This is a genomic window from Bacillus sp. AFS055030 (genome assembly GCF_002574545.1).
Classification (GTDB): Bacteria; Bacillota; Bacilli; order Bacillales; family Bacillaceae_G; genus Gottfriedia.
Genome location: NZ_NUGT01000083.1, coordinates 1 through 102,616 on the forward strand (window position 1 = coordinate 1; position 102,616 = coordinate 102,616).

The window sequence follows — 102,616 nt, forward strand, 5'->3', positions numbered from 1 at the left end:
TGATTGGAACGAAAGGTTGCCAGGCTCCTATGGGAGATGCGGGAAGGCTGAGACCCCACAGGCGCACGCCGAGGAGGCTAAAGAATCTCGCCCCATGGAAAGCGAGCAACCTGTAGTGGAAATCACTGAGGCACAACTTACTTATCAAAGTTTAATTGACAAATTCTTTTTTCAATAGCGTGACCAAAAGAGCCCGATAAAGGGCTTTTTTGGTTTTTAATGTCTATAAATGATTGCTAAACTTTACTTGTTTTAATGTCATAAAATAATTCCACTTGTATACATAATCACTTTTGTATTGACCTCAAAGGGAACTTTTGAATAGTCCTTTTCCCAATTGATCTTCTTCCATGTATCCGGATGATAAGCCATTAAATATCTGCCAATCCCTATTGCATCACAATTTGTTTCTTGAAGAATGCTAAATACTTCTTTAAGCTCCTTTTCCATATTTTTAGCAATTTCATTTTCTATTTCCATTTTCTTGATGTTACTTGCTAAATCTGTTCCAGTATATTCAGTTAAATCAATCTTTAATTTTAAATCAATCTTTACTTTAGGGCGATTTCCATTGATGATTTCGAAGTTTCTTTTTATACTTTTAACTTTAAATGAAACAAACTCATTATTTTTTCCCAATGGTTCCGTTAAGCTCATCGAATTACTTTTTTTGTCTTTCAGTAATAACAATAATTTTGACTGTTTATTATTTAGTACTTTACCAGTAAATCGATTATTTTCAAAAAGTGCCACACCTTTAATTTTAATTGTTTCGTCTTCTGTTTTTTCTAAATAAGGTAGGACTAAATCAGCACCTGGATCATCCATTTTTTTATAAACAGTTTCTTGTGTCTCTTTTGGGATAACAGAAATATGTTCAGCAGCTTCAAGCATTTCTGAAAGTGATTCACTAATAAAAATATCTTTATATGTTTTCATTTCAATGATGCTAGATGCCTTTCCTTTTACAATTGCAACTCTTGAAGTTAAAGTACTTCTAATAAATCGGAAATAATTATCAAAATAAGGATATAAATTATTTTTTGCAAGATCTTCTCCTAGAAGCATAACTAGTAGTTTATTAGATGAAAAATTACCAGGTATTTGATAATCAATATTGTTACGTATATCTCTTACAGATACCCCCTTTTCACTGACCATATAATTGATATTTTCAGTTTGGTCACCTTTCGAAATGCTAGTTCTGATGCTTACTGTTCCCTTAACCTTCCCTTTTGGAAGTTGGTCAAATCCGACGCCCAGTACTAGTGCTGAGTCTTTTAGTGAGTGCTGGTCCCAGCATCCTGTTAATAAAAAGATTAATAAAAAAGGAATATAATGGATTTTTTTCATGACAATTTAACTTCCTTACTTTTTATCTTAAAGAGAAGTGAGATACATAAGATCAACGTTGGAATGAAAAGGATAAAAATAAAACTAGAAATAGATAACGTTTTTATTAGCAGATCAATAAAACCAGTTGATGAAGGTACAAAATTTCCAATTAGAAATACAATGATGCAAATAGTAATAGTAGAAAATGTACTAAGTCTGTTCCCTCTTTTTATTAGATTTGAAATACCGATATTGGCCAAATTTAAATATGACACATAAGAAGAGGCAATGATGACAAACCAAACTGATAGAAATAGTAAATCAAGTCGCTCTAGTTCTTTGAAAAAAGTTAAAGTTTTAAAGATATAAATTGTCGGTTCGGGAATTAACTGTAATTCTTTTTTGCTAAAAAATATGAAACATAACACAACAGTAAATAGATTAATTAGTGTAATAACTAGTATAGAAAAAATAGAGCTTTTTATTTTTTTTCTATGTGAACCTTTAACAAATGGGTAGACAACTAAGAGGCACTCAAAACCATGTAGGAAATAATAAGACATATAACTTCCTTTCAATATATGGGAAAAATTAACTTGAGCAACTGGTAGTAAAAGCTTCCAGTCCACCTGTTGAAATGCTTCGATACTAAAAATAAAAATGACTAAAAATGTCCAAAAAGATAATTGGAAAAATCGTGTCATTGTTCGAATATTTTCTTTCCCTAAATAGATTCCAATAATTAATAAAAGGAGTAAAATGCCCCAAGTTGGTGAGTTTGGAAAAACCCATTTGCTAAAAACAAATAGATAAGATTGATTAATTAAATAAGCTACAAAAATAAAATATAAAATATAACAGATTTTTAGTATTCCACCGAACCATTTTCCGAAAAAAAACGTACAAATTTCAAAAATGGTTAAATTAGGGAACCGCTTAAGTAAAAAAGAATATAGGACGATAGTACATACAGAAAATAGGCAAGAAAATAATAAAGAAATCCATCCATCATGACCACTTTCTTTATATAAATACATTGGTAACGTTAATGTAGCGACATTTAATTGGACGATCACCATATAAAAAAATAATTGAAAGGATGAAATGGTCTCATTTTGCTTAATTATCATTTTTCCACCCTTTCATGTTTTTTGACTGAATCGTATCTACAGGCAATGCGTTTGTAGGCCGTGTCTTCGTTTTCCAATTAGGTACTCTAATTAAAGTATCTTTTAAATCTTTAATTCGAATGGGTGCAAGTGGTGAAAAATAGGGAGTACCGAATGATTCGAGCTTAACAATATGAATAAAAATAAGCATTAAACCGAATATGATTCCTACAAAACCATAAATTGATGCCAAAATAATCATTGGAAAACTGAGTATTCTAAGTGAAAAGCTCATTTCGTTTGTAGGAACAACAAATGAAGCAACTGCTGTAATCGCAAGTACGACAGTCATTGTATTCGATACTAAATTTGCTTCTACAATAGCTGTACCAATCACAAGCCCTCCGACAATACCAATAGTTTGTGCAACTGGACTAGGTAATCGAATTGACGCTTCTCTTAACAGCTCTAAAACCACTTGCATAATTAGAGCCTCAACAAATGGAGAAAAGGGCACAAATTCAATACTATTTTGAATGGTAGACACTAATTCATATGGGAGAACTTCATAACTAAATGAAACGATCGCTATATATACTGCAGGTAAAGTTATGCAAAGAAAAAAACAAAATAGTCTAATGAGTTTTAAGAAGGTCCCAATTAAAACTCTACCATTATAGTCATCGGGAGTTTGGAAAAACGTAAAAAAAGAGGCAGGCATAATTGATACCGTTGGACTTCCTTCAACTATTACGCCAATTTTCCCATCAAATAAATTAGAAATAACCCGGTCAGGTCGCTCCGTTTCTAGAATTTGTGGAAATGGTGAAAGCGAACTATCCTCAATAAATTCTTCTAACTTGCCAGTTGTTAAGTTATTTTTAAGTTGAATAGATTTGACACGGACTTTAACCATTTCTAGAATATCCTTATTTACGATATTATCTAAATATAAAATGCCAACATTTGTACTAGGATCTCCAATTGGTAAAACCTCTATTTTAAAGTCAGAGCTTCTAATTCTACTTCTTAGAAAATTGATATTTTTATTAAGGCTCTCAACAAAACCGTCATGAGAACCTGAAACAACTTTTTCATTTGTAGGCTCACTTGTCGATCGCACTTCGAATAAAACAGTATCTACAATAAAGGCTTCATTAGAACCATCAACTAACAATACCGTATTACCATTCGTAATTGCTTCTTGTATTTCATTTAAAGAATTAGTTGCTGAAATAGTTGAAACTGGAAGATCCGTCATGATATTTCCATGTTTTAAATTTAAAAGTACCTCAATGATTTTTTCATTAATAATATCTTTATTTGAGATCGTATCAATAAAAGCAATACAAAGTGGTCTATCATTGAAAGTAATCTTTCTTGTTTTGAAATCAAATACATTTACAAACTCTTCTTTTAATTTTTCTAAATTACTATTAATGTCTTTAGAAATTGTCATTATTTGTTCGGTTTTCAATAATATTCCACCTCCTGACGTATATTGTTTGTAAAATAGAAAAACATATTCATTGGTCAGATTAGGAAATTGAATGATTATAATATGGAAAAGGGCTAACTCTTAGGTCCAGATTAACTGACTTGTGAGTTAGCCCTATTCTTAATTAAACCGGTAGAGAAAACTAATCTTTACTGAAAAAGCAAAACGAGGCTAGAAATTAGATGATGTTTCATATTGTGTTCGTGGAACAAATGGTCAACTGTACTTTGATTTGGACAAAGATCAGATTCATTCACCTATTGATATTGAACCTTCTTCCTAAAAGGGGCTTTGTCAATTGCAATGGCACTAACTTTGCCAGCCGAATTTCCATATAGAGAAAACATCTTGTTAATTGTTTATGCAAATGTAGTGTTTTCATTACTGGTTCAAGGTTTGAGTATCCCACGATTAATAGTGTATATAAAAAATAAAGAAAAAGTCAGAAAGTAATGAACAAAAAGATATTTTGATAAATAATAAACTAAAATAGATCATTATAAAAAGACTTAAAAGTTGTTAACTGTTTTATTCAGGAATACAACGGTTAAGTCTTTTTTTGTATACGCTTAATGCTGAAAGGGTCCAAATTATGACTTCAATTATTCCAATTATGGCTTTCACTTTTAATTTTGTTCTTACTATATTCTTACATAAAAGAAAGGATAATACGTAAAAGTGGATTCTTCATTCCATACCGAATTATAATTAAAAATTATGAAAACGCTGGAATATAAAAGATTTTGTGATTTTTAATCTTAGAAAAGTAATAAAATATACAATTTATAGGATTATTAATAAATTAGTAGTATTTGTTAACCTTTGTCGATAAATATAACATAAATAACAGATTTTTTAGAAATATATATACAATCAACTTTCCATATAATCAATTTAGGATGGGAATTTAATACTGGGAGTGAGAAATTTATAATACTTCTTTGACTTAAAAGAGTTGAAAATGGCGAGTTCTTATAATATAGTTCGATCGGAGGATATGAAAGTGTATTTGTTCTTTTATCCTGTATTACTATTGTTGTTATTTATTTCATCAATTTTCATCATTCTAATGCTATTAAAATGATGAGATAAAAATGGTTTATTTATATTTTTTTAATAAACAAATAGAAAAAGTCTTAATATATATGTTTTATTAACCCTCTTAAAGGTATATTAGTACATTTTTAAATGTTTTTCGTGAGAAACGGCAATCAACTGTTGGACAGCGATTGGCGTTTTTATTTCTGTTAAAAATGAAAGTTTTTCAGTAGTTTTATATAGTTTCCTCGTAACTATTTGTTGAATTTTATCGATTAATATATGGTAGGTTGAATGATATTGTCAGAATACCAAATGAATCAATTCTCATTATAATGTGATTATAATTTAGTGGAAAATCATATAAGTAAATTTTTTTCATTAGGGTTTTTAAGGCTATCCTTCTAAGTTAGAGTTTCTTGGAATCTAATTCTAACTTGGAGTTAACATATATTAATATAATAATTTAGAAGATTTAGAGGGGAGATTTTAAAGTTTATGAGAAATAGCAAGAAAGTTCCATTTCGAGTCATTACACTAACAACATTAGCTGCAATGTTTTTAACTACGCCCGGTTATGCGCAAATTACGAAAGATAATCAACCTACTAATTCAAACGCTGATGCAAATGTACAAGGTGCGTTAAAAAATTATATAGCTGATCTAAACAAAGAATCGGCCAAGGATTCTGAAAAATCAGTCTATGGTAATGTGGGCGAAAATAGTACAAAAGTATATGCACCTAATGAAAAAGTACGTGTCATTGTTGAAATTCAGGAACCAGAACAAGCTATACAATCAAAGGCAAAGGTAAGTAAAAAAGCTTTAATGAAACAAAGGCAAGATGATGTTGTTTCCAAAATGACAAAAAAGAAGTTGAATCCGAAAGTTAGACATCGTTTTTATGAAGGATTTAATGGATTTAGCTTAGACACAGATTTTAAAAATATAAAAGATTTACAGTCAACTCCAGGGGTTACAAATGTACATATTGCACGAACTTATGAACAATCAATGAAAACGAGTAAAGAGTTAGTACAAGCACAAAGTGTATGGGAAAAATACGGATATGAAGGTGAAGGATTAGTTGTTGGTGTAGTCGATTCAGGTATAGACTTTACACATAAAGATATGACGATTACCGACAAAGGAATACAGAAAGAGAAGTTGACGGAAAGTAATATCCAAAGTAAATTTTCGGAAACTTCTGTTAATGAACAGTGGTATAGTGATAAGGTTCCAACTGGATATGATTGGGCTGATAATGACACAGATGTTATACCGCGTGGTAAATACGCAAATCCTCATGGTACACATGTATCAGGAACAATCGGTGCGAATGGGGATGAAGAGAATGATGGTGTATTAGGAATTGCACCAGGTGTACAGCTGTTAGCAGAAAAAGTATTCTCCGACAACGGCAGTGGAGGAGCATACGAAGATGATATTATTGCAGGGATTAACCATGCTGTTGAAATGGGAGCAGATGTCATTAATATGAGTCTTGGAACTGATTCGGGATTCGTTGGCGAAGATAAAGATCCAATCCAAAAAGCAATACGTGAAGCGACAGAACATGGAACATTAGTAGTAGTTGCAGGTGGTAACGCAGCGTATAGTACGAAGAATAGTATCATGACAGCTTCTGCCCAACCGTATGCAGAGAATCCTGATATTGGGACTGTAGGAGAGCCAGGTGTCAGTCCTTTTGCTTTGTCTGTAGCTTCCTATGAAAATACTAAGTATGAATTAAATACATTGGGGGAAGAAAATGGTTTACAACTTCCTTATCAAGATCAATCTCAATATAATTTCAAACTTTCTAGAGTACTTTCTCCTAATGAAAGCTATGATTTAGTTTATGTTGGTGAAGGATTTAAAGATGAGCATTATGCTGGCAAAGATGTTAATGGAAAAATTGTAGTTTTTAGACCGAATACATCCTATTCAACTTATGCTTCAATGCAATCTCAAGCTAAAAAGCGAGGGGCAAAGGCTGTCATTTTAGTTCCTGCTACTAATATGGCTGATTATCCATACGTAAATTTCGGTAGTAATCTTACCCCAGCAGCTACAACAAGTAAAGCAGTGGGAAATGCTTTAATTGATAAGCTAAACAGCGGACAAGTTGTCAAAATGAAAGTAACAAAAGGAACGTGGATAGATAATCCTACGCGAGATACGATGTCTTATTTCTCTTCTTATGGTGCTCCAACTACTTTGGACTTTAAACCTGAAATTTCTGCACCAGGAGGGAAAATCTATTCTACTACTCCTGAAAACGCATATGAAGTAATGAGCGGTACTTCAATGGCGACACCACACGTTGCAGGTGGTGCTGCATTAATACTACAATCGTTGTATGAAAAAGGACTAACTCATTCAGAAGATACAGCCTTAAAAGCAAAAATTGCTTTAATGAATACGGCTAAAGTAGTAATGGATCCTAAAACAAATAACGAGATTCCATATTCTCCTCGCATTCAAGGATCTGGATTAATGCAAATTCAAAATGCAATTAATACCCCTGTTATCGTAACAAGAAAAAATACGCCACTTGAGCAAGCGGGGGCTGTTGCATTAAAAGAAATTAAAAATGATAGAGTCATCTTCAATTTAAATGTAGAGTCACTTGAAGTAAAGGACGCAAAAAAAGAGTATGAATACACTGTTAATGTGGACCTACTAACAGATGGAATTGATACAAAGCAATTTGACTTTGATGGCGATGGAAATTTAGAATCAAAAGATTATTTATCATTAAAAAGTAGTCGTGTTGAAGGTGCATCGATCTATGTAAACGGAGAAAAACATACTGGTTCAGAAGGTGCTACATTAAAAATTAAAGCAGGACAAAAGAAAAATCTAAATATAGAGATTCGATTACCAAGAACATTAAGAAAAAATGAATTTGTTGAAGGATTTGTACAACTTGTACCAACAGGAAAAAATAGTGATTCAGCTGTTCCGTTAACTGTTCCTTATATGGGCTTTAATGGAGAGTGGGATTCGCTTAATAATATTGATCCTGCAGCTTGGGATCGAAAAGATGCATTTTTAGGCTATACTGCACTTTGGAATGACGAGGGCGCAGCGGTTCCTATGGGATATAATACGAAAACAGGTAAATTTAATATGGACGCTATCGCTACCTCTCCAAATTCAATCCTTAAAGGGGTATTCCCAACATTTACTGCATTTAGAAACTTAGCAAAAGCGGAAATGTATATTGAGAATAAACAAGGCAAGATGATTAAATATCTTGGTGACTTTAGTGAATATAATAATGGGATTCCTATGCCAATTCGAAAGAATATTCTTTCTGCAAGTCGTATGTACATGGGATATAACTGGGATTCGAAAGATGAAAACGGTAAGATAGTAAGTGATGATACGTATAACTTTGTCATCAAAACAACACTAGACTATCCAAATGCGAAACCACAAAAAGTAAAGCTTCCGATTAAAGTTGATTCAGTTGGGCCAAAAGTATCGAATGTTCAAATTAAACCAAAAGATGGTCAATATGAAATTTCATTCGATGCGGTTGATAATGGCTCAGGGTATCAGGGAGCTATTCTTTGGTATAATGGCATACAAAAATCTACAACACCAGGAGAAACTTCCGTATTAGTAAATGAAGAACCAAAAAGTGTTGTTGTGATGGGAATAGATAATGCAATGAATATAAGTTATAAAGTTTGGGGCGATCCTTCGTATGTTAAATACAGTATGCTTGTACCTGTATTTAGTGTAAGTCCAAACACAAATATCAGTGTAAGCAAACCAGCTCCAATAAATGGTTTTGCTCAAACACGTGTAAATTGGACGGTTTACGTAAAAGACGCTAGTGGTAACGTAGTAGACAGTATGCAAGTGAATAATGAACATGAACTTCATACTAAATGGACACCAGAATCAAACTTAGCTAGCGGAACCTATTATATTTCTGCTGATGCAGTTGATAAAGAAGGTTTTAAAGTAACAACTAAGGCAGTTACGGTTAGTGTAGTTAAATAATTGAAAGAAGGGGAGCCATTAATATAGGGCATCCCCTTTTTAATTGTTATTGATTATATTAATTTGAATTATTTTAGAAGCCATAATTTTTCACTAGTAATGAAAATATTACTAATCTATTTGTATTTTATTGTTAGATTTTATCGAATTATATTCCATAGATTGAATGAATTTGTCAAAATAACAATCGTATCAATTATCATTATAATGTAGTTATATTTTCAAGAAAATTCAAAAAATAATTAAGAAGGGATTGAATAGATTGAAAACAAATAAAAAGGCACAGTCAATTGTTAAAGCGAAACGAACTGCAGCTGTTGTGTTGAGTACTGGTCTTTTGCTTGGACCAGTAGCTAACTTAAATTACACTTCTGTTGTGCATGCGCAAACAAATACAAAGGCAGAAAGTATTTTAGAAAAGTTGACTAAGGAGCAGCGTGAAGCATTACAGAACTTAGATCAGCATCAATTAAAAACCGGATTACAACTATCACGAGATATTGATTTGTCGAGTGATAGAGATGTAAATGTAATCGTGGAGTTAAATGAACTTCCAGCGAAAACAGCACAAATTGCTAAAGCGATTAAAGGAGAAGAAATTTCTCTTACACAAGCAAATGAGAATGTAGAAAAATCTCAAGTTCAGTTTAAAAAAGATTTGCAATCAAAACTAAAAAAGACCAAATCAGATAAGGATGCGTATCGTGTAAAACATACTTATAAAAATACCTTGAATGGTGTCGCATTAACATTGCCAGCAAATCAAGTGAAATCATTGTTAAATTCTAAGGTAGTAAAAGCAGTTTATAGTGATTACACAGTGCACGTAGAACCACCGGCTCAAACACAGACAGAGGAAGCAAAAGAACAAACAAAGGTTGATAGTATCCCATTTTTAAATATTGATAAACTTCATGATCAAGGGTACACAGGTAAAGGGATAAAGGTTGGGGTTATTGATACAGGTGTCGACTATAATCACCCAGATTTAAAGCATGCGTATAAAGGCGGTTATGACTTTGTAGATAATGATAATAATCCGATGGAAACTACTTATGATGACTGGAAAAAGTCGAAAAAATCAGAGTATCTAAATGGAAGTGCTTATTATACAGATCATGGTACACATGTATCTGGGACGATTGCAGGTCAAGCAGAAAATAACTCGGATTATAAAGTAATAGGAGTGGCTCCGGAATCTGATTTATACGTTTATCGTGTTTTAGGACCATACGGAAGCGGAACAACGGCGGCGATCCTTGCAGGGATTGATAAAGCTGTTCAAGATGGTATGGATGTTATTAATTTATCATTAGGTGCTTCAATCAACGATCCGCTATATGCTACTAGTATCGCAATTGATAATGCTGTGTTAAGCGGAGTAACGGCAGTTGTTGCAGCTGGTAATTCGGGAGATGCACTGAATACGTTAGGTTCTCCAGGTGCTGCAGCGCTAGCGTTAACAGTAGGAGCGAGTTCTGTTCCTAGTAAGGTTACGAGTTTTGAGAGTCAGTTTACTTCCGGTAGTAATCGTAATGGTGTGACAATGCAGTTAATGTCAAAGAAATGGACGGATGACTTCAGCAGTATGACTGGTAAATCATTTGACATTGTAAATGTAGGTTTAGGTGGTCCGAATGATTACACGGGTAAAGATGTGAATGGTAAAATCGCTTTTATCCAACGAGGCACGTATGCATTAATTGAGAAAATGGAACATGCGAGAGATCATGGGGCAGTGGGTGTAATCATTTATAACTCGAATCCAGACGAAGGTCAGATTCCGATATTCTTAGGAGAAAGCAACGACAATATCCCAACTTTTTCAATGACAAATAAAGATGGACAAGCTGTAAATAATCTGTTTTCAAGTGGTGTACCAAGTGTGACATTCGGTACAAAAAGTGAAAAAGAACTTTCAGGTGATGATTTGGCAAGTTTTAGCTCAAGAGGGCCATCTGGAACATTATATGATATTAAACCAGAGGTAACGGCACCAGGAGTAGATATATTATCAACTGTTCCTTCGTATATTGCGAATAAAGAGGATACATCCGACTATTCTTCTGCCTATTTACGCATGTCGGGTACATCGATGGCCTCTCCGCATGTAGCAGGAGTTGCAGCGTTATTATTGCAAGCTCACCCAGACTATACGCCTGGAGATATAAAGACTGTACTGATGAATACAGCAGATCCACTAAAAAATCCATACAGTGTATTTGAAGTCGGAGCGGGCAGAATTGATCCAATGCAAGCGATTCATTCCAATACGATCATTAGTGTGCTAGATAAAACGCCTTACATTGAAAATGGGGAAGAAAAAATCATTCCAGAACAAACAGGCGGTCTAAGTTACGGCTTCGTCCCAGTTTCGTCAGATAAGGATTACTCGAAGACTACGAAACTATCATTTGAAAATAGTAGTGATAAAGAAAAAAAATATGAGTTATCCGTTGAATACAATGTAGGTGCAAAAGGATCTTTGGATACGAATAAAAATAGCGTAACGGTAAAAGTACCAAATACGATTACTGTTAAGAAAAACAGTACAAAACAAATTTCTGCAACTTTAGCTATTCCAAAAACGGCAGAAAAAGGCATTTACGAAGGTTATATAACGATTAAAGAGAAGAACAATCTGGAAGAAAGATACCGTATTCCATTTGGAGTAAAGGCTACTGATGAAGGCTTAGCATATTTTGATGTGTATACAAAGAGCATTTCAACAGACCGAGTCATAAATTTATTCAGCCGTAAAGATACTGATTTAGATTTTAGATTAAACACGTCCATGCAAACGTTAGACTGGGTATTAGTCGATCCGAAAACGCATAAAGATCTCGGACTGATTACTTCAGTTAACGGTTCAGGTGCAGCAGTTGACACAGATTACACAATGGACAGTGCTTTTTATGGTAGATATTTCCCATTCACTGGAGATAAAAAAAATCCAATTGGTTATGTTTCTGAAAAAGCGCCAGATGGTATCTACGATATTAAAATGATTGGAACAAATAAAGACGGCAAACAATTCGTGAAAACTTCGAAAATTAGTATTGATAATAATGAACCTACAATTAAGTTCGATGATACAAATGCAATGCCAAAAGGCAATACTCAAATAGTAGAATTAGCGGAAGGTCAAGATAAAGTTACGCTTTCCGGAACGTTACTAGATCCTGAGATTAGTAAAACGCAAGAAGATGGCATGCCACTTACTCAAGCGAATAATAAATTATTTTACGGCCCGGGTTCATCAAATGCATATTCCTTGAGTGTAGACGAAAATGGAAAATTTAGTACAGAAATTAGTGTACCTGGAATGATTAATCCAATTCAATATGTCGGTGCCGATTATGCAGGAAATACGACATTACCTAAAATGATCTATTATATGAAGAAAGGCGCAACTTATATTTATGCAAAACCAAATAAAGATACAATGGAATATGGTGACAAAATTACCTATACGTTCTACGCACATAATTTGCGAAAAGCTAATAAGCTTAACTTCAGATTGGACTATGTAGCAAAATATTTTGATAGTGTTGAATTTAAAAAAGCACAGAATTTACCAGAAGGATCAGAACTGACAACTACTGTTACGGGTACAACTAGTAAAGGAACGATAGTGAATATCAATATACCAGGAGAAGGAATTGCTGGAGATGTAGCATTATTTGATTTAGACGTTGATACAAATGCAAATGAATTCCTTAATCCATTTGCACAAATTCTTAATTTTTCAACTGTTCAAGTAAATAGTGAAAGTACAAATAGACTATCGATCATTATGGGGACAGTACCGATGTATCCTATTTACTCTACAGCAACAGCTAAACTAAATGGTGTTGGCTTATATAATGCTGCAGGTAAGTTCAACAGTACGATTGATTATACGACAATAGGGGCCACTATGAAGGTAAAAGGCACAAATGGTGTCATCTACGACGGGACGATTGAAAAAAATGGAAATGTAACATTTAAAGGACTTCCGGCATCTGTACAAAAATATACAGTAATTATGGATATTCCTGGACATTTTACGACGTATACTCCATTGGAAATCGGACGTACTGATTGGGGAATTAATATTGGAGAAGCAAATCCATCCTATCCAACAATTGGAGCGAAGCCAGGCGATATTAATAAGGATAATGTCATAGATGTGATGGATGCGATCTACATACAAACATATTGGGGAACAAATAAGCGAAGTGCTGATATTAATTTTGACGGAATTGTAGATGGAAAAGACTTAGCGTTTGTTGAAAACAACTACTTAATACAAAATCCGTTTGTTACAGTATCATCAAAGCCAGTTAAGAAGTTTAAAGGAAGTACATTGGAATCTATTAAGAGTGATTTAGGTTTTTAATAGATTTTCATATCCTATCATCTAAGCAGAATATAGGAAGATTCTAGTTCTCCCCATAATAGACAGTTGGAACTTATTGAACTGTTTATTATGGAGGAGATTTGCTTGTCTAATAGAGTAGGAGAATAGAAAGTAACATAAAAAAGGGAAAGAAATTTATACTGTAATTAGTATATTAAAAAAATAAAAAACCTGCATATAGTGAAGGTCGATAAGGTTTTGTTTTTGTTTACATTATAGTATAGGGATGTTGTAAGTAAAAAATCATTAGTAAAGTGGTTGTTGACTATGACATGGGGGAAATCCATTAATATCTTGAATCATATAGAAATCATACTGTTTTAAAGCGAATTGTGATTGATACATATACTCGTATACGAGAAGCTTCGAACCTGATACACCGCACAATACTCCTGATGTACCTTGCCCATTAGTAAACGAAACGCCAATTGGCTGGCCAATTAAATATCTAATTTTTTGATGCCAAGGCATTATAATCACTCCCTTCAAATCATTATATTAATTTGAAAAGGTTGCGGTGCATGTGTAAATTGGATTAAAGGGATTAAGAATTAAAAAATTCAAAATTGATATTTTTTATTGAAATAGAAATTGCATCAACTCTTAATATAATAAAGTTATGAAACACAAATGTGTAAAGTTGAAATATAGGTTTAAGAAAAATAGTTTAGGAGGAACGATATGAATATTGAACAATTAAATCATTTTAGTGAAGTAATAAAAATTGGTTCCTTTAAGCTTGCAGCGCAAAAATTTTCTGTTAGTGAATCTGTCATGAAAGAATCGGTGCATAGTCTAGAAAAAGAAATAACTATAAAGCTGATTGAGTGTGATGAAAATTTTAATGTGGTTCCTACATTTGAAGGATTAAAAATTAGTTCATTTGTTAAAGAAGTTTTGTTGAAGTTTCATGAATTGGAAGAAGTAGCTAATTTGATTAGAAAAAGTTCTATTGAAAATTGTAATGTAATGTACGACTTAAGTTTACTGTAAAGGTACTTAGCTAATATAAAACTAATCGTGTTTAAAAGCTCTTCATTTTGAAGAGCTTTTTTTATGTTACTAATAAGTAGTCGTTGTTATCTATTTAATTTTCTTATTCAAAAATATATTTTTAGTATAACTCTAGCAAGCTCTGATTTACTTTATTTTAGAAATCAGAGCTAATTCTTCGTGGAGAACACGTTTCCCATAGAAAGTAGTTAATTATAAAAAAATCAAAATTTATAGTTTTTTTCAAAATTCAAATTAAATCAACCTTCAATATAATGTAAATATCGACAGAAAGGGGGACAGTTTAGATTTTGTTAAGAAGGATGGGTCTTCTCTTATTATCCTTGTGTATAGATAGAGTATTAACAAACTAAGCTGAACGATTACAACTCATAGTTAAACTTACTTTTTATTAATGGGGATTAGTTGTTGAGGTACAAGTGAAGTGCTATTTAATAAGTAGTTCAAATATTTCTAAAAATCATTTTAGTTGCATTTGCAAAAAGACCAAATCACTCAACTATTTGGTCTTTTAGATTATTTTTTTAGTTCAGATAAAAATTGCTAATTCTCTATACTAGCCTGAATATATTTTATAAAAATTTTTGAAATTTTTGTAAAAGGTTTATTTTTAAGGCAAACGCTCCAAAGTTCGTCACTAATATAAGCAGGAGATTTTAAAGGAATAGTCTTTATTTTTCCAGTTAAAGTATCAGGATGATTTTTTAATGTTATATTACGGCAAAAAGTAACTCCTAAACCATTCTTTACAGCATCTCTAATACTATCTGTGTTATTCGAAATAAATTGTACATTCATATTTTTAACAATTTTACGTGTGTGCTCAACAAATTCATTACTATTATAGATGATAAATTTTTCATTAATTAGATCTTCTGGGGAAATCTCATCAAAATGAAATAATGGAGATTGTTCACCTACGAGAACACAATATTTGGTCGTTGTTAGATGTTTGTAAAGCAAATCTTTTTCTTCACTTAGTGAACTTTCTTCAGAAAATAAGATCGCAATATCAGGTTGAAGAATTGAGAGGTTATTTAAAATCTGACCAGGATCACATTCATAAACATGAACATCAATATTTGGAAAATCATTTTTGAAATGAATGATTGATTCATTAACTAAATAAACTAACCCTGGAACAGTTGCAATTTTTAGTTGAGTCTGAGTTTCATTCTTTTGAATTGCAATTTTTTCCTCCATAATCTCATATTCATATAATACTTTTTGTGCCTGATTAATAACTTCAATTCCGGCTTCGGTAGGTACTGTCTTCATCTTTAAACGGATGAATAGCTTCAAATTTAATTTCTTTTCTAATTCCTTTAGAGCTTGACTTACAGCAGAAGGTGATATATGTAAGTTTTTAGCTGCTTTTGTAATCGATTCTTCTTTTGAAATTTCAACTATATATTTTAAATGTTCAATATTCATTTCGTACCTCCTATAAGCGTTATCGAAGTATATATTGATTATACTGTATGTTTTTAAATAGCTTAAATTATAAGAAATTATTTTTATACTGGTAATATTGACCATTATTTGTATGTAGAATAACACTATTTATTATTTAAAAATAATTAATGTTATTAAGCAATCCTTAATGGGTTGTAAACTAAAATGCGTTTTACAGATACTAGTTTAGTAACTAAAATATAGTGTATACAACAAGAAGGATTACTAACTTTTAATTTCTGAAATTTTAGAATAAAGGAGAAAAAGTTGAAATTGTTGATCTTTTACACTGATTAAATTGAGTATTTTTTTTTTGATAGTATCGGAAAAATAATTAGTCTCAATTAATTAGTTAAATTAGAGTTCGTCAAGTACGAAACAAGGAGAGCCAGTCATTATAGATGAGTTAAATGAAATAATCTTAACCTTAAATGGCTAGACAGCATCTTAGAACTACAATTTATTTCATTCAAATAAACAATAATTTAGATGCTGTAAGCCATAAATAAAATGGTTTATGGCATTTTTACTTTTTTAATTAGAGAGATAAAAAACATTATTATGGTGGGGTGTAACATGAATGATTTTCTACTTTATGAGTTTAAAAAGCTGATGAAGAAAAATAAATGGAATCTTAAAGAACTAGCAATAAAATCTGATATCCATTATAGCGATATGAGTAGAATATTTAATAATAAAAAGGCACTATCTTTACATTATTTGGACGCTATAACTGAGGCGTTTAATCTACCTACAGGAACATTTTATAAAGGATATGTCAATCTATGCTTCAATGAAAGAAATCTATTAGATAAAAGAAGAAGTGACGCTTTTATTTATGAATGTGCAAAAAAAGGTTTTAAATCTGAATTAACCTTCATCTTATCAGTCATGATTGAAGAAAAGTCAAAAGCTAACCGTTCAAAATACTTCCAAAATCTATTCCGTATTGCTGAAAAGCTATTTTTAGAAGGGAAAGAACAAGAATCTTTACCTTTATACGAACTAATTATTGAGCATATGCCTAATTCAGCAACCGAAGAAGTAGCTATTAGTTATTTTCGAAAATTTTATATGACGCGTTTAACGAATGAAGGGAGTTTAGTTTTAGTTCGAATTATCGAGTATATTTCATATATGCCACCAAAATTTCAGGAACTAACAATCCTATGGATTACTGCTACTTACTATATGTTAAAAGATTGGGATGAGGTCTTACATTATGCAAAAAGGTTAGAAAAAATGGCGAAAATTAAGGAGCATGTAGGGCGTGCATTAATGTATCAAGCATTTGCGTTGACAAGACTAGATGGCAAATTAGAAGAGGTATTAAATTTAATTGGAAAATATGAAAAAATAAATGCTTATTATGCAGATATTGCAGTAGGGAATCGATATGTCGCTCACATCGATTTTGGAAATCTATATGTTGTTGATTCATACTATAAATGGTTACGTGATCGTGATGATTTCTATGTAGGAATTCCAAGAATTTTGGAAAGCTACGTTAAATTAGGTAGATTAGAAGAGGCTGAGAAATTTATTGCAAAGTATAATGATCAAATCATTGAACTACGGAACTCTTCTGATTTATTTAAGCAGCATCTTTATTTGGATTATTGTTATGCGTTCGGTTTGTTAAAATGCGAAACAAATAATATAAACAAAGGATTAGATGAAATATTAAACGTGGCATTAAAGGTAAAAAACTCTGAAATTCACGAAAGGTTTCAAAAATGTCTTATTGCAATTTGGCATTATCGAGAGTTTTTAAGCAAAGAATTGGAAGAAAAATATATTCGTATTTTAAGTTGAAAAAATATGTGAATAGGCAGGCTCTGGTATTTAAACCAGGGTCTTTTTGATTAATTGAAAAGAGGATCATATAGAACTTGCTAAAAATCATAAGAAATCCAATAGTAAAATTAAAAAGAGATTGTCAAAAAATTGACTTTTAGCAACACTATTTTTTTGAGCATAAAAAATAAGAAAAACGTTCTCTTGGGAATAGTTAAGTCACCACAACAAAATGACCGAGAAAGGAACGATTTTTTCTTTTGTATAAACTGTGTAAAATGAACCAACTAACTCTTCCGATTGACATAGAAGTTATCATTCCAAAAAAACATCTAGCCCGTTTAATTGACACTGAGGTCGATAAAATGGATCGTAATTTCTTCCTTTTTTCATTTTTTTCATTCAGGTAGAAGCAGTCCGCCGTATTACAAAAGAATGATGTGAAATAGATGATTAAAATTTCATTATAACTGGAAAAAATAGGGATAAAAGATATGTTTTCCTTCACTAAACGACAAGTATGATTCTGAGAAGCGACAAATAGTTAGTTGCTAGTTGGTAAATTAAACGATGAAAGTGATCCAATTTCACGTAATGTAAGGTATTCGTAGGATAATAGTTTAATTTAAAATTTAAGTTTAAAAAAATATTTCAGTCTAATTTTGTATAAAAATGTCGAAGGAAAAACAAAAATTGATAGTTTTTGTCAAAATGTCGAAACTGTAAACTTTCCGTATAATCAAAATAGATAGAAAATATAAAAATGGGGGAGACAACAGGATGAAGCGTTTAATCAAAAGTACTGCAGTTTTAACATTGAGTACTGGGGTGTTACTGAATGCATTTCCAATAACACATCATCAGTCGATTGCAAAGGCTGCAACACAATCATCAATCGAAGAAGTACTATCAAAGCTTACTACAGAACAACGTGAAGCTTTACAAAAAATAGAGGTGACTAGTCAAGAAGGATTACAGTTACCTACTTCAGTTGATTTAAATAGTACTAAAAATTTATCAGTTATTGTTGAATTAAAAGACAAGCCAGCAAAAGTAGCTGTGATTGAAGAGGCTGCAAAAGGCAATAGTTTAGCACTTGAAGATGCAAAACAAAAAGCGAATAAAGCGCAAGATACATTTAAAAATGATTTACAAACAATTTATAAAGATGATTTAAAGGATAATAAGAACCTTTATAAAATCAAACGAACATACAAAAACACGCTAAATGGTGTTGCGATCGACTTGCCGGCTAATAAAGTTAAGTCATTATTAAACTCAAAAACTGTTAAAGCAGTATGGCCAAACAATGTTATTCAAGTAGAACCAGAAAAAATAAAAAGTGTTGTTAATTCAACACAGAAAATGGAAACAGAAGTGTTCCCAGGCGTGAGCAAATTACATGCTGAAGGATACACAGGTAAGGGCATTAAAGTAGGGGTTATTGATACAGGGATTGATTATAATCATCCAGATTTAACGGATGCATATAAAGGGTATCGTGCTCAAACAGGCGTTGATCCTAAAACAATTGATCCTAGTTCAGTAAAAGGTTGGGACTTCGTTGATAATGATGCAGATCCAATGGAAACGACTTATGCTGATTGGAAAAAATCAGGGTTAGCAGAAAAGGACCCTCTTACTGGTTCAACCTTCTATACAGAACATGGAACACATGTATCTGGAATTATTGCTGGTCGTGGTAAAAATAATACTGATTATGCAGTAACAGGTGTAGCACCAGATGCTGATTTGTATGTCTATCGTGTATTAGGAAAATTTGGATCTGGTTCAACTGAAGCTGTTTTAGGCGGTGTTGACAAGGCTATATCTGATGGTATGGACGTCATCAATTTATCACTTGGATCGAATATTAATGATCCAGAAAATGTTGAGAGTCTTGCGTTAAATAATGCAGTCCTATCGGGTGTAACGGCTGTTGTATCAGCAGGTAACTCAGGAAGTGGTATGGATACGTTAGGATCACCTGGAGCATCAGCGTTGGCTATTACAGTTGGTGCCAATGATACGAAGACTGTGATTGAAACATCAAAAGGTACGCTACATGGAGCAGAAGATGCAACTGCTGATTTAAAATTATTTGGTAAAGGATTTGCAGATAATGTAGCAAGCTTAAAAGGTAAAAATCTACCAATCGTTTTAGTACCGAGTGTAGGTGCAGATTCTGATTATAAAAATATCGATGTGAATGGAAAGATTGCATTAGTCAATCGTGGGGATATTTCACTTGACGAGAAAATAAAAAATGCGCAAAAACATGGCGCAACAGCAGTTATCTTGATGAATAATGTACCTGTTGAAGGTTTTGTTCCATCGTACTTAGGAATGGGTTATGGATTTATTCCTGCATTCTCGATGTCATATGAGCAAGGGAAAGCATTAGTGGCAAAACTTGGTACAGGCAATTCAACCTTCACATTTGATGAAATCGGACAAGTAACGGATGAAGGTAGTAAATTAGCAGCATTCAGTTCACGTGGCCCTTCTCGTATCAATTATGATATTAAACCTGAAGTAACTGCACCGGGCGTTGCCGTATTCTCAACTGTACCTTCTTATATGCATGGTGCGGATCAAATTGGAAAATATGACTATGCTTATGAGAATTTATCAGGTACATCAATGGCATCACCGAACGTAGCGGGTGTTGCAGCATTATTAAAACAAGCAAATCCAAACTTAACACCAGCACAAATTAAAGAAACATTAATGAATACTGCAGATCCACTAAATGGAGACTATAGCGTATTTGAATCTGGTGCAGGACAAGTTGATCCTTATGAAGCAATCCATTCAAAAACAAGAATTGAAGTAGTGGATGAAACAAAGGGAACATACGATAAAAAAGGCAATTTAACAACAGTAAAAGATTTAACAGGTGCACTTTCATTTGGTTCACATGCTCCAGAAGGAAAAAATATTAGTGATCAACGCACCCTAATCATTTATAACAATAGCAATCAAGCAAAAACATATGATGTGACTGTTTCGTTCCAAAAAGACCGTCGAGGTTCATTAGATGCGGACGATAATGGTGTAATGGTTGTGACGGATAAGTCCATCAAAGTTGGGGCGAATTCGAAAAAGAAATCAACTGTCGCAATTACCGTTCCAAAATCAGCAAAATTAGGCTTTTACGAAGGATTTGTAACATATATAAATCATAATAATCCAGAAGAAACATTCCAAGTCCCATTTGGAATTAAAACGGTGGAAGATGGAATAAATCCAGTAACGATGAGTCCACAAGCATTTACGCAAGTATTTGATGCAGCTTATGCCGGTCAGTTAGTTTATACAAATGCACAATTTAGCCTGAAATCAAACTTAAGTACAATTGATGTGATCCTAGAAGATGGGAAAACAGGAAAAGAATTAGGCTATGTAGGTACTTTAGATGGCTTAAGAATGAAGGAAAATACTGATTTATCAGCAAGAGTATTTAATGGATTTTATTATAAACCGACTGGTAATGATGAGCACCCATTTGCGTATGAAGCTGATTTGGCAAAACCAGGGTATTATAAGATCAAGTTAATTGGCAAAAATGACGCTGGGAAAACATTTACGCAAGAAGCTCCATTCTACTTTGATAATACAGCACCAAAAATGACAATTAACAGTCCGGATGTTGTTGAGTATAAAAATGGTCAAACAAGCGTTACAATCACTGGTTCAGTTTACGATAAAGAAACAGAAGAAATGCAAAAACTTGGAATGAACTTTAACCAAGGTAGTACAAAAGTTTATTATCAAGATTATATAAACGGTGGAAGAGCCGTGTCAGTACCTGTAAATTCAGACGGAACATTTACAGCGACAATTCCAACAAATGCAACAAAACCGATGGAACTAGTATTCTATGCAATGGATGCAGCATCAAATAAAACATTTAAAGAAGGTAGAGAGATTTTTGTTACGCGTGATGACGTAATGTATGGATTTATGCAACCTGAAACACGAACAGGAAAAATGGGTGAAACAGCACATGCGACTTTATTATTAAATAAAGCAAATAATGTTAAACAAGTAGAATATAAATTCTCGTATTATTCAAATATTGGAACACTGAATGTTACTCCTGATCCAAGTGTAGCTGATAAAGTAGATATTTCTGTCGTAAATACTGCGGTAGCTACTACTCAAAATACAGCGACGATCACAATTAAAACAAAAGATGGCGTATCTCCTTTATCAGGTGATTTAAAACTTGCAGATTTAGCGTTTAAAATGACGACTAACTATTCTGCTTCTGCTGTTATGTGGGCCGGGTCATTGAATACAACAGTAACGGATATTAATAATACGACAAATACTGTTGTAGGCGGAAATCCTAGTATTTTATATTTAGAACCAACTACTTCTTTACTTGATGGATCTCTGTTGGCAGAGTCATTCTTAGCCCCAGATGGAGGTTTACTTGGTTCGTTTGATTATTCTAAACTGGGTGCAAAAGTTAAAGCAACGGCTGGTAATGGTAAAGTGTACGAAGGAGTTATTAAAACCAGTGGTATTTATCAAGTACCAAATTTACCATTAAATGATGATAAGTATGAACTTGAAGTAAATATTCCTGGATATTTTACACAACATAAAGACTTTACAATTGGATTCCATGATGAAGATGGAAAAGTGATGTATCAACATTATAATTTGAGATTAAATCCAGCAATCGCAGGTGATGTAAATAAAGATGATGTTATCGATGTGATGGATGCACTTTACTTAGAAACTTACTGGGATACAAATAAACGGGATGCAGATATTAACTTTGACGGTGTGGTAAATGAAAAGGATCTAGCATTTGTTGAACAAAACTATCTTATGCAAAACCCAACAATTAACTATGCACCAACACCTAAAAAGAAATATAAAGGACAAACTTTAGAAAGTATAAAGAATGCACTTGGAATTAAATAATGATTGCAAAAGAGAAAAAATAAAATGATTTTTAGATTTTAATTAGCTCCAGTATTAAACTGGAGTCTTTTTTTTTTTGAATTCTAGGAATGGCCTATTATTTAAAAAATCATATTAAGACATTAAAAAGATAACCTAGCTTTTTATAATTTTAATGTTACTAAACTCATAATGGAATTAGAGAAACAATTTCTAATGAAGAAGTGCGATCCCCGCTTTTGAAACTATGTAACTTATATATTAGAAGCATGCTATATTCAAATACTAACTTAATAAAAAATAAAATCTTACTATTTGTTGTATTGTGTCGATAAATTTAAGGAAAATGATAATATTTTGCGAAATAAAGATCTAATCAACTTTCCATATAATCAATTTAGAATGGGAGGGAATTAATGGAAGGAGAGGAGATTATAAATCTGTTATTAACTTTAGAGGGATGAAAATGGTAATGATTGTTTCAATAATGTGTTAAAAAGAATAGGTTAATTAGTATTTAATGTTGATTTGGACAAAATCCAAGAATACATAGTAATCCAAAAAGAAGGAATATGTACTACGAAAATTGAACACATGCGCAGCACGTAATCAAGATTCTACAATGAATAAAGTAGGATTTTCATCTAAAATTAATCAAAGTTAAGTTTCCCATTCATTTTTGATAGTTTAATACATTTTATTATTCAGGGGGAAAGTTATGAAAGCAGGAAGGCTTAAGCACATTTTTACAGGTACTGTAATTACTAGTTTACTATTTTCCACAAGTGGTCATTATAAGGTAATTGCTGAAATCAAAAATCAGAATAATCAAAATAATACAGAAAAAATGTTAGCAAACTTAACAGATGAACAAAGAAAGGCACTGAATGAACTTGATGTTTCACCAGGATTCGTTATTTCGCCAGATATAAATCAGAAAAGTTCTCAATTGGTCAATGTCATCGTTGAATTTAATCAAGCACCTGCAAAGGTAGAAGTTTTAAAGCAAGCATTGAAGGGGAAAAAGATGTCTCTTTCTAACGCAAAGGATAAACAAGATAGCGATCATGATAGATTTAAAGATAAGTGGAATAATATAAAAAGTCAGAATGAGCGAAGAGCAACGAAAATGGGAGAGGCCAAAATCACGAGAGAATACCATGATGCATTTAATGGTGTAGCAATGACATTGCCTGGAGTTGCCGTACAAGAGTTACTTAGCACAGGAGTTGTTAAACGAATCTGGCAGGATAGCGAGGTAAAGCTCGATCTTCCAAAAGAATCTGCTGAAATGCAGACTTCTGGTCCAACAAAAGTAGATGATAGTCTTCCGCAAATCGGTGCTGACAAACTTCATCAAGAGAACATTACTGGAAAAGGCATTAAAGTAGGTGTTATTGATACTGGTATTGATTATAACCACCCAGATTTAAAAGGTATTTTTAAAGGTGGGTATGATTTTGTTGATAATGATGCGGATCCGATGGAAACAACATATAAGGATTGGAAGGCTTCTGGACAGCCTGAATTTAATATGTCTGGTTCTAGTTATTACACTGAACATGGAACACACGTTTCTGGGTCAGTTGGAGCGCAAAAGAAAAATAACTCTCCATCAGCCGTTATGGGTGTAGCACCTGACGTTGATCTTTATGTATACAGAGTACTTGGAGCATATGGCTCTGGATCAAACGACGCAGTAATGGCGGGTATTGATAAAGCTGTAAAAGATGGAATGGATGTCATCAACTTATCTTTAGGATCAAGTGTTAACGATCCACTTAGCCCGACATCTATTGCGATTAACAATGCAATGTTATCTGGTGTTGTTGCATGTGTTGCGGCAGGAAATGCTGGACCTAATGAAAAAACACTTGGAGCTCCTGGAGCAGCAGCTTTAGCAGTGACAGTTGGAGCGAGCGATATGTCGCTAGCTATTCCAACATTTTCAGCAAGTGCAGGGGATACAAAGCTTACAAATATGCAACTATTAGCACAAAACTATACCGACAATTTAGATAGTCTTAAAAATACAACCTTATCGATTGTGGATGTAGGGTTAGGAGCTAAGAACGATTATACGAATAAAGATGTAGCGGGTAAAGTAGCGTTTATACAGCGCGGCACCTATACATTCGATGAGAAAGTAAAAAATGCAAAAGCTGCAGGTGCAAAGGCGGTAATTGTATACAATAATGTAGATGGTGATATCGATGCATTTATTGGTGAAGGCACAAATTATATACCATCCTTCCGTACTTCCAAGGCTGATGGTGAACGTCTAAAAGGGAAAAACGAAATTACGTTTGAATCTTTAGGCAGCGTTAAGACAGAGGGAGATCACTTAGCTGATTTTAGTTCAAGAGGTCCTGCAGAAGGAACAGGTGACATTAAACCGGATATAGTTGCACCGGGTGTATCCATCTTTTCTACACTACCAGAGTATATTAATGATAAGCAAGACGAAGAGAAATACGATATAGCATATGGTCGCCTTTCAGGAACTTCGATGGCTACACCTCACGTTGCCGGGGCTGCAGCTCTAATCTTGCAAGCACATCCAGACTATACACCTTTTGAAGTAAAAGAAGCTTTAATGAATACGGCTGATAAAATGAATGGTGATTACTCTGTTAATGCAGTTGGTGCAGGTAGAATTGATGTTTATGAGGCAGTCCATTCTGATACTTTACTAAAGGTTATAGACAAAACAATGAATGAAAAAGATGGCAATTTAGTCGAAATTGATGAAGAAACAGGTTCTATGGCTTTTGGTACTCACTATATTGGGAACGCTAAGAGTATTGAAGACAGTAGAAGAGTTGTTATCGAAAATCTGAATCAAAATGATTTAAAGAAATTTGACGTAAGTGTAGATTTCTTACCTGCCAATGGGGAAATTCAAGATGGTGCAAAAAATGGGGTAAAAGTAAATGTACCAAGTACTGTATCAGTCGAGGCAGGAAAAACTACAGAAGTTAATCCAACCATTGTTGTACCTAAACAAGCAAAATTCGGTAGATATGAAGGATATATTCATTTTGTCAATTCAAAGAATACAGATGAAAACTATCAAATCCCATTTTCGATCAATGTAAGAGATAAAGGTTTCGATTATATGAGAATGAGTAGACCAATGATTACGAATGATACGACAAATCCCCATCCGTATACAACTCCATACAATAGTGTTTATTTTAGATTATCGAGCCCAGTAAATACGATTGATGTATTGGTGAAAGATGGGAAAACAGGAGAACCGATTGGACTTGTCGGAACATTTGGTGCAAGTAACTTATTAACGGGTATCGATTATTACGTGCAAGGACTATTTAGAGGTGAAGTCTACCCATTTACAAATAAGAAAAAACAACCAATTTCTGATGAAAAGGTAAAACTCCCAGAAGGAGATTATCTATTTGAGATGATTGCACATGATGCAGATGGGAAGTCATATAGTAAAGATGCTATTGTTATGATTGACAATACGCCGCCAAAAGTAGAGATATCACTAAAACCAGGTATTTATGAAGTGAATGATTCGATGTATTCGACAGAAACAGGATTAGATGGACCGGCTGTATGGATACACGGTAACGTCTATGATTCAACTGTTGATGCGTTAAAGCAAAAAGGAGTAAATATCAGTCAGTCTACGAACGGAGCACTTTGGTGGGAGTATAATTATTATAATCAATATTTCCTCGCAATCGATCAAGAGGGTAACTTTAGATTCCCAGCATCAAAGTCTGAGCTTGACCAAGTAGGCTACATTGATTCGAACTTATTTGTTTTTGATAATGCAACAGCTTCAGACGGGTATCCTCAAGGTATTAAGAAGTACTTGTTTATAAAAGAAGGTACAGAATACGGCATGCCAAGTTATGACAAAGAAAAGGTTAGACTTGGTGATGAAATTACTATGACGATGAATTTAAAAAATATTAAGCAACTTGCTTCTGGAGAATATAACGTATCTTTTTATAAAGATTTCCTAAATTTTCAAAATGTCAAAATCAATGATGAATTTAAAAAATATGCCGAAGAAAATGGTGTGAAAGTTAATTTAACTACACCAACTGTAAGTGCAGGGTCACTCAAAGTAGGGGCTACTATTGATCAAACTGAGTTGAAAATCAATAAAGATTTACCGTTTTTAGATGTCACATTTAAAGTCACAAATGATAGAATCTATGATTCAGAGGCAACACCAATTGATGTCACTTCTTTTAAATATAAGAAAACCGTTAGTTCGACTAATTCAATAATTCGCGCATTTAAAGATAAAACTTTTACTGTTTTACCTAAACAATCAAAAGTGAATGGTACTATTTTACCAGAGGCTTTCATGTTGAATAATGGACAAGTGAATGCTTCAACCGATTACTCTAAGCTTGGAGCAAAAATTTACGCACAAGATGCAAATGGTAAAACCTATGAAGCTACAAGTATTACAAAAACTGGTTACTTTACAATCGATAATATTCCATTATCAGAAAAAGCGTATGACATTTATGTGAAGGTACCAGGCCACTTTGCAAGTAAAGTATCAACTAAATTAGTAAGAGACGTAAATGGGGATCTTGCTGGGGTAAATCCGTTAGTAGATACGGACAAAAACCGTGCAGGTGATGTAAACGGCGATAATGTGATTGATGTAATGGATGCAATCTATTTACAAGTTTATTGGGGAACGAATAAACGCAGTGCTGATGTTAACTTTGATGGTATTGTTGATGAGAAAGATCTGGCTTTTGTAGAGAAAAACTACTTAAGACAAAATACTTCGATTACCAATGAGACAAAACCTAAAAAGAAATACAAATCACAAACTTTAGAAAGTATTAAGAAAGATTTAGGAATTAAATAATAGGTAAACTTAAAACCTTATTCGGCTCCGGTATTACACCGGGGTCTTTTCTTCATGGATGGATATTTGTTTTACCTTTCTTCCTTATCCTTACGTTTACTATCTATAAATAAAATTGTAATAATATAGGGTTTTATCGAACAAAAAAGTAGATGTTGATAAAATTTGTCAAAATAAAAATATTGTAAATTTTCTGTATAATAATTGTGTAAGTGAAAAGATGTTGAAAATTAATGGGGGGAAGTACCATGAAACGTATTGTCAAAAGTACTGCAGTTTTGGCATTAAGTACTGGGGTATTATTTAATGCATTTCCGGTTACGCATCATCAGCCTAAAGTAAAGGCTGCGGCACAATCATCAATTGAAGAAGTGCTTTCAAAGCTTACGCCTGAACAACGTCAAGCTTTAAAGAAATTAGAGGTTACTAGTCAGGAAGGGCTTCAGTTACCATCTTCAGTTGATTTACAGAGTTCGAAAAGCTTATCTGTCATCGTTGAATTAAAAGAGAAACCTGCTAAAGTAGCTGTTTTAGAAGAAGCTGTAAATGGTAAAAGCTTATCTCTTGATGCTGCCAAACAAAAAGCAAATATAGCACAAGAAACTTTTAAAAAAGATTTGCAAACCATTTATAAAGAGGATTTAAAACAAAATAAGAATCTTTATAAAGTTAAACGCACATACAAAAATACGTTAAATGGTTTTGCGATAGACTTACCAGCGAACAAAGTGAAGTTATTATTAGATTCGAAGGCTGTTAAAGCAGTTTGGCCGAATAATGTTATAAAAGTTGAACCACCAAAAGCTACCGAAGCTCCTGAGGGTTCTCAAGATACAACGAAGAAAATGGAAACAGAAGTGTTCCCTGGAATTAGCAAATTACACGCAGAAGGGTACACAGGAAAAGGTGTTAAAGTTGGAGTCATCGACACAGGGATTGACTATAATCACCCAGATCTAACGGATGCTTATAAAGGTTATCGTGCACAAGAAGGTGTTAATCCAAAAACAATTAGTCCAAGTTCAGTTAAAGGGTGGGACTTTGTCGACAATGATGCAGATCCAATGGAAACAACTTATGCTGATTGGAAAATGTCAGGTTTAGGAGAAAAAGATCCTCTTACTGGTTCTACTTACTATACGGAACACGGAACTCACGTTTCAGGAATTATTGCTGGTCGTGGTAAAAACAATACAGATTATGCAGTAACAGGTGTAGCACCGGATGCAGATTTATACGTCTATCGTGTATTGGGGAAATTTGGTTCAGGTAGCACAGAAAATGTATTAGGCGGTATTGATAAGGCGATCTCTGACGGCATGGATGTTATCAATCTATCCCTTGGGGCTAGTACAAATAATCCGGAAAATATTGAAAGTCTAGCGGTAAATAATGCAGTTCTTTCAGGTGTAACGGCGGTTGTTTCAGCGGGGAATTCAGGTGATGGAATGTATACATTAGGTGCGCCTGGTGCTGCAGCGTTAGCTATTACAGTTGGTGCGAATGATACGAAGACGGTGATTCCGACGTCAAAAGGTACATTACATGGAACCTCAGATGTAGCTGCTGATTTAAAATTATTAGGTAAAGGTTTTAATGATAACGTAGATAATTTAAAAGATAAAAATTTACCAATCGTTATAGTTCCGAATTACGGTACAGATACGGATTATAAAAATATTGATGTTGACGGGAAAATCGCCATTGTAAATCGAGGAGTAACGGCACTTATAGATAAAATTACAATTGCTAAAAAACATGGAGCAGCGGCAGTCATTATGATAGATAATGTACCAGGTGAAGGGTTTATACCATCATACCTAGGCTCAAGCTATGGGTTAATTCCAACGTTCTCAATGTCGTATGAACAGGGAGCTGAGCTAGTAGCAAAACTTGGAACAACGCCAACCTTCTCATTTGATGAGATAGGAAAAATAACGGATGCAGGAAATAAATTAGCGTCATTTAGTTCACGTGGACCTGCGCGTATTACATATGACATTAAACCGGAAGTAACCGCACCAGGAGTAGCGGTGTTTTCAACTGTTCCATCTTACATGCACGGTGCGGATCAAATTGGCAAATATGAATTTGCTTATGATAATTTATCAGGTACATCCATGGCTTCACCGAACGTAGCCGGTGTAGCGGTTTTACTAAAACAAGCAAATCCAAACTTGACCCCTGCCCAAATCAAGGAAACACTAATGAACACAGCGGATCCATTAAATGGAGAGTATAGTGTGTTCGAATCAGGAGCTGGACAAGTTGATCCTTATGAAGCAATTCATTCAAAAACACGTATTGAAGTAGTTGATGAGACAAAAGGGAAGTTAGACAAAAAAGGAAATCTAACAGCAGTTAAAAACTTAACAGGTGCACTTGCTTTTGGGGTACATGCTCCAGCAGGAAAAAATATTAGTAATCAACGTACACTAAATATCTATAACAATAGTAATCAAGCAAAAACGTACGATGTAACAGTATCCTTTCAAAAAGATCGTCGCGGTTCATTAGATGCTGATGACAACGGTGTGCAAATTGTAACAGATAAATCCATTAAAGTTGGGGCAAATGCGAAAAAGAAATCAACTGTTGCAATTACTGTTCCAAAATCAGCGGAATTAGGAATCTATGAGGGATTTGTAACTTACACAAATCATTCGAATCCAGAGGAGACATTCCAATTACCTTTCGCGATTAAAACAGTAGAAGAAGGCATGAATCCAATTACGACGACACCACAAGCATTTACACAAGTATTTGATTATGCTTTTGCTGGCCAAGTGGTATATACAAATGCAACTATGAGTTTAAAATCTCATATGCGCACATTTGACATAATTCTTGAAGATGGAAAAACGGGTAAAGATTTAGGATATATAGGTACATTTGATGGGTTGGCGATGGATGAATACAAACCGTATACTGTGAAAAATGTATTCAATGGCCGATATTACAAATCTACTGGTGATGACGATCAACCATTCGCATATAACCCAGATTTAGCGAAACCAGGATACTATAAAATAAAAATTATTGGTACAAATGATGCTGGAAAAACCTTCTCACAAGTAGCACCGATTTATTTCGATAATTTAGATCCTAAAATAACAGTAAACAGCCCAGACATTGTTGAATATAAAAATGGTCAAACTAGCGTTACGATAACAGGTTCGGTGTATGATAAAGAAACAGATGAAATGCAGAAGATTGGTATGGACTATAACCAAGGAAGTACAAAAGTTTTTTACCAAGATATGTTGGGAGGAAAAGCAACAGCCGTGCCTGTAAATCCTGATGGTTCATTTACAGCGACAATTCCAACGAATGCAACTAGAGCAATGGAATTAAATTTCTACGCGATTGATGCTGCAACAAATAGAACATTTAAAGGTGGAAGAGAGATTTTTGTTACACGTGATGATGTCACTTATGGTTATATGCAAACTGAAAAACGTACTGCAAAAATGGGTGAAACCGCGCAAGCCACTCTAATGTTAAAGAAAGCAAATAATGTAACACAAGTAGTTTATAAGTTTAATCACTATGCGGATGTTGCATCAATGAACATTACAGCAGATCCAAGTGTAGCGGATAAAGTAGATATTACTGTGACAGATAAACCAGCTATTCCAGGTGTAACAAATTATGTGACGTCTGTTACGATTAGTACAAAAGATGGAGTTACGCCACTTTCAGGAGATTTAAAACTAGCAGATTTAACTTTTAAAATGAGCAATGTTTATACTGGATATCCTGTTATTAACGCGGCTTCAATGAACAGTGTGACAGTAACAGATAGTAATAATACAACACAAAATGTTGTAAGTGGAAATCCAACCATATTTTTTATGCAGCCAACTTATTCATTACTTCGTGGTTCTAAATACGCAGAAGCATTTTTAGACCCAGCAGGTGAAGCACTTGGATCGATTGATTATTCAAAAATGGGCATAAAAATAAAAGCAACCAGCTCAAACGGTAAAGTATACGAAGGATTAAACAATTCTTCAAGTACATTCCAAGTACCAAATTTACCTTTAACAGATGATACGTATGAGCTTGAATTAGATATTCCTGGCCATTTTACAGTGCACAAAGACTTTACGATTGGTTTCCATGAAGATGGTAAAGTTACGAATCAAAACCTGTATCTATCTGGTTTAAAACCAGCTTATGCAGGTGATGTAAATAAAGATGATGTCATTGACGTAATGGATGCAATTTACTTGCAAACATACTGGGGAACAAATAAACGTGATGCAGATATTAACTTTGATGGTGTAGTTGATGCAAAAGACATGGCATTTGTTGAGAATAACTACTTAATGAAAAATCCAACAATTAACTACGCTCCATCGCCTAAAAAGAAATATAAATCACAAACGTTGGAAAGTGTAAAGAGCAAGTTAGGAATAAAGTAATAGAAGTAAGACATTAATCGGCTCCGATATATTATCGGAGTCTTACAGAATAGAATTAATAAAAAAACAACCAGTATGGCCATATTTTGGTTTACTCTGGTTGTTTTTAGTAATAAAGCTTATTTTTTGTTCGACTTTTTTGCTAAATTCTGTAGTTCACTTTGTGGCTCAGTTGAAAATTCAACGTCTTTTCCGTATCCTTGTGGATTAACACTTGGAGCTTTTTGTCCTCTTCCAGATGATTTTTTACTCATGTGCTTCACCTCCATGGATAGTGTTTCTCAAAGAGGGTAGATTTATGAGTAAAAGTCGTCTAGTACATTCTATATAGAAAGATTTTTCTCATTTTCAAAGTTAGAAGGGGTACGAGTGTTAGATGATACCCTGTCTAAAAATTTTTTTGTAAGTGGCATAAAGTAATTAAGTACTAACCCACCAAAACAAACGGTTAGGATTGTACCAATGCCGATTGGTCCATTTGAAATGAATGCAGCAATTAGGAAAATAAGATAAATGACTGTTTTTGAAAAAAAGATCGTTGTTCTAGTTAATTCTTGTAGGATTAATGTTAATCGGTCCACTGGAATTGGTGCAAAGTTTGTGTGTAAATAGGTGGCCGTTCCGAGTCCAGAAATAACTAAACCGAAACTATAACAAGCTGTTTTGCTATACCAAATTTCAGGTGTTAGTATATTGTGTAATAAATAAAGCCATATATCAATACCGAACCCCGTAATAAAGGCAGTTACTAATCCTAACAATTCAGGTCTTTGTCTTTTTAATAAAGAATTTATACAGATTAGTAGTAAAGCAATGATTATTTCCCAACTTCCTACAGTTAGCCCGACATTTTTGGATAGGCCAACTAAAAGCGCATCAAAAGGTGAAGTACCAAGGTTAGATTGTATATTGATTGAAATACCTAAGGTTAGTATTAAGATTCCTAATACGTAAAAAACATATTTCGTTTTAATTAATGACTTTATCATTTCATTATTTCTTTTAACATTAGAATATGAGGGATTCCATCTTCTATAAAGACATCAGAGGAAGTACGATAGCCGAGTTTTTTGTAAAAACCTTCTGCATGTGTTTGACCATGTAATTTTACTTGTGAAGCTCCATGTTCTTCTGCGATTTCTTCTAGAGCTTTAATAATGCTTTTGCCGAGACCATATTTTCGGAAAGACTCAAGGACGCAGATTCTTTCTAATTTACCGACACCATCCACAAACCTAATTCTTCCTGTTCCGGCCGGTTGTTCATTGTAATGAACTAATATGTGTTCGCAATCACTACTTAATTTATCGTATTGATCAAATTCATCTTCTAAAGGTACACCTTGTTCTTTCACAAATATATCTTTCCTTATTGCAAATGCTATTTTTAGTTGTTCTTCATTCGTTATCTTTTTTGTATTCACCATTTTTATCAGTCCCTTTTTTAATTGATTTTATCGTTTTGTTGCAAATGCAACAAAAATAAGTTAAATTCAATATATATCAGTTTTATTGCATTTACAACAAAAATAATGCTAAGGAGTTAATGATGAAGGAAATTCTTCGGGAAATTGGAATGATCGCAAGGGCACTAGATTCGATCAGTAATATAGAATTTAAAGAGCATGACCTGACAAAAGGGCAGTATTTATATCTAGTGCGAATAGCTGAAAATCCAGGAATCATTCAGGAAAAATTGGCTGAAATGATAAAGGTAGATCGAACTACAGCTGCACGTGCTATAAAAAAACTTGAAACGAATGGATTTATTGAAAAGAAAGAGGATAAAGAGAACAAAAAAATTAAAAAACTCTATGTAACAGAAAAAGGGGAAAAAGTTTATCCATTTATAAAAAGAGAAAACGATTATTCTAATATCGTTGCACTAGAGGGATTGTCCGAAATAGAAGTTGAAACCATTTTTACTCTTCTTCAAAAGGTAAGGAAAAATGTAGAAAAAGACTGGGATTTTGTAAAAAAGGGAAATAAGAGAAATTATTGATTAGATATGAGAAGAGACATATTAAAATGACGAAAAGAGCTCTCGATTAGGATAGTTAAACTAAATTTGTAAAGAATAAAATTATCATATTCTATCATAAAATGGAGCAAGGAAATCACTTGAAAACTTTCATATTTTGTTCAATTATTTTTTTTCCTATTATTATGAATGGATTAGCTAGGTTTAATCGACTATTTAACACAATCTTTAATTTGATCGCCATCATTTCTTACGTAGTTTTAGGGGGGATTTCAGCAATATCAATTTATGAAATTATAAAACATGATGTTGTTTTTATGACAAATATTCATGCGGTATTTCTTAATATTTATTTTATAATTTCTGGATCTTATTTAGGGATATTCGGACTTTATCAATTAATTAATCTGATGATAAGACAGCTTAATCAAACTAATAAGTAATTTTTAATGGTTGTTCCAATGAAAAACACCACAGCGCATCATTTCTGTATAGAATGCATTGTGGTGTTTTTATTATGTTTATTTTTCTATTTGCGGTTCTAGTTTCGAATCATAGTCTTTTTTCGAAAGTTCACCTGGCCAATATGCAAATCTGCCTAATACGGTCGTAATTGCTGGTACTAAAAGTGGACGAACAATGAATGTATCAATTAATACCCCGATACATGTAACAATACCAAACTGAACTAATACTTGAATTGGTAGTGTTGCTAACACTAGGAATGTACCAGCCAAAATTATTCCAGCAGATGAAATAACAGACCCAGTTTTTGCGACGCCATTTGCAACTGCTTCGCGGTGGGTTTGTTTCTTTTTATTTTTCCATATTTCGGAAACCATGAATATATTGTAATCTTCACCCAATGCTACTAAAAATACAAAGGAATATAAAGGAATCGAACCTTGTATTGCGCTAGCTCCAAATCCATAGTGAAGTATTAACCAACCAGCACCTAATGCTGAAAGATAAGATAAGATAACGGTTAGAATTAAGTAAATCATCGCTGTTAAGGAACGTAAATAAGTTAACAGTAATAATGCAATTAATCCAACCATTACTGGAATGATAACGGCTTGATCACGCTCAGTAATATTTTTTGTATCCAAATTCGTTACTGTTTCTCCACCAATCCAATAATGCTTATCGACTTTTTGTATATCATATTCGTTTAATAGTTTCTTAATTTTCTTTTCGATTTGAGGGATTCGCTCTAATCCTTTAATAGAATAAGGGTTATCAACTAGAGAAACTTCATATAATTGTAATTTTTTATTTTCTTTACCTGTAATAGGTTCAGACACATCTTTTACGAACGAAAGTGATTCTAATTCTTTTTTTACAGGAATCGGTTTATTTTCTGTATCGATGATTACTTTAACAGGTGCTAATAAACCTGATGAATAGTGGTCAGATATTAAATCAAACCCTTCTCTTGAAGGCATATCTTTAGGAAATGATTGAAGTAAATCGTTTGTGTATTGCACTCGAGGTACGTATAGAGCTAGCCCTCCTAAGAAAATAATAGAGACTAGTATAATTGTCCAAGGTTTATGAGTAACTAGTTTGCCAATTTTTTGACTAAACGTTACTTTCGTTTTTGATTTCTTAATAGATTTTCCTTTTTTCTTAGCTCTTAATGATTCCATTGCCTCTGTTCTTGGAATGAAAGGAAAAAATGATACTCTACCAAATATAGAAAGTAGAGCAGGTAGGATTGTGATTGCAGCAATCCCTATAATTAAGACTGCCAAACTAAATGGTACTGCAAAACGATGGAATGCACCATATTGAGCTAATAAGAGAGTACCTAATCCGATAACGACTGTTAAAGCACTCATTGAAATGGCCCCACTAGATTCTTTAATCGCGAGCTGAAGTGCTTTATATTTGTTTTCTTCTATAAGTAAATATTCACGATATCTAGATATTAAAAATAAACAATAATCAGTACCTGCACCAAATAATAAAACTGTCATAATCGAAACGGCTTGAGAATCCACCGTTATAATACCTTTATCACCTAAGAAACCTAATATTGGGTTTACCATTCCATACGCGAAACCAACGACTATTAGCGGTACAATCGCCATAATAGGTGAACGATATAAAAGGATTAAGAAAACTAATACAAGTGCTACGGTTGATAATAATAGTTTAACATCGGCTTGTTTAAATAAACTTACAGCGTCTGTTTGAATACCAACCGGGCCAGAAAAGCGAACTTTTAGACCTGATTCTGTTAATTTTCGTTTTACTGGGTCATCACCAGTATTATTTTTAATTTGTTTTTCTAGTATGTTGATATTTTTTTGTAGTACTTTATCATCCGCTTTTTTGTCAAAAAGGACGGGTGTAATAATTGTTGTACCATCTTCCGAAGAACTTTGTTTAATTGCCTGGATCGGCATCAAATCATATGATGGTGATGTTAATTGATTTTTTAATGGATTATTTCGAAGTTCTTTGTAAACAGTTTGAATAACTTTGTAATCGTCCTCATTTAGTCCGTCTTTACGGTTCCAAACAATTAATAAAGGGTTTCCGGAATCAGTTGGAAATTCTTTTTTTATGAGCTGATCTGCTTTTTGTGACATGGATTGTTTCGGTAAGTTATCTGCAGCATTATTTTCTACCTCGTTTACAGATGGAAATGAAAATGATAATACAACCGTTAATAATACCCACACCAACAATGTTAGCCATCTTGTATGTTTACTACTTACAAATTTGCCCCAAGAATGAAAGGGGTGTTGTTTCATATAGAATTCACCTCAAGTATAATGTATTAATTTAATTATATATACTAGTTAGTTAATTATTCAAGAAATTTTATTATGCTATAATGAAGTGGAATTAAAAGGTTAGGAGAGAAGCAAATTGGAAAAAATGAAACGGTCTCTTGGAAGACCACCGCAAGATTCAAAAAAAAAGCCTACAAAAACAACAATCGTTGAAAATGCAATCCAATTGTTTCTTCAAAACGGATATCAATTAGTTTCAATGGATGACGTAGCTAAGAAGTGTGGTGTGACCAAAGCAACGGTTTATTATTATTATCCAACAAAAGCAGATCTCTTTACGGATGCAATGGTTCAAATGATGCTTCGAATAAGTGATCGAATGGCCCAGATTTTATCAAAAGATACATCTTTAAAAGCAAATCTCAACGAAATGGTTAAAGTCCATTTAAAAGCAACTTTTGAAATTGATTTAAAAACTTTTACGAAAGAAGCGAAAGTCTCATTATCAGATGAGCAATTACAACAGATGAATAAAGCGGAAGAAATGATGTATAACGTAATCGAGAAAGCAATGGCAACGGCTATCGAGAATGGAGAAATACCTAAAGGGAATCCAAAATTCTATACCCAATTGTTCATTGCCATTCTATCAATTGGAAATTATAAGGATACAGATCAAAAGTCAATTTTTTCTACAATAGATGAAATGGCAGAACAAATCATGGAATTCTTTTGGAATGGAATAATGGGCAAAAGATAAAAGAAGATTTACTTTTTATAGTAGGTCTTCTTTTTTGTGTGTTAAATAATAGGTTGTGTTTATTTTTACATTAATTAAGATCAGCAGGAAATTAACTGAACAAATTGAATTAAGTATTACAATTGGTAAATAATACGAAAAAATATATTTTGTAACGCATCAATTTTCTACTAGGCTTTCATTTTGATACCTTAAGGTAAAGTTTAAAAGCAAGGCTTAGAATGAAATAAATTATATATCTAGAATTGCTGTCCAAAAATTAGAATATTGAGGTGTCAATATTGAAAGATATTATACTTATTTTATTGCTGCAATTGATTTATGTTCCGGTCTTAACATTACGAACTATTTTCCTAGTAAAAGGTTTGAGTGTGTCTGCTGCGCTTTTTGGATTTTTAGAAGCGATTATTTATGTATTTGGATTATCGCTTGTTTTTTCCGGAGACCAAAGTTCTGTATCAATGGTTGTTTATGCTGTCGGATTTGGGATCGGTATTCTAATTGGCAGTTATGTAGAAAACCGCTTAGCAATTGGTTACACGACGCTAGTAGTTAATTTGACAAACAAAAATAAAATGCTAATTAACCGACTTCGCGAGGAAGGATTCGGAGTGACTGTGTTCCAAGGTGAAGGAAGGGACAGCGAGCGATATCAATTGGATATATTGACAAAACGTAATAGAGAACCTGAACTAATGGATCTGATTGAACAATATGAACCTAGCGCCTTTATTATTTCGTATGAAGCAAGAAGGTTTAAAGGTGGATTTTTATTAAAAGCGATGAAGAAAGCTAAACATAAAAAATCAAACGTTTTATAGACAATACAAAGTAATTAAAAAATCAGAGAAACTGAATAATGTTTCTCTGATTTTTTTAATTAATGAATCTGATACTTTTTAGTTTCGAGTTACAGACTAAAAAATGTTACGAATGATAAGAGAATAGATGTAATGACAATTGCTATAAGTGGGCGAATTGATTTAGTGCGTAATTCTTTTAGGTTAATATTTAGTCCTAATCCAGTCATAGACATTGTTAAAATAAATGATGTAAAAACAGCAACGTCTGACATCGTTTTATTTGATACTGGAATTTTTGAACCAAGGATGTAGCTTCCAATAAAACTCATCACAACAAAGCCAATTAAGAACCATGGGAACTCTAGTTTTGCTTCTCCGTTTAATTTTCCTTTTCGCTTCATCCAATATAAAAAGAGAAAACAAACCGGAATCAATAAAAATACACGGGCAAGTTTGGCTAGCAATGCGTGAGCAAGTGCATCTTGTCCTGCAGGTGCAGCTGCTAAAGCTACATGAGCAATCTCGTGAAGACTTATTCCGACCCATGCTCCATATTCAGTAGGACTAATTGGTAATAAAGGATAGATTAAAGTATAGATGATTGAAAATATTGTACCGACTAATGCGATGATCCCAACTGACATAGCGGTGTCATCATCTTTTGCTTTAATGATTGGAGATATAGCAGCGATTGCAGCAGCACCACAAATGCCAGTGCCGATACTTAATAATAGAGATAGATTCAGATCAGCTTTTAGCCATTTCGCAATAACCATTAAAACGACAATCGAAAATATGATCGTTCCCATCCCTCTCAGTAATAAAGGCAAACCATCACTAAAAATGACAACCATGTTTAGTTTTAATCCGTACAGTATAATAGCAAATCTTAAAAGTCTTTTTGAAGAAAATTGAATTCCTGCACGCCATTTTTCAGGATAACCAAAAAATTGTCTATACACTAAAGCCAGTAAAATGGCACATGCAAGTGGTCCAACATGATCAAACCATGGTAACTTTGCGATCAGAAAACCTAAAACTGCTATGACGAATGTAAAAGCCACGCCATAGATTATTGCTGCATTTAACTGTTTAGTAGATTTTTTTTGATGTTCTTGTTTTGTATTCATTATTGCTTGTTGTTCCATCATGTTCATCTCCTTGGGGCGTTCTATATTATTTATCGTATCGAATGATTTACTATAAGGAAAATAAATTATTATTATAGTTATGATAAGTAAATACGATAATTAGAAAAAGAGCTATAAACTAACTACTAAAAGCAGAGCCTTTTTAAATTTAGGCTTTTTTTTTTATTTTAGAGTTAGTTGAGTCTTATTAAGTGAATTTTTTTGGTGTCTATTAGATTGAACAATGATCTTAATATTAGTTAGACTTACATACAAATTAAAATCTTTAATTTTATTTCGTTTTTATTTATGAGTATACTAAGTGTAGTAATATTTTAAAAATTCAAAATAATTAATTTATAAAACGTTTCCAAATGGTTGGAAGGAGGAAAATTCACTTAATGAGTAGTAACTTATACGAAATTTTAAATAAAAGCGCGATTAACTTCCCGGAACGTACCGCTTATATGTACGGTGATCAGTGTGTTTCATATAGGGAATTAAACCAGCTTGTAAACCAATTTGCACAAGGCATTTTTGCACAAGGAATTAGCAAAGGAGATGGAGTTGCTCTTTTACTTGGAAATAGCCCAGAATTTCTCATTGCATACTATGGGGTTTTGCGATTAGGAGCATTTGTTGTGCCAATCAATCCTTCATTTACCCAAGATGAAATAAACTACATATTGGAAAATAGTCAAGTCAAAGCGGTTATTGCTCATGAATCTGTTGAGTCTATGTTATCAGAGCTAAAGAAACAGTTGGTTAATCTAAAGTTTGTCATTTATACAGAAGCAAAAAAACAGGAATGGACATGGGAGCATCTTATGAAATCCCAAACAAGTGTAATTGGAAGTCCATTCATTGATGAAGAAGATCTAGCCGTTATTCTGTACACATCAGGTACTACAGGAAAACCAAAGGGTGCAATGTTAACACATCGAAATTTGGCATCAAATGCAGATTCTATTTCCAAATTGCTTGAACTAGATGAAAACGATCGAGTAGTTGCTGTATTGCCAATGTTTCATGTTTTCTGTATGACAGTTTGTTTGAACGCACCAATTGCTTGTGGCTCAACAGTTATCATTCTGCCTAAATTCAGTCCTATTGATGTAGTAAGAACCATTCAAAAGAGAGATGCTACTGTATTTGCAGGAGTCCCTACGATGTACAATTTTATAAATCAATTACCTGAAGCATCGAAAGAGCATTTTAAATCCATTCGTATTTGTATTTCAGGAGGTGCTTCGATTCCTGTAGAGCTTCTGCATAAATTTGAAAGTAAGTTCAACGTGCCTATATTAGAAGGATATGGACTTTCTGAAACGGCACCACTTGTAGCAATTAATCCGTTAAAAGGAATTAGGAAACCAGGATCAATCGGTAAAAATATTCCAGCTGTTCAAAGCAAAGTAGTAGATAAATTTGGAGATGAATTACCAAGAGGTGAGGTTGGAGAATTAGTTGTTCAAGGACCAAACGTAATGAAAGGATATTTAGGGATGCAGGAAGCTACATTGGCCGCTTTTAAAAACGGGTGGTTTTACACTGGTGATCTCGCAACAATGGACGAAGATGGATACATCTACATTGTAGACCGAAAGAAGGACATGATTATTGTTGGAGGATACAATGTTTATCCTCGTGAAGTGGAAGAAGTACTATATCAACATCCCGCAGTTTTAGAGGCAGCAGTAGTTGGCGTACCTAATAAAGAATACGGAGAAAGTGTAAAAGCATACGTCGTAGTGAATGATGAAGAGTTTTCTGACAATGACATCATTCAATTTTGTAAAGATAAGCTAGTTAAATACAAGCTTCCTAAATATATAGAATTTTTTAAAGAGCTACCAAAGAATTCAACTGGGAAAATTTTGCGTAGAGAGTTAAGAGAATTGACTGAAGTAAAGTAAACAAATAAATCATTCATAAAGGGAGGATGCATTATGTCAACAATTTTAAAGGAAAAGGTTAAAGGGCCAGTAGCTTGGAAAGGAACAGACTTAGCAAAAGATGAATCTTGGATTTATTACTTATCTGAGGAAACAATTGCTGAGCTTGAAAATGCACTAGAGATTGTTAAACAAAAGGGGTTAAAAGCACCAAACTTTAACAAAGAAGACTTCCAAGTACCAAATCTTTTAAATGAAATTGATTACTTTGTTGATGAACTTGAGAATGGAAGAGGATTTCTATTAATTCGAGGATTACCAATTGAAAGATATACAGATGAAGAAGCAAGCATTATTTATTGGGGTCTTGGCCTTCATATGGGAACTCCAGTATCGCAAAATGCTAATGGTGAACTTTTAGGGCACGTTAGAGATCAAGGACTTAGTTTAGAAAATTCAAACGTTCGCGGTTACCAAACGAAACTACATCTTCCTTTTCATGCTGATGGCTCTGATGTAGTGGGCTTATTAAGTTTACGAAAAGGAAAATCAGGGGGAGAGAGCAGCATTATAAGCTCGATGACAGTTTACAATGAGATTCTAGAGAAGAACCCTGAGTATTTGGGAATACTTTGTCGTCCGTTTAACTTTGATCGCCGTGGAGAAGAGGGGCCAGGTGAATCGCCAATCTTTACATCACCAATTTTTAGTTATTATGATGGAAAACTAAGTTGTAGATATGTTCGTTTATTTATTGAATCAGCACAAGCAAAAACTGGTATCCAATTATCAAAAGTTGAAATCGAAGCATTGGATTTACTAGACTCTCTTCTTCATGATGAAAATTTACATTTCAATATGATGTTAGAGCCAGGCGATATGCAATTTGTAAATAATTATACGGTTCTTCATTCAAGAACTCAATACGAAGATTATGAGGAACTAGACCAAAAACGCCATTTGCTAAGATTATGGCTCACGATGCCAAATGGCCGTGAAATTTCTCCGGATTTCGCAATGTTTTTTGACGAAAATACTGGGAAACCTGGTCGTGGCGGTGTACCTGCTCGTATTAAAACAGCAGGCGGTATTGTTGAAACTTTAAAGTAATTTTACTTCAGTAAGAATTTTAGTGTGGAGCACCTTTTCTTTTTGGAAAAGGTGCTCCTTAAGAAAAGAGAGGATATACTTGTATGTCAAAAACTCCAAAGTACGCTTGGGTAATCTTATTATTTCTAGTTCTTACCGGTATGATCAACCAAGTCGATAAAATTATTATTGGTTTGGTTTCTGTTCCTTTAATGAAAGAGTTACATTTAAGTCCAACGCAATGGGGAGTTGTAGGAAGTTCATTTTTTTGGTTTTTTACATTTTCCTCAATGATACTTGGAGGAATGGCTGATTCGAAAAATACGAAAAAAATGTTGTCATGGCTGTCATTAGTTTGGCTAATTGTTCAGTTTGCAACTCCATTTGCTTCTAGCCTTACTTTGCTTTTGATAACAAGAATGATTTTAGGGTTAGGTGAAGGTCCAGCACCGGCTCTTTCTACGGCAATCATGGGAAAATGGTTCCCAAAACATAGGCATGGTATAGGTTTTGGTGCGGTTCTTTTAGGAACAACTGGTGGTTCGGCAATTGCTTCTCCATTATTAATATCAGTAATTGATAAATATGGATGGAAATCGGCATTTTTAGTGATGGGTGTTCTTGGACTGATCGTGTACGTTTTATGGTTAATTTTCGGTAAAGAAAGCCCAACAGAAATTGGATTACCAGCTATTCATCAAACGGAGCACAGATCTAACTTACCTAAAGTAACAATGCGACAGTTTTTTCCTCATCTATTTTCTAAAAACTTTATTTTAACTGTTTTGTGTGGTGGTTGTGCATATTGGTTATTATCCATTCAGGCAGTATGGTTACCGTCATACTTTACAAAAATTCAACAGTATGACTCTCAGACTTTAAAACTAGCGGTATCATTGCCATTTCTTTTTGCGGCTTTTTGCCAAATTGGATTTGCAATGCTATCTGATCGTCTTTACCGTAAAACAGGCAATATTCGTAAAGCCCGTATTAATCTTGCAGGTCTTATGATGATGTTATCTGCTATTTGTCTATATGTAGCGATTACCGTGAATTCGGTAACTATGTCTATTGTTTTCTTTACACTTGCACCTGGTTTTGCGTATGTAATTCTTTCACTTGCTCCCGCAATATTGATGGAGTTCTTTTCTCCGGAGAACATTGGAAAAGCACAGGGAGCATTCATTGCTTTTTCAAGTATTTCTAGTATCATTGCTCCGCTAGTTTTCGGATACTTTATTCAGCATTCACTAACTGAAGCTATCGGATATCAATATGCGTTTGGCTTTTCTTCATTAGGAATGTTCATTATAGGAAGTGTATTTTTGCTTGGGGTACATCCCGTAAATCAAAGAAATGCAATAAATGATTCAGGGAAGCAAATGAGCAGTTAAAGAATGATCTGTATGTACTTAGAAATATAAGTTGAGATTAATCGTTTTAACTATTTGGCAATTAAATTAGTAATCTTCAATTACGAAGGAGGAGTTTTAATGTCAATGATTTTAAATGAAAAAATTCAAGGACGATCTGCTTGGAAAGGTATTGATCTTGCTAAAGATGAATCATGGATTTATTTTTTAACCGACAAAACAATTGCTGCACTTGAGAAGGCTGTATTATGTGTTCAACAAAAAGGTTTAAAAGCACCTGATTTTAAAAAGGAAGATTTCCCAATTCCTGATCTAGCTGATGAAATTAAATACTTTGTTGATGAATTAGAGAATGGAAGAGGTTTTCTTTTAATCCGTGGATTGCCAATGGATCGTTATTCCGATGAAGAAGCAAGTATCATTTACTGGGGACTTGGACTGCATTTAGGACTGCCAATTATCCAAAGTAAAAATGGAGAACTCCTAGGTCATATTAAAAACGTAGGTAAGGACTTTAATGATAATACAAAAGTACGTGGTTACCAAACGAATGTGCATCTTGATTATCATACGGATCTAGCTGATGTGGTTGGTTTACTTTGTCTTCGTAAAGCAAAATCTGGTGGTTTAAGTAGTATCGCAAGTGCGATGTCGATCTATAATGAAATTCTGGAAAAACGTCCAGAATATCTGGAAATTCTCTATCGATCATTTGCCCATGATCTGCGCGGAGAGGAAGCGTCTGGGCAATCACCAGTCGTACAATCACCAATTTTTAGCTATTTTGATGGGAAATTAAGCTGCAGATATATTCGCCAGTATGTCCAATCAGCACAAACGAAAACAGGTATCCCTTTGTCAGACGAGGAAATTGAAGCATTTGATTTTATTGATTCCCTTACTCATGATAAAAACTTTCATATCGATATGATGATGGAACCAGGGGACATTCAATTCGTTAATAATTATACCGTATTCCATTCACGTACTCATTTTGAAGATTTCGAGGAAGAGGATAAAAAACGTCATTTATTAAGATTATGGCTAATGATGCCAAATGGTCGCAAAATTGCTCCGGACTTTGAGTTTTATATTGGTGGGGCACCTATAAATAGCTAAGAACTAGTAGAAATTAGCTTATTTAATAATTGGTGATTTTATTCAAGGCAACATGAATAAGATCACCAATTTATCATTTAGATTGGCTAATCTTATAGATAAATCTTAAATAACGTAAATTAAAACGAGAGAGGTTGATATTGTTTGGCAAAGTTAGATCTAAATGCGGAGAAATTTTTAAGTGCACTAAAACAGATGCCACCTATTCATGAACTAGAGCCCAAAATTGTAAGAGAAATGCTGTCAAAGTCACCACGCCCTCTTGTGAATTTAGCAAGATTATCAAAAGTAGAAGATTTTAAGATTCCAGTTAGTAATAATGAAGTAATTAATTGTCGAGTTTACACGCCTGAAGGTCAAGGACCCTTTCAACTATTCATATACTACCACGGTGGGGGATGGGTTCTCGGAGATATTGAATCAACGGATGCAAGTTGTCGCTTAATTGCTAATAGAACAAACAGCATTGTTGTATCCGTAAACTATCGCCTTGCACCAGAATATAAGTTTCCGACAGCGGTAGAAGATGCATTTTCTGCTTTAAAGTGGGTTTATGAAAATGGTATTTCCTATAATGGGGATGTCTCTAGATTGATTGTTGGTGGAGATAGTGTAGGTGGAAATCTTGCTACAGTCGTTACAATGATTGCAAGAGACAGAAAAGGTCCTAGCATTGCGGGACAAGTTTTAATCTATCCCCCAACAAATCTTGAGTTTAATACTGAATCACATCAAAAGTTCGCAAAAGGATTTGGGTTAGATCGAGAACAGTTAATTTGGTTCCGAAATCATTATTTAAGAAATAAAGAAGATAAAACGGATGAGTATGCTTCTCCGTTACTAGCAAATGACTTAAGTAGTCTTCCGAAAGCATTAATCATTACGGCAGAAAATGATGTACTACGTGATGAAGGTGAAGCTTATGCCAATCGATTGAAAAAGTTTGGAGTACAAGTTGAATATGCATGCGAGCCCGGAATGATCCACGGCTATTTTGCACATATGGCAATTTTTTCGAATAACATTGAATCGACAGTTTCTAAGATCGATAAATTTTTAAAATCAGACTGTGACGAACGCTTGCAATCAGTGTGATGATAAAGTAGATGAAATTTGGACTAAAAAGAGCCTCAAAGTTGTGAGGCTCTTTTTTTGAACTATTAATCTCAAAAAGTATATTAGAAATAAACGGTATTTCCGATCCCACCAGTTACCGGTATGACTTCTCCAGTAATTGATGCTGATAAAGGTGATGCTAGGAAAGAAACTACGTAAGCAATCTCTTCAGGGGTAATCAAGCGACCAAGAGAATTTAGTGATTTAAATTGTTGAATTGCCGTCTCATTCGTCACTTTGTCTCTAAACATTTCGGTATCAACAATTCCAGGATAGATTGCATTGACATTAATCCCATGTTTTCCTAATTCCATAGATGCAGATTTCGTTAAATGGACGACAGACGCGTTACGAGGACCCGAGCTAAAATAATTGCCGCCAATCCTAGCAGCTAGTCCACTAATATTAATGATTCTTCCCCAATTGTTTTTGATCATATACGGGGCAACGGCTCTAATACTACGAAAATAGCCCATATATTTTTCTTCAAAATCCTTTATAATAAGTTCTTCTTTAATACTATTAAAGTCCTCAGGCTCATGTCCGCCAACTCGAGCTCCACTATTAATTAATATATCTATGCTTCCCATGATTGTTGCTGATTTTTCTACTAGATTTAAAATGGAGTCTGGATCGGTAGTGTCAGCTACGATTGGATAAATATTTCGGTTAGTTTCTTGTGCCAGTTCCTCTGCTGCAATCTTTAGAGTGGATTCAGTTCTTGAACAAATCGTACAATCTACACCTTCAAGAGCTAGCTGGCGGGCAATAGCTTTACCGATACCTCGACTACCGCCAACAATAAGTGCTTTTTTCCCTTGTAATTTTAAGTCCATTGTTCAGCCTCCAGTTCGATTCAATGAAAAATTGAGTGATTTAATCTTTACTCATTCCTATCTTAATTCTACCTATAAATAATATTTATATAAAATTAAAGATTTTAATTTGTAATTTAGTTGTGCTAATATATCATGGTGTTAAAATTTCTTATTGATGATGGTACATATTTCATATATTAGTAGTATTTACATGTAAGTTAAAATGTTTAATTTTATTTAACTGAAAATTATGAATATAATAAATTTAAAGAAAATTGAAATACAATAAAAGTTATGAAATGAATCTATGTAAATAAAAGGGGGGAAAGGGCATCTTTGTCATTTCGTAAAGAAGTGAAAAGTCATTTTTGAAAGCGCTTTACCTAATTGGAAGAATTGTTAATTTGTTATAAACGTTTTAGGTGGGAAACAGGTTGCTATTAAGAGATGTTCAATAATTAGAGGGAAAGAAAGGGAGATCTTTTTGAACACACCAAAATATTCTTGGATTATTTTATTAATTCTAGTTGCTTCTGGCATGGTTAATCAAGTTGATAAAATCATCATAGGTTTAGTTTCAGTTCCATTAATGAAAGAATTACATTTAAGTCCATCTCAATGGGGAGTAGTTGGAAGCTCTTTTTTTTGGTTCTTTACGATCTCTTCTTTCATTCTTGGTGGATTGGCTGATTCTAAAAACACGAAAAAGATGTTTACTTGGATTATGTTAATCTGGTTAATCGTTCAATTTACAACACCTTTTGTATCTAGTTTATCTCTATTAATGTTTTCAAGAATGCTGTTGGGAGCAGGGGAAGGACCAGCTATTTCGATTTCGACTTCAATCATTGGAAAATGGTTTCCTAAACATAGACATGGTATTGGTTTTGGGGCAGTGCTATTTGGAGCTACAATCGGACCTGCAATTGCTTCTCCACTATTAATCTCATTAATTAATCAATATAGTTGGAGAGCCGCTTTTATAGCAATGGGAGTAGTCGGAAGTATTGTTCTACTTTTATGGATGATCTTTGGGAAAGAAAGTCCAAAAGATATTGGGGTCTCTACATTTGAGCAAGTGGATAAAAACTCAGTGATTCCAAATAAAGTTTCATGGAAACAGTTTTTACCGCATATTTTTTCTAAAAATTTTATTTTCACTGCTGTTTGCGCAGGTTGTGCATATTGGTTATTGTCTGTCCAAGCAGTTTGGTTTCCAGCATACTTTTCGAAAGTTCAACATTTTGATGGTAAAACATTAAAAATGGCAGTGTCGCTACCTTTTCTCTTTGCAGCTATTTGCCAAATTGTCTTTGCTCTAATATCAGACCGTATTTACCGCAAAACGAAGGATATTCGAAAAGCAAGAATAAATCTTGCAGGAATTACAATGATGTCTTCCGCTATTTGTTTATACATTGGAAGTGTCGCAAATTCAAGTGCAATTTCGATCTTGTTCTTCGTCCTTGCACCAGGTTTTGCAATTGTTATTCTTTCACTAGCACCAGCTATGTTAATGGAGTTTTTTTCACCTAAAAACATTGGGAAAGCTCAAGGGACATATGTTGCTATATCAAGTTCAACGAGTATTATTGCGCCTGTTATATTTGGTAATTTTATTGAAAATGCACCAAGTGAATCAATGGGATATGGTTACGGATTTTTGGTGACATCTTTAGTCATGTTTGTTTTCGGGTTAGTATTTTGGATCGCCGTGCGTCCTACTAAGCAAACAAGCACTACGATCAAAGCAGAGGAACAGGTCATTATATAAAAGTATGAATTAAACTTAGGAGGAAAGATTATGTGTAAAAATAGAATAGTTTCTGATGGAATCGATTGTTGTGTAGAATGTCATGAAGAATTATCCATTATGGAGAGAAACCGTAGTAATTGCTGGAGTTGTCAGGATAAAATAACTGAAACATATGCTGATGACCATATCGAAAACGAAACAAAAGGCAAAAACGAGCAAAATATTCGTTAAAATAGATTCGAATAAAAAGAGAAGCTCCCCGCGCCACTTTGAACGCAGTTGCTTCTCTTTTTTAGTTATTCATAATTTCCGATTTTAGATAATGAATATATTTGTTAGCGTATGTAGATAAATGTTTATCTTCTGATCGAACTAATCCTAAAGAAATGTTAACGGTATTATGGTTGTTTAAATCGATTGGAATAATATCCCCATTAATGACTGATGGATAATTTTGCATGACAAAATCAGGAGCAAATGTAATGGCCAAGTTTTCATTGACCGCTTGGAGAAGTCCGGCCATATTGTTTGTTGTAAATAGAATTTTTAAAGGTTTATATTTGTTAAAAAAATCTTGGATAAAATATTGCATTAATTCGCCTTTATATATGACGAGCGTTTGATCGAAAATGTCTTCTGGAGTTACAGAACCAAGTATGGCTAAAGGAGAATGCTTCGAAACGTATACCTTTTGCTTCCCATCAAGGAGTGCTTCATAAGCGATCCCTTCCATATTTATCCCTAAATCACTTGAATAGGTAATTAGACCAAAATCAGTCTTATGCTGCTTAACATCATCAATCACTGATGTACCACTTTTTTCAGTAACCTCAAGATTTACATGAGGGTAATCATGGCTAAATGTAGAGATTGCTTTAACGAGAAATGTCATTAATCCAGGTAAAGAAGATATAGTAAGCTCACCCACCTCCGTGGAGTTAAATAAGTTAGCTGTCTCCTTTATTTCTTCAAGTTTTTTTTGAACTTCGTAGGCGAGTTTTAAAATGACTCTTCCTTCATCAGTTGGAACTGCGCCATGTCCCCGTGAACGTTTAAATACTTTTATTTCTAGCTCTTTTTCTAAGTTAGTTATGGACTGGCTAATTGTTGATTGAGTAACATGTAAATTTTGTGCTGCTACTGATAAGGAACTGTATTTTGCGACTTCAACAATATAGATTAATTGCTCAATATTCATGTGTGTCCCCTTTTTTTATTATTAGTGATACTAACTTACACATTAAAATCTTTAATTTTTTTTCATTATAATTTATATGTATAATCAATATCAATAAGAATTTATAAAAATTAGAATATTCTTAATTTTAGGAGGAAGAGTAGAATGTCAATTGTACAATTATTTGATTTAACAAATAAGACAGCGGTCGTTACAGGAGGCGGAAGTGGACTAGGTCGTGTAATGGCAATAGCTTTAGCAGAAGCTGGAGCAAATGTAGTAGTTTGTTCTAGACGTTTAGAAGTGTGCGAAGAAGTCGTCAAAGAAATAGAAGCATTAGGCAGACGAGCGTTAGCTATATCATTAGATGTAACTAGTCACGAATCAATTGAAAAGGGATTGGAACAAGCCATTTCTCAATTTGGAAGCATCGAAATTTTAGTAAATAGTAGTGGTACTGTTTTTGAATCGCCAGCTACAGAAATGCCGTTAGAACAATGGCAATCCATGTTAGACACGAATGTGACAGGAACTTTTTTAATGTGTCAGGCAGTTGGAAAACATATGATTAAAAACGAATATGGAAAAATCATCAATATTTCTTCTAGTATAGGTTTTAAAGGTGTTGACCCTGAAGCTGTAGATTCTGTTGGATATACAACAAGTAAAGGTGCTGTTATGACTTTAACGAAGGACTTAGCAGTTAAGTGGGGGCGTCACGGTGTTAATGTAAACTCAATTGCTCCTGGCGTATTCACTACGGGAATGAATAATCCGGAAATACCAGGAACTCTTGTTCACAAAGCCGGTCCGTTCATTGCTACGCAAGTTCCTCTTAGAAGATTAGGTAGTGATAATGATTTGGTAGGTGCGACCCTTTACTTTGCTTCAGCAGCATCTGACTATTGTACAGGACAAATACTAGTTCTTGATGGTGGCCTTGGTGCTAAGTAAAAATCATCAAAATAAATACTTGTAAATTAGTCAAACTTACATACAAGTAAAAAATACTAATTTTACTTTACAGAAAATTATAAATATACTGATAATAACGGATTCGAAGTAGTTTTAAGTTGTCATCCTAATATAAGAAACTACTATAAACGAATTTAATAAAAGTTGGAAGTGGGGATATAAGTGAGTAATGTAAAGGATGTAAAAGAAGTAATAGTTCACCATGCTGGCAATATTAATGTAGATGAGTTGCCTTGGATTCCTTATTTTGGAGATTCAAAGTTTAAATTACTTAAAGCAAACCCTGTAACAGGGCAAACTCTAACATTATTATATGTACCTGCGAAAATGCAGCTTCCAGCACATTTCCATCCTGGAACAGTTATTGTATACACTATTCAAGGAACGTGGAGATATCTAGAAGAGTCTTGGATATCAAAACCAGGTGACGTTGTTTATGAGCCTGCTGGATCAAAACATACACCTACAGCTGTAGGTGAGGAAGATGTTATTACCTTTAATATTGTAGAAGGAACATTGGATTATATCGGTGAGAATGGTGAAATTCTTGCTAGAGATAATTGGGAAACATTTTTAAACAGATATTATGAATATTGTGCAGCTGAAGGAATCGAGCCTGTTGATGTGACAAAATTTTAAATGATAATAAAGGAAAAGAGAATCTAAAAACGTCGACGTGGCGAAAAGGATTCTCTTTTCTTATGAATAATTTTAAGTTATTTGTATATTAGTGATACTTACTTATAGATTAAATTCTTTAATTTTATTTAACTATTACTTATGAGTATAATTAGTTTATATTAATATTTTTAAAATTTAGAATATTTAAAATCGAGGAGGTTTATCTAAATATGCCAGCTGAAACAGTATTAATTACAGGTGCTACAAAAGGTATTGGATTGGAATTTGCAAAGGTTTTCGCAGGTCATCGCTATCATTTAGTTTTAGTTGCTAGAGATGAATTGTTGTTGGAAAAACAAGCTGACTTTTTAAAAAAGGAATACGGAATTGAGGTTCATACTTTTGTCGGTGATCTAAGTAATCATGAAACTGTAGAGAGCTTGTATACATACCTAAAAAAAGAAGGAATACCTATCGATATATTGATTAATAACGCTGGAGCTGGCGGATTAGGGTTAATGACAGAATTAGATATTAAGAAAGAAATAGAATGTTTGCAGTTGAATATGATCTCCTTAACTTATTTAACTAGACTAATAGCGGATGAAATGATTAAACGAAATCACGGTAAAATTTTAAATGTTGCTTCAACAGCAGCTTTTCAACCAACCCCAAGGATGTCGATGTATGGTGCGAGTAAATCATATGTTTTATCTTTTACGGAAGCGATAGCTGAAGAACTAAAAGGTACTGGGGTTCAAGTTAGTGTATTATGTCCTCCGTCAACAAAGACACCACTTACTGAGGGACTTGGTTCAACCGGAACAAAAATTTTCATTAAAAACTTAATGGATCCTAATGCAGTTGCCAAGTGTGGTTACGAAGGCTTAATGAAAAATAAAACGGTGATCATTCCAGGCTTTAAAAATAAACTAATGGCAAAATCTGTTGGAATACTGCCAAGAAAGTGGGTAACTACTTATACCCGAAAGATGATCGAAGAAAAAGTGTAAGTACAAAGACTTTATGAAAAGAGGGATTGTGAATGCAAAACGTCTATTTAGTTGAAGCGCTCAGAACTCCAATTGGAAGTTTCGGAGGCTCGTTAAAAGATGTAGGTGCGGTACAGCTAGCATCAACCGTTATTAAGGAGGTATGGGACCGTTCTGGTTTATCTGCTGATTGTGTTGATGAAGTAATATTAGGTAATGTTCTAAAGTCAGGGCTTAAAGGAAATCCAGCAAGACAAGCCGCAATTAATGCTGGCTTACCTGTTTCTATACCAGCCATTACAATCGATAAACAATGTGCATCTGGACTCCGAGCAATTACATTAGCCTATCATCAAATACTAGCTGGAGATTCAAATGTCGTGATAGCTGGAGGGGCGGAAAGTATGAGTAATGTCCCGCATTTAGTAATGAATGCAAGATGGGGACAAAAAATGGGAGATTTAAGGACTGTAGATGCAATTTTTCATGACGGGCTTCACTGTGCGATAGAAGGTTACCATATGGGAGTTACAGCTGAAAACTTAGTTGAAGACTACCGTATATCCCGCGAGGAGCAAGACATTTTTGCTTTAGAAAGTCAGCAAAAAGCGATTAGAGCTAGGGAACTGGGGAAATTTGAAAAAGAAATTGTTCCAGTAACGATTAAAACTAAAAAAGGGTCCATTTTATTTACAGAAGATGAGAATATAAAAAATACTAGTATAGAGAAACTACAAACTCTTAAACCAGCTTTTAAAGGGAATGGAACTGTGACAGCTGGAAATGCTTCATCATTAAATGACGGTGCAGCTGCTGTTATTGTAGCATCTGAACAAGCAGTACGTGAATACGGTTTGAAACCTCTTGCCAAAATTCGTTCGGTAGCAAGCGCTGCTGTAGCTCCTTCGATTATGGGGATTGGACCAGTTCCAGCAACACAAAAAGCACTTCAACGTGCAAATCTAACGATACAGGATATCGAATTGGCGGAGATCAATGAAGCATTCGGTGCACAAGTATTAGCAGTAAATAAAGAATTAAATATACCAGAAGAGATTATTAATGTTAATGGAGGAGCTATTGCATTAGGACATCCAATCGGCTGTTCTGGTACTAGAATTGTCGTTACTTTATTACATGAATTATTACGTCAAAAGAAACAAATAGGTTTAGCAACTTTATGTGTAGGTGGCGGGCAAGGGGTTTCAATAATCATAGAAGCTGTATAATCTAGTGAAAAAGAAATGGTAAGCAAATTCTACAAAAATTTGCTTACCATTTTTTATATCGATCTAATCTCATTTGATCGTTAAGATTTTTTATTTTAATAATAGATAATCAAATGTATTTTTTGCTAACAAGATAAAGGTTACTGTAATAAAAAGGATTCGAACGTAGCCACTGCCTTTTTTTATAGCGAATTTTGAACCACAAATTGCTCCTGCGATTTGTGCAAGTCCCATCGCGATCCCATATGCGTAATGAATTTGGCCCAAGTACATAAACATTAATAATGCAGCTATATTACTACCAAAGTTTAAAAACTTTGCGTTTCCGGCAGCTTTTAAGAAATCAAACCCCATCATTAAAAAAGCAAATATAAGGAATGAACCAGTTCCAGGACCGATGAATCCATCATAGAATCCAATTCCAAAAATTAAAAACATAAACAGAACAATACGAGAAACTGACAGCTTTTTATTGGTAGTCGTATCGCCCCAATCTTTCTTAAAAATAGTATAAATTGCAACTGCTGCAAGCATTATGAGCATAAGAGGTTTAAGAACGGTAGGGTCAATTAAATGAACTGTCCAAGCTCCCAAAACAGAACCAATAAAGGTAAGTGGGAATAACTTATAGACAGACTTCAAATCAAGCTTTCCAGAACGATAGAACATGATTGTGCTCGTTAAAGAGCCGATTGATCCAGCTAATTTGTTCGTTGCGACAGCAGCAGCGGGAGATAGACCAGCAAATAATAATACTGGCAAAGTAATTAGCCCACCGCCTCCAACTACAGAATCAATAAATGCAGCTAAAAATCCAAAAACAATTAAAATTAATAATAACGATGGATCAATGTGGAATATCATCAAATCTACCTTTCTTTTCTATACTAATTTGATAGTAGATAAAATATAAAACAAAGTAAACATTAATTTAGTAAGATAAGAATATTTTTTTAATAAACCTTTTAAATTTACTGACACTGAAAATATACATACAACTTGTACCACTTTCTAAAAATTTGCATATATTGATATGTGATAATTTAATGATAAGGTGTGTATAGATTGAATTTCGAACAAACAAATACTTCAACAGAAATAGAACGAGCTAAAGAAAAATACTTTGAAAATAACGTCAATCGGTTAATGAAAGAGATTGTTACAAAAATCGAAATGAAGATGGCCTTGGAAGAACTAAAAGTTAATCGTATGATCCGATTTGGCTTTCTCGAAAATGATGAAGTTATTAAACAAGTACAAAATGAATTAACAAAAATCTTAGAGGATTCAATTAAAGATATACAACTAAAAATGAAAGAAATTGAACTTTATTTTCGTTCATTAGATGAAATAAAAGGTACTTCAGTAACGAAGGAAGATTATTTTAATAAGCATAAATAGAGTGAGAAACAATAAGTTTCTTCACTCTATTTTTTATGTTTGAGGGAAATTCATTTCGATCTTTATTGCTGCTAAAAAAGAAGATCGTGAGGGAAAATTGTTAAACACGTAAATCAATTAAACATTTTGATTTTAACTCTTGATCAAAAATTCGTAAGTAAACTAATACGAGTTCTTGATTTTTTTAGTAATTGTCCAACTTATCAATGAAAAATGAAAACCATGAACGGTCCCGTAAAACTGTTCATGGTTTTTAATACTAGAATCTACTTTTAGTAATATCAGAAATAGCACGATATAGAATGTCTAACATATCGTCAAGCTCCGATTCCTTTGAAGCTAATGGAGGCATAAATACAATGACATTTCCAAGCGGGCGGGTGAGTAGTCCGAGCTCTTTTGCTCTTTTGGTTACTTTCACACCGATGCGTTCGTTCCAATGGAAAGCTTCTTTAGTATCCTTTGATTTTACTAGTTCAATTCCAATCATCAGGCCACTTTGACGTATGTCTCCTACATGTTTTAACTCATTAAATTGCACCAGTTTCTCTTGGACATATGATGAGATTGTTTCGACATGTTGTAATAACTTTGTTTTATTAAATAGATCTAGATTCGCCAATGCTACAGCGCACCCAAGAGGGTTACCTGTATAACTGTGACCATGGAAGAACGTTTTTTGTTCTTCGTATGTACCTAAAAATGCTTCATAAATTCTGTTTGTTGTTAAAGTTGCTGCTACTGGTAAATACCCACCTGTTAGCCCTTTCCCGCAAGTTAAAATGTCTGGTGTAACTCCTTCTAGCTCACAAGCAAACATTTTACCGGTACGTCCAAATCCTGTTGCAACTTCATCAGCGATTAATAATACATCATATTTTATGCATAATTCCTGTATTGCTTTTAAATACCCCTTTGGCATGACAATAATTCCGCTTGCTCCTTGAACAATTGGTTCAATAATTAATGCCGCAATTGAATTAGCTTTTTCGATGAATAAATTTTCAACTTCGGCTAAATAGGAATGTATGATTTCTTCTTTGGTTCCCTCATATTTTGAACGATAAAGATGTGGGTAGGAAACCTTTATACTTGGAAACATTAATTCGTTATACGCTTGATGAAACAAGTCAATTGCCCCTACGGACACTGCTCCGATTGTATCTCCGTGATAAGCTTCCTTCATTGTAACAAACGTATTTTTATCGGATCTCCCTATGTTTTTCCAATATTGATAGGCCATTTTAATCGCAATTTCTACAGAAGTAGCTCCAGAGTCTGAATAAAATACTTTCTCTAAGCCACTAGGAGAAATTTCTACTAGTCTCTCTGCTAAAAGAATCGCAGGTATATTGGCCATTCCCAGAAGGGTAGAGTGGGCAACCTTTTCTAGTTGTTCATGAATTGCTTCATTTAATTCTTGAATATTATGACCATGAACATTTAACCAAATAGAGGATACACCATCGTAATATTCATTGCCTAAAACATCATATAGTTTTCGATCTTTACCATGTGAAATAATTAGTGGATCTTCGTTTAGATAATCCTTCATTTGGGTGAATGGGTGCCAAAGATACTGTTTATTTTTTTTAGATAAGTCTTGATAGAGTTCATGATTCATATATATCTTCCCCTTTGCGTTTATATGTTAACCTAATTTTATAGTTTAGTTGACATATATTTCAATTGCATGTTAATTTAATTTTGTGAGTTTGTCAAATTTTGCAAATTTATAAAACTCATAAACTAATAGGGGGGATACTATGCAAAATAGGACACTATCATTAACAGTAATCTCATTATTTGCCTCACTAACTTCGATTGGTGCCTTTATAAAAATTCCGTTACCAGTGATTCCTTTTACGCTTCAAATACTTTTCGTATTTTTAGCAGGATGCCTTTTAGGAAGTAAAAGAGGAATGATGAGTCAACTACTGTATGTTGGAATTGGATTAATCGGAATACCTGTATTTGCTTCAGGGGGCGGACCTGAATATGTTTTAAAACCAACATTTGGCTATTTAATCGGTTTTATCGTTGCCGCGTTTGTCATCGGATTGATCCTTGAAAAATCGAAAAATCCGAAGCTTAAGAATTTTATTTTTGCTAATGTAATCGGTTTAATTATTGTCTATATTCTAGGCATTACATATGTGTACATTTCATTAAATACTTGGTTAGATAGTCCTATTTCATTAAAAGCAGTTCTAATGATGGGACTTGTATATAGTATTGGGCAAGATTTGTTACTAGCTGTCTTTGGAGGAGTGTTGGCAGTGCGACTACATTCTCATTTTGCAAAAGCTAGAGAAAACGAAAAAAAGGTGGCTGCTTAAGATGGGAAAAGGATATTTTGTAACCGGTATCGATACGAATATTGGAAAAACTTATGTAACTGCTCAAATGGTGAATTGTTTGCAGAACAAAGGAATCGATGCAATACCTTATAAACCAATTCAAAGTGGAGTAGTTAATGTTAATAATACGGTCATAGGGGAAGACGTAGCCTTTTATAAAGAAAAGCTAGCACTAACAGAAGATCATGATTACTACAGTACATATACAATGAAAACACCTGTTTCACCACATTTAGCTAGTAAACTAGAAGATGTTTTGATTGATGAACAAGTTATATTAGAAAAATATAAGCAATTAGAAAATAAGCATGATGTTGTTTTTGTTGAAGGAGCGGGTGGAGTTGCAGTTCCGTTAAAAGAAAATTTTGGAACGATTGATTTAATTAAGCTATTAAACTTACCAGTCATCCTTGTTACATCATTAAAGCTAGGAACAATTAATCATACTGTATTAACAACTGAATATTTAAAATCACACCAAATTAATCTAATGGGATTACTAATTAATAAAGTACCATCAGTTATGGGTGAAATGGAAAAAGATAATTTAATAATGCTAGAAAAACTAACAGGTCATGATGTTCTAGGTGTTATACCGGAACAGTCAGACTTTTTTACAGAAGATCATATTTTTGAAATTCAACAATTACTGACGAAATAATGAATGAAATGGAGCGATACAAAGTGAATTGGACAAATTTGGCACATGAAGTTATTTTAGGTAAGGAAATTTCAGACGAAGAAGCATTAAGTATATTATCATGTGAAGATGATGAATTACTTTCACTTTTACAAGGTGCGTTTATCATTAGGAAACACTATTATGGAAAAAAAGTTAAACTGAATATGATCATTAATGCGAAAAGTGGTTATTGTCCCGAGGATTGCGGCTATTGTTCTCAGTCTTCAATTTCAAGTGCACCAATTGAGAAATATCCTTTTTTATCTAAAGAAGAAATTCTTGAAGGTGCAAAGCGTGCCTTTGAATTAAAAGCAGGGACATATTGCATTGTTGCAAGTGGGCGCGGACCGACGAATCGAGATGTAAATGTTGTTACTGAGGCGGTTAAGGAAATTAAAGAATTATATGGTATGAAAGTATGTGCTTGCTTAGGACTTATTAAAGATCATCAAGCAAGTGAGCTTAAAGAAGCAGGTGTTGACCGATATAATCACAATTTAAATACATCAGCTGAGCACCATAATTATATTACCACAACTCATACATATCAGGATCGAATCGATACAGTTGAGAAAGTTAAAAAATCAGGTATATCACCTTGCTCTGGAGCCATTATTGGGATGAAAGAAACAAAACAAGATGTTATTTCAATCGCAAGGTCATTACGACAATTAGATGCAGACTCCATTCCAGTAAACTTTTTACATGCTATTAATGGAACGAAACTAGAAGGTGTGAACGAATTAAATCCGCGCTACTGCTTAAAAGTATTGGCACTATTCCGATTTATAAATCCGAAGAAAGAAATTCGAATTTCTGGTGGACGTGAAGTAAATCTACGTAGTTTACAACCATTAGGACTTTATGCCGCAAATAGTATTTTTATAGGAGATTATTTGACTACTGAGGGGCAGGAGACAAATAGTGATCATGCAATGCTAGAAGATTTAGGATTTGAGATTGAGTTGGTGGAAAAACAGGAGAAGATGTTGTCATAATAAAAAAAAACGAAAATCTTAAAAAATAGATTTTCGTTTTTTTTATTTAAATGAAATATTATTCTTGTATTATGTTATGACGGAATTACGATAGTAAATACTTATCAATAATTCTATTAAGCTCTAATTCTTCTGTTGAAGATAAAACAAAATTTGCATGACTTAAAATAGTGGAATCTCCAATTGCAACAGAGAACATATTTGCAGCATTAATCGCATCAACGCCCGCAGCTGCATCCTCCACACCGATACAATTTTTAGGGTTGGCTGAAACTGCCTCAGCAGCTTTTAGAAATACCTCTGGATCTGGTTTTGAATTAACGACGGTAGCGGCGTCAACTATGTGATCAAAATACTGGGTAATTCCTAAAGCATTAGCAACCATTAATGCATTTTTTGAAGCCGAAGCCATCGCAATTTTAATGCCAGCTTTCTTGATTTGAATTAAGAAAGATTCGATTCCTGGTAATAGGTCATTTTCAGAAATATTACGGATTAGTTCAACATAATGAGCATTCTTTTTTGTTGCTAACTCATTTTTTTCAGCTTCGGAGAAATCATTTTGTCTGTTTCCAAATGTTAGGATTCTTTCTAATGAATCTGTTCGGCTTACTCCTTTTAGCGTTTCATTAAACTCACGGTCAAAAGGAATTCCTAAGTCTTCACCTAGTTTTTTCCATGCTAAATAATGAAATTCAGCAGTATCAGTAATTACACCATCTAAGTCAAAAATAATTGCTTCAATTTGTTTATTCAAAATGGTACCCCCCATTACTTTAATTAATTTATTTTGGCAACTGATTTTCGTTCGACCAGCTTTGTTGGAACAATAATATGCTCTGATTTTTCAGGTTCATTTTTTATTCTTTTAAAAAGTAAGTCTGTAGCTATTTCACCAAGCTTCATAATCGGAATTTCAATCCCAGTTAATGGTGGTGAGAATAAGGGGGAAAAAATCCCATTATTATATCCAATAATTGAAATATCTTTCGGAATAGATATCCCTAACTTTGCGGTTGTATTATAAAGTCCAATAACTTTTAGATCATCAATTGCAAAAATTGCAGTAGGTAAATCTTTAGACTTCAAAAGTGATTCTGAAACTTCATATGCTCTTTCCATTGTGTAACCACTATCAAACATTCGATCAGGGCGAAGAGGAATTCCGTTATCAACTAGACATTTTTTATATCCTTCCAATCTGTCAATCGATACATGGTAATCGAGAGAAGAATGAAGACATGCAATGTCAGTATGTCCTTGATCGATCAAGTGTTGGACTAATTGATAACTATCATTAAAATTATCAGTATCCACTGAATAAATATGTTGATAATTTCCTTCTACTCTTCCAATAACAACTACTGGAATTTCATATTTATCTAATTCTTTGAAAAACTCTTCATTTGCAGGTGAACTTAGCATTAGAATTCCCTTAATCATTCTTCCTCGAATTTTCTCAATACATTTATTTAACTCATCTTTGCTATTTTTAGATGTTTGGATAATGACATCAAAATTTTCTACTTCTGATCTCGTGGAAATAGAGTGAATAATTTCAGAGAAAAACGTGTTTCCAGCGGTTGTTTTCGTAGATCGAGACATCACCAATATTGCATCAAATCCTGATGATGTAAGTGCTCTGGCTAATTTATTTGGCTGATAATTTAATTCTTCAATAGCCTTCATTACTCGATTACGACTTTCTTCTGAAATATTATCTTTATTATTTAATACTCGAGATACAGTGGACTTTGAAACGTTAGCTACACGAGCAATATCATAAATTGTAGGGCCCATTTGTATACTCCATTCTTATTTAAAGTAATTTTAGTAAAAACGTTTACATTTTGTCGTTATTAATTATTTTTTTTAAAATAAAACGCTGTAAAATCTATGGGAATTATATCAAAATATTTTTTTGGTAACGAATAGCTAGGAGCGGTATTACAAAAAATATTAATTCATAATATACATTGATAGTAACGATTTATTTTAAAATTTGTCAAGACTGTGAACTGCGAATAGTAAAATTGAACTTGTTTCAAGTTGTATTTATTACTAGGGCAATTATAGGGAGAATAGTAAAAAGTAGCAATACTATAGAATAAATAATAAAAATCAAACGTTTTAAACTATTCTATCAAAGTAAATTGATTGCAAATAAAAAATAAATTTTTATAAATATTTTAAATTGACAGTAAGCGCTTTCTATAATATATTGAATTTGGGAGCGGTACCAAACGAGTACCAAACGAGTACCAAATTTTTTTACATCTCTGTGGGAGCGATACCACAAGGAGGGATCATATGAGTAAAATAAAAGAAAGATTAGCTTTTATTTATGAAAATGAAGACATAGATCAGATTTATAGCTTAATAGAGAAACGAATTAAAGAAGCTAAATTGAAAATTACGAAAAAAAGAAAAGAAAATTGGGATGAGTCCGATGTTGTTTTAATTACTTATGGCGATCAGTTTCAGGAAGAGGGAATACCTACATTAGAAACATTTAAAAAAATGTTTGATGAACATTTAGCCAATAAATTTGAACTTGTTCATATTTTACCTTTTTATCCTTATACATCAGATGATGGATTTTCAGTAGTTGACTATAAAAAAGTAAACCCAGATTTAGGAGATTGGTCACATATTGAGAATTTATCAAAATCTGCAAGAATCATGTTTGATTATGTATGTAATCACATTTCTAGTAAGAGTGAATGGTTCCAAGGCTATTTGAATGGTGATCCAAAATATAAAGATTACTTCGTCGAAATGGATCCATCAATTGATTTAAGCTCAGTAACTAGACCTAGAGCACTTCCATTACTAGCAAAGTTTAATTTAGCGTATGGTGAGGAAAAATACATTTGGACAACGTTTAGTGATGATCAAATTGATTTGAACTTTAGGAATCCACAAGTTTTATTAGATATGGTTGATGTTTTACTGTTTTATCTGGAACAAGGAGCAGAATATGTAAGACTTGATGCTGTAGGATATATGTGGAAAGAAGTTGGTACTTCTTGTATCCATCTGGAAAAAACACATGAAATCGTTAAATTATTCCGTGATTTATTAGATGAAGCTGCTAAAGGTACAGTAATGATTACTGAAACAAATGTACCTCATCTAGATAATATTTCTTATTTCGGTAACGGACATGATGAAGCACATATGGTTTACCAATTTCCGCTGCCTCCATTAGTTTTATACTCACTCCATAAAGGGAATGGTAGTGCATTAACAAAATGGGCAAAAAATCTTGAAGGATCTGGGGAAGAAACAACCTTCTTCAACTTCTTGGCTTCTCACGATGGAATTGGTTTAAATCCGATTCGTGGAATAATCCCTGAAGAAGAAATACTTTCTCTAGTAGAAGATTTAAAGATAGAAGGTGCACTAGTAAATTATAAGAAAAATTCAGATGGTACCGAAAGTCCATATGAAATTAATGTAACTTACTTAGATGCTTTAAATAAACAATCTTCAAGTGATGAGCTAAGAGTAAAGAAATTCTTATTGGCACATTCAATTTTATTAACATTCCAAGGAGTACCGGCAATTTATATTCAAAGTATGCTTGGTTCAAGAAATGATTATGCAGGTGTAGAAAGAACAGGTATGAATCGTTCGATTAATCGTCAAAAATATTCATTTGTTGAAATTGAAAATGAGTTAAATGAAGTGGGATCATTAAGAAATAAGATTTTTACAGAACTTACAAATATTATTCAAGTACGTAAAGAAGAAAAACTATTTAACCCAAATGCAAAAATGGAAATACTTGATCTGAATGAAAATTTATTCGCCATTAAACGATTAGATCAAGATGATAGCATTGTCATTCTTCACAATCTATCAAATGAAGAAGTTAAGTGTGATTTAAATGGAAAGTATTTGAATATTTTAACTGGAGAAGTTGAAGAATTTAATGAATATATTTCTATAAATCCATATCAATACATTTGGTTAAAACCAGTAAATTAGGAGGAAGGATAATGAAGAAATTTCTAAGTATATTCTTGGTTTTAATGTTAGCTGTTGGATTAACAGCTTGTGGTGGTAAAAAAGAGAATGGCAAAGTAACGATCGAATTTATGCATTCTTCTGTTGAACAAGAAAGATTAGCAGTTATCACAGACTTAATTTCAAAATTTGAAAAAGCAAATCCAACTATTAAAGTAAAGCAAGTTCCAGTTGAGGAAGATGCTTATAATACAAAAGTTGTAACGTTAGCAAGTTCTGGTAAACTTCCAGCAGTAATTGAAGTTGGACAAGACTATGCAAAAGTTATGGACAAGGACGAATTAATTGATAAAGATGCAGTTAAATCAATTATTTCTAAAGTTGGGGAAGATAAGTATTATGAAGGTGCGTTAAAGCTTTTAAAAACTGAGGACGGCAAAAATTATACAGGTGTTCCGATTAGTGGTTGGGTACAAGGAATTTGGTATAACAAGCAATTGCTTGCCGACAAAGGATTCGCTGAACCTAACAACTGGGATGATGTTTTAAAGATTGCAAAAGCATTTACAAATAGTGGAAATAAAAAATACGGTATTGCAATTCCAACTGTAGAAGGTGGTTTTTCTGAACAAGCCTTTTCACAATTCGCTTTATCAAACAATGCTAATATGTTCGATAGCAAAGGTGATTTAACACTTAATACACCTGAAATGAAAGAAGCTTTAAACTACTATAAAGAATTATCAAAATATACAATGCCAGGTTCCAATGATGTTACAGAAGTAAAAGATGCTTTCATGAATGGATCTGCTCCAATGGCTGTTTATTCGACTTATATTCTTCCTTCAGTCTATGAAGAAGGCAAAACAAACAATATTGGATTTGTAATTCCAAATGAAAAAACAAAAGCAGTTTATGGAACAGTATCAGCTTACACGATTTCTTCTGGTTTAGAAGATGACCAAAAAGCTGCAGCAGAAAAATTAGTAGAGTTTATGGCAAAACCTGAAAATAATACGAAGTTGGTATTAATGTCTCCAGGTGGATCTCAACCAGTAAATAAAGAAGTAACAGAAAGCAAAGAATATAAAGAAAATGAAGTTGTCAATTCATTTGGTGAGCTTTCAACTGAAATCGCAAGTGCGTTTGAAAACATTCAGGTATTCGGTCTTGTTGATAACAAGAACTTCTTAAAAATGGGTGATGTTACAAGTTCAGGTGCAGTTGCTAAGTTAATTAATGAAGTGACTGTTGGTGGAAAAAGCGTAAATTCTGCTATTAAAGAAGCAGGAGAAAAATTAAAAGGCGTAATAAAATAATTACTTTTAATTCAATTTATCAAGTATTAATTATTTGATTTCTTAATTACTGAAAGTTGTTTAGAAAGAACGAACGCTTGAAAAGCAAGCTAAGTTGCTTTTTAAACAACTTTTCTTTATCACCAATCTATCAAATGAGAGAGTAGATTGTTTTTTAGGAGGTAGTATGAAACCGATTGTCCGAAAAAAATCTGATATAAAACTAGCCATGATACTACTTTTACCAAGTATTTTCCTTCTATTATTACTAGTTGCTTATCCGATGTTATCTAATATTAAAATAAGTTTCTTTGATCAGCCAATTAACCCTAGATTACCAGCTAAGTTTGTTGGTCTATCTCACTACACGGATGTTATTAAAGATATTGAGTTTTATAAATCTTTAGGAATTACCATTTTATATACAGTATTAACTGTAGTTGGTAGTACGATCGTTGGTCTAGGTGTTGCATTATTCTTTAATCGACCATTTAAGTTCCGTAAAACAGCTCGTTCTTTAATTATCTTATCTTATGTAACGCCATCTATTTCATTAGTTTTTGCTTGGAAATATATGTTTAATAACTCATATGGGGTTATTAATTACTTAGGAACGGATGTTTTCCATTTATTTAAAAGTGCACCGTTATGGTTTGACAATCCAGTTAGTAGTTTTATAGTTGTAGTAGTTTTTGCGATTTGGAAGTATTTCCCTTATGCATTTATTTCGTTTTTAGCAATCTTGCAAACGATTGATAAAACTTTATACGAAGCTGCAGATATTGATGGGGCTTCACTTTGGCAAAAGTTTAAAGTTGTAACTTTACCAGCGATTATGCCGGTTTTACTAACGGTTGTAACTTTACGATTTATTTGGATGTTCTACATGTTTACAGATGTTTATTTATTAACAAACAAAGTAAATATTTTAGGTATTTATTTATACGAAACTGCGTTTGCTTTCAATAATCTAGGAAAAGCATCGTCAATTTCAGTAATCTTATTCATCATATTATTCATTGTTATTATCGTATCAAGAAAGAGGGTGAACTTAAATGGCAGCAGTAAGTAACAAAAGAAATAAAATTATAAAGAAAACTGGTTTCTATGTAGTACTGATTCTAATACTAGGAATCATGTTATTTCCATTCTTTATTATGCTAATGACGTCATTAAAAAGTTCAAAAGAAGCAATTGCAACAAATCCGACATTATTGCCACATGTATGGACTTTCCAACATTATATTGACATTTTTAACCCGACAATTTTTCCATATTTAAACTATTTTAAAAATAGTTTGATCGTTTCATTAATAGCAGCTTCATTATCAGTTGTACTTGGAATATTAGGAGCTTATGCATTATCAAAACTCAAATTTAAGGGAAGAGTTACAATTAATGCTAGTTTTTACACTGTATATATGTTTTCAGGGATTTTATTAGTAGTACCTTTATTCAAAATAATTTCTGGCTTTGGCTTATATGATACAAAAATGGCATTGATCATTACAATGATTGTGCAAACTCTTCCAACAGCGATATTTATGTTAAGGAGTTATTTCGATACAATTCCTGAAGATTTAGAAGAAGCGGCTATGATCGATGGCCTAAGTCGTTTGAAAATAATCTTCTATATTATTATTCCTTTATCAATATCGGGAATCGTATCAGTTTTTGTCTATGCATTTATGATTGCATGGAATGATTACTTATTTGCATCTATTTTCTTATCAAGTTCAGAAAACTTTACGTTACCAATCGGTTTAAACACTTTATTTAGTACACCAGATTATGTGTGGGGTCGTATGATGGCAGCATCTTTGGTTACTGCCTTACCAGTTGTTGTTATGTATGCAATATCTGAACACTTTATTAAAGGGAACTTAACTGAAGGTGGAGTAAAAGGTTAATTCGAAACATTTTTTACTGAAAGGATGAAATGAAATGAAAAAATTAGTAGCAGTTGAACCAAGAGTTGCAGCATTAGTCGAGTACGTAGATCGCCCAGTACAACCAAATGAAGTAAAAATTAAAGTAGAATTTGCTTCACCAAAACACGGTACGGAAGTAGTTGATTTTAGAGGACTTAGCCCATTTATTGATGAGGAGTTCAATGAAGAGTGGAAAATGTTTATGCCACGTGAAGAAGGTTCTGCACGTGGAATCGTATTTGGTGAATTTCAATTAGGAAATATGGTTGTAGGTAGTATTTGTGAAATTGGCAATGAAGTAACTGAGTATAAATTAGGTGATCAAGTTTGTACTTATGGTCCGATTATGGAAACCGTAATCGTTAATGCTGTAGATAACTATAAATTACGTAAAATGCCAGAAGGTTCTTCATGGAAGAATGCAGTTTATTATGACCCAGCACAATTTGCAATGAGCGGTGTTAGAGATGCAAATGTTAGAGCGGGTGATTATGTAGTAGTTGTCGGTTTAGGAGCGATTGGACAAATTGCAATTCAATTAGCAAAGAAAGCTGGTGCTAGTATTGTAATTGGTGTAGATCCGATAAGTCATAGATGTGATATCGCTTTAAAAAATGGAGCTGACTATTGCTTTGACCCAACAGCATGCGATTTAGGATACGAAATTAAAAAAATAACAAATAAATTAGGTGCAGATTCAATTATTGAAACTAGTGGCGTTTCAAGTGCACTTCAAGCTGCGTTAAGAGGAATTGCATACGGTGGAACAATTTCTTATATCGCATTTGCTAAACCATTCCCGGAAGGATTTAACCTTGGCCGTGAAGCTCATTTTAACAATGCAAAGATTGTATTTTCACGAGGCAGTAGTGAACCAAACCCAGACTATCCACGTTGGTCACGTAAACGTATCGAAAATACTTGTTGGGAATTATTAATGAACGGGTATTTAAATTGTGAAGATTTAATTGAACCTGTTGTTTCATTTAATGAAGTTGCAGAATCATATATGGAATTTGTTGACCAAAAACCTGAACTAAGTATTAAGATGGGTGTTCAATTTAATAAGTAAAAAAATGTTATGGGAGTATTTAGCACTCCCCTCTATCTAGGAGTGAATAAGAATGAAAATTGGAACACAAAATCAAGCATTTTTCCCAGAAAACATTAAGGAAAAATTTAACTATTTAAAAGAAATTGGATTTGAAGGTTTTGAAATCGATGGTAAATATTTAGTTGATCATTTAGATGAGGTTAAAGAAGCAATAAAAGAGACTGGTTTACCTGTAACTACAGCTTGTGGTGGTTATTATGGATGGATTGGTGACTTTATTGAAGAGCGTCGATTAAAAGGGTTGGCAGATATTGAAGAAATTTTAAAAGCTTTAAAAGAGGTTGGAGGAAAAGGGATTGTAGTACCGGCAGCATGGGGGATGTTTACATTCCGATTACCACCTATGACTTCACCAAGAAGTATGGAGGGAGATCGAAAAGCTGTTACTGAATCACTAATATTTTTAGATAAAGTAGCAGGTGAAACGGGAACTACAATTTATTTAGAACCATTAAACCGTTATCAGGATCATATGATTAATACTTTAGCTGATGCACGTAAATATATTGAAGATAATCAGTTTAAAAATGTGAAAATAATTGCTGACTTTTATCACATGAATATTGAAGAAGATGATCTATCAGAAGCACTTCACAATAATCGTGATTTAGTTAAACATATACACATTGCAGATAATCACCGTTTCCAACCTGGTAGTGGATCATTAGATTTTAAAAAGCACTTTGAGCAATTAAAGAATGATGGCTATGATGGTTATTTAACATTTGAGTGTCGTATTCGTGGAATTAACTTAGAGGATGAATATATTAAAGCATTTCATCATATAAAAGAAGCTTTAAGTTGAAAGGAGTAGCATTGTGATTAAGAAGAGAGTAGCTATTATTGGCGGGGGACAAATAGCTGAAAAAGTTCACGTTGCTTACTATAAAACTAGAGATGATTTAGAAGTTGTTGCAGTGGTAGGTGTAAATGAGGAATCACTAAGAAACTTTGCAGAACGTAATAATATTCCTAACTATTACACTGATGCTACTGAAATGTATGCAAAAGAAAGTCCTGAAATTGTTAGTATCTGTACTCCAAATAAATATCATTTTGAGAGTGTTATGCAAGCATTAGAAAATAATTGTGATGTTTTTTGTGAAAAACCACCTGCAATCTTAGCTGAAGATGCTAGAAAGATGTATGAAACAGCTTTAGCGAAGGGACGTATACTTGCCTTTGATTTTCATCATCGATTTGCGGATGATGTATCGATTGTAAAAGAAAAAATAGAGCAAGGTTTATTAGGTGAGATTTATTTTGTTAAAGTAAAAGCTTTAAGACGAAATGGAATTCCGGGTTGGGGTAACTTTACGAATAAAGAGATCCAAGGTGGTGGGCCACTAATCGATTTAGGAATCCATATGCTTGATACTGCACTACATGTTTTGGACTATCCAAAAGTTAAAAAAGTAACAGCAAAAATGTTTAAGAAAATTGGTCACAAAAAAGATGAAGGTGCATTTGGTAAATGGGATCCTTCAAAATTTGAAGTAGAAGATTCCTTATTTTCTTATATTGAATTAGAGAATGGTTGCTTAATTCAGTTAGAAACATCCTTTGCATTGAATATAAAAGAAAAATCAGAAATGAATGTAGAAATTTGTGGAGATCAAGCTGGTGCATTGATGTTTCCAGCCGAAATCTATACAGATGAAAAAGGAGAGCTTGTAACTCTTTTAAAGAGAGAAGAGGCTGATCCTGACCGTCATTCGAAAAGCATGGCTGCTTTTGTTAATCGTTGCTTAGGGGAGAATGTCATGTTAGCAGATGGAGAACAAGGTTATGCTATCCAACAACTTGTAGAAGCGATCTATCAATCAGCTGAAAAAGGTGAGAGTATATCTTTATGAATGAAGTAAATGTAATTAACGAAACGCAATTTGATTTACAAACTATCAATAAATACGCAACGATTATGGCTTTAGGAAATGGCTATTTAGGTTTACGAGCGAGTCATGAGGAATATTATTCGGAACAAACTCGAGGAATGTACGTAGCGGGGATATATAATAAATTCACTTCAAATGATGTTACAGAAATCGTAAATTTACCAGATATAATTGGTATGAAAATTGAAATAAATGGTGAAATTTTTTCAGTTCTTACAGGTGAAATACTTTCTTATGAACGAATTTTAAATATGCAAAAAGGTGAGTTAACTAGAGAGGTCGTATGGAAAAACAAAAGTGGTAATCGATTTTTTCTAAAATTTCAACGATTTGTTTCAAAAGATAATTTACATTTACTTGCGTCTAAAATTACTGTGAATAGTTTGGATTGTGATGCATCAATTAGAATAAAAACTGGTATTGATGCACAGACATCAAATTTTGGAAAACAACATCTTTTAGAAGAAAACATTCGTGTGATCGATAAAAAAATAATGCATGCTGTATATAGAACGACTGAAAGTAATCATACAATCTCATTAGCAACATCATGTAATGTATCTAGTACAAGTGATGTTTCTTTTGTAGCAAAGAACCGTCAACTTATGGCAATCATTAAACAAGATATAACTGTTGATCAGCCGTTCGAATTAGAAAAAATAAGTGCAATCTATACATCAATTGATAGAGTAGAAGAAGCGCCTGCACAAGCTAGTATTCAGGCCGTTCAAGAAAATTTATCAACTGGCTACGAGCGTCTACTAGAGAGTTCAGCTATTAAGTGGCATCATTTTTGGGAACAAAAGCGTGTTAGTATTTCTTCAAAGGAAGAGATCGACCAAATCGCAATAGACTTTTCACTTTACCATATTGAAATAATGACACCATCTCATGATGAAAGGTTTAGTGTTGGAGCAAAAGGTTTAACTGGTGAAGGCTATAAAGGACATGTGTTTTGGGATACAGAAATTTTTATTGCACCTTTTCATTTATTTACTGAACCGGAAGTAGCAAGAAAATTATTAACATATCGATATCTTCATATAAAAGAAGCAAAAGATAAGGCTACTAAAAATGGTTATGCGGGTGCTCTTTTCCCTTGGGAAAGTGCATACTCTGGAATGGAGGAAACTCCTGAATATGCAGCTATTAATATATTAACTGGTACCCGACAAAAGGTTGCTTCAGCTATAGCTGAGCATCATATTGTAGCAGACATCGCTTTTGCTGTATGCCAATACTATGAAAATACAATTGATGAAGAATTTATGGCAAATGAAGGTTTAGAATTGTTAAAGGAAACTGCAAGATTTTGGATAAGTCGTACGACTGATGAAAATGAAGTACTTTCAATTAATGACGTAATTGGACCTGACGAATATACAGAACATATTAACAACAATGCTTATACGAACTATATGGCTTATTATAATGTTCAACAAGCATTATATTATATGGAAAAATATAATAAGATCGAACAAGACCTATTTAAGAGCGGAAATGATTTTTTAAACCGACTTTACTTACCACAACCAAACGAAGACAAGATTATTCCACAGGATGATACATTTTTAACAAAACCTGAGATTGATTTATCAACTTATAAACAGACACAAGGTAGCCAGGCAATACTCTTTGATTATTCTCGACAAGAAGTAAATGAGATGCAGATTTTAAAACAGGCTGATGTAGTTATGTTATTATATCTATTCCCAAATTTATTTGAAGAAGATGTAGTCAAAAAGAATTTGCATTATTATGAGGAACATACAATTCATGATTCATCACTTAGTAAAGCGATTCATGCAATTGTTGCTGCAAGATGTGGCGAAAAAGAAAATGCTTATCGACTTTTTCAAGAAGCTTGTTTAATCGATTTAGGACCTAATCCGAAGTCATCAGATGAAGGAATTCATGCAGCATCACTTGGTGCGAATTGGTTAGCAACAATCTTTGGTTTTGCAAACATAACTGTGGAAGATAAAAAGTTAAAGATTAATCCCAACTTACCTAAAAATTGGGACAAACTTTCATTCCCCTTCAATTGGCAAGGTACAAATCTTGTGATTACAATAACGAATGAATCTGTAACGGTGACAAAACAAACTGATACAGAAGTTTCAATCGAAATTAATGGAAAATTATTTAACTTAACAGATCAAATTATCGCATCACTTTAAAGAGGTGGACAAATGAAAGTAGTTATATTACCTGATTCCTTTAAAGAAAGCTTGGATGCAACGAATGTAGCTAATGCCATATATAATGGCTTTCATTCTGTATTCCCGAATGCAGAGTATCATTTATTACCTTTAGCCGACGGAGGGGAGGGCACTGTTCAAGCTTTAATCGCATCAAATGGTGGAGAGGTAGAAACCATTAATGTAATAGGTCCTCTTAATGAAACGGTTCGGGCTAAAATCGCATTTTCTAAGGATAATAAAACAGCTTTTATAGAAATGGCTGAAGCTTGTGGCTTACATCTTGTACCAATTGAAAAACGTGATCCGTTACAAACTACTTCCTTTGGTGTTGGCGAATTGATTCTTTATGCTATTGAGCGTGGAGTTTCTGAGCTGATCGTTGGTGTTGGAGGTAGCTCAACAAATGATGGTGGGATTGGTATGGCTCAAGCGTTAGGTTACCAATTCTTCGATCAAAACGGTAGGGAAATTAAATGCAATGGTGAGGCATTACTAAAAGTAGCTTCAATGTCTGATGAAAACAAGTCGCCACTATTAGATAAAGTGAAAATCACTATTGCAGCAGATGTTGTTAATCCATTGATTGGTAGAAATGGAGCAACATATATATTTGGAACACAAAAAGGGCTATCTGTGGATCAATTAGCTATAGTGGATGAAGCAATGGGAAATTTCTATCAGATTACTGAGCATTATCTAAATAAATCCGTCTCAGAGATCCCCGGTAGTGGAGCTGGTGGTGGCATGGGTGCAGGCTTAATGTTATTCGCAAATGCTTCAATAAAAAAAGGGATTGAACTCGTTCTTGAACAATTAAATGTTAAAGAAATATGTAAAGATGCTGACATCGTAATTGTAGGAGAAGGCAGAATGGATGGTCAAACAATTTATGGTAAAGCACCTGTTGGAGCGGCATCTTGTGCTCCATCTAATGCAAAAGTAATTGCAATTTGTGGTAGTATTGGTAAGGGGATAGAGGAATTGTATAAACATGGAATCGATGCTATTTTTCCTACGATTCCTGCAATCTTACCAATTGAAGATGTAATGAAAAACGCATTTGATAATATTGAAAGAACTGCAAGAAATATTGCTGTATTAATAAAATAATTGAAAATAAAAAAGCAGAAAAACATGTATGAGTTTTCTGCTTTTTTATTGGTTTTGCTCTTCTATTCGAGTTATTCTCCTATAGTTTGAACAAATCGATATAAACCAAATTAAAATTATATTCTAGATAAAATTTCCCCACTAATTGCTCCTACAAGTACAATAATCCATGGTGGTAATTTTATAATTACTAACATACTAAATAAGATTGCTACGATTAGTAAGTCAAAAATAGAAAAAACAGAGCTGATCCATATTGGATTAAAAAAAGCTGAAATTAAGATTCCAACTACTGCGGCGTTTATGCCTAATAAAGCTCTCCTTAATTTCGAACTACGACGCATACTAGACCAAAATGGGAGAGTACCTATAATAAGTAGGAAAGCAGGTAAAAAGATGGCAATCGTTGCAATAATACCTCCTCGAAAGCCCACCATTATAGTTCCTAAATAGGCTGCAAATGTAAATAATGGTCCAGGTACAGCCTGCGTGACACCATATCCAGCCAAAAATGTTTCTTTGCTTAGCCATCCAGTAGGAACAAACTCACGTTCAAGTAAAGGGAGAACAACATGACCTCCACCAAATACCATTGATCCTGCTCTGTAAAAACTATCAAATATAGAAATCCATATTGACGATGTAAATGAACTAAATAAAGGTAATAAAACTAATAATAAAAAAAATAAAGCTAAACAAAAGATTGAAATCTTTTTTGATATATTCGTAATTAATGTAGTTTTATCATTATTTTCATTATCCTGATATAGAAAATATCCTACAATTGAAGAAATTAAAATGACAGCAATTTGAGTGAATGTCGTTTGCCATATTAGTGTAGCCATCATCGCAAACAAAGCAAGAGCTTTCCTTTTTAAATCAGGGGTCAAGTTCTTCACCATGCCTAAAATAGCTTGTGCAACAATCGGCACCGCAACCAATTTTAATCCATGGATCCAACCGGAGTTTTTTATATCTATGTCTTGTAGTAATGATGCAAATAATATAAGTACAATTACTGATGGTAATGTAAATCCAATAAATGAAACAATGCCACCTAAGACTCCTGCACGCATTACGCCAATACCAATGCCAACTTGGCTACTTGCCGGTCCAGGTAAAAATTGTGACAAAGCTACTAAGTCAGCATAGTTTTGGTCATCAATCCACTTTTTCCTTCTTACATATTCTTCATGAAAATAACCTAAATGTGCAATCGGTCCACCAAAAGAAGTTAAGCCCAGTTTAGTAGATACCATAAGTATTTCTAACAATAGATATAACCTATTATTTTTATGATTAGAATTCATATTTCCTCCAACAATTTATACATGGAAATAGTATAGGGTAAATCCACTGATAAACCAATGACTTCTGAAGAAAATATAGAAAAGATTAACAATCGAGGCTATTCTATACTATTTATTTGAAAAAGATACAACTTTCTAATTCATAAACAAAGTTACAGGCATTGGCATAATATCTGTTAAACTTTAAATAAACTGAATAAAGTAAGGAGAAAAATAGAGATGGAAAGAATTGATATACAGTCATATATAGAAAATTATCCATTGTTAAAAAAACTTATTAAATTAGAGGAATATCTTTGGTTCAATCCAAATTTTGAGACGTTTCAAAAAGCAATTAAAAAATCACCTCTTACTCAAGATGATGTAAACGACGCAGATGAACGATTAAAAAGGTTTGCCCCATATATTTCAAAGGTTTTTCCGGAAACAAAAGATACAAATGGCATGATTGAGTCGCCTTTAGTACAAATTCCTTCTATGAAACAATCGTTAGAAAAAGATTTCCAACAAACTATATTAGGAGAATTATTTTTAAAATGTGATAGTCATTTACCGATATCAGGCTCAATTAAAGCAAGAGGTGGCATTTATGAAATATTAAAGCATGCTGAAAGTCTAGCTATAAAGCATCAACTATTAACGATTGAAGATGATTACTCAAAAATAGATAGTGATATTTTTAGAGATTTTTTCTCTAACTACTCAATTGCTGTAGGGTCTACAGGTAATTTAGGTTTGAGCATTGGCATTATTAGTGCAAAGTTAGGTTTTAAAGTAACAGTACATATGTCAGCAGATGCAAAGCAATGGAAAAAAGACTTGCTTAGAAGTAAAAACGTAAATGTTATTGAGTACGAGGCGGATTATAGTAAGGCAGTAGAAGAAGGACGAATTCAAGCCAAAGCAGATCCAAATTGTTATTTTGTAGACGATGAGAATTCAAAAGATTTATTTTTAGGTTATGCAGTAGCAGCTTCACGTTTAAAAAAGCAGTTTGATGAATTAGACATTACTATTGATGAAAACCACCCATTATTTGTCTATTTACCTTGCGGTGTTGGAGGAGGACCTGGTGGTGTCGCATTTGGATTAAAACTATTATTTAAAGATAATGTTCATGTCTTTTTTGCCGAGCCAACTCATTCTCCTTGTATGTTGATTGGATTAATGACAGGACTTCACGATCAAGTTTCTGTACAAGACTTTGGTATTGATAATAAAACGGATGCAGATGGATTAGCTGTAGGGAGACCATCTGGCTTTGTAGGAAAAATTATTGAGCCTTTTTTAAGCGGTAGCTATACAATTTGTGATGAAAAACTATATACGATGTTAAAAGATTTAGTAGATTTTGAGGATCTGTATTTAGAACCGTCAGCACTAGCAGGTATGATTGGCCCGATTAAATTATTTAAAGAAGGTCAAAATTATTTGTTAAAAAATAATTTATTAAAAAAAATGGAAAATAGTACCCATGTCATTTGGGGGACAGGTGGTAGTATGGTCCCGGAAAAAATGATGAAAGAGTACTATCAAAAAGGCTCTCTTTTTAAATAAAATAAATAATGCAAAATTTTATTATTCGTTAAAAAGTGAAAAAATTCTTTTAATGCAGAATAATATGACATATATTTGTATATGTAAATAAGTTTTCTATTTAGATTTTGACGCAAGATATTTTCTTTTTAATTGGTTCTGTTTAAAAATTGTTAAATTACTATAAAAAGCCATTCCGTCATGAACGGACTGGCTTCAGTGCATTTTGTATAATACCCATTAGGGTATTGGAATACTCGGTTTTATCTAAATCAACTTAAACAGAGCATCCGATTAAAAAGCACAAAACATATTCTCATTAGGAGCGATAAAATTGAATTTAGAAAAGTATTTTTCACAATTTAGAAAAGAGATTATTGGAAATGAAAAAACATTCTTATCGCCATTTGGTGAAAAGAAAATTATTTATTTAGATTGGGCTGCTAGTGGTAGGTTATATGGACCTGTTGAAGAAAAATTGCTTTCTACTTTTGGGCCTTATGTTGCAAATACGCATACGGAATCAAATATAACTGGAAGTACGATGACGAATTGTTATCATGAAGCATTACAGATCATAAAAGAACATGTTAATGCAAGCGCTTCCGACACAATCATAACAGATGGATCAGGAATGACTGGCGTTATGAATAAGTTTCAACGAATTTTAGGGCTAAAAATACATGAAAATTTCCATTTTCGTTTAAGTATACCTGAGGAAGAAAGACCAGTTGTTTTTATAACAAGTATGGAGCATCATAGCAATCATACTTCGTGGTTGGAAACGATTTGTGATGTAGAAGTTGTACCTAATTGTACTAATCATGTCGTCGATTTAAACTATTTAAGAAATCGACTTGAGTTTTATAAAAATAAACGAAAATTGATTGGATCCTTTAGTGCTTGTTCCAATGTATCTGGATTAATTACACCTTATCATAAGCTAGCTAGACTTATGCATGAATATAATGGCGTTTGTTTTGTGGATTTCTCAGCTTCTGCACCATATGTTGACATCGATATGCATCCTAGTGATCCGATGGAAAAACTTGATGCCATTCTGTTTTCACCACACAAGTTTTTAGGAGGACCAGGTAGCAGTGGAGTTTTAATATTTGATTCGTCAATGTACCAAAATAAAATACCAGATCATCCAGGCGGGGGAACTGTTGAATGGACAAATCCGTGGGGAGAGAAAAAATACATTAACAATATTCGTGAAAGAGAAGATGGAGGTACGCCAGGATTTCTGCAAACGATTAGAACAGCTCTTGCAATTAAAGTAAAAAATGCAATGGGAACAGCGAATATATTAAATCGTGAAGAAGAATTGGCACACATCGTATTAGATGAGCTCAGAACAATTGAAAATGTAGTGTTACTTGAAGATTCTAGTAATCCACGGTTAGGTTTTTATTCTTTTTATTTAAAAGATATTCATCATAATTTAGTCGTTAGATTATTAAATGATCGCTACGGAATTCAAGTACGAGGTGGTTGTTCATGTGCGGGTACTTATGGTCATATGCTACTGAATATTACAAGAGAAATGTCTAAAGCAATAACAGATGAAATCGATAATGGTAATATTAGCGTAAAGCCGGGATGGATTCGCATGAGTGTTCATCCAACGACTACTAATGAAGAAGTCGTTATATTTACTAATGCTTTAAGAGACATTATTCAAAACATTGGAGAATGGTCTAAAGATTATATTTATTTAAAAGAGAAAAATGATTTTATTCATAAAGACGAAGCAGTTATGGAAGTCGGTACTTATTTTGAGATTGAAACGGCAGTGAAATCTTAAATTCTCAAAGTAGCCTGTGAAAAAAGATCACATTATGATGATCTTTTTTTGTCCACTTTTAACTCCCTTAAAGAAGTCTAATTCATATAAAATCAAATGATTGACAATATACCCTGAGGGGTATATATTTTAATTAAGAATATTGCACATATATTCTAGAATAATGGTTAGGCTTGGTTTTATAAGTTAGGGGTGATTTAATGAAATATGATGATCCAGTAAAAAATAGAGTAAAGCGAATTGAGGGACAGATTCGTGGGATTTTAAAAATGATGGAAGAAGACAAAGATTGTAAAGATGTCATTACTCAATTATCAGCAGTTAAATCAGCTTTGGATCGTACGATTGGCGTGATTGTAAGCTCAAACTTAGTTGATTGTGTCCGAAATGCGAATGAAAACGGGCAAGATGCTGAAGATTTAGTGAAAGAAGCAGTAAATTTACTTGTAAAAAGTAGATAAATTGTGTTTGACACTATTTTTTATTTTCAACATTCTATACCCATAGGGGTAATAGTATATATAAAATATATTTTTTGTTTCGTAATATACCCTATTGGGTATAAAGAACGAGGGGGAGAAGGAATATGGCAACTAAGAAAACAAATATCATTTTATTTAGTGGAGATTATGACAAAGCAATGGCCGCCTATATTATTGCGAACGGTGCAGCAGCTTTTGATCATGAAGTAACTATTTTTCATACATTTTGGGGATTAAATGCTTTACGAAAAGGTGAACATGTTGCAACAAAAAAAGGTTTTATTGAAAAGATGTTCGGAAAGATGATGCCTAGAGGTGCTGATAAAATGGGACTTTCTAAAATGAATTTTGCTGGTTTTGGACCAAAGATGATTAAGGATATTATTAAAAAGCATAATGCTTTGCCTTTACCACAATTAATTGAAATGGCCCAAGAACAAGACATAAATTTAGTAGCTTGTACAATGACAATGGATCTGTTAGGTCTACAAACAGAAGAGCTATTAGAAAATATTCAGTATGCTGGTGTTGCAGCTTATATTGGTGAAGCAGAAGAAGGTCAGGTTAATTTATTCATTTAATTAGAAAGGATTTGAAGAACATGAAAGAAATTAGTGCGATTGAGCTTGAACATGAATTGAAAACTGGGAAAGACGTAATGATTATCGATGTTCGTGAAGTAGATGAAGTTGCAGCTGGGAAAATCCCTGAAGCTATTCATATTCCACTTGGATTAATCGAATTTCGATTACATGAATTAGATAAAACAAAGGAATATATTATGGTTTGTCGTTCAGGTGCTAGAAGTGGCCGTGCAACAGAATTCCTTCAATCTCAAGGGTTTAATGTTAAAAATATGGTAGGCGGAATGCTTTCTTGGGAAGGGAATGTAGTTTAATTTTTTTTGATCAAATAAATACCCTTGGTGGTATTCTAAGTGCGGAGGTTATACTATGGAGTTCATTAAAACAAATATGAAGTTAGATGCAAAAGGATTAGCTTGTCCAATGCCAATTGTAAAGACTAGAAAAGCAATGAAGGAATTAGAAAATGGGCAAGTGATCGAGGTTCAGGCAACTGACAAAGGTTCAAAAGCAGATATTAAAGCTTGGGCGGAAAGCACTGGAAATCAATACTTAGGAACAATCGAAAATGGTGAAGTATTACTTCATTATTTAAGAAAATCTTCAGATGAAAATACAATTGAAAAAAGATTTGAAAACGTCATTACGAACGATCAATTAAGTCAAAAGCTACAAGACGAAAATACAATTGTTTTAGATGTAAGAGAAGAAGCTGAATTTGTATTTAATCATATACCAAATGCGGTATCGATCCCTTTAGGTGAATTGGAGAACCGTATGACAGAATTAAATAAAGAGCATGAAATATATATTGTTTGCAGAACAGGAAATCGTAGTGATCTTGCTGCTCAATTACTAGTTTCGAATGGTTTTACAAACGTATTTAATGTTGTACCTGGAATGTCTGAGTGGTCTTTTGAAACAGCAAGCATAAAAGGTTAATTTAATTTTTTTTGAAAAAAATTTATACTATAGGGGGTATTGAAAATGGCGGTCACATCAATGTCTGCAAAAGAGATTACAAAAAAAGTGTTTGATAAAGAAGCACTATTTATTTTAGATGTCAGAAATACTGACGATTATAATGATTGGAAAATAGAAGGTTCAAATTTTGAACATTTAAATATACCTTATTTTGATTTACTTGATGGGGTTGAAGACATCTTAGATAAAATTCCTACAAATACAGATGTTTTAGTTGTGTGTGCTAAAGAAGGATCATCCATCATGATTGCAGAGATGCTTTCAGATGCGGGACTAGACGTAGCTTACCTTAAAGGCGGAATAAAAGAGTGGAGTGAATATTTAGAACCAGTAAAAATTGCAGATTTGGATAATGGTGGAGAGTTATATCAATTTGTCAGAATCGGTAAGGGATGTTTATCTTACATGGTGATCTCAAATCATGAGGCTGCGATTATTGATTCGACTCGGATGACGGATATCTACATCGATTTTGCCAATGAGAGGAACGCGAAAATCACTCATGTATTTGATACTCACCTTCATGCAGACCATATTTCAGGTGGAAGAAAAATTGCTGAGATTACGGGTGCAACATACTGGTTACCGCCAAAGGACGCTAAAGAGGTCACTTTTGAATATAGTCCATTAGAAGATGGCAATAAGGTAATGATTGGTAAAACAGCAATCGTGCTTGAGGCTTTTTATTCACCAGGACATACAATCGGATCAACTTCATTTGTTATTGATGAAAAGTTCTTACTTTCTGGGGATATTTTATTTATCGATTCAATTGGAAGACCAGATCTTGCAGGAATGGCAGAGGATTGGGTGGGAGATTTACGCGAAACACTTTATAAAAAATACCGAAACTTATCACTTGAATTAGTCGTGCTTCCATCTCACTTTATGATGATTAGTGAATTGAACGAAGATGGTAGTGTTTATAAAAAACTAGGCTATTTATTTAATCAGAATCATGGATTGAACATTAAAAATGAAAGTGAATTTAGAAAGTTAGTAACTGAGAACTTACCACCACAACCAAACTCATATAAAGAAATCCGAGAAGCGAATATGGGGAAAATTAGTTTAAATGAAGAAAAACAGAGAGAAATGGAAATTGGTCCAAATCGCTGTGCAGTACGATAATGAGACTTGGAGGAGAATAGAATGGAAGCTACAAAATTATTAGATGCAAAAGGCTTAGCATGTCCAATGCCAATTGTAAAAACAAGAAAAGCTATGGCAGAAATTGAAGCAGGCGAAGTATTAGAAATTCATGTTACTGATAAAGGAGCTAAAAACGATCTTGCAGCTTGGGCTAAATCAGGTGGACATGAATTATTAGAGTATACCGAAGAAGACAATGTTTTAAAATTTTGGATTAAAAAGGGATAAGTTAAATAGTTTAAGATGAAAAAGGAGAGTCCATCTCCTTTTCTATTATAGGGGGACTTAAATTGGAATGGACCTTAATTTTAGTACTTTTCTTAGTTGGATTTTTTGGGTCCTTTATTTCAGGTATGGTAGGGATTGGTGGAGCGATTATAAATTATCCAATGCTTTTATTTATTCCTCCATTAGTAGGATTTGCTGCTTTCACCCCACATCAAGTTTCAGGTATAAGTGCCGTCCAAGTAGTATTTGCAACTTTAGGTGGAGTACTAAGCTATCGTAAAAGCGGTTATTTAAACAAAAAAGTAATATTGAGTATGGGAATAAGTGTCCTAATCGGAAGTTTTCTTGGTGGATTTGGCTCAAATCTACTTTCTGAACATGGAATTAATCTTGTTTACGGAATTTTAGCGATGATTGCGGTTGTTTTAATGTTTATTCCTAGAAAAAATGTCGAGATGTCAGCAGATGGTCAAATTTCAATTAATATATGGCTTGCGGCAGTTTTGGCATTTATCGTAGGAACTAGTGCAGGTATTGTTGGAGCTGGAGGGGCATTTCTTTTAGTACCAATCATGTTAACGATCTTAAAAATACCAACTCGTGTGACAATCGCTTCCTCATTAGCCATAACATTTATTTCTTCAATAGGCGTAACGATTGGAAAAATCTCTACTGGTCAGGTTGAAATTTTGCCTACAATTATTGTTGTTATAGCAAGTTTAATCTCCTCACCAATCGGTGCAAATATAGGGAAAAAAACAAAAACGCAGGTTTTACGAGGGATTCTAGCAGTATTAATTGGTTTTACCGCATTGAAGATTTGGATTACGATTTTTAAATCTTGGTTAAGTTGAATTTGAATTAATAGTAAAAACAGAAAAACTTATCTAAGTTTTTCTGTTTTTTTGTGTGCTAAAATCAGTCTAATCGTAAAATAATAACTTTATTTAATATTCTATTTGTTCAGTTGTAAAAGTGGATTTTGCTACTTTTTCCGGCATTGTTAGGAAAATAACAGCTACAATTATACATACTCCGCCTACTAACTGGTAGATTCCAAAGGATTCCTTTAACCATAAAATCGAAACAATTGTCGCTACAAGTGGTTCAATGCTAGATAAAATACTAGTCTCTGTTGCTGATAAATAGTTTAGACTACCGATGTAGAGAAGAAAGGAAACCGTACCAATTATTATAATTAAAATCAGCATTGAGAATGTTGATAAAGTAAACGTTTGTGAAAGTTGTTTCCATTCAAAAGAATGATTGTAAATAAATAATGCGATACCTCCGATTAACATACCCCAGCCAATTATTAAAGTCGTCCCCCATTGTTGAATTAGGGAAGCAGGTTGAAGGGTGTAGAAAGTAAAACCAATAGCTGTTAATAGTCCGAATAAAATAGTTTCCTTAGACATGACAATATTTTGGGTTGAACCATTTGTAATAATAAAGTATGTTCCAATCAGTGCTGATCCAATTGCTATCACTTGGAGAGTAGAAGGCAGTTTTTTATGTTGTATTGCAACAAAAATAGTAATTAGAACTGGTCCTAAAAATTGGAAAAGAGTAGCTGTAACCGCATTGCTAATATGAACCGTCTCGATAAAGACATATTGTGCGCCTAGCATCCCAATAATAGAGAAAACGATCAGTTTTGAGAGATGACGTGGGCTTTGCCAAATACGAAATATATTTTGTTTCCTTAAAAGCAAGGAAGATAAAATAAAGATTCCAGCAATTAAGAGGCGGATTACTAAATAGTCGATCGATGACATTGTCGTATGCTTGAAAAGCCACTGAATTAATGGACCCGATAAGCCCCATAAAGTAGCTCCTGTAAGAATCATAAATAGTCCAAGACGTCTGTTGTTTTGCATGATCATGTTGCTCCTTTCAAAGATTGATTTTTATAGATTTACATGATAAAAGAAATTATAAATAAACTCTGGTACTATATGTAGTGTCAGGAAATCGTTTCTTTAAGGGGTCAGATTTCATGATAGATTTAACACCAAATTTGAATGTAGAAAGCAAAATACCATTGTATGTACAGTTATATGAGTATATAAAAGCCGAAATAAGAAGTGGAAAAATCTCTCCAATGACTAAGCTTCCAGCAAAAAGAAAGTTAGCTATGCATTTGGAAGTAAGTAAAAATACAGTAGAATCAGCATATGAACAACTCCTGGCAGAAGGGTATATTGAATCGGTTCCACGAAAGGGGTATTTTGTATGTGAAATTGAGCAAATAATACATACAGCAAAAAAAGGAGAAGTCGTTAAGGAAGTATTATACAGAGAAAAAGTATATAAATATGACTTTACTCAAACGGGGGTAGATGCAAAGACATTTCCCTTCTCTGTTTATAGAAAAATCTCAAATGAAGTATGGCAACTAGAAAATAAGGACCTTTTATTTCTTGGCCACCCTCAAGGTGAATTCTGTCTGCGTGAAGAGATTGCGAAATATTTATATGAATCAAGAGGGGTTAATTGCCAAGCGAGTCAAATTGTAATAGGAGCCGGAACACAATTTTTAATAAAAATATTGTTTCAGTTACTAAAGGGAAAGCGTTTTGCAGTTGAAAACCCAGGGTATCATCAAAAGTTGGTTGTCTTTGAAAAGGGAAAAGACAATGTTCAAATGATCCCACTTGATGAGGAGGGGATCTCGATTACAGCTTTAGAATCTAGCAATGCGAATGTTATGTTTGTTACCCCATCCCATCAATTTCCTTGTGGAATGATTATGCCAATTAAAAGAAGGGTACAACTTTTACAATGGGCACAAGAGGAGTATGGACGCTATATTATTGAAGATGATTATGATAGTGAATTTCGTTACTCTGGAAAACCAATTCCAGCATTGCAAGGGCTTGATACAGAAGGACACGTAATATATATGGGCACATTTTCTAAAGCTTTACTCCCTTCATTACGAATGAGCTATATGGTATTATCAGAACAGCTTATCAAATTGTATCAATCAAACTATTTATTTTACACGCAAAGTGTTTCAAGAATCGATCAAGAGATTATCCGAAAATTTTTAAACGAAGGTCATTGGGAAAAGCATATTCATAAAATGAGAGTTGTATATCGGAAAAAGAGAGATGTACTTGTCTCGGCGATCGAAAGGTACTTTTCCAATAAAGTGAAGGTGATCGGAGAAGATTCTGGCTTACATATTTTATTAAAGGTTTATAATGGAATGTTAGAAGAAGAATTAATAAAAAGAGCAGCTGATAATAGTATAAAAGTATATCCAGTTTCAATGTATTATAGCGAAGGGAACATTCCAAAAAATACAGTTTTACTTGGATTTGCTATTTTATCTGAGACGGAGATTGAAGAGGCAATTCGATTATTATTTACTGCATGGTTCACAAAATATAAAAAGTGATGGATAGTCGGTCAACATTAAAGGCTTTGTTGTTTGCTACTTATTGCATTATTCATAAATAAAATTTGCTAATTTTGTACTAATTTATTTAAAATGGAATTAGTCGTTTTTTTAATAGCATTTACTATAAAATTAAGTTGAAATGGAGAATGGTTTATATGACAAATCAAAATGAAACTAGCGCTTTACCGCCAAAAACATGTACGATTGAGCGCCTTGTTACGCTTAAAGAGGATATCGAAAAAGTATTGGCAGGAGAAAAAACAGCTACTCGCCGTAACGGGAGATATGCAGATGTTGGGGAAGTAATGACTCTTCAAAATCAACAGTATGTTGTTGAAAAAGTATATTCTCAAGCCTTAGGTGAATTGACAGATGAGGATGCTAAGCAAGAAGGCTATCCGACTGTAGAAGAGTATAAGCAATCGATTCTATCAATCCATCCTGGAATGCCTTGGTTGCCAAAAATGAGGGTATGGGTTCATGAGTTTCGTCTCATTCAAGATTAATATCTATGCTGTATAGACTGCTTCTTTACATACATATTGCTAGTGTAATTTTATCGATTGGTCCTTTTTTTGTATTGATTCCGATACTAAAAAAGCTGCATACCACACAGTCCGCGATACAACAGAGCTATTTGGATGTATTCCGGTTTGCTGTCAGATTGGCAAAGCATGCTGGGCATGTGCTGGTTGGATCGGGGGTCTTGTTGGTACTAGTAGGCCATTGGTCGTGGAAGACCTCTTGGATCGTGATGACTATTCTTCTTTTGGTGAGTTCATTATTTTTTCTAGCTAGAGCTTTTTCACCAACGATTAAAAAATTTAGTGAACTAAATCAAGACAAGAAATTGTTGATTCACTTGCTTCGTCGTTCAATCTGGATTTATATCGCTCTTTTAATGGTTATGTTATGGTTTATGGTAGTAAAGCCTACATTATGGTAGGCACAATTCAATTAAGCAGACAGGTTCTTTTTTATTCAAGGGACATTGTCTGCTTTTTTGCTCTTTATTAAAATGAAATAAAAATAAGTATTTAGACCTATTTCAAACGGACTGTAAAATAGGTTTCTTTTTATAAAAACGAATGACATAACTCCTATATCAAACACACTTTGTAAAGAAGATGCTATTATCAAACACAATTTTTTCTAACAAATTTTTAAAAAAATTCTTGACGTATTACAAAAAGAGATATAACATGAACTCAATCATTTAAAAACTTAATAAATTCTATTACTTATCCAGAGAGGTGGAGGGACTGGCCCTACGATACCTCGGCAACGGGTTTGTTATTTCGTAACAAATACCGTGCTAATTCCTGCAAATCGTTCAAGCGATTTGAAAGATAAGAAGTAAAGTGGCTTATATATTTTAACCCCTCTTCTTATCTGTCTTATTGGATAAGAAGAGGGGTTTTTTGTTGTAGAGCCATAGAAGAAAAAGGGTGAAACATAGATATAAAACCTAGTTTTCAAATCTGTTTACTAAGATATAGTGATTAGAATAACTTGCATTGGAGGAAGTAATTTGATTGAGATTAAAAATGTCTCTAAGGTTTATCCTGGAAGACCGCCTATTAAAGCTTTAAATAATATTAATATGAAAACCGAGAAAGGGGAGATTTATGGAATCATTGGATTTTCCGGAGCGGGAAAAAGTACACTAATTCGTTGTTTAAATAGACTTGAAGAGCCAACAGAAGGATCAGTTTTAATTGATGGATTGAATCTGATGACATTAAATGATGAAGAGTTACGTAAGACACGTAGAAAAATTGGTGTCGTATTCCAGCATTTTAATCTACTTTCAGCTAAAACGGTATTTGATAATATAGCAATGCCGTTATACCTTGAAGGTAAGAAGAAACGGGACGTTCAGGAAAAAGTAATGGAATTAATTGAATTTGTTGGACTTACGGGGAAGCAGGATGTATATCCGGGACATTTATCGGGGGGACAAAAGCAAAGAGTGGGAATAGCAAGGGCACTCGTAACAGACCCAGATCTTTTGTTATGTGATGAAGCTACGTCTGCATTAGACCCTGAAACAACAAAGAATGTATTAGAGCTTTTAAGGAAGGTTAATAAATCTTATAATCTTACAATTTTCCTTATTACCCATGAAATGAGTGTAATTCGTGATTTATGTGATAAAGTGGCCGTCATTGATAATGGAGAAATTGTCGAAGAAGGTAATGTATACGATGTCTTTACGAATCCAAAAAAAGGTATTACAAAGAATTTTGTTAACACTGTATTACAAAATGAGGTGCCGTCTAAGCTATCGAAAACATTATCAAAGGGGAAATATTATCAATTAGTCTTTCTAGGTGAAAAGGCAGCCAATCCATTATTATCAGAGGTTCTAAAAAAATTCGATATTCATTTAAATATTCTTTATGGGTCGATTACAGAGCTACAAGAAAGGCCATATGGAAATTTACTTGTAGCATTAGAGGGAACAAAAGAGGAAAGCTCAAAAGCGATTAAATTTATTTCAGAGAAGGGGATCGATGTAAGGGAGGTTGAATTAAATGGAGCTTAATTGGGAATTCTTTTGGCCACAGTTTTTGCAGGCAACTCAAGATACATTTCTAACTGTGCTAGGATCATTTATTTTTGGCACAATCATAGGATTGCCTTTAGGAATTATCCTAGTAGTAACAAGGCCAGGTCATATAATGGAAAATAAACCTTTATTTACTTTGTTAAATACCATTATTAATATTGTTCGATCTGTACCATTTATTATTTTGCTAGTTGCCATTATACCATTTACTAGATTATTGACGGGGACATCAATTGGCGTAGTAGCAGCAATTGTTCCGCTTTCGATCTTTGTGGGACCTTATTTGGCAAGATTGATTGAGAACTCCATGCTAGAAGTGGATAAGGGAGTGTTGGAGACAGCCTATTCAATGGGAGCAACGAAGTTTCAAATCATCGTGAAGTTTATTTTACCAGAGGCGATTCCATCGTTGATTCTTTCATTTACAACAGCAACGATTGGATTGATTGGATCGACTGCTGCAGCAGGGGCTGTTGGTGCTGGAGGATTAGGTGACTTAGCTATTACATATGGTTATCAGCGCTTTGAAACATTGGTTATTATCATCACTGTTGTATTACTAGTACTGATCGTGCAAATCATACAAAGCTTAGGAAATACGTGGTCAAGATATGTAAGGAGGAAAAGAGGATGAAAAAGTTTTTTACTATTTTTGCAGCATTATTATTAACAGTTTCGGTATTATCAGCATGTGGTTCTAAATCATCATCAGGTAATGGAAAGGAAAGAACAGTTAAGATTGGTATTAACGGTGATGACTATGAACTTTGGAATATTGTACAAAAACAAGTAAAAAGTGAAGGCATAAAATTGAAAATTATATCATTTTCAGATTATGTTCAGCCGAACACAGCACTTAATGACGGCAGTCTTGATTTAAATTCTTTTCAAACGATTACTTATATGAATCAATTTAAAGCAGATCATAATTTAGATATTTCTGCAATTGGCTCGACGGTGATTGCGCCAATGGGGATTTACTCACATAAATTTAAGAAGCTAAGTGATATCCCAGATGGAGCAACTATTACGATACCAAATGATGTTACGAACGCAGGCCGTGCACTTAAACTATTACAATCTTCAAAGTTAATTAGTTTAGTAGATAATTTTGATCCTAAAGGAAGTATTGAACAAATTAAAGACAATCCTAAGCATCTGAAAATCCAACCGGTTGCTGCAGGGCAAACAGCTAGATCATTGGATGATGTGGCAGCAGCGATCATTAACAATGGATTCGCTGTTCAAGCGGGCCTAGACCCTGCAAAGGATCCACTTTATAAAGAAGATCCAAATGATAAAGCAGCTATGCCGTATATCAATGTTATTGCATCTCGTACGAAGAATAAAAATGACAAGGATTTTTCAAAGATTGTAAAAGCATATCAATCAAAAGAAGTTCATGATTACATTATTAAACGTGACAAAGGTGCTACGGTTCCGGTAGTCATTTCAATTGATAAAATTAAAAATCTATAAAGCTAGTTTATGCTTATATAAAAGAGTGGAAGGGAGAAAAGTTTAAATGACAGTCCAAGTTGAAACGCAAAGAGAACAAATTGTAAAAAGTATTGAGGAATCAAAGGATGTTTATCTTGAAATTAGCCACAAAATTCATGAGAAACCTGAAATTGGCAATCAAGAATTTTTTGCATCAGAAACACATACTAAAATTCTAGTAGAAGCTGGATTCGATGTAACGCGTAATATTGCAGGACATGAAACAGGCTTTGTAGCAAGGAAAAAGTCATCTAAGCAAGGCCCAACCATCGCTTTTTTAGCAGAATACGATGCATTACCTGGTCTTGGTCATGCATGCGGACATAATATTATTGGAACAACGAGTGTAGCAGCAGGAATCGCACTTGCTGAAGTTATTTCTGAGACCGGAGGAGAGGTTGTTATATTTGGAACACCTGCAGAAGAAGGTGGACCAAACGGAAGTGCAAAGGGGAGTTTTGTAAAAAATGGATTACTAGAAGGTGTTGATGCAGCTCTTATGCTCCACCCAAGTGGTAAAACAGGTTTGTCAACCCCATCATTGGCAGTGGATCCCTTAGACTTCCATTTTTATGGAAGAGCAGCCCATGCAGCTGGGTCACCAGAACATGGAATTAATGCCTTAGATGCAGTTATCCAGTTATTCAATGGAATTAATGCCCTACGCCAGCAGCTTCCTACTGATGTTCGTATACATGGAATTATCACTCATGGAGGCGATGCACCGAATATTATTCCTGAGTATGCTTCAGCGAGATTTTTCATCCGTGCTAGTACTTGGAAACGTACGGAAGAAGTATCTACAAAGATTCGTAATATTGCCGAAGGAGCAGCGCTTGCAACAGGTAGTACAGTGAAAATTGAAAGATTCCAAAATGAAGTCCATGATTTTATTATCAATCAATCTCTTGATGAGATTGTAGGTGAAGAACTAAGCCTATTGGGTGAAGTAGTACATGGTAAAAGCGGTGGTCTAGGATCTACTGACGCCGGAAACGTAAGCCATGTTGTTCCGACTTCACACGCATATATTAAAATTGGACCTGATGATTTAATTGCTCATACGAATGAATTCCGTGAAGCTGCAAGATCGCCACGTGGTGATCATGCATTAATAAAGGGGGCAAAAGCATTGGCTCTAACGGGCTATCGTTTAATTACCGACAAAAACCTTATGGAAAAGGTTCAAAATGAATTTCAACAGGCAGAAAAATAATTAACTAAAACGGTCAGAAAGATGGGCGGAATTACCATCTTTTTGGCCGTTTTTTGTTTAATAGATCATACAAATTATTTAAATCAACCCAAATCGTTTCATTTTTTCTCTATTATTTTTATAGGGATATTTTTATAAAAATCGAATATTACATAAAGTGGACACTATAATGAATGGAGTGATTGATATTTTTTATCCTGAATCTCGGTTTGAATCGATTAATGGTATGGAGCTTCATTTTACAGAATGGGGAGAAAGAAAAAATCCAACCGTTGTTTGTTGGCATGGTTTAACTAGGAATGGAAGGGATTTTGATATTTTAGCTCGTCATTTGGCTAAGGATTACCATGTAATTTGCCCAGATACGATTGGGCGAGGATTAAGTCAGTGGAGTACTTCTCCTGAGCAAGATTACTGTTTTGAAAACTATGTAAATATAGCGATTGGTCTATTAGATCGTTTAGAAATTGAACAAGTTCGTTGGGTAGGTACTTCGATGGGAGGAGCAATTGGAATGCGACTTGCTGGTACGCCGAACCATCTAAGCCGTATTTCCCATTTAGTATTAAATGATATTGGGGCAGGAGCTTCAGAAAATCAACCACAAGATATAGAAGGAATTAAGCGAATTATTAGCTATGTCGGTACACCACCACAATTTAAAACATTTACTGAATTGAAGAATTACTATAAGTTAATTTATCATTCATTTGGTGTTTCAAGCGAAGAAGAATGGAATGATTTTACCCAAAATTCTTGCCGTAGAAGAGATGAGGGTGGAATTAGCCCGGATTATGATCCTAAAATTGCATTACAATTTCAACATACTGAAGATTTAACGTTATGGGATTATTGGAAGGCTATTCAGTCCAAGATTTTACTCATTCGAGGAGAAGTTTCGGACGTCTTGCCACTGGATGTAGCATTAAAAATGAAGGAAACGCAGAAGTTTCAAATGGAAACAATACCTAAAGTTGGTCATGCACCTGCTTTAAATACAAATGAGCAAATTTCAATTATTGATAAATTTTTAAAAGAAGTTTAGGTTTATGCGGACTATTTAAATTGTGAGCTGTTCCATATTTGCAGTTCAAGAAGAAAATCTAAAAGCAAATTTTCTTTTAAAGAGAAAGTAAAAAAAGATTGAACAAATGTACTTCAAACATCTGTTCAATCTTTTTTTGTTTTAATTATTATTGAAAGAATGTTGCCCAAAGTAAGTATGCATTTAATACGGCAATAATTGAAGCAATTGTCCAAGCCACTGATTTCAGCCAAGTTTTATTAACGAATTTACCCATTTTTTTAGCATCGCTAGTGAACATGACTAGTGGTATAACCGCGAAAGATAACTGTAAAGATAGGATTACCTGACTTAGTATTAATAAATCTGCAGTTCCTTTTGCACCGTATAAATAAGTGACGATCAGTGCTGGTGTCACGGCAATTAAACGAGTAATTAATCTTCTTAACCAAGGTTTAAGCTTAATATTTAAAAAGCCTTCCATTACAATTTGCCCAGCTAGCGTACCTGTTAAAGTAGAATTTTGACCGGAAGCCAATAATGCCAATCCGAAAAATGTACTTGCTAAAGTCGTTCCTAATAATGGAGTAAGAAGCTGGAACGCATCTTCAATTGATGCAACATTTGTATTGCCCGATTTGTAGAAAGTCGAAGCAGCTAATATTAAAATTGCTGCATTTACAAACAATGCAATCATTAATGCAACTGTTGAGTCTATTGTAGCAAATTTAATTGCTTCTTTTTTACCAGCATCAGATTCTTCAAATTTTCTAGTTTGAACGATTGAAGAGTGAAGATATAAGTTATGAGGCATAACAGTTGCCCCTAAAATTCCTAAAGAAATATAAAGCATTTTTGGATCTGTAATAACTTGAGAACTTGGAATAAATCCACCAAATACAGCTTTTACATCAGGTTGAGACATAATCAACTCAAAAATAAAACTACCTGTTATTAATATAATTAATGAAATGACAAAAGCTTCGATATACCTAAATCCTTTATTTTGTAGAAGTAAAACAAGTAATATATCTAAAGTTGTCAAACAAATTCCATAAAACAACGGAATCCCAAATAATAGATTTAAAGCGATGGCTGACCCTATTAATTCAGCTAAATCACATGCAGCAATTGCAGCTTCACAAAGTATCCAAAGAACGAATGATACGGGTTTACTGAAGTGGTCTCGACATGCTTGAGCCAGATCTCTTCCTGTTACTATACCTAATTTAGCAGCTAAAGATTGTAGTATTATGGCCATTATATTTGAAATTAAAATGACAGATAACAAAGTGTAATTAAAAGCAGATCCACCCGCTATGGAAGTAGCCCAGTTTCCAGGATCCATATATCCAACTGCAACTAAGTATCCTGGGCCTGCAAATGCCAGAAATTTACGGAAATTACTAGCTTTTTTTGGAATAGGTAACGAACGATGAACCTCTTGCAAACTAGGTTGTGAATGTTCCTGTCTCCAGCCGGCTTCTTTATATATGACTTTTTCTTGTGATTCTTGTGACATGTTTCCCACCACCTGTTTTATTGTACACATCAAATAGTTTTTCCCTAGGGAAAGTTTTTAAATTATATGCTGATTTTAACACAATAGTTCCCAAATGTAATAAAAAATTTTTGATAACTTCGTAAATTTTTAGTTAACAGATAATATACATAGAATATTTTCCTTTTCTTTGTTTTTGCTTTTTTCCTATTTCTTATGCAACTCACTCAGATCGTTCTGCTTTTTAAATATGCTGTAGATTATTATCGAGTTAATTGTTTCCAAGTGTGATATACTAGTCAAAAAATTCGGTTATTTATATAGAAACTTATAAAAAATTAATCTATTTGGGAGAGTGAATCATGAAGTTTGTATTAGTATTCGGTCCTCAAGCTGTGGGGAAAATGACTGTAGGACATGAATTAGAAAAGATAACTGATTTAAAATTATTCCATAATCACATGACAATCGATTTGGTTAGTAAATTTTTTGATTATGGAACTAAGGAAGGTAGTAGATTAGTTAATTTATTTCGGAATGAAATATTTGAAGAGGTATCCAAAAGTGACTTATACGGTATTATTTTTACTTTAGTTTGGGCTTTCGATCAAAAATCTGATTGGGATTATGTAGAGAAAGTTTGTACCATATTTGAGTCAAAAGGAGCAACAACTTATTTTGTTGAACTAGAAGCAGACCTAGATGAGAGAATTATCCGGAATAAAACTCCGCACAGATTAGAGCATAAACCAACAAAAAGAGATATTGAATGGTCTGAAAACGATTTAATGAAGACAATGGAAAAATTCAGATTAAATTCGATAGAAGGGGAGATTCAGAAGGAAAATTATCTAAGAATAAATAACACAGATATGAGTGCAGAGGAAGTAGCTTTATTAATAAAAGAAAGATTTGCTTTGTAAGGAATAGATTTAGAGTGTTGAAAAATGAGCTTGTCAACTATGCTAATTTTTGGTTGATTTCCACTGAAACCTGTCATGAGTAAGGAACTTTCTGTTTTTTGCTGTTTTACTTCCCTATGAAACTGTTATGAGTAGAACCTTTAAGATTTTTGCTTAAATAATACTTAGACTTTTGTTGTTCTATATTGACAATGTTTTATTTCAACAGTCTGAAGCCACCCTATAGGTGGCTTCAGTTTGTTATCTAATCGATTTAATTTGCCTTAAAATTATAAAGTGGTTTAATGATTTTTATGACTTCGATCGCATCTTTAGTATTTTCAATGATTTCTTTCATTTCCTTATAAGCCATCGGACTTTCGTCAAGCGTACTCTCTAAAATTGAAGTACTCCAAACATCCTTCATTGTTTCTTTAAACTCATCTAGTGAAAGAGTTGCTTTTGCTTTTGAACGACTGAGAATTCGACCTGCACCATGAGGAGCTGAATAATTCCAGTCTGGATTTCCTTTTCCGACTGCAATCAAACTACCATCACGCATGTTGATTGGAATCAATACTTTCTCACCTTTTTGAGCAGAAATCGCTCCTTTACGAAGAATCATATTTTCGATATCAATATAATTATGAACGGTCGTAAATTGTTCAACAACCGTTAAATCCATATTCCTTACGATTTCATCCATCATTGCTTTGCGGTTCCATAAAGCATATTCTTGTGCAATTGCCATGTCATGCATATATCGATCAAACCAAACTCCTTCTAAATAAGCTAAATCCTTTGGAATATATTGTGAAGGTAGTTTTTTTAATGCTGCCTCAATTTCTTTCTCACGGCCCTCATCCCTTAATTGCTGAATGACTTTTGAACGATTTTCTGCCTGACTCTTTAACAATTCATACGCCTTTTTCTGATAAAACTCCGCTACAACTTTACCTAAATTTCGGCTACCAGAGTGAATAACAAAATAAATATTCCCGTCTTCATCAGCATTGCATTCTATAAAATGATTTCCGCCACCAAGCGATCCTAAGCTAAGTTTTGTTCTTGTTTCATTTAGTTCTTTAAAACAATATAGCTTCGAAAAGTCAACTTTCTTCACAAATTCGTGTTTATTATTTCGAATTGAAAACCCTGATGGAACATGTTTACGAATGACTGCATCTAACTTTTGAAAATCGATTTCTTTTTGTGAAACTCTTATTGTTTCCATTCCACAACCAATATCGTACTTTAACCTCTAATTTCTTAGAGAGTGGACTATACCTTCTCTACAATTATCGGAGTATGCAGCTCCTCATGTAGGCTCGCCGTGTTAATTATTCCATCTATTATTAGTAAGTAGAATAATTCTGCACAATCGTCTGCTAACAACGTGCAAGTCTCTGAACCATTTGACTATGTCACCATAACCTCTGGCTGCTGATTGCCCTCGACTATATTTCACGTTAGGGTTTCCAGCAATTGAGCGAGTTTTTTTACGTTGGAGCCGATTTCGTTAACCCCAACGAGATTTGGAACGATTTTATCTTGAATCGTCATTGTCGTCCCAATCGTACATCCCTTTCCTGCGTGAGTATCAGGCATAATTCTAATTTTAGAACGTTTTGCGAACTCTTGATTACATAATTCAATAATTTGCCCAATTGCTCCTTGATCCACATTATCTGTAAATATTTTGGCTTCATTAAATGAGCCTTTAACTGTAAGCATTCTTGTTCTCCTTTAATTTAGTTTTTTTATGGTCTAACTTTATTAAACTATTTCAAAGCATTTGGTAATAGTTCTTTTTTGACGATTTACTTTAGATTTTCTAAATTTAAAGAATACGAAAGAAATTCTTTATCAACTTGATAGCCATTTTTTTCATACAAAGCTTGTGCAGATTTATTATCAATCGCTGTTTGTAAATCTAATGCTTTTGCTTTCGACTCGATTGCAAATTTCTTTGCTGCATTTAACAACAATTGAGCTACTCCTTTTTGCCTTGCTGTCTCGGTTACATATAAATCATTTAAAATCCATAACTTTTTCATTGATACCGATGAAAATGAAGGATATAACTGTGTAAATCCTATAGATTGATCTTCCTCTTTCACAAGGAAAATAACTGAATCTTTGTTATTGATTCGTTCCGTTATAAAGTCAATCGCTCCGTTTAAATTACTTTCTTGTTTATAGAACATTCTGTACTGATCAAATAAATTTGCCACATCAAAAATATGCTCTGATTTTGCGCGAACGACTTCCATCATGTCACCTCTTCAAACTATTCATTAATCTATTAGTTAGTTCGGTACATTTCAGAAATTTCCTTTAATCGAAACTAGGTTACAATATCTACAAAAAATAGTAATTTTAAATTGTAAAGTTAATAATATAAAAAATCATCTACTAAATTTCCAAGATTTAGGTTTTCATATGGATTAACTTATAATAATATTGAAGATGAAAAACAAATTTAATTTTTGCTATTATGTGAAGAAATTAACATTCTTACAGTTGGGGTGATTCATAAATGGATAAAAAAGCACTCATTATTATTGATTATACGAATGACTTTGTAGCAGATGCTGGTTCATTAACTTGTGGTAAACCTGCACAAGATATTGAACAAAGTATTCTTCAAATAACTAAACATTTTATTGAAAATCAAGATTATGTTGTATTTGCAGTAGACGTCCATGATGAGAATGATCCGTTCCATCCCGAAACAAAATTATTTCCACCTCATAATATTAGACATACTAAAGGAAGAGATTTATATGGTGGATTAATGGATTTATACAATTTGACAAAAAGCAATTCAGCGGTTTCTTGGATTGATAAATCTCGATACTCTGCTTTTGCTGGAACAGACCTTGAGATTAAACTAAATGAAAGAGGCATTAACGAACTTCATTTAATAGGAGTTTGCACTGATATTTGTGTATTACATACCGCAGTCGATGCTTATAATAAAGGTTATAAAATAGTCGTTCATCAAAAGGCTGTAGCAAGTTTTAATGCAGCTGGGCATGAATGGGCATTAAGTCATTTTAAAAATACTTTAGGGGCGGAAATAAGATGAACTATAACTTTCAAGATGATAGCCTTGCACTTCATACAGATCTTTATCAAATTAATATGGCTGAAACTTACTGGGGAGACAATATTCACAATAAAAACGCTATTTTTGAACTTTATTTTCGTAAACTCCCATTTGGAAATGGATATGCAATCTTTGCGGGGTTAGAAAAAATAATCAGTTATTTGCAAAATTTTAAATTTAGTAGTTCAGATCTTGACTATTTAAAAGAGGAACTAGGTTATAAAGATGAGTTTATTCAATTCCTGTCTAATGTAAAATTCACAGGATCAGTGCGAGCAATTCAAGAAGGCGAATTAGTATTTGGCAATGAGCCAATTTTAAGAGTTGAGGCTCCGCTATTAGAGGCACAATTAATTGAAACTGCTTTATTAAACATTGTCAATTATCAAACATTAATCGCTACGAAAGCATCGAGAATTAAACATATCGTTGGTAATGATACGTTAATGGAATTTGGAACAAGACGTGCTCAAGAATTTGATGCTGCCATTTGGGGAGCAAGGGCTGCTTATATTGGTGGATTCCATGCGACAAGTAATGTTCGTGCTGGTAAATTATTTAACATTCCTGTTTCAGGTACACATGCTCATGCGCTTGTGCAAGCATATCGAGATGAATACATCGCTTTCAAAAAATATGCAGATCGTCATTACAACTGTACATTCCTTGTTGATACATACGATACATTAAAAAGCGGAGTACCTAATGCAATCAAAGTCGCCAATGAACTTGGTGATAAAATTAACTTTGCAGCAATCCGACTTGATAGTGGTGATCTAGCCTATTTATCGAAAGAAGCAAGAAAAATGCTCGATGAAGCTGGTTTCGTAAATACAAAAATTGTTGCTTCGAATGATTTAGATGAATATACAATTTTAAATTTAAAAGCACAAGGAGCAAAAATTGATTCTTGGGGAATCGGAACAAAGCTTATTACAGCATATGATCAACCGGCTCTGGGAGCAGTTTATAAATTAGTCAGTATTGAAGATGAAACTGGGAAAATGATTGATACAATAAAAATTTCTCAAAATCCTGAAAAAGTAACAACTCCTGGATTAAAGAAATTGTATCGAATAATTAATACAGTTAACCATCACGCTGAGGCTGATTATATTGCCCTTGAAGATGAAGATCCAGGGTCTGAGGAAAAAATAAAGTTATTCCACCCGGTACATCCATACATCAGTAAGTTTGTAACTAATTTTGAAGCTAGAGAACTTCATCACCAAATCTTTACAAAAGGTGAATTAGTCTACAAATTGCCTGCGATTAAAGATATTCAAGATTTTGCTGAAAACAACTTAAGTGTACTTTGGGAAGAATACAAGCGAGCATTAAACCCTGAAGAATATCCTGTAGACTTAAGTCAAAAATGTTGGGATAACAAAATGGAAAAAATAGCAGAAGCTATAAAGAAAACAGAGGAAATGAAAAATGGCTAAAATAGGGATTTATGGCAGTTCATTTGATCCGATTACAAACGTTCATTTATGGACTGCAAGTACGATTGCTCATCGTTGTCAATTAGACAAAGTTATCTTTTTACCTTGCTCTTCAAAAAGAAGAGATAAACAATTACATAATACTGATGAACATCGTTGGAATATGTTAAAATTGGCAATTCAAAACAACTCAAAGTTTATTGCAGACGATTATGAAATGAATAAAGAGGCTTGGGAAGTATTCACCTACTATACAATGAACCATTTTAAAGCTAAATATAGTGAAGATGAAGTGTATTTCATAATGGGTGCTGATCTCCTAGAAGACATTGCAGAAGGAAAATGGAAATACGGTGATCAATTAGTTTCCGAAAATAAATTCATTGTAATGGCCCGTGATGGAATTGATATGTTAAAGACGATCTCTCGTTCTCCCTTATTAAGAAATAATGATAACGGTTCAAGATTTCATCTGATTGATAAAGGATTAGCGATGGAGATAAGTTCAACATATATCCGAGAAGAATTTGCTAAAGGCGGCGAGCCTAGATATTTATTGCCAGAAGATTGCTACGCTTATATAAAAAAATATAATCTGTATCAAAAGGAGAATGAAGATTGAACAGTTTACAAAAAGAAATCATCGAAGAAATGAAAGTAAAGCCAGTTATCGATCCTAAAGAGGAAATAAGAATAAGTGTTGATTTCCTAAAAAACTATCTTAAAAAACATCCTTTTTTAAATGGATTTGTATTAGGTATTTCAGGTGGTCAAGATTCAACTTTAACGGGTAAACTTGCACAAATAGCTATAGATGAATTAAATAATGAGCAATCAGAAAAAGAATATGTATTTATCGCAATTCGATTACCATATGGCGTTCAAATGGACGAAGATGACTGCCAGGAAGCGTTAAAGTTTATCCAACCAACTAAGACTTACACAGTGAATATTAAAGCGGCTGTAGATGCAAGTGTTAATACATTAAAAGCTATTGGCGTTGACCTGACTGACTTTGCAAAAGGTAATGAAAAGGCACGTGAAAGAATGAAAGCTCAATATAGCATTGCTGCTATGAATGGGTGTGTTGTATTAGGCACTGACCATTCCGCTGAGGCTGTTACTGGCTTCTACACTAAATATGGCGATGGTGGGTCAGATCTTTGTCCAATTTTCCGTCTAAATAAACGTCAAGGAAAGATGCTGCTTAAAGAACTAAATTGCCCACCTAAGCTATATGAAAAAGTTCCAACAGCTGACCTTGAAGAAGATCGCCCACAATTAGCAGATGAAGTTGCTCTAGGTGTTACATATGATGAAATCGATGATTATTTAGAAGGTAAAGAAATTAATCGTGACGCTCAAGCAAAAATCGAATCATGGTTTAATAAATCAAGACATAAGAGACAAATGCCATACACTGTCTTTGATAAATTTTAATACAGATCGCCCGCCAACCACTCAGTCTGAAATCGGTTAATATTTTCAGGACACTAAAAAGCTACCAATTTTGGTAGCTTTTTGATTTTTGAATTGAACGCAATAAATGGATATGAAAGTAAAAATTGGACAAGGTAATAGTACAGTCATTAAGAAAGGAATGTTCATATTATGTGGATTTTATTTTTTATTCTTTTAATCTTATGGGTACTAGGTTTTTTTACTTTCCATATCGCAGGCGGACTAATTCATATTCTTTTAATTATTGCAATTATTGTATTTATCGTGAACCTATTTAGACGTAAAAAGTAGCAAATTTATAGAGATTACTTTTTCTAAAAACTGAGAGCTTGTTTTTCAAGCTCTTTTTTTATGCCATATTACTCTTCTATATTCCTCTATTTTTGAATAAACTTCTATGAATGTCATAAACAATAGAGGAGCGAAATTATGACTGTTAGTATGGAGCCCCCTATATCAATGGAACAAATGCTTCAAACAATTCGTACAGGACTACCAAAAACATTTGAACCTAAAAATATTATTATTGTTGGTGCTGGGATATCAGGTTTAGTAGCTGCTTCACTTTTAAAAGGAGCAGGACATGAGGTAACTATTCTCGAAGGAAATGATCGGATTGGTGGTCGTATTTTTACTAATCGTAATTTTTTTGCAGGACAGTATATGGAAAATGGTGCTATGAGAATCCCTTCTATTCACTTGCTTGTTTTAGAGTATATTAAAAAATTTAACCTTCCTTTAGAAGAATTCATTAATAGCACCCCAAATGATATTATTTTCGTAAACAATGTAAGAACTATTCAAAAGCTTTATGAAGAAAATCCAGACATTCTCAACTTCCCAACATCACCATCTGAAAAAGGTAAAACTGCTGAATATTTGGCTCAATACGCCATGCAACCAGTAACTGATTTCATAAAAAAGAATCCAAAGAAGAATTGGGAAATCGTTATTAAATTACTTGATCGTTTTTCGATGGAGTACTATTTGAAATATAATCCATATGGCAGAACATTATCAGTTGGAGCCATTGATATGATTAAGGTTATGCTTGGGATGGAAGGCTTCCCTGAACTTTCATTCACTGCCTTACTTCGAGAAGTAATGATCCTATTTACGCCTGGACTAAAGTTTTATGAAATTAAAGGTGGAAATGATCACTTACCCTATTCATTCCTACCAGAGCTAAAAGAAAATATTTATTATCATCAAAAAATGAAAAAAATTGAACAACACGACTCTTCTGTCACGATTCATACAGTGGATACACAAACCTCACAGGCATATTCTGTAACTGGAGACTTAGCCATCATTACTATACCTTTTTCATTACTAAACTTCGTTGAAATCATTCCACGTGATTTGTTTACTTATAACAAATATAAAGCAATTCGACAATTACATTATGTTCCTTCGACTAAAATTGGTTTACAATTTAAAACTAGATTTTGGGAGAAAGAGGGTTTTATTGGAGGAAAAATGATTTCTGATCTCCCTGTTCGTTATTCCTATTTCCCGAGTCAATCCGTTGGTTCAGATGGCCCAGGTGTCATATTAGCAAGCTATACATGGGAAGATAACGCATCAATTTGGGATAGCTTATCTGAAAAAGAACAAATAGAGAATGCGCTGGAAGATTTATCAAAGATATACGGTAAAGAAATATATAATGAATTTATGACTGGTAATACTTTTAGTTGGTCAGAAAATCCTTTTTCAGGTGGAGCTTTTGCTATTTTCAAACCTGACCAGCAGACTGAAATTGCTCCATATATTTCAACTCCCGAGGGACTAATCCATTTTGCGGGTGATCACACTTCTACAGCACCAGGTTGGATTCAAGGAGCAATCGAATCTGGAATAAGAGTTGCTTATGAAGTTAACGATCTACCCAAATCAACCGCGACTGTGAATGATGTTACAAATGATCAAATGGAATCGTGACAGGTTCAGATTTCTAACCTGAACTTTTTGTAAAGATGATTTTATTTCTAGTAAAACAAAAAAAAACCCACAAGGTACATAATCTTGTGGGACTTTATTATGATATCATCCAATTTTTAAATAACCTACTGATGGAACGAATGAGTATCCTTGATTGATAACCATATCTGTTATTTCTGTCGTTTCAGTATCCTTGACTTGATGAAACAATTTATATTTTATTGATTTTATTTTCTTTCCCCTTAATACATTATTTAAATAAATTAACTCAATTTCTAAAAATGGTATTCTGTACTTTAAATTATTCGTGATCCTATTTGTGATTAGTTCATAAAACTCAATATCGTCAGTATTAACTGATTTTTTTTTCATATCTTCTATTAATTTATTCTGTTTATCAGTAAACTCACTAATAATATATTCGATTTCCACTTTTGAAAGGGAACGAGTTTCTTTTAATGGCAATGTAACTTGATTTGTTTTTTCTTTCCTAAATAATCGTTTAAAAAATTTAATCATAGTCCCGTCCTCTTCAATTTTTCTTATTTATATTTTGTCATGATTAAACAAGAATGTAAAAGTAATTTTTTAGGCACTAATACTATTCTATTATTAAACTGAAATTCCTTTGTAGAATTGGCTTCCTTTTAAAATTTTTATTTGCTTACTATTCCTTATTTAAGATAATAATGATCTCCATAAATAAGTTTTAAAAAATTTTCCCCATTAACTTGATGGAGTACCTCATTATTAGATCGGGCTAAAAATACTTGGCATTTTTTAAAACTAAAATCTTTTGGTGTTAAGATCGAGATCGAATTCTTATTATTATCTAATACAAGAGATTCATTGAATTCTTTATACATATTAAATTACCTCTTCCTACAATCTCAGTATTCAAACTGAAATTCCACTGATTTACTATTCATAAATTAACAGTTTCCTTTTCTTGTACGGACTTTCCTCTCTGTGATAGGTAGCTGTGTAAGATCATACCAATCATGATAATAATCATTCCGATCCAAGAAATAATTGAAGGAGATGCCGATGATAAAAAGATCATCTCACCAATTACTGCAAACAGTACTTCCATTGATTGAGTTGCCTCTACTGCTCCTAATTTTTGCATATTTCCCCTTACTAAGTCGGTAGCTCGAAAAAATAATACAGTAGCAATTACTCCTGATGAGATCGCTACAATTAAGGATTGTGATACTTGACTTTGACTTGGTAGTCCTATTGTATACAAGCCATAGATTGATAGGATGATCCAAAATGGTAAACTTGCTAAAGTCATTCCTAAAACGCGTTGATATACATCTAGCTTTCCATCACATAATTCCATCATTTTCCGATTACCTAGTGGGTATGCAAATGAGGCAATAATAACTGGCAAAATACCTGTTAAAACCGTTGAAATAGCTATTTTTGTTGCTAACTCAACTTGCATTAACAAAATACCAAATATGATTAGTAAAGACATTCCTAATCCTTTAAAAGGAATTTTTCCACGTACCTTCCGAGTTCCATTTGATGTTTGAATTGAAATAAAGAAAAATGGTGCTAAAAGTGACCCAGATAAAATTGTTATCTGCCATGAACTAGCTATAAGCCATCCAGGAGAATAAACCGCTGCTAGACAGATTGGTGCATAAAACAAACCGAATCCAACGGTTGACCATATAACCCAACTTTTTAATTTCCCTTTCATTTCTATCAATAAATCATACAAATTTCTTCTAGTAATTACGATGATTAATAAAAAAGGTACCATAAAAAAGTATCTTAAGGATGCACTCCAAATCCAACTCCCACCAGATAATTCCATCGAGCGGTTTAAAATAAATGTAATTGAAAAGAACAATGCCGCTAATATTCCTAATAGTATCGGGCGCATATTACCACCTCTATAATTCTTCTTGTCTTTTAATTTCCCCATGGACACTTTATGAGGAAGTAGATCTCCGCATCTGGCCTTTTTACTTCCTCATGAACCTTCTATGAGGAAGTTTATCTC

Annotated in this window: 81 protein-coding genes, 1 pseudogene and 1 riboswitch; of the genes and pseudogenes, 58 read left to right on the plus strand and 24 right to left on the minus strand. The window is 33.5% G+C overall.

The window, feature by feature from the left end; translation table 11 throughout:
- Window positions 1–258 precede the first annotated feature (258 nt).
- The 3 genes from CN925_RS19570 to CN925_RS19580 are packed head-to-tail and all read right to left on the minus strand — an operon-like array spanning window position 259 to window position 3,921.
- Window positions 259–1,353, minus strand: coding sequence for a Ger(x)C family spore germination protein (locus CN925_RS19570; protein WP_098848478.1), 1,095 nt, complete (start codon window positions 1,351–1,353; stop codon window positions 259–261).
- Window positions 1,350–2,465 (minus strand): GerAB/ArcD/ProY family transporter, encoded by a 1,116-nt coding sequence (locus CN925_RS19575; RefSeq protein ID WP_098848479.1) that lies wholly within the window; start codon window positions 2,463–2,465, stop codon window positions 1,350–1,352. The genes CN925_RS19570 and CN925_RS19575 overlap by 4 nt, the downstream gene beginning before the upstream one ends.
- Entirely contained in the window at window positions 2,455–3,921 is a 1,467-nt protein-coding gene (locus tag CN925_RS19580) for a spore germination protein (RefSeq protein ID WP_098848480.1), read from the minus strand. The genes CN925_RS19575 and CN925_RS19580 overlap by 11 nt, the downstream gene beginning before the upstream one ends.
- A gap of 1,557 nt (window positions 3,922–5,478) precedes the next feature.
- On the opposite strand from CN925_RS19580, the gene CN925_RS19585 reads away from it, so the two are divergent.
- Together CN925_RS19585 and CN925_RS19590 are read left to right on the plus strand one after the other, a co-directional pair.
- The gene (locus tag CN925_RS19585; RefSeq protein ID WP_098848481.1) at window positions 5,479–9,000 is read left to right on the plus strand and encodes a S8 family serine peptidase; all 3,522 of its coding nucleotides are present in this window, start codon (window positions 5,479–5,481) and stop codon (window positions 8,998–9,000) included.
- A gap of 262 nt (window positions 9,001–9,262) precedes the next feature.
- Window positions 9,263–13,381, plus strand: coding sequence for a S8 family serine peptidase (locus CN925_RS19590; protein ID WP_142339257.1), 4,119 nt, complete (start codon window positions 9,263–9,265; stop codon window positions 13,379–13,381).
- Between the two features lie 267 nt (window positions 13,382–13,648).
- Here CN925_RS19590 and CN925_RS19595 read toward each other — a convergent pair whose 3' ends face one another.
- Window positions 13,649–13,873 carry a hypothetical protein gene (locus tag CN925_RS19595; RefSeq protein WP_098848483.1) on the minus strand — a complete coding sequence of 75 codons (225 nt, stop codon included), beginning with the start codon at window positions 13,871–13,873 and terminating at the stop codon, window positions 13,649–13,651.
- Between the two features lie 210 nt (window positions 13,874–14,083).
- Between CN925_RS19595 and CN925_RS19600 the strand changes: the two genes are divergently transcribed.
- Window positions 14,084–14,395, plus strand: a complete 312-nt coding sequence (locus tag CN925_RS19600) for a LysR family transcriptional regulator (RefSeq protein ID WP_098848484.1) — start codon at window positions 14,084–14,086, stop codon at window positions 14,393–14,395.
- A gap of 564 nt (window positions 14,396–14,959) precedes the next feature.
- On the opposite strand, the gene CN925_RS19605 is transcribed toward CN925_RS19600, so the two are convergent.
- On the minus strand, window positions 14,960–15,850 hold the full coding sequence (locus CN925_RS19605) for a LysR family transcriptional regulator (protein WP_180233026.1): 891 nt from the start codon (window positions 15,848–15,850) through the stop codon (window positions 14,960–14,962).
- A 597-nt stretch (window positions 15,851–16,447) separates the two neighbouring features.
- Here CN925_RS19605 and CN925_RS19610 point away from each other — a divergent pair.
- From CN925_RS19610 to CN925_RS19625, 4 genes are all read left to right on the plus strand, one after another.
- Window positions 16,448–17,686: a helix-turn-helix domain-containing protein gene (locus CN925_RS19610; RefSeq protein ID WP_180233027.1), complete on the plus strand. Its 1,239-nt coding sequence runs from the start codon at window positions 16,448–16,450 to the stop codon at window positions 17,684–17,686.
- Between the two features lie 762 nt (window positions 17,687–18,448).
- Window positions 18,449–22,609, plus strand: a complete 4,161-nt coding sequence (locus CN925_RS19615) for a S8 family serine peptidase (RefSeq protein WP_098848487.1) — start codon at window positions 18,449–18,451, stop codon at window positions 22,607–22,609.
- Between the two features lie 697 nt (window positions 22,610–23,306).
- The gene (locus tag CN925_RS19620; RefSeq protein WP_098848488.1) at window positions 23,307–27,458 is read left to right on the plus strand and encodes a S8 family serine peptidase; all 4,152 of its coding nucleotides are present in this window, start codon (window positions 23,307–23,309) and stop codon (window positions 27,456–27,458) included.
- A 248-nt stretch (window positions 27,459–27,706) separates the two neighbouring features.
- Window positions 27,707–31,885, plus strand: a complete 4,179-nt coding sequence (locus CN925_RS19625) for a S8 family serine peptidase (RefSeq protein ID WP_180233028.1) — start codon at window positions 27,707–27,709, stop codon at window positions 31,883–31,885.
- 119 nt (window positions 31,886–32,004) lie between these two features.
- Here the strand turns inward: CN925_RS19625 and CN925_RS19630 are convergent, their stop codons facing one another.
- The 3 genes from CN925_RS19630 to CN925_RS19640 form a co-directional block, all read right to left on the minus strand.
- A complete protein-coding gene (locus CN925_RS19630) occupies window positions 32,005–32,139 on the minus strand; it encodes a hypothetical protein (RefSeq protein WP_056467807.1) in 135 nt (44 codons plus the stop codon).
- 69 nt (window positions 32,140–32,208) lie between these two features.
- Window positions 32,209–32,874, minus strand: coding sequence for a YczE/YyaS/YitT family protein (locus tag CN925_RS19635; RefSeq protein ID WP_098848490.1), 666 nt, complete (start codon window positions 32,872–32,874; stop codon window positions 32,209–32,211).
- Window positions 32,871–33,308: a GNAT family N-acetyltransferase gene (locus CN925_RS19640; protein ID WP_483295217.1), complete on the minus strand. Its 438-nt coding sequence runs from the start codon at window positions 33,306–33,308 to the stop codon at window positions 32,871–32,873. The genes CN925_RS19635 and CN925_RS19640 overlap by 4 nt, the downstream gene beginning before the upstream one ends.
- 125 nt (window positions 33,309–33,433) lie before the next feature.
- Here CN925_RS19640 and CN925_RS19645 point away from each other — a divergent pair, with 125 nt between their 5' ends.
- Window positions 33,434–33,886, plus strand: coding sequence for a MarR family winged helix-turn-helix transcriptional regulator (locus CN925_RS19645; protein ID WP_098848492.1), 453 nt, complete (start codon window positions 33,434–33,436; stop codon window positions 33,884–33,886).
- 500 nt (window positions 33,887–34,386) lie between these two features.
- On the opposite strand, the gene CN925_RS19655 is transcribed toward CN925_RS19645, so the two are convergent.
- Window positions 34,387–36,627 (minus strand): MMPL family transporter, encoded by a 2,241-nt coding sequence (locus CN925_RS19655; RefSeq protein WP_098848493.1) that lies wholly within the window; start codon window positions 36,625–36,627, stop codon window positions 34,387–34,389.
- Between the two features lie 118 nt (window positions 36,628–36,745).
- Between CN925_RS19655 and CN925_RS19660 the strand changes: the two genes are divergently transcribed.
- Complete coding sequence (locus CN925_RS19660; RefSeq protein ID WP_142339258.1) at window positions 36,746–37,369, plus strand: TetR/AcrR family transcriptional regulator; 624 nt, start codon at window positions 36,746–36,748, stop codon at window positions 37,367–37,369.
- Window positions 37,370–37,650: 281 nt separating this feature from the next.
- Window positions 37,651–38,190, plus strand: a complete 540-nt coding sequence (locus CN925_RS19665) for a DUF2179 domain-containing protein (RefSeq protein WP_098848494.1) — start codon at window positions 37,651–37,653, stop codon at window positions 38,188–38,190.
- An 89-nt stretch (window positions 38,191–38,279) separates the two neighbouring features.
- On the opposite strand, the gene CN925_RS19670 is transcribed toward CN925_RS19665, so the two are convergent.
- The gene (locus CN925_RS19670) at window positions 38,280–39,320 is read right to left on the minus strand and encodes a YeiH family protein (protein ID WP_098848495.1); all 1,041 of its coding nucleotides are present in this window, start codon (window positions 39,318–39,320) and stop codon (window positions 38,280–38,282) included.
- 383 nt (window positions 39,321–39,703) lie between these two features.
- On the opposite strand from CN925_RS19670, the gene CN925_RS19675 reads away from it, so the two are divergent.
- From CN925_RS19675 to CN925_RS19695, 5 genes are all read left to right on the plus strand, one after another.
- Entirely contained in the window at window positions 39,704–41,218 is a 1,515-nt protein-coding gene (locus CN925_RS19675) for a long-chain-fatty-acid--CoA ligase (protein ID WP_098848496.1), read from the plus strand.
- Between the two features lie 33 nt (window positions 41,219–41,251).
- Entirely contained in the window at window positions 41,252–42,307 is a 1,056-nt protein-coding gene (locus CN925_RS19680; protein ID WP_098848497.1) for a TauD/TfdA family dioxygenase, read from the plus strand.
- A gap of 83 nt (window positions 42,308–42,390) precedes the next feature.
- Window positions 42,391–43,680: an MFS transporter gene (locus CN925_RS19685; RefSeq protein WP_098848498.1), complete on the plus strand. Its 1,290-nt coding sequence runs from the start codon at window positions 42,391–42,393 to the stop codon at window positions 43,678–43,680.
- Between the two features lie 99 nt (window positions 43,681–43,779).
- Window positions 43,780–44,778 carry a TauD/TfdA family dioxygenase gene (locus CN925_RS19690; RefSeq protein WP_098848499.1) on the plus strand — a complete coding sequence of 333 codons (999 nt, stop codon included), beginning with the start codon at window positions 43,780–43,782 and terminating at the stop codon, window positions 44,776–44,778.
- Window positions 44,779–44,922: 144 nt separating this feature from the next.
- Window positions 44,923–45,873, plus strand: coding sequence for an alpha/beta hydrolase (locus CN925_RS19695; protein ID WP_098848500.1), 951 nt, complete (start codon window positions 44,923–44,925; stop codon window positions 45,871–45,873).
- 83 nt (window positions 45,874–45,956) lie between these two features.
- Here the strand turns inward: CN925_RS19695 and CN925_RS19700 are convergent, their stop codons facing one another.
- Entirely contained in the window at window positions 45,957–46,730 is a 774-nt protein-coding gene (locus tag CN925_RS19700; RefSeq protein WP_098848501.1) for an SDR family NAD(P)-dependent oxidoreductase, read from the minus strand.
- Between the two features lie 466 nt (window positions 46,731–47,196).
- On the opposite strand from CN925_RS19700, the gene CN925_RS19705 reads away from it, so the two are divergent.
- Together CN925_RS19705 and CN925_RS19710 are read left to right on the plus strand one after the other, a co-directional pair.
- Window positions 47,197–48,486 carry an MFS transporter gene (locus tag CN925_RS19705; RefSeq protein ID WP_098848502.1) on the plus strand — a complete coding sequence of 430 codons (1,290 nt, stop codon included), beginning with the start codon at window positions 47,197–47,199 and terminating at the stop codon, window positions 48,484–48,486.
- Window positions 48,487–48,516: 30 nt separating this feature from the next.
- Window positions 48,517–48,699 (plus strand): hypothetical protein, encoded by a 183-nt coding sequence (locus CN925_RS19710; protein WP_098848503.1) that lies wholly within the window; start codon window positions 48,517–48,519, stop codon window positions 48,697–48,699.
- A 61-nt stretch (window positions 48,700–48,760) separates the two neighbouring features.
- On the opposite strand, the gene CN925_RS19715 is transcribed toward CN925_RS19710, so the two are convergent.
- Window positions 48,761–49,666, minus strand: coding sequence for a LysR family transcriptional regulator (locus CN925_RS19715; RefSeq protein WP_098848504.1), 906 nt, complete (start codon window positions 49,664–49,666; stop codon window positions 48,761–48,763).
- A gap of 144 nt (window positions 49,667–49,810) precedes the next feature.
- Between CN925_RS19715 and CN925_RS19720 the strand changes: the two genes are divergently transcribed.
- From CN925_RS19720 to CN925_RS19735, 4 genes are all read left to right on the plus strand, one after another.
- Window positions 49,811–50,599 (plus strand): SDR family NAD(P)-dependent oxidoreductase, encoded by a 789-nt coding sequence (locus tag CN925_RS19720; protein WP_098848505.1) that lies wholly within the window; start codon window positions 49,811–49,813, stop codon window positions 50,597–50,599.
- A gap of 183 nt (window positions 50,600–50,782) precedes the next feature.
- Window positions 50,783–51,259, plus strand: a complete 477-nt coding sequence (locus CN925_RS19725) for a 2,4'-dihydroxyacetophenone dioxygenase family protein (protein WP_098848506.1) — start codon at window positions 50,783–50,785, stop codon at window positions 51,257–51,259.
- Between the two features lie 212 nt (window positions 51,260–51,471).
- The gene (locus tag CN925_RS19730; protein ID WP_098848507.1) at window positions 51,472–52,254 is read left to right on the plus strand and encodes an SDR family NAD(P)-dependent oxidoreductase; all 783 of its coding nucleotides are present in this window, start codon (window positions 51,472–51,474) and stop codon (window positions 52,252–52,254) included.
- A 32-nt stretch (window positions 52,255–52,286) separates the two neighbouring features.
- Window positions 52,287–53,462, plus strand: a complete 1,176-nt coding sequence (locus CN925_RS19735; protein WP_098848508.1) for a thiolase family protein — start codon at window positions 52,287–52,289, stop codon at window positions 53,460–53,462.
- A gap of 90 nt (window positions 53,463–53,552) precedes the next feature.
- Here the strand turns inward: CN925_RS19735 and CN925_RS19740 are convergent, their stop codons facing one another.
- Window positions 53,553–54,326, minus strand: coding sequence for a TSUP family transporter (locus CN925_RS19740; protein ID WP_098848509.1), 774 nt, complete (start codon window positions 54,324–54,326; stop codon window positions 53,553–53,555).
- 201 nt (window positions 54,327–54,527) lie between these two features.
- Between CN925_RS19740 and CN925_RS19745 the strand changes: the two genes are divergently transcribed.
- On the plus strand, window positions 54,528–54,863 hold the full coding sequence (locus tag CN925_RS19745; protein WP_098848510.1) for a hypothetical protein: 336 nt from the start codon (window positions 54,528–54,530) through the stop codon (window positions 54,861–54,863).
- A gap of 259 nt (window positions 54,864–55,122) precedes the next feature.
- On the opposite strand, the gene bioA is transcribed toward CN925_RS19745, so the two are convergent.
- On the minus strand, window positions 55,123–56,487 hold the full coding sequence (gene bioA, locus CN925_RS19750) for an adenosylmethionine--8-amino-7-oxononanoate transaminase (protein WP_098848511.1): 1,365 nt from the start codon (window positions 56,485–56,487) through the stop codon (window positions 55,123–55,125).
- A gap of 142 nt (window positions 56,488–56,629) precedes the next feature.
- Here bioA and CN925_RS19755 point away from each other — a divergent pair, with 142 nt between their 5' ends.
- Genes CN925_RS19755 through bioB form a run of 3 tightly spaced genes read left to right on the plus strand, consistent with a single transcriptional unit; the run spans window position 56,630 to window position 58,903 of the window.
- Window positions 56,630–57,202, plus strand: a complete 573-nt coding sequence (locus CN925_RS19755) for a biotin transporter BioY (protein ID WP_098848512.1) — start codon at window positions 56,630–56,632, stop codon at window positions 57,200–57,202.
- Between the two features lies 1 nt (window position 57,203).
- On the plus strand, window positions 57,204–57,884 hold the full coding sequence (gene bioD, locus CN925_RS19760) for a dethiobiotin synthase (RefSeq protein WP_098848513.1): 681 nt from the start codon (window positions 57,204–57,206) through the stop codon (window positions 57,882–57,884).
- Window positions 57,885–57,907: 23 nt separating this feature from the next.
- The gene (bioB, locus tag CN925_RS19765) at window positions 57,908–58,903 is read left to right on the plus strand and encodes a biotin synthase BioB (protein WP_098848514.1); all 996 of its coding nucleotides are present in this window, start codon (window positions 57,908–57,910) and stop codon (window positions 58,901–58,903) included.
- 85 nt (window positions 58,904–58,988) lie between these two features.
- Here the strand turns inward: bioB and pgmB are convergent, their stop codons facing one another.
- Both pgmB and CN925_RS19775 read right to left on the minus strand, forming a co-directional pair.
- Window positions 58,989–59,675, minus strand: coding sequence for a beta-phosphoglucomutase (gene pgmB, locus CN925_RS19770; RefSeq protein WP_483295216.1), 687 nt, complete (start codon window positions 59,673–59,675; stop codon window positions 58,989–58,991).
- A gap of 8 nt (window positions 59,676–59,683) precedes the next feature.
- Window positions 59,684–60,703 carry a LacI family DNA-binding transcriptional regulator gene (locus CN925_RS19775; RefSeq protein ID WP_098848516.1) on the minus strand — a complete coding sequence of 340 codons (1,020 nt, stop codon included), beginning with the start codon at window positions 60,701–60,703 and terminating at the stop codon, window positions 59,684–59,686.
- A 510-nt stretch (window positions 60,704–61,213) separates the two neighbouring features.
- Between CN925_RS19775 and CN925_RS19780 the strand changes: the two genes are divergently transcribed.
- From CN925_RS19780 to CN925_RS19820, 9 genes are all read left to right on the plus strand, one after another.
- Window positions 61,214–62,896, plus strand: coding sequence for a sugar phosphorylase (locus tag CN925_RS19780; RefSeq protein WP_098848517.1), 1,683 nt, complete (start codon window positions 61,214–61,216; stop codon window positions 62,894–62,896).
- Window positions 62,897–62,907: 11 nt separating this feature from the next.
- Window positions 62,908–64,194, plus strand: a complete 1,287-nt coding sequence (locus tag CN925_RS19785) for an ABC transporter substrate-binding protein (protein WP_098848518.1) — start codon at window positions 62,908–62,910, stop codon at window positions 64,192–64,194.
- A gap of 166 nt (window positions 64,195–64,360) precedes the next feature.
- Complete coding sequence (locus CN925_RS19790; protein WP_098848519.1) at window positions 64,361–65,245, plus strand: carbohydrate ABC transporter permease; 885 nt, start codon at window positions 64,361–64,363, stop codon at window positions 65,243–65,245.
- Window positions 65,229–66,083, plus strand: a complete 855-nt coding sequence (locus tag CN925_RS19795) for a carbohydrate ABC transporter permease (protein ID WP_098848520.1) — start codon at window positions 65,229–65,231, stop codon at window positions 66,081–66,083. Before CN925_RS19790 ends, CN925_RS19795 begins: the two co-directional genes overlap by 17 nt.
- Window positions 66,084–66,117: 34 nt before the next feature.
- The gene (locus CN925_RS19800) at window positions 66,118–67,176 is read left to right on the plus strand and encodes a zinc-dependent alcohol dehydrogenase (protein ID WP_098848521.1); all 1,059 of its coding nucleotides are present in this window, start codon (window positions 66,118–66,120) and stop codon (window positions 67,174–67,176) included.
- A 52-nt stretch (window positions 67,177–67,228) separates the two neighbouring features.
- The gene (locus CN925_RS19805; RefSeq protein WP_098848522.1) at window positions 67,229–68,023 is read left to right on the plus strand and encodes a sugar phosphate isomerase/epimerase family protein; all 795 of its coding nucleotides are present in this window, start codon (window positions 67,229–67,231) and stop codon (window positions 68,021–68,023) included.
- 16 nt (window positions 68,024–68,039) lie between these two features.
- A complete protein-coding gene (locus CN925_RS19810) occupies window positions 68,040–69,074 on the plus strand; it encodes a Gfo/Idh/MocA family protein (RefSeq protein WP_098848559.1) in 1,035 nt (344 codons plus the stop codon).
- Window positions 69,071–71,293 (plus strand): glycoside hydrolase family 65 protein, encoded by a 2,223-nt coding sequence (locus tag CN925_RS19815; RefSeq protein WP_098848523.1) that lies wholly within the window; start codon window positions 69,071–69,073, stop codon window positions 71,291–71,293. Before CN925_RS19810 ends, CN925_RS19815 begins: the two co-directional genes overlap by 4 nt.
- 12 nt (window positions 71,294–71,305) lie before the next feature.
- On the plus strand, window positions 71,306–72,427 hold the full coding sequence (locus tag CN925_RS19820; protein ID WP_098848524.1) for a glycerate kinase: 1,122 nt from the start codon (window positions 71,306–71,308) through the stop codon (window positions 72,425–72,427).
- Between the two features lie 116 nt (window positions 72,428–72,543).
- Here the strand turns inward: CN925_RS19820 and CN925_RS19825 are convergent, their stop codons facing one another.
- Window positions 72,544–73,737, minus strand: a complete 1,194-nt coding sequence (locus tag CN925_RS19825; RefSeq protein WP_098848525.1) for a chromate transporter — start codon at window positions 73,735–73,737, stop codon at window positions 72,544–72,546.
- A gap of 219 nt (window positions 73,738–73,956) precedes the next feature.
- On the opposite strand from CN925_RS19825, the gene CN925_RS19830 reads away from it, so the two are divergent.
- The 9 genes from CN925_RS19830 to CN925_RS19870 all read left to right on the plus strand — a co-directional run bounded on the left by CN925_RS19830 (window position 73,957) and on the right by CN925_RS19870 (window position 81,367).
- Window positions 73,957–75,294 carry a D-serine ammonia-lyase gene (locus CN925_RS19830; protein ID WP_098848526.1) on the plus strand — a complete coding sequence of 446 codons (1,338 nt, stop codon included), beginning with the start codon at window positions 73,957–73,959 and terminating at the stop codon, window positions 75,292–75,294.
- A gap of 313 nt (window positions 75,295–75,607) precedes the next feature.
- Window positions 75,608–77,083: an aminotransferase class V-fold PLP-dependent enzyme gene (locus CN925_RS19835; RefSeq protein WP_098848527.1), complete on the plus strand. Its 1,476-nt coding sequence runs from the start codon at window positions 75,608–75,610 to the stop codon at window positions 77,081–77,083.
- A gap of 200 nt (window positions 77,084–77,283) precedes the next feature.
- Window positions 77,284–77,544, plus strand: a complete 261-nt coding sequence (locus CN925_RS19840) for a metal-sensitive transcriptional regulator (protein WP_098848528.1) — start codon at window positions 77,284–77,286, stop codon at window positions 77,542–77,544.
- Window positions 77,545–77,669: 125 nt separating this feature from the next.
- Complete coding sequence (locus CN925_RS19845) at window positions 77,670–78,146, plus strand: DsrE/DsrF/DrsH-like family protein (protein WP_098848529.1); 477 nt, start codon at window positions 77,670–77,672, stop codon at window positions 78,144–78,146.
- Window positions 78,147–78,166: 20 nt separating this feature from the next.
- Window positions 78,167–78,463 (plus strand): rhodanese-like domain-containing protein, encoded by a 297-nt coding sequence (locus CN925_RS19850; RefSeq protein ID WP_098848530.1) that lies wholly within the window; start codon window positions 78,167–78,169, stop codon window positions 78,461–78,463.
- Window positions 78,464–78,518: 55 nt separating this feature from the next.
- Entirely contained in the window at window positions 78,519–79,091 is a 573-nt protein-coding gene (locus tag CN925_RS19855; RefSeq protein WP_098848531.1) for a sulfurtransferase TusA family protein, read from the plus strand.
- A gap of 45 nt (window positions 79,092–79,136) precedes the next feature.
- Window positions 79,137–80,264 (plus strand): MBL fold metallo-hydrolase, encoded by a 1,128-nt coding sequence (locus CN925_RS19860; RefSeq protein ID WP_098848532.1) that lies wholly within the window; start codon window positions 79,137–79,139, stop codon window positions 80,262–80,264.
- Window positions 80,265–80,285: 21 nt separating this feature from the next.
- The gene (locus tag CN925_RS19865) at window positions 80,286–80,513 is read left to right on the plus strand and encodes a sulfurtransferase TusA family protein (RefSeq protein WP_098848533.1); all 228 of its coding nucleotides are present in this window, start codon (window positions 80,286–80,288) and stop codon (window positions 80,511–80,513) included.
- A gap of 62 nt (window positions 80,514–80,575) precedes the next feature.
- Window positions 80,576–81,367, plus strand: coding sequence for a sulfite exporter TauE/SafE family protein (locus CN925_RS19870; RefSeq protein ID WP_098848534.1), 792 nt, complete (start codon window positions 80,576–80,578; stop codon window positions 81,365–81,367).
- A gap of 93 nt (window positions 81,368–81,460) precedes the next feature.
- Here CN925_RS19870 and CN925_RS19875 read toward each other — a convergent pair whose 3' ends face one another.
- On the minus strand, window positions 81,461–82,393 hold the full coding sequence (locus CN925_RS19875) for a DMT family transporter (RefSeq protein WP_098848535.1): 933 nt from the start codon (window positions 82,391–82,393) through the stop codon (window positions 81,461–81,463).
- 119 nt (window positions 82,394–82,512) lie between these two features.
- On the opposite strand from CN925_RS19875, the gene pdxR reads away from it, so the two are divergent.
- The 8 genes from pdxR (at window position 82,513) to CN925_RS19915 (ending at window position 90,255) form a co-directional block, all read left to right on the plus strand.
- Entirely contained in the window at window positions 82,513–83,919 is a 1,407-nt protein-coding gene (pdxR, locus tag CN925_RS19880) for a MocR-like pyridoxine biosynthesis transcription factor PdxR (protein ID WP_098848536.1), read from the plus strand.
- Between the two features lie 158 nt (window positions 83,920–84,077).
- A complete protein-coding gene (locus CN925_RS19885; protein ID WP_098848537.1) occupies window positions 84,078–84,428 on the plus strand; it encodes an ASCH domain-containing protein in 351 nt (116 codons plus the stop codon).
- Window positions 84,429–84,433: 5 nt separating this feature from the next.
- A complete protein-coding gene (locus tag CN925_RS19890) occupies window positions 84,434–84,868 on the plus strand; it encodes a hypothetical protein (protein ID WP_098848538.1) in 435 nt (144 codons plus the stop codon).
- Between the two features lie 292 nt (window positions 84,869–85,160).
- Window positions 85,161–85,278, plus strand: a riboswitch (SAM riboswitch).
- A 175-nt stretch (window positions 85,279–85,453) separates the two neighbouring features.
- On the plus strand, window positions 85,454–86,470 hold the full coding sequence (locus tag CN925_RS19895; protein WP_098848539.1) for a methionine ABC transporter ATP-binding protein: 1,017 nt from the start codon (window positions 85,454–85,456) through the stop codon (window positions 86,468–86,470).
- Window positions 86,460–87,128: a methionine ABC transporter permease gene (locus tag CN925_RS19900; protein ID WP_098848540.1), complete on the plus strand. Its 669-nt coding sequence runs from the start codon at window positions 86,460–86,462 to the stop codon at window positions 87,126–87,128. Before CN925_RS19895 ends, CN925_RS19900 begins: the two co-directional genes overlap by 11 nt.
- On the plus strand, window positions 87,125–87,973 hold the full coding sequence (locus CN925_RS19905) for a MetQ/NlpA family ABC transporter substrate-binding protein (RefSeq protein WP_098848541.1): 849 nt from the start codon (window positions 87,125–87,127) through the stop codon (window positions 87,971–87,973). The genes CN925_RS19900 and CN925_RS19905 overlap by 4 nt, the downstream gene beginning before the upstream one ends.
- A 46-nt stretch (window positions 87,974–88,019) precedes the next feature.
- Window positions 88,020–89,210, plus strand: a complete 1,191-nt coding sequence (locus CN925_RS19910; protein WP_098848542.1) for a M20 family metallopeptidase — start codon at window positions 88,020–88,022, stop codon at window positions 89,208–89,210.
- Window positions 89,211–89,379: 169 nt separating this feature from the next.
- Window positions 89,380–90,255: an alpha/beta fold hydrolase gene (locus CN925_RS19915; protein WP_098848543.1), complete on the plus strand. Its 876-nt coding sequence runs from the start codon at window positions 89,380–89,382 to the stop codon at window positions 90,253–90,255.
- 148 nt (window positions 90,256–90,403) lie between these two features.
- Here CN925_RS19915 and CN925_RS19920 read toward each other — a convergent pair whose 3' ends face one another.
- Window positions 90,404–91,756 (minus strand): Nramp family divalent metal transporter, encoded by a 1,353-nt coding sequence (locus tag CN925_RS19920; RefSeq protein WP_098848544.1) that lies wholly within the window; start codon window positions 91,754–91,756, stop codon window positions 90,404–90,406.
- Between the two features lie 341 nt (window positions 91,757–92,097).
- Here CN925_RS19920 and CN925_RS19925 point away from each other — a divergent pair, with 341 nt between their 5' ends.
- Window positions 92,098–92,658, plus strand: a complete 561-nt coding sequence (locus CN925_RS19925) for a DEAD/DEAH box helicase family protein (protein ID WP_098848545.1) — start codon at window positions 92,098–92,100, stop codon at window positions 92,656–92,658.
- Window positions 92,659–92,911: 253 nt separating this feature from the next.
- On the opposite strand, the gene CN925_RS19930 is transcribed toward CN925_RS19925, so the two are convergent.
- The 3 genes and pseudogenes from CN925_RS19930 to CN925_RS19940 form a co-directional block, all read right to left on the minus strand.
- Window positions 92,912–93,871: an RtcB family protein gene (locus CN925_RS19930; protein ID WP_098848546.1), complete on the minus strand. Its 960-nt coding sequence runs from the start codon at window positions 93,869–93,871 to the stop codon at window positions 92,912–92,914.
- A 284-nt stretch (window positions 93,872–94,155) separates the two neighbouring features.
- Window positions 94,156–94,371 (minus strand): annotated as a pseudogene (locus tag CN925_RS19935) (RtcB family protein); the annotation flags it as partial.
- Between the two features lie 86 nt (window positions 94,372–94,457).
- Window positions 94,458–94,910, minus strand: coding sequence for a GNAT family N-acetyltransferase (locus CN925_RS19940; protein ID WP_098848548.1), 453 nt, complete (start codon window positions 94,908–94,910; stop codon window positions 94,458–94,460).
- A 266-nt stretch (window positions 94,911–95,176) separates the two neighbouring features.
- Between CN925_RS19940 and CN925_RS19945 the strand changes: the two genes are divergently transcribed.
- The 6 genes from CN925_RS19945 to CN925_RS19965 all read left to right on the plus strand — a co-directional run bounded on the left by CN925_RS19945 (window position 95,177) and on the right by CN925_RS19965 (window position 100,599).
- Window positions 95,177–95,728 carry a cysteine hydrolase family protein gene (locus tag CN925_RS19945; RefSeq protein ID WP_098848549.1) on the plus strand — a complete coding sequence of 184 codons (552 nt, stop codon included), beginning with the start codon at window positions 95,177–95,179 and terminating at the stop codon, window positions 95,726–95,728.
- Window positions 95,725–97,194: a nicotinate phosphoribosyltransferase gene (locus tag CN925_RS19950; RefSeq protein WP_098848550.1), complete on the plus strand. Its 1,470-nt coding sequence runs from the start codon at window positions 95,725–95,727 to the stop codon at window positions 97,192–97,194. Before CN925_RS19945 ends, CN925_RS19950 begins: the two co-directional genes overlap by 4 nt.
- Window positions 97,187–97,816, plus strand: a complete 630-nt coding sequence (gene nadD, locus CN925_RS19955; protein WP_098848551.1) for a nicotinate (nicotinamide) nucleotide adenylyltransferase — start codon at window positions 97,187–97,189, stop codon at window positions 97,814–97,816. Before CN925_RS19950 ends, nadD begins: the two co-directional genes overlap by 8 nt.
- Window positions 97,813–98,634 (plus strand): ammonia-dependent NAD(+) synthetase, encoded by an 822-nt coding sequence (gene nadE, locus CN925_RS19960; protein WP_098848552.1) that lies wholly within the window; start codon window positions 97,813–97,815, stop codon window positions 98,632–98,634. The genes nadD and nadE overlap by 4 nt, the downstream gene beginning before the upstream one ends.
- A 171-nt stretch (window positions 98,635–98,805) precedes the next feature.
- A complete protein-coding gene (locus tag CN925_RS21105) occupies window positions 98,806–98,946 on the plus strand; it encodes a lmo0937 family membrane protein (protein WP_216600079.1) in 141 nt (46 codons plus the stop codon).
- Window positions 98,947–99,084: 138 nt separating this feature from the next.
- Window positions 99,085–100,599, plus strand: coding sequence for a flavin monoamine oxidase family protein (locus CN925_RS19965; protein WP_098848553.1), 1,515 nt, complete (start codon window positions 99,085–99,087; stop codon window positions 100,597–100,599).
- A 105-nt stretch (window positions 100,600–100,704) separates the two neighbouring features.
- Here the strand turns inward: CN925_RS19965 and CN925_RS19970 are convergent, their stop codons facing one another.
- Entirely contained in the window at window positions 100,705–101,118 is a 414-nt protein-coding gene (locus tag CN925_RS19970) for a hypothetical protein (RefSeq protein WP_098848554.1), read from the minus strand.
- Window positions 101,119–101,524: 406 nt separating this feature from the next.
- Entirely contained in the window at window positions 101,525–102,496 is a 972-nt protein-coding gene (locus tag CN925_RS19980; RefSeq protein WP_098848556.1) for a DMT family transporter, read from the minus strand.
- Window positions 102,497–102,616 lie beyond the last annotated feature (120 nt).

Coding starts and splice junctions, on each gene's coding strand:
- CN925_RS19645 (WP_098848492.1), top strand. CDS start 33,434: ATGAAGGAAATTCTTCGGGAAATTGGAATGATCGCAAGGGCACTAGAT.
- CN925_RS19930 (WP_098848546.1), bottom strand. CDS start 93,871: ATGGAAACAATAAGAGTTTCACAAAAAGAAATCGATTTTCAAAAGTTA.
- CN925_RS19585 (WP_098848481.1), top strand. CDS start 5,479: ATGAGAAATAGCAAGAAAGTTCCATTTCGAGTCATTACACTAACAACA.
- CN925_RS19785 (WP_098848518.1), top strand. CDS start 62,908: ATGAAGAAATTTCTAAGTATATTCTTGGTTTTAATGTTAGCTGTTGGA.
- bioD (WP_098848513.1), top strand. CDS start 57,204: ATGGGAAAAGGATATTTTGTAACCGGTATCGATACGAATATTGGAAAA.
- CN925_RS19755 (WP_098848512.1), top strand. CDS start 56,630: ATGCAAAATAGGACACTATCATTAACAGTAATCTCATTATTTGCCTCA.
- CN925_RS19655 (WP_098848493.1), bottom strand. CDS start 36,627: ATGAAACAACACCCCTTTCATTCTTGGGGCAAATTTGTAAGTAGTAAA.
- nadD (WP_098848551.1), top strand. CDS start 97,187: ATGGCTAAAATAGGGATTTATGGCAGTTCATTTGATCCGATTACAAAC.
- CN925_RS19700 (WP_098848501.1), bottom strand. CDS start 46,730: ATGGACTTAAAATTACAAGGGAAAAAAGCACTTATTGTTGGCGGTAGT.
- CN925_RS19675 (WP_098848496.1), top strand. CDS start 39,704: ATGAGTAGTAACTTATACGAAATTTTAAATAAAAGCGCGATTAACTTC.
- CN925_RS19815 (WP_098848523.1), top strand. CDS start 69,071: ATGAATGAAGTAAATGTAATTAACGAAACGCAATTTGATTTACAAACT.
- CN925_RS19885 (WP_098848537.1), top strand. CDS start 84,078: ATGACAAATCAAAATGAAACTAGCGCTTTACCGCCAAAAACATGTACG.
- CN925_RS19830 (WP_098848526.1), top strand. CDS start 73,957: ATGGAAAGAATTGATATACAGTCATATATAGAAAATTATCCATTGTTA.
- CN925_RS19825 (WP_098848525.1), bottom strand. CDS start 73,737: ATGAATTCTAATCATAAAAATAATAGGTTATATCTATTGTTAGAAATA.
- CN925_RS19710 (WP_098848503.1), top strand. CDS start 48,517: ATGTGTAAAAATAGAATAGTTTCTGATGGAATCGATTGTTGTGTAGAA.
- CN925_RS19940 (WP_098848548.1), bottom strand. CDS start 94,910: ATGGAAGTCGTTCGCGCAAAATCAGAGCATATTTTTGATGTGGCAAAT.
- CN925_RS19855 (WP_098848531.1), top strand. CDS start 78,519: ATGGAGTTCATTAAAACAAATATGAAGTTAGATGCAAAAGGATTAGCT.
- pdxR (WP_098848536.1), top strand. CDS start 82,513: ATGATAGATTTAACACCAAATTTGAATGTAGAAAGCAAAATACCATTG.
- CN925_RS19685 (WP_098848498.1), top strand. CDS start 42,391: ATGTCAAAAACTCCAAAGTACGCTTGGGTAATCTTATTATTTCTAGTT.
- CN925_RS19865 (WP_098848533.1), top strand. CDS start 80,286: ATGGAAGCTACAAAATTATTAGATGCAAAAGGCTTAGCATGTCCAATG.
- CN925_RS19910 (WP_098848542.1), top strand. CDS start 88,020: ATGACAGTCCAAGTTGAAACGCAAAGAGAACAAATTGTAAAAAGTATT.
- CN925_RS19615 (WP_098848487.1), top strand. CDS start 18,449: ATGAAGCGTTTAATCAAAAGTACTGCAGTTTTAACATTGAGTACTGGG.
- CN925_RS19635 (WP_098848490.1), bottom strand. CDS start 32,874: ATGATAAAGTCATTAATTAAAACGAAATATGTTTTTTACGTATTAGGA.
- CN925_RS19680 (WP_098848497.1), top strand. CDS start 41,252: ATGTCAACAATTTTAAAGGAAAAGGTTAAAGGGCCAGTAGCTTGGAAA.
- CN925_RS19800 (WP_098848521.1), top strand. CDS start 66,118: ATGAAAAAATTAGTAGCAGTTGAACCAAGAGTTGCAGCATTAGTCGAG.
- CN925_RS19720 (WP_098848505.1), top strand. CDS start 49,811: ATGTCAATTGTACAATTATTTGATTTAACAAATAAGACAGCGGTCGTT.
- CN925_RS19630 (WP_056467807.1), bottom strand. CDS start 32,139: ATGAGTAAAAAATCATCTGGAAGAGGACAAAAAGCTCCAAGTGTTAAT.
- CN925_RS19820 (WP_098848524.1), top strand. CDS start 71,306: ATGAAAGTAGTTATATTACCTGATTCCTTTAAAGAAAGCTTGGATGCA.
- CN925_RS19860 (WP_098848532.1), top strand. CDS start 79,137: ATGGCGGTCACATCAATGTCTGCAAAAGAGATTACAAAAAAAGTGTTT.
- CN925_RS19600 (WP_098848484.1), top strand. CDS start 14,084: ATGAATATTGAACAATTAAATCATTTTAGTGAAGTAATAAAAATTGGT.
- CN925_RS19690 (WP_098848499.1), top strand. CDS start 43,780: ATGTCAATGATTTTAAATGAAAAAATTCAAGGACGATCTGCTTGGAAA.
- CN925_RS19625 (WP_180233028.1), top strand. CDS start 27,707: ATGAAACGTATTGTCAAAAGTACTGCAGTTTTGGCATTAAGTACTGGG.
- CN925_RS19735 (WP_098848508.1), top strand. CDS start 52,287: ATGCAAAACGTCTATTTAGTTGAAGCGCTCAGAACTCCAATTGGAAGT.
- CN925_RS19890 (WP_098848538.1), top strand. CDS start 84,434: ATGCTGTATAGACTGCTTCTTTACATACATATTGCTAGTGTAATTTTA.
- CN925_RS19780 (WP_098848517.1), top strand. CDS start 61,214: ATGAGTAAAATAAAAGAAAGATTAGCTTTTATTTATGAAAATGAAGAC.
- CN925_RS19945 (WP_098848549.1), top strand. CDS start 95,177: ATGGATAAAAAAGCACTCATTATTATTGATTATACGAATGACTTTGTA.
- CN925_RS19925 (WP_098848545.1), top strand. CDS start 92,098: ATGAAGTTTGTATTAGTATTCGGTCCTCAAGCTGTGGGGAAAATGACT.
- CN925_RS19570 (WP_098848478.1), bottom strand. CDS start 1,353: ATGAAAAAAATCCATTATATTCCTTTTTTATTAATCTTTTTATTAACA.
- CN925_RS19965 (WP_098848553.1), top strand. CDS start 99,085: ATGACTGTTAGTATGGAGCCCCCTATATCAATGGAACAAATGCTTCAA.
- CN925_RS19950 (WP_098848550.1), top strand. CDS start 95,725: ATGAACTATAACTTTCAAGATGATAGCCTTGCACTTCATACAGATCTT.
- CN925_RS19790 (WP_098848519.1), top strand. CDS start 64,361: ATGAAACCGATTGTCCGAAAAAAATCTGATATAAAACTAGCCATGATA.
- CN925_RS19775 (WP_098848516.1), bottom strand. CDS start 60,703: ATGGGCCCTACAATTTATGATATTGCTCGTGTAGCTAACGTTTCAAAG.
- CN925_RS19920 (WP_098848544.1), bottom strand. CDS start 91,756: ATGTCACAAGAATCACAAGAAAAAGTCATATATAAAGAAGCCGGCTGG.
- CN925_RS19850 (WP_098848530.1), top strand. CDS start 78,167: ATGAAAGAAATTAGTGCGATTGAGCTTGAACATGAATTGAAAACTGGG.
- CN925_RS19740 (WP_098848509.1), bottom strand. CDS start 54,326: ATGATATTCCACATTGATCCATCGTTATTATTAATTTTAATTGTTTTT.
- CN925_RS19900 (WP_098848540.1), top strand. CDS start 86,460: ATGGAGCTTAATTGGGAATTCTTTTGGCCACAGTTTTTGCAGGCAACT.
- CN925_RS19610 (WP_180233027.1), top strand. CDS start 16,448: ATGAATGATTTTCTACTTTATGAGTTTAAAAAGCTGATGAAGAAAAAT.
- CN925_RS19845 (WP_098848529.1), top strand. CDS start 77,670: ATGGCAACTAAGAAAACAAATATCATTTTATTTAGTGGAGATTATGAC.
- CN925_RS19730 (WP_098848507.1), top strand. CDS start 51,472: ATGCCAGCTGAAACAGTATTAATTACAGGTGCTACAAAAGGTATTGGA.
- CN925_RS19575 (WP_098848479.1), bottom strand. CDS start 2,465: ATGATAATTAAGCAAAATGAGACCATTTCATCCTTTCAATTATTTTTT.
- CN925_RS19980 (WP_098848556.1), bottom strand. CDS start 102,496: ATGCGCCCGATACTATTAGGAATATTAGCGGCATTGTTCTTTTCAATT.
- bioA (WP_098848511.1), bottom strand. CDS start 56,487: ATGAATCATGAACTCTATCAAGACTTATCTAAAAAAAATAAACAGTAT.
- CN925_RS19970 (WP_098848554.1), bottom strand. CDS start 101,118: ATGATTAAATTTTTTAAACGATTATTTAGGAAAGAAAAAACAAATCAA.
- CN925_RS19915 (WP_098848543.1), top strand. CDS start 89,380: ATGAATGGAGTGATTGATATTTTTTATCCTGAATCTCGGTTTGAATCG.
- CN925_RS19715 (WP_098848504.1), bottom strand. CDS start 49,666: ATGAATATTGAGCAATTAATCTATATTGTTGAAGTCGCAAAATACAGT.
- CN925_RS19605 (WP_180233026.1), bottom strand. CDS start 15,850: ATGAATATTGAACATTTAAAATATATAGTTGAAATTTCAAAAGAAGAA.
- CN925_RS19620 (WP_098848488.1), top strand. CDS start 23,307: ATGAAAGCAGGAAGGCTTAAGCACATTTTTACAGGTACTGTAATTACT.
- pgmB (WP_483295216.1), bottom strand. CDS start 59,675: ATGGGGGGTACCATTTTGAATAAACAAATTGAAGCAATTATTTTTGAC.
- CN925_RS19875 (WP_098848535.1), bottom strand. CDS start 82,393: ATGCAAAACAACAGACGTCTTGGACTATTTATGATTCTTACAGGAGCT.
- CN925_RS19905 (WP_098848541.1), top strand. CDS start 87,125: ATGAAAAAGTTTTTTACTATTTTTGCAGCATTATTATTAACAGTTTCG.
- CN925_RS19595 (WP_098848483.1), bottom strand. CDS start 13,873: ATGCCTTGGCATCAAAAAATTAGATATTTAATTGGCCAGCCAATTGGC.
- CN925_RS19670 (WP_098848495.1), bottom strand. CDS start 39,320: ATGGAACAACAAGCAATAATGAATACAAAACAAGAACATCAAAAAAAA.
- CN925_RS19840 (WP_098848528.1), top strand. CDS start 77,284: ATGAAATATGATGATCCAGTAAAAAATAGAGTAAAGCGAATTGAGGGA.
- CN925_RS19795 (WP_098848520.1), top strand. CDS start 65,229: ATGGCAGCAGTAAGTAACAAAAGAAATAAAATTATAAAGAAAACTGGT.
- CN925_RS21105 (WP_216600079.1), top strand. CDS start 98,806: ATGTGGATTTTATTTTTTATTCTTTTAATCTTATGGGTACTAGGTTTT.
- CN925_RS19805 (WP_098848522.1), top strand. CDS start 67,229: ATGAAAATTGGAACACAAAATCAAGCATTTTTCCCAGAAAACATTAAG.